Below are 115,343 nucleotides of genomic sequence, written 5' to 3'. Positions count from 1 at the left end.
CTCGCCGGTCCGATGACCCGCCGCCTGATCTGGGAGTTCGAGGTCGCGCCGGGCGAGTGGCGCGCGGCGCTTCCGGACGAGGCCGCGGAGCTCGGCGAGGCGGGGCGCGTCCGCCTCTGGCATCCGATCCGGTCCGCGCCCGAGGAGGTGCGCGCCTGGCGCGACGTGATCACCGAGCGGCGGCTCCGGCAGCCGTTCAAGCAGGCGTTCCGCGAGATCTACGTGCTCACCCCGGCCGAGGAGGAGACCCGCGTCTACTCCAACCGGTTCGCCGCCCACATCGTCCACTACCGGCGGCTGTTCGCGCTGTTCCGGGCGCGCGGCTGGCAGAGCCGGCTGCTGGGGCCCTGGGACGGCGGCGACCACGACGCCGCCCACCGCACGCTGGCGTCGGGGGAGTGGCGGGTGATCTTCCACCACGAGTACGCCGAGTACGACGGCGAGCGCGAGCTGGCCGCGACCGACCAGGTCAGGATGACCCGGCGGGAGGGCGGGGCCTGGCGCGAGGCGCCGCTGGCCGAGGTGCCCGCCGTGGTGTTCAGCGAGGCGATGCGGGACGTGGACCTGTTCGTCGGCGTCACCTCGATCGCGGCCGACCCGGACTGGGAGGACCGCGGCGAGGAGCGGCACTGGGCGTACTGGCGGGAGGCCGGCTTCGGCGCCCTGACGGCGAGCGCGGAGGTGCGGCGGGACGCGCTGGCCCGGATCCTCCCGCGCACCAAGATCGCGGGACGGTGCGAGCTGGACGGCCGCTTCCTGGTGGTGCGGGGCGACCTGCGCACGTACAGGATCCATCTGGGCAGCGGCAACATCCTGATGGAGCCCGACGCCTCCTACCTGTGCATCGTCCCCGCGAGCGGCAAGGGCACGGGCCCGCAGGTGTTCCTGCCGTTCGAGGACGAGCGCCTGGCGCTGATCCTCAGCAAGGCGTTCCTGCTGGCCGCCGACACCACGATCACCGACCCGACCATCCTCGCCCAGCTCGGGCGGGGCGCCTGAACGATCCGAGCGATCCAGGAGTGTGAGCCATGCCCGCGGTGACCTTCCGCGACGAGACCGCGACCGGGAAGGCGCTGGCCTCCTTCCAGGTCGGCGACCTGCCCGGCAGCATGACGGCGCGCGAGCTGATCCGGCTGCGGGTCCGCGAGGAGGTCGCGCGGCACAACGCCCGGCCCGGCCGCCGCTTCACCGGCCTGGTCCAGCCCACGGACGCCGAGGCCGACCTCAACGGCCACCGGCCGCGCGAGCCGCGCCGGCTGGACTGGGAGCGGCAGGCCGCCGTCGCCGAGCGGGCGTTCCTGTCCAACGGCTTCTTCATGCTCGCCGGCGACCGGCAGGTGGAGGAGCTGGACGAGGTGGTCGACCTGGCCGGAGACCCGGAGCTGGTCTTCATCCGGCTCGTCCAGCTGGTCGGCGGCTGACCGCGCGGGCGGTCGGCCCGGTCAGTTCAGCAGGCCCAGCTCGTGGGCGCGGCGCCCGGCCTGGAAGCGGGAGTCGGCGTCCAGCAGGACGAGGATCTCCGCGACCCGGCGCCGGTAGGTGCGCAGCGACAGGCCCAGGCGGCGCGCGGCCGTCTCGTCCTTGAAGCCCTCGCCCAGCAGCCGCAGGATCTCCCGGCTCTGCTCGCTCAGCGCCGGCGGCCGGCCGCGCCGGAACTCGGCCAGCGCGATCGACGACTCCCAGGTCGCCCAGTACAGCGATCGCACGCTCTTGACCACCTCCGGCGAGCGGACCACCGTGTAGGTGCGCTGCCCCTGGACGGGCGGCCCGGCCAGCACCGCGACCCGCCGGTCGATGATGATCGTCTCCTGGGGCAGCCGGGTCGGGCAGATCCGGACCTCCACCCCGCGCCCCGCCATGGCCAGCAGCCGCCGCTCGGACTCCTCGTCGGCCAGCGCCCGCGGGTTGTAGAGCTTGCAGACCCGCAGCTCGCGCGGCGGCTCCCAGCGGGAGGCGAGGATCTGGTCGCGCACGGCGGGCATCACCCAGGTGTCGGGATCGACGGCCGCGCAGACGAACTCCTCCCGCGCGTAGCCGAACAGGTGGCCGGCGCGCTCGGCCAGCTCCACCTCGCCGCGCAGCGTCACGTTCCGGTCCTGGTCGGGGCTCATCGCCGTCCAGTCTGCTCGGCGCCCGGCGAAACGGTCAAACCCGGAGGCGGACTGGCAGCAAGCTGCCAGCGGCGCGGGACCGGGCCCGGCGCGCGGCAGGGTGGGGCCATGAGCGAAACGATCAACCGTCACTTTGAGCTCGGCGGGGACCTGCGCGTCTCCCGCCTGGGATTCGGCGCCATGCGGCTGCCGGCGAGCGCCCCCGGCGGACCCGCCGCCGACCGCGGGCGGAGCCTGGACGTGCTGCGCCGGGCCGTGGACCTGGGCGTCGACCACATCGACACCGCCGCCTTCTACTTCCTCGGCGACCTGGCCGCCAACGACATGATCCGGGAGGCGCTGGCGCCGTACCCCGACGGCCTGGTGATCGCCACCAAGGTGGGGCCGCAGAAGGGGCCGGACGATCCGGTCCCGACCGGGCAGATGGAGGCCGGCGAGCTGCGCGCCGAGGTGGAGCGGAACCTGACCGAGCTGGGCCTGGACCGGCTCGACCTGGTCTACCTGCGCCCCGGCGGACTCGAACCGCCGTCCGCCGAGGAGTCGATCGCCGAACGGTTCGAGGTGCTGGCCGGGCTGCGCGAGGAGGGCCTCATCCGCCATCTGGGGGTCAGCCACGTCACCGCCGGGCACGTCGCCGAGGCCCGCGCGATCGCGCCGGTCGCGGCCGTGCAGAACTGGTTCGACCTGACCCGGCCGCGGGACTCCGCGCTGCTGGAGCTGTGCGCGCGGGACGGCATCGCCTACGCGCCGTTCTTCCCCCTCGGCGGGTTCGGGATCCCCGACCACCCGCGCCTGAAGGAGGTCGCCGACCGGCACGGCGCGACCGTGCCCCAGGTGCTGCTGGCCGGGCTGCTGGCGCTGTCCCCGGCCATGCTGGCGATCCCGGGCACCTCGTCCCCGGCGCACCTTGAGGAGAACGTGGCCGCCGCCGACCTCCACCTGACCGGCGAGGACCTGGCCGTCCTCGCCGAGATCGCGGAGACCCCCGCCGCCTGACGGCGACGGCATACCCTGTCCTGATCCGGACGCCACGGGACGGGCAGGGGGGACGATGTCGGCGACGCGGTTGCTGGTGCTCGGCGGGGTGCGCTCGTTCGGGCGCGCGCACGGGTACGAGGTGCGCCGGGAGCTGCTGTCGTGGGGGTCCGACGAGTGGGCCAACGTCAACCCCGGGTCGATCTACCACGCGCTCAAGCAGCTGGCCAAGGAGGGGCTGCTGCGCGCGCACGAGGTGGCCGAGAGCGACGCCGGGCCGCCCCGTACCGACTACGAGATCACCGAGAGCGGCGAAGCGGAGTTCTTCCGGCTGCTGCGCGCCGCCGTCGTCGAGGTGGACGTCCGGCGCCCCGAGCTGCTGTCGGCCGCGCTTGGGTTCCTCACCGAACTGCCCCGCGCGGAGGCGATCGCGCTGTTCGAACGGCGGCTGGAGGGCCTGGCCGGATGGCGCGCCTCGGTGGCGCCGCACCTCCAGGAGGCCCGGGCGCCGGGCGGCGAGGCGCCGCCGCTCGGCCACCTCGGCGAGCTTCTCGACTGGTGGGTGTACTCGGCCGACACCGCCGCCGAGTGGACGCGCGGGCTGATCGGACGGCTGCGCGGCGGCGCGTACGTCATGGCCGGCGAACCCGTGCCCGAGGCCGAGGCCGCGTTTCGGCCGGGACGGTGATCGGGCGGCCGGGTCAGGCCAGGCAGACCAGGGCGTCGCGCAGCTCCGGGTCGAGCCCGTGGTCGGAGGAGAGCCGCCCGGTCGTGGCGTCCACGAAGTCGGCCGCCGACAGCTCGGCCGTCTCGTCGTCCAGCTCCACCCGGAAACCGCCCGCGATCCCCTCCACCAGCACGGGGGAGTCCTGCTCGTCCAGCGCGAACAGGCCGACCCGGGCGCGCCAGGCCGTCCGGTCCGGCTCCTCGCCCTGCTCCACCGGCACCTTCACGTCGTCGGCGTGCGTGGCGTACTCCGAGGCGTAGTGGAAGGTCTGCAGGCCCACCGGGTACGGGCCCGCCAGGGTGGGGAGGTCGGCCCCCGCGCCCAGGGCGCGCATCCGGCGGCGGGTCTCGCCGTTCTTCCGGCGCCACTCCTCCATGACCTCGCCGACCGGCAGGTCGCGCCGCTGCCGCACGCACCACTCGTTGAACGAGCCGACGTCGTCGACGCCCTCCTTCTGCATCACCGCGAACAGGCCGTCGAGGTCGTCGTCGAGGCAGGCGTGGTTGTAGAGCTCCTCGCCGGCCAGGTGAGCCAGCACGTCGCGCACCGACCAGCCCTCGCAGCGCGAGGCGTGGTCCCAGTCCGGCGCCGTGAGCGAGGCGAAGTAGGCGTCGAGGCGGTGCGCCTCGGCGTCGAAGATGTCGAAGGGGTCAAGCCCCTGGAGGATCTCGGCGTTCATGCGGCTATGCTGCCCGGTCCCGGCGGAAGTGAACGCCCGCCACGCGGGTGCGGGCGGGTGCGGGTCAGGTGTCCACGAACGACTGCGGGACGACCACCCGCAGCGCGTTGCCGAGCAGCCGGACCGTCACCGGGGTGCGGCCCCTGATCTCGCCGTCGACGTCCACGTTCAGCGGCGGATCGGTCTCGATGCGCACGTGGTCGGTGGTGAGGAAGGCGTCCTCGTCCAGCGACCGCCACTTCCCGGTGAGCACGTGCCGGGCGGTCGCCGAGGCCAGCCGCAGCCGCCGCCGGTCGCCGAGCCGGTAGACCGCCAGCAGCCGGTCGTCGGGGCTGGCGTCGCGGGCGATGCGCCGGCCGCTGTGGTGCGCGCCGTTGGCCACGTTCAGCTGGTGGGTGTCCATCTCGTAGGTCTCGCCGCCGATCCGGATCGTGGCCTTGAACGCCTCGTGCCGGGGCAGCAGCCGGGCCGCGGTCAGCGCGTACGCGGCCTGGCCCAGGACCCGCTTGAGCTCGTGCGGCACCCGCTCGGCGACGTGCACCGACAGGCCGAGGCTGACCATGTTGGCGAAGATGTGCCTGGCCGGATCGTCCGGCGGCGCGGCGTCCCCGGCGTTCCCGGTGGCCTCGGCGTTCCCGGTCTTGTCGGCGTCCCCGGTCTTGTCGGCGTTCTCGGGGGTGGTGCCCTCGAACCAGCCGACGTCCACGTCGGCGACCTTGCCGTCGCGCAGCACCGCGACCGCGCCGGGCAGGTCGAGCGGCAGCTCCAGGCTGCGCGCGAAGTTGTTGGTGGTGCCCAGCGGGAGCACGCCGAGCGCGATGTCGCGGTGGGTCAGATGGCCGACCGCCTCGGCGACCGTGCCGTCGCCGCCGCCGACCACGACCAGGTCGGGCTCCAGCGCCAGCACGTCGTCGAACAGCTCGTTCAGCCGGTCGGGCTCGACCACCGGGAAGACCTCGGCGAACTCCAGCCCGGCCTCGGCCAGCAGGCGGCGGGCGGTGCCGTACAGCCGGCGGCCCCGGCGGGAGCGTGCGTTGATCACCAGGACCGCGCGCCCGCCCGCACGGATCGCGGACTGCAGCTCCGGCTTGCTCCGCATCTCGACCGGTCGTCTCCCTCCAGCACCCGGGCACACCCTACCGGGCGCCCCGTACCCGGCCTCCGGCGCAGGTATTTTATATTCCGTTACCGTGCGTTGAACCGGCGCCGAACCTGGGGATATTCCCCGGTAAAGGCGGCAGGGAAAAGTCCGGGGCGTGGGCATGTGGCGGCACGGTCTGTTCAGCATGGGATTCATCGCCGGAATGGCGGCGCTCGTGGCGTCCATCGCCCCGGACGGTCCCGCGCCCCCCGCCGCGCCCGGCTCGGACGACGGCGCCACCGTCGTCGGCGAGCGCCGGGCGGGCCCGCGGCTGCTGGACCTCGCCGTCCGCTCGCCCGCCCTCGCGGGGGTCGCGCGGGTCCGGCTGCTGCTGCCGGGGGGCTGGTCACGGGCGGCGGTGGCGGCCGGGCGGACCTGGCCGGCGCTGTGGCTGCTGCACGGCCGCGGCGGCGACCACACCTCCTGGACGGCCAGCACCGCGCTGGAACGGGTCGCCGGCGGCCACGGCGCCCTCGTGGTGATGCCCGACGGCGGCCGCTTCGGCAATTACTCCGACTGGTGGAATCGCGGCGAAGGCGGGCCGCCGATGTGGGAAACGTTCCATCTGACCGAGCTCTGTCAGATCCTGGAACGCGGATACGGCGCGGGAACGGCGCGCGCCATTGCGGGCGCCGGAATGGGCGGCACGGGCGCGCTGGCGTACGCGGCGCGGCACCGCGGGCTGTTCCGGGCGGCCGCGTCCTTCAGCGGGGCGCTCAACACCCTGCACCGCGACGAGCGCGGCCTGGACGTGCCCGACCTCGTCGAACTGGGCGTCGCGATCGGCGGCGGCCGGGCCGCCGACTGGACCGACCTGTGGGGCGATCCGCGCGAGCAGCGCGTGGTGTGGCGGCAGCACAACCCGCATGACCTTGCCGACCGGCTCGCCGGGGTGCGCCTCTACATCAGCTCGGGCGACGGCACCCCGGGACCCTGCGATCCGTGGCCCTGGCCCGGCTCCGGGCCGGACGTGCTGGAGACGGTGGCCCACCGGGTGGGCCTGGAGTTCGCGGGCAGGCTGAGGCGGCTGGGCATCCCGGCCGCGACGCACTTCTACCAGGGCACCCATCGCTGGCCGTACTGGGGCCGCGAGCTGCGCGCCGCGCTCCCGCTGCTGCTGGCCGACGTCACTTGAACGATCGCTTGCTCGGTTTTTTTGGCCGAGCCGCCCCGGCCGTGAACTGCGACGGATAGGCTCCGGCAGTGTGACTGAATCCCGTTCTGCCGCCGGTCCGCGCTCCGACGGCGAGGTCCCCGCGTTCTGGCGCGCGCTCGGCCTGCCCGGTCTCATCGACGTGCACGTGCACTTCATGCCGCCCCGGCTGATGTCGCGCGTCTGGGAGTACTTCGACTCGGCGGGGCCGCTGGTCGGGCACGAGTGGCCGATCCGCTACAAGATCGCCGAGGAGGAGCGGATCGGGCACCTGCGCGGCCTGGGCGTCCGCGCGTTCACCTCGCTGGCCTACCCGCACAAGCCCGGCATGGCCGAGGCCCTGAACGAGTGGACGGCCGGCTTCGCCGCCAGGGTCCCCGAGTGCGTGCCGACCGCGACCTTCTTCCCCGAGCCGGGGGCCGCCGGCTACGTGCGCCGCGCCATCGACGCCGGGACCAAGATCTTCAAGGTGCATCTGCAGGTCGGCGGGTTCGACCCGCGGGTGCGCGAACTGGACGCCGTGTGGGGGCTGCTCGCCGCCGCCGGCGTCCCGGTGGTCGTGCACGCCGGATCCGGGCCGGTCGCCAACGGGTTCACCGGGCCGGGGCCGTTCGGCGAGGTGCTGGCCCGGCACCCGCGGCTCACCGCGATCATCGCCCATCTGGGCGCCCCCGAGTTCGAGGGGTTCTTCGATCTGGCCGACCGCTACGAGCGGGTGCACCTGGACACCACGATGGCGTTCACCGACTTCTTCGGCGGCCTGGGCGTCTTCCCGCCCGAGATGCTGCCGCGGCTGCGCGACCTGGGATTGGACGGCCGGATCCTGCTCGGCACCGACTTCCCCAACATCCCCTACGAGTACGCTCACCAGCTCGAGGCGCTCGCCCGCCTGGACCTGGGCGACGACTGGCTGCGCGCCGTCTGCTGGGACGCCGCCCTCAAGCTCCTCGACATCTCGCCGCCGCTGAGCTGAGCGCCGCGTCCCGCGGCGTGTTCGGTGAGCGCCGCGTGCTCAGCGAGCGCCGCGTGCTCAGTGGCCGCAGCGGCTGTCGCCGGCGTGCTCGTGCGGCTCGGGGTTCACGGGCACGTGGCGGGGGCCGTGCGGGTCCTCGCAGTGGAAGTCGTCGTCGAGATGATCCACCTCAAGGGTGGTGTGGGTGATCCCGTACGAGGACCGCAGCAGCTCCTGGAGGTCGCGCCGCACCGCGTGGCAGTCGCCCTTGGGCTCCACCAGCACGTGCGCCGACAGCGCCGGGTAGCCCGAGCTGACCTCCCACACGTGCAGGTCGTGGACCTCCTCCACGCAGGGCCGCTCGGCCAGCCGCGCGCCCAGCTCGCTCGGGTCCAGCCCGGCCGGGGCCGCCTCCATGAGCACCCGCCCCGCGTCGCGCAGCAGCCCGTACCCCGCCTTCAGCATCAGCCCCGCCACCACCAGCGAGGCGATCGCGTCCGCACGGGCGAACCCGGTCGTCCAGACCACCAGCCCGGCGACGGCCGTGGAGATGAACGCGTACAGGTCGTTGAGGATGTGCTGGAAGGCGCCCTCGACGTTCAGGCTGCGCCGGTCGGCCCTGCTGATCAGCCAGGTGGCGGCCACGTTCACCGCGATCCCGGCCAGCGAGGTGAAGAAGACCAGCTGCCCGGCCACCTCCGGCGGGTGGATCAGCCGCTCCACGCCCTCGTAGACGAAGAAGGCGGCCAGCAGGATCAGCGTCAGCCCGTTCAGCTGCGCCGACAGGATCTCGGTGCGGCGCAGCCCGTAGGTGTAGCCGCCGCGCGGCGGGCGGGCGGCGATCCGCATCGCGATCAGGGCCAGCGCGATCGCGAACGCGTCGGTCATCATGTGCGCGGCGTCGGAGATCAGCGCCAGTGACCGCGCCACCAGCCCGATGACCACCTCGCCGGTCATGAACGCCAGGATCAGCGCGAGCGCGGCGGCCAGGTAGCGCCGGTCCGCGTTGGGGGAGACCGCGTGCCCGTGCCCATGCCCGTGCCCGTGGCCGTGCCCCCCGCTCATCCGGCCTCCTCGCGGTGGCCGACGTGGGCGAGGGCGAGATCGAGCAGCATCCGCACGTGCGAGTCGTCCAGCCGGTAGTAGGCGCGGCGCCCGGAGCGGCGCACCCGCACCACCCGGTTGGCGCGCAGCAGGCGCAGCGAGTGGGAGACGGCCGACTCGCTGTGCCCGCAGGCCGCCGCGATGTCGCACACGCACATCTCGCCGCCCTCGAGCAGCGCCGTGATGACGCGCAGCCGCCCCGGATCCGACAGCAGCCCGAACACCTGCGCCAGCTCGGCGATCACCTCGCCGTCCGGCATCGCGGCGGTCACCATGGTGACCTTCGCCGGGTCGACGACCCGGACCGCGCAGGCGTCGGCCGCGGCGGCCGCCGCGTCGGCGACCCTAACGTCTGAAGCACCGCTCATATGTGCAAATGTAGCGTACGGCGCGCGCTCAGGACGAGGCGGGGGCCTCCTCCCATGTCCCCGGAGTCACCAGCGACGCCGGCGGGGGCTGCTGGGGCTGCTGCTGGCCTGGCTGCTGACCGGGCTGCTGACCGGGCTGCTGGCCTGGCTGCTGGCCTGGCTGCTGGCCGGGTTGCTGGCCGGGTTGCCCGCCGCCCGGTGCGCCCGGCTGGCCGCCGCCGGGCTGCTCCGGGCCCGGCTGCGGCGTCCCGCCGCCCGGCGACTCGCTGCCCGGCCCGCCCGAGGGGACCTCCGACGGCCCCCCGGGACCCGGCGGCGTGCCCGGTTCCAGGGTGCCCGACCCGCCCGGGCTCGGCGCGGGCGACTCCTGCGACGGCACCGCCTGCGGCGGCCCGTCGGCGCCCCCCGCCGTCGCGGCCGGCCGGTCGAACGCCATCGTGCCGTCCGGGTTCACCAGGACGAAGGAGCCCACCGCCGAGGTACTGCGGATCTTGGTCACCGTCTCCGGGCTGAATCCCGGCCAGGACGCGCCTTTGTACTCGGCCTTGCCCGGGGAGATCTTCTTTTCCGGTGGGGTCAGCGGATTGCCGCAATTGCACTTCACGGCTGGGATGCCCTTTTGGTCCACCAACACCCCCATTCCGGCGCGCAGCACCGCCTGGATCCGGGTGGCTTTGCCGTCCTTGTAGCCGTGATTGGTCACCAATGTGTCCACCCGCAACAGCACCGGCGTGAGGCCCCGCACGTACCGCGGGATGTCCCCGGCGGCGAGCCCGTGCACCTTCGCCCACGCCGCCGCCTTCTGCGGATTGGCCTGCAGGAACGCCACCAGCTTGCCCGCCTCGCAGCTCGCCGACTGCCGGGTGCCCCCGTACAGGCCGGGCATGTCGCCGTTCTCGGTGCCGCCGGCCCGCCGGCTCGGCTTGACGTCCTGCCGGTCCGTCCCGGCCGCCAGCACGTACGGATCGGGCCCCGGCGTGCCCACCGTCAACCTGGTGATCGTCGCGCCGGCCTCCCCGCAGCCGCCCGCGACGAAGGTCGTCACAAGCAGCACCGGAAGTGCCGCCCGCGCAAGAATTCTGCAATTGATCTCCGGCATCCTCATCTCCCGCCCGTGGCCGGCCGAACCTATACTCTTTGATGCCACGGCGGCGCGTTTTGTGCCTGGTCAAATTCGCGTACTTTCGCAAGCGGGGGGTGGCCGGCGATGACGCTTCCATTGACCGGGGCCGACCCGGTCCGGCTCGGTGACTACGAGATACTCGCCCGGCTCGGGACCGGCGGCCAGGGGGTGGTCTATCTCGGCCGTCCCCTGTCCGGCTCCGGCCAGGTGGCGATCAAGCTCCTGCACGCCCGGGTGCTCGCGGACGCGGGCTCGCGCGCCCGCTTCGTGCGCGAACTCTCGCTCCTCCAGCGGGTCGCCGGCTTCTGCACGGCGCAGATGCTGGCGGCCGACATGGCGGGCGACCAGCCCTACATCGTCAGCGAGTACGTGCCCGGGCCCTCGCTGCGCGAGCTCGTCCACGACCGCGGCCCGCGCGCCGGCGCCGACCTCGACCGCCTCGCGATCAGCTCGGTCACCGCGCTCACCGCCATCCACCGGGCGGGGATCGTCCACCGCGACTTCAAGCCGCAGAACGTCCTCATGGGCCCCGACGGGCCCCGCGTGATCGACTTCGGCATCGCCCGCGCCCTGGAGCCCGGGGCCACCGTCACCAGCCAGATCGTCGGCACGCCCGCCTACATGGCCCCCGAGCAGTTCACCGGCACCGACATCACGCCCGCCGCCGACATGTTCGCCTGGGCCGCCACGCTGCTCTTCGCGGCGACCGGGCGCGACCCCTTCGCGGGCGGTCCCCTGCCCGCCGTGATGTACCGGATCATGCATCACACCCCCGACATCTCGATCCTTCCCGCCCAGATCGGCGAGGTCGCCGAAGCGTGCCTCCAGAAGGACCCCACGGCCCGTCCCTCCGCCGAGACGGCCCTCCTCTGGCTCCTGGGCGAGCGCTCGGGCGCTCATCCCGTTACACCGGTCGTCCCCCCGTCACCGTCCGTGAACCCACCCGAATCCACCGAAGTCGACCGCGGGACCGGCGGGGTGCCCCGGCAGGGCCGCAGGGACGCTCCCGAGCGCGGGCGCGACCGCGAGGGCTTCGCGCCGGGCGTGCCGATGCAGCGGCGCGACCATCCGGACGCGCGCGACACCGACCGCCTGACCTCGGGGGACACGGCCGCCAGCGACCGGGACGCCCCGCCGCGGGAGGGCGGCCGCCGGCCTCCCGGCGCCGAACGCCCCACCGCCGCCTACCCGACCGAATGGGACGAGGCCCCCGCCGGGCAGCCCTACGGGTGGGGTGAGGCCGGTGGCGTCGGCCTGCCTCCGCCGGCGCCCCCGCCGGAGGGCGGATACCCGGACGCCGCGGGCCAGGGCGTCGGCGAACGCGGGCAGCCCGGCACCGCGTCCGCCCCTCCGGAGAAGCGGCGCGACAAGAAGGCGGCCAAGGCCGAAGCCAAGGCCCGGCGCCGGGGGCAGGCCGGGGCCGGGGCGCAGGAGGCGCCCGCCCGGCGGCTCCGGCGGCTGCGGCGCAGCGTGCCGGTGGTGACGGGGCTGCTGCTGGCCGCGCTGCTGGCGGTGATCGACGTGGCCTCCCTCGCCCTCCTCGTCGCACAGCCCGAGCTGACCAAGGGGCCCAAGGGGCAGTGGCTCCTGGTGATCAGCGCCTCCTTCGTCCTGCTGGCGATCATCACCCTGGTCGGCGTGGTGCTGGCGTTCCGGGGGAGCCGCGCGGCGGCGTGGACGGTCCTGCTCGTCCGCGTCCTGAGGGTCCCGCTGTGGGGCGCCCTCAGCGCCCTGGTGGTGGTCAGACCGGCCGACCTCGCCCTCTACGCCGCGGTCACGGCGCTGGTCGTGGTGCTCCTGGCGATGGGCCTGAGATCACGATGACCCCGCGGTCACGATGACCGGGCGCGCTCGGACCACTCCTTGAGATCGCGGCGCTCCACCGCGGCGGCCATCAGATCGGGGAAGGCGTCGGGCGTGCAGGCGAACGCGGGCACGCCGAGCGCGGCCAGGGCCGCCGCGTTGTCGTGGTCGTGCGCGGGCGCGCCCTCGTCCGACAGCGCCAGCAGGACGATCACCTGGACGCCCGCCGCCGTCATCGCGGCGACCCGCCCCAGCATCTCCTCGCGCGCCCCGCCCTCGTACAGGTCGCTGATCAGCACGAAGATCGTGTCGTTGGGCCGGGCGATCAGGCCCTGCGCGTAGGCCACGGCGCGGTTGATGTCGGTGCCGCCGCCGAGCTGCGTGCCGAACAGCAGCTCCACCGGGTCGTGCAGCTGGTCGGTGAGGTCCACCACCGCGGTGTCGAACACCACCAGCGACGTGCGCAGCGACCGCATCGACGCCAGCACCGCGCCGAACACGCTCGCGTACACCACCGACGCCGCCATCGACCCGCTCTGGTCGACGCACAGCACCACGTCCCGCTCCACCGCCCGCCTGCGGCGGCCGTACCCGATCAGCCGCTCCGGCACCAGGGTGGCCTGGTCGGGCAGGTAGTGCCGCAGGTTGGCGCGGATCGTGCGGTCCCAGTCGACGTCGGCCAGGCGCCGGGGCCGCAGCACGCGGGCCGAGCGGTCCAGCGCGCCGCCGACCGCCGAGCGGGTCCGCTGCGCCAGCCGCCGCTCCAGCTCCCGCACCACCGCGCGGACCACGGCGCGGGCCGACTCGCGGGCCCGGTCGGGCATCACCCGGTTCAGGGACAGCAGCGTGCCCACCAGGTGGACGTCCGGCTCCACCGCCTCCAGCATCTCCGGCTCGAGCAGGAGCCGGGTCAGGTTGAGCCGCTCGATCGCGTCCTTCTGCATGACCTGGACGACCGTGGACGGGAAGTACGAGCGGATGTCGCCGAGCCAGCGCGCCACGGTCGGGGCCGAGTCGCCCAGCCCGCCGCTCCGCCGCCCCGGACGGGACCCGCCCTCGGCACCGGCGCCGTAGAGCTTCTCCAGCGCGCCGTCCATCCGCGCCTCCGCGCCCTCCAGCCGCACGCCGGTGCCGTCGGCGCCGCCCTCCCCGCCGAGGACCAGCCGCCACCGCCTGAGGCGCTCGTCGCCGTCCCCGGGGCCGCTCGCGGGCGCGCTCATGCCGAAGCCTTCCAGCCGAGGATGTGCAGGGCCGTCGCGGCGGCGCGTCCGGCGCGGGCCGGGTCGCGGTCGTCCCGCTCGCCGCCGGAACGGGACCGGGGCCCGCCCGGCGCCCCCAGACCGCGGACGCGCTCGCCGATCGTGCGGCGCTCGGCCGCCGCGTACCCGCCGAACGTGCGGCGCAGCAGCGGCAGCACGTCGGTGAACGACTCGCCCGGCAGGCCCGCGATCCACCCGTCCACCAGGCGGAGCAGGTCGTCGTCGTGGACGAGGATCAGCCCCCCGCCCGACAGGAACCCCTCGACCCACGCGGCGGCGCGCTCGGGCGCGGCGCCGACCGACACCGAGCGGGCCATCCGGTCGGCCACGTCCGGCAGCCGGCCCGCGTCCAGCAGCAGCCGGGTCAGCCGCCCCTCCAGCAGCCCGTGCAGGTCACGCCGGTCGACGACGCCCTCCAGGGCGCGCCGCCAGCGCTCGGTGTGCGCGGCGTCGTCGAGGAGGGACAGCGCCCCGTGCACGGCGTCGACGTGGCCGAGCAGCTCGCGGGCGGCGTCGTCGTCGACACCGGCGACCGCGGTCGGCAGGCCGACGCAGATCCGCACGACCAGGCCGTCGACGACGGTGCGCAGCGGGCCGGTGGCGGTGCCGCGGACGTCCCCGTACCGCAGCGCCCGCACCAGCGCGGGCAGCGCCGACATCAGGTGCGCCACGTCGGAGTCGAGGGCCGCCCGGTCGGCCAGCGCCCCCATCACGCCGGGCAGCGCCGCGCCCAGGTCGGCGAGCAGGCAGCGCTCGGCCAGCGAGGTCAGGTCGGACAGGGCCGCCGCGCCGGCCGCCATGGCCTCGGCGCGGGCGGTGGCGGCGCCCAGCACGGTGGTGCCCCACGCGCTCGCCTCGATCAGCTCGACCTCGAACTCCGGCCGCCACATCAGCGTCCAGGTCTCCCGGAAGGTGCCCTTGGCGCGGCCTCCGCCCTCCTGCGGCACGCCCCAGTCGACGTTCAGCAGCCGCAGCCGGTGCAGCAGCCTGCTGCGCGCGAGGTCGATCGGCCTGCGCAGGTCGAGGTCCTGCTCCTTCTCCAGCGCGGACTCGGTGAGGCGCAGCCGGCTCCGCTCGGCCTTCAGATCGCGCTGCAGCGGCACCATCGGGGTGCCGTCGGGGACGGCGCCGAGCCGCTCGCCCACCACCATACGGCGCTGGATCAGCTCCACCGGCAGCTCGGCGCCCTCGCACAACACGGCCCGGGTGGCCTCGGTGACCTCGTCCAGCCCCGCCAGCGGCCGCCCGCGCAGCGCGGCGAGGGCGTCGGCGAGCCGGACCGCCTCGATCACGTGGGCGGAGGAGACGTGCAGGTCCTCCGCGCGCAGCACCCGGGCGGCCTCGGTCAGCCAGCGCTCGATCGGGCGGTCCGCCGCCGTGAACAGGTGGTGGTACCAGCCGGGGGAGCGCACGCCCGCCCCGTACCCGGAACGGCCGGTCAGCCGCCCGTGCGTCCACGGCACCCAGGTCATCGCGACCTTCGCCTTGGGCAGGCCGCGCAGCGTCCGGTCGTCGTGCGCCGCGGGGACCTTCCGGCGGAGGGCCGGCACGTGCCAGGCGCCGCAGACCACCGCGACGCGCTCCCGGCCCTCCTTGAGGGTGCGGCGCAGCGTCCTGCGCATGTGCGCCTCGCGCTGCTCCTCGCGCCGCAGGTAGCCGTCCGGAAGCCCGGCGAGGCTCTCCGCGGGCAGTTCGGCCACCCGGTCGCGCAGCTCGGTCATCGCCTCCGCGATCGCGGGGAAGGGGGACGGGCCGTCGTGCCGGTGCTCGACGGCGTCGTCCCACCACCGCTCGGCGTCGTCGTACCCGGCGACCCTGGCCAGCCAGCCCAGCGGATCCAGCCGGATCTCCCGCTCGTCCTCCCCGTCCCCTTCCTGATCAACGGTCTCGTCCTGGCCCTCGGGGGACTCCTCGTCCGGGGCGGCCGGGAGATCCTCCGCCTCCGGGGGGACGGCGAGCTGGTGGGCGGCGGGCAGGTCGCAGAACCGGACGGGGACGCCGGCGGCCAGGGCGTAGCGGATCGCCTGCCATTCGGGGCTGAACTCGGCGAACGGCCAGAACGCGGCCTGCCGTTCGCGGGCGGGCGCCTCCGTGCCGGAGCCGCCGGAGCCGCCCGGCGCGTAGGCCAGCAGCGCGACCGGCGGCACCATGCCGTCGTCGTCGGCGAGCCCGACGATGGCGTCGGCCTCGGGCGGGCCCTCGATCAGCACGGCGTCCGGCTTGAACTCCTCCAGGGCCCGCCGTACGGCGCGGGCCGAGCCGGGGCCGTGGTGGCGGATTCCGTAGATCTCCACCCGGGGCCCTGTGGAGTCGGTCGCGGAGACCCGCGTCACGACACCTCCCTGCACGCGCGGTAGAAGTCGCGCCAGTCGGGGCGCTCCCGGACCACCGTCTCCAGGTACTCCTGCCAGACCACCCGGTCGGACACCGGGTCCTGGACGACCGCGCCGACGATGCCGCCCGCCACGTCCGCGGCCCGCAGCACCCCGTCGCCGAAGTGCGCGGCCAGCGCCAGCCCGTTGGTGATCACGGAGATGGCCTCGGCGGTGCTGAGCGTGCCGCTGGGCGACTTGAGCTTGGTGCGGCCGTCGCCGGTGACGCCGCCGCGCAGCTCCCGGAACACCGTGACCACGCGGCGGATCTCCTCCAGCCCGGCCGGGGTCTCGGGCAGCTCCAGCGCGGTGCCGATCTGGTCGACCCGGCGGGAGACGATCTCCACCTCGTCGTCGGCCGACTCCGGCAGCGGCAGCACGACCGTGTTGAAGCGGCGGCGCAGCGCGCTGGACAGCTCGTTGACGCCCCGGTCGCGGTCGTTGGCCGTGGCGATCACCGTGAACCCCTTGGTGGCCTGCACCTCGGTGTTCAGCTCCGGCACCGGCAGCGTCTTCTCGGACAGGATGGTGATCAGCGTGTCCTGGACGTCGCCGGGCATGCGGGTCAGCTCCTCGATCCGGGCCACCGAGCCCAGCCGCATCGCCCGCATCATGGGGCTCTCCACCAGCGCCCGCTCCGAGGGGCCCTCGGCGAGGAGGCGGGCGTAGTTCCACCCGTACCGGACGGCCTCCTCGGCCGTGCCCGCGGTGCCCTGCACCAGCAGCGTGGAGTCGCCCGACACCGCCGCGGCAAGATGCTCCGACACCCAGGTCTTGGCGGTGCCGGGCACGCCGAGCAGCAGCAGCGCCCGGTCGGTCGCCAGGGTCGCCACCGCGACCTCCATCAGCCGGCGCGGCCCCACGTACTTCGGCGTGACCTCCGAGCCGTCCGGAAGCCCGCCGCCCATCAGGTACGTGGTGACCGCCCAGGGCGACAGCCGCCACCCGGGCGGGCGGGGCCGGTCGTCGTGCTCGGCGAGCCGGGCCAGCTCATCGGCGTGCAGCTGCTCGGCGTGCGGGCGCAGCACCGCCGCGGGCGAGGACGTCCCGGGCGAGGACGGAGTCGTCACTGGTGGAGCTCCTTCAGCATGTCGTGGCGGAAGCGCAGCGTGCCGATCAGTTCGGTGAGGGCGCGGGGCGCGGCGGCCTGCGACCCGTCCTGCCCGGCGCCGCCGGCCAGGGCCTCCAGGCGGGGGGCCGTGCCGGGGGAGAGCCGCTGGTCGGCCAGGCGGCACAGCTGGGTCAGGGTGTGCTCGTGCCGGTGGGACGGGCGTTCGGCGGCGACCGCGATCGTGGCCACGACGGCGTCGGCGAGCGCGCCCGTCCACGGCCCGGGGACCCGCTCCAGGACGCGCTGCAGGTCGGGCTGGCCCTCGACCCAGCGGATCAGGTCGGCGGCGGCCGCGTCGCGCTCCGCCGCGGGCAGCACGGCCAGCAGGTCGGCCAGGGCCTCCGGCTCGTCGACGACGACGCCGCCCTTCAGTAGCGCCCGGGCCCAGCCGACGTCGCGCTGGCGCAGCGCGGCCCGCGCCCAGCCGATGTGCAGGTCGCGCGCGCCGCGGCCGTCGGGCCCGGCGGCCGCGGCGCCCACCGGCAGGCAGACGATCTCCATCGGGGGCAGCCCGAACAGCTCCGTCCAGGTGGACAGCGGGGTGCGGGCGAGGATCTCGCGCAGCCAGGCGGCCTGGGTGCCGATCGGGCCGCCGGCCCGGCGCCCCGGCGCGAACGACCCGGTCGGGTGGAACGGCACGCCGTCCCTGGCCAGCTCCTCATCGTGGGCGCGGGGCGGCTCGACGATGATCCACGTCTGGTCGCGGGCGCGGCCGCCGCCGCCCGCCGCGGGCCGGGTCTCGGGCCGCAGGCACGCCAGGGCGCGCACGGCCATCCGCCGCCCGTAGCCGGAGCGCGGCAGCCGGGCGAGCAGGTCGGAGGCCAGCTGCCGGACGTCCTTGCCGCGGTCCTCCAGGGCGTCCTCCAGGAACTCCTCGTCGGCCGCCGACAGCCCGTGGTCGAAGGTGGCCAGGTACGCCGCCCGGTCGGGGGCGGGCTCGCTCGACCACGTCTCCCGCAGGGCCGCCCGCGCCGCCGCGGGGTCGGTGCCGCGCAGCCGGGTCAGGTACGCCACCCGCTGCTGCCGCGTGCCGGTCAGCCAGACCTCGGCGTCGCCGCCCGGGTCGTCGCCGGAGCCGACCAGGTAGGCCCAGTCGGTGTTCTGCAGGGCCAGCCAGACGCCGCGCCGGCCGGCCGCCCGCGCGATCGCCGGGCGCAGGACCCGGTCGCTGCGGCCCCGCTCCAGCAGCTCGGGCAGCAGCCGGGACGGGACGCGGCGGCCGTGGCCGGCGGCCGCCTCCAGCCATTCGGGCAGCACCCGGATCTGCTCGCCGCCGAGGATCCGCGCCAGCCGCGCCGCCGCCGCGGGCGGCACGACCGGGGCGTCCTCCTGGGGCGCGGGCGCGATCGGGTCGGTGCCGGCCAGCGGCAGGCGCCCGGCCCGGCGGGCGACGGTCAGGACCGCCGCCTGGTCGAGCAGCCGGCCCGCCGGATCGCCCCCGGCGCCGGGCTCGGGCCCGGTCTCGGCGGCGGCGGGGGCCTCGGGGAGCGGCGGGGGAGGGCGGCGCCCGGTGCCCAGCAGCGCGGCGCTGACGTGCTCGCTCCAGGCACTCACAGGATCACGACCCCCTCGTCCTCGTCCCAGGCGGCCAGCGGCCACAGCCCCCGCGGCGTCCACTCCCCGGCCAGCGTCACCGGCCGCCCGCCCGACACCGCCAGCAGCCGCCACGGGTCGGACGGCAGCAGCGGCAGCGCGTCGCCCGCGCCGTCGACCACCCGCAGCCCGTCGCCGGCCCGGGCCAGCCGCACCCCGGCCAGCACGGCGGGCCAGCGGTCGAGCCAGGGATCGCGCTCCAGCGCCGCCGCGTACTCCTCCAGGAAACCACCGACCGCCAAGCCGGCGGGCGCCGCCGGGGCCGCCGCGCCGTGCCGTTCGGCGACCAGGGCGCGCAGCGGCTGCGCGCCCGGGTAGAAGGCCAGCTCGGCGTCGACCCGCGTGCCCACCGGAAGGGAGGAGTCCAGCTGGCGGCCGGGCGCGGCGAACGACAGCACCAGCGCCGGCCGCCCCGTCGCGGCGCCGCGCAGCCACACCCGCCTGGTGGTGAGCTGGTCGACCGCGATGTCGCGCGAACCGGTCACGCACCACCGGTCGCGGACCCGCTCGCCGTCGCGGACGACGTCCTCCTGCTGCACGGTGAACCCGATCCGCGACCGGACCGTCTCCCGCAGCGCCGCGGGCAGCTCGGCGCGCCGCTGGTGGGCCCGCACCAGCAGGCGGAGCAGGGCGTACTCCTCCAGCAGCCGCTCCGGCCAGCCCGGCTGCCGGGGGATCGCCGCCAGCGCCCTGATCTGCCCGGCCAGCCCGCCCGCCTGCGCGTCGACCAGCCGCCGCGCCGCGTCGTCCCACAGCTTGTAGGGCGCCTTCTCGGCCTGCGCCAGGCCGTGCGCCACCTGGTCGCGCAGCCACTGGTCGAGCTCGGCGACACCGCCGTCGACCCGCTGTTCGCGCCGCTCGGCCGTCCGGGGGTCCTTCGCCTTGGGGGCGGCGGCCTCCTTGCGGACCTGCGCCTTCTCCGCGCGCTCCCGCCGCTGCTCCAGCCACTCGGCGACCCAGGCCGGGCGCGGCCCGGCGCCGACGGCGCCCTCGCTCCACAGCAGCAGCAGGGCCAGGGCGTGCTTGCAGGGGAACTTGCGGCTCGGGCACGAGCACCGGAACGCGGGCTCGGTCAGGTCGGCCGACGCCCGGTAGGCGCTCGTGCCGCTGCCCTTGCACTCGCCCCACACGGCGTCGTCGTCGCAGCCCGTGCCGGTCCATCCGGCGGGCTTGGCGACGCCCCCCGCCGCCTTGGCCGCCGCCGCGTCCGGCGCGAGCCCGAGCACCTGCTCGCGGCCCCATCGATCGCTCACAGTGTCGAAACTATCGGCGGGGTCGGACATCCGCGCGCCCGCGGGGGGCTGGCGTCCGTCTCGAAGAGCCCCAGGTATCGCGCGAGCGCGTTACCTGGCCGGTGGGGCGACGCCGGAGGCGAGCGTCACCGGGCAGATCGCGAAGCGATGCCGCGCTCGCCCAGGCCCGGTAGGCGAGAGCCGATAAGACCAGCGCCGCCAGGCGAGCGCCGTAGGCCGGGACTTTGAGACACAGCGCACGCCCGGGTCAGCCCGAGATGCCGGGCGGCCTGGGGACGTCGGGGAGCGAGTCCGAGTCGGGCGTCATCATCAGGCCGCCGATGAGCAGCGCCCCCAGCGCGACCACGCCGAACAGGCCCACCCAGGCCAGCCCCGGGACGCGCGTGAGGTGCGCCAGCTGGTCGGCGTCGGAGCTGGGCGCCATGTGCCGCGCCCGCATCCGCTGCAGCTCCACCACCGGCCGCGCCGCCGCGAACAGGAGGAAGAACGCCGCCAGGTAGGCGAAGCCCGCCTGCGTCTTGTCCCCGCCCAGCCACGAGACCCCGAAGATGATCGCCCCGGTGACGGCGATCGAGAGCACCCCGTAGGCGTTCCGGATCATGATCAGCATCGCGGCCAGCAGCGCCAGCGAGAACCACAGCATCAGCGTGACCCGGCCGCCCTCCAGCAGCCCCGCGAACAGCAGGCCCAGCAGCGGCGGCGTCAGGTAGCCCGCCATCGCGGTGAACACCATCCCCGGGCCGTGCGGCTTGCCCCGCGACACGGTGACGCCCGAGGTGTCGGAGTGCAGCTTGATCCCGTCCAGCTTGCGCCCGGTGACCAGCGCGATCAGCGCGTGCCCGCCCTCGTGCGCGATCGTGACCACGTTGCGGGCCACCCGCCAGGTCGGGCCGTGCAGCACGGCGGCGAGCGCGATCAGGGCGGCCAGGATGACCAGCCACCACGGCGGGTCGGGCTGCGTCCCCGTCACCCGGTCCCACAAGTCGGCGATGCTTACCGTGTCCACGTCCACCTCGTGTCGTCCTTAGCCGCGCCGGCCCCAGCGCCGCCGCAGGCAGCGCGCTGCCCCAGGTTAGGACGTCCGGTGTAACGTCCGCGTTCGGTTCTTCGCGCTACGTATGCGAATGTGTGATGTGCGTCACTTGTCAGGGCTGCGCGGGTCCTGTCCCGTCGCGGGAGTCTCGCCGTTCACCGGGCGGATCAGGGTGGCCACGGTTATCTTGTGGTGTTCGAACGCATTAGTGTGCCCTTCGCGCCGAAGTCGCAGCGCGGGGAAGGGTGGCGGGGATTGAGCGGGGACCGATCCTCACAGCGGCCGCCGAGCCCCCTCCGGGGGCTCCTGCGGCGGGACCGGGTCACCGGTCAGATCGCGATCGGCCTGGTCGGCGTACTCTGCGTGAGCGCCCTTGTGTACGGAGTGGGCATGGCGAGCTCCACGTACCGCCTGGCCGACGTCGGGGCGTGGCTCACCGCGACCGCCAAGGGCATGGTCGTGCACGCCAACGGGCCCGCGGGCAAGGTCGACGGCCGGACCGCCGTGATCCCCCAGATGCGCGGCCACCGGATCAAGGTCGTCCAGGACGGCGGCACCGTCCTGCTCGTGGACGAGACCACCGGCGTCGTCAGCCGGATCGACCCCTCGCAGCTCAAGGTCGAGCAGAGCCGGGCCCTGGGCGGCGTCGGGCTCCAGGTGCTCGTCGGATCCGGCGCCGCCTACTCCGTCGACCCCGCCAAGGGCACCGTCCAGCAGATCGACCCCGTGCGGCTCTCGGCCGTCGGGCAGCCCGCCGCGCTGACCCCGCCGCTGGGACAGGCCGGGATGGACGCCGCCGGCAACCTGTGGGTCCCCGAACCGCAGAGCGGGCGGCTCGTCCCCTTCCACGGCGGGCGGCAGGGGCGGCCCGTGCCCGTCGGCGGCGCCGGGGACCGGATCGCCCTCGCCATCGCCGCCGGCACCCCGGTCGCGATCAACAGCAGCGGCGCCACGGCCTCGATCGTGCGGAGCGAGGGCGTCCAGAAGATCGCGCTGCCGCCGACCGTCACCCAGGCCGCCCGGGCGGGCGGGGTGAAGGTCCCGGCCGCCACCGACGGCCACATCGTCCCGATGCTGGGCACCGGCGGCTCGCTGTTCCTGCTGAACACCCAGGTGGGCCAGGTCAGCCCGATCGCGCTGCGGCTGCCGAGCCACCGCTTCGAGCCCCCGAACGTGCTCGGCCCCCGCGTCTACCTGCCCGACCGCTCCACCGGGCGGCTGCTGGTGTTCAACACCGACACCGGCGACTGGGAACGTCCCATGCAGGTCACCCGGCCCGGCGGCGGCATCGAGGTCGTCGTCCGCGACGGGTTCCTGTGGGCGAACGACCCGGCCGGCGCGCTCGCCCTCGCCGTCGAGTTGGGACGCCCGGGTGCCAAGCGCATCCAGAAGTACGACGACCGGGTCCCGGGCGGGCAGCGCCGCCCCATCCCGACCCAGGCCCGTCCCGGCGACGGCGGCCAGGGCGCCGACCAGGGCGGAGCCGGACGCGGCGGCGACTCCGGCACGCCCCCGGCCCCGCCGCCCCGCGACGGCACCCCGTCCGAACCGCAGAACGTCCGCGTCGACCCCCTCAACGGCGGGATGCGCGTGACCTTCCGGCCGTCGGTGGGAGGCAGGCCCGCCGGGTACGCGCTCAAGGGCGACACGGCGGGCCTCCAGGTGCGGCCGGCCCGCGTCGGAGCCGGCGGCCCGTACCAGTTCACCGTGACCGGCGGCAGCTGCAACAAGACCTACAGCTTCACGGTCGCCGTCCAGTACAAGGACGCCAACGGCAGGAACGCCGAGAAGTCGTCCCTGGCGAGCGCACCGGTACGCCCCTGCACGCTGCCCGGCACGCCCGCCGGCTTCTCCGGCGCGCCGCGCAACAAGAGCGCGGTGCTCACCTGGGACGGCCAGGGCACGGGCGTCACATACCTGCTCAGCGTCGACGGCGGAGCGCCCACCCCGGTGACCAGCCCGCACACGGTCGTCGGCCTGCGCAACGACCAGAAGCACCAGTTCCGCCTCACCGCCCAGAACGGCGCCGGAACCGCCCCCGCCCAGGCCAGCACCGAGGTCGACCTCGCCTACCCGAGGCGGATGTACAAGAACGCCAACAACAACGAGACCAACACCCTGATCCGGCCCGCACCACGGCAGGAGGGCACCACCAGCATCGGCAGCATCCCGCGGGGCGAGTACCGCGACCTCATGGTCATCTGCCAGGTGCGCGGCGGTACCTACACGGAGACCGAGACGAACTACTCCAGCGACGTCTGGAACCGGATCGAGTGGAACGGCGGCATCGGCTACCTCCACGAAGGGCTGATGACGACGCCGCGGACCGGCTCCTTCCCGAACCTGCCCCTCTACGAGTGCGAGAACTGAGCGATGACGGAGAATCAGCCCGGGGCGGTGGACGCCGACGCGGTGGCGGGGCGGTTCGCGCAGCTGTTCGGGGCGCTGGCCGGGACGATCGAGCAGGTCGTCCGGGGCAAGCGCGAGAAGGTCGAGCTGGCGCTGATCTGCCTGCTGGGCGAGGGGCACCTGCTGGTGGAGGACGTGCCGGGCGTGGGCAAGACGACCCTGGCCCGGGCGATCTCGGCGTCGGTGGACGCCCGGTGGACCCGCGTCCAGTTCACCCCCGACCTGCTGCCCAGCGACATCACCGGGGTGTCGATCTTCAATCAGGGGAGCGGCGCGTTCGAGTTCCACCCGGGCCCGATCTTCGCGAACCTGGTGGTGGCCGACGAGATCAACCGGGGGTCGCCGAAGACGCAGTCGGCGCTGCTGGAGGTCATGGAGGAGCGGCGGGTCACGGTGGAGGGGACGCCGCATCCGGTGCCGCGCCCGTTCATGGTGATCGCGACGCAGAACCCGGTGGACATGGACGGCACGTACCCGCTGCCGGAGGCCCAGCTCGACCGGTTCCTGATGCGGATCTCGATGGGCTATCCCGACCACCGCTCGGAGGTGGCGTTGCTGGCGGGGGCGCCGACCGGGGCGGCGCTGGACCAGATGGCGCCGGTGGCGGGCCGCGAGGACGTGGCGCGGATGGTGGAGTTCGCCGAGCGGCTGCACGTGGCGCCGCCGCTGTACGACTACGTGGTGCGCCTGGTCGCGGCCACCCGCGACCATCCGGAGCTCCGCCTGGGCGCGAGCCCGCGGGCGAGCCTGGCGCTGCTGCGCGCCGCGCGGGTGCGGGCCGCGGCGGCGGGCCGGTCGTTCCTGGTGCCGGAGGACGTGAAGGCCCTCGCCGTGCCGGTGATCGCGCACCGGCTGATCGTCACGCCGGAGGCGGAGCTGCGCGGCCGCACGGGCGGGGACGTGGTGGGCGAGGTGCTGGCGAGCGTGCCGACGCCGCAGGCCGCGCAGCCCGCCCCCGTCCACTGAGCCCGGTGACGACGTGCTGACGCCGCTGGGCCGGGGGACGGCGGCCGTGTCGGCGGTGCTGTACGCGGCGGGCTGGTGGCTGGGCTATCCGGAGCCGGCGATGCTGGCGGTGGCCGGGCTGGTGGCGGTGGCGGGCGCGGTGCTGTGGACGCTGCCGCGGCCGCGGCTGGAGGTGGACCGGGAGATCGCGCCGCTGAAGGTGGGCCGGGGTGAGCCCGCCGTCGGCGTGCTGCACGTGACGAACGCGGGCCGTGCCGGGGTGCGCGGCCTGACCGCCCACGACGCGGCCGGGGCGGCGGAGGTGGCGGTGGACATCCCCAGGCTCCGGCCGCGCGGCAGGCGCACGGTCACCTACCGGCTGCCGACCGGTCGGCGGGGCGAGATCCCGGTGGGGCCGCTGCGGCTCGTCCGGGCCGACCCGCTGCGCCTGGCGCGCCGCGTCCGGGAGTACGGGTCGCCCCAGACGCTTCTGGTCCGTCCCAGGACGGTGCCGCTGGCGCTGCTGCCGTCGGGGCGCGCCCATCACCTGGAGGGGCCGACCAGCGACCGGTCCCCGGCGGGCACGGCGACCTTCCACGCGCTCCGCGAATACGTGGTCGGCGACGAGATGCGGCACATCCACTGGAAGTCGTCGGCGCGCACCGGGACGCTCATGGTGCGCCGCCTGGTGGACGCGAGCCTGCCCACGACCACGGTGGTGCTGGAGGCGCGTCCCGAGGCGTGGGCGGACCCCGACGACTTCGAGTTGGCGGTGGACGCGGCGGCGTCGGTCGCGGCGGGCGCGGCCGCGGCGAACTTCCCCGTGCGGATCCTTACCGGGGGCGGGCCGGTCGCCGAGACGCGGGGCGGGCCCGACGACCTGGAGGTGCTGCTGGACCGGCTCACCGCCGTGGCCATGGCCGAGGGGCCGAGCTCCACGGTCGACGTTGTTCGGCGGGTGCGGGCCGGCGGGTCGCTGGTCGTGGTGGCGTCGGGCGGCGCGGACCTGGGGCGGATCGCGGCCGTGCGGGGCCGGTTCGATCGGGTGGTGGTGCTGCGGGTGCGGCCTGGGGAGGCGGCGTCCGCGCCGCCCGGCGTCCACCTGGTCGACTTCGGCGACCTGGACGGCCTGGCGTCGGCGTGGAACACCCTGGGACGGGCGGCGGGGCGCGGGCGATGATCCGGCGCTACCTGTCCCTGGTGGTGACCGCCCTGCTGGCGGCGGTGGCGGGGCTGGCGTTCCACCGGGTGTTCGGTCTCGGGCCGGTGCTGCCGGTGGCGGGGGTCGCGGCGGCCGTCCCGACGCTGCTGTCCGGGCTGCTGTCGGGGCCGCGCAAGTCGGGGAGGCCGTGGCCGCTGTGGATCGCGCTGGTGCTGACGGTGGCGGCCTGGGCCGGGACGGCCGCCGTCACCGTGCTGCGGCCCGCGCTGTCGGACGGGACGCTGCCGCAGGCCATGCGCGAGGGCGTGCTGCGGTCGTGGAAGTCGATCCTGACCACGCTGCTGCCCGCGCCCGCCGAGCCCGAGTTCCTGCTGCTGGTGCACGTGCTGGTCTGGCTGGCCGCGTTCGGGTCGGCGGAGCTGGCGCTGCGGACCTCGCTGCGCGCCGCGCCCTGCCTGCCCGCGCTCGCCGTGTTCGGCGCCGCGCTGCTGCTGGGCGTGGACGGTCCGGGCTCCAACCTGGGACCGGCCGCGGCGGCCGTCGTGCTGATCGCCGTCCTGGCGCTGATCCGGTCGGACGAGGGCGGAGGGGCCGGGTGGCGCCCGCTGTTGGTCGGTGTCCCGGCGGCCGCGGCCCTGGGCGCCGTGGCGTTCCTGGCCGCGCCGTACGTGCCGGTCAGCGCCGACCCGTACGACCCGCGCGAGCAGGTCCAGGCGCCTCCGCCGCAGCAGCGGGACGGGATCAGCCCCCTCGACCGGGTCGGCGGCTGGCTGCTGACCCCCGACCAGGTGCTGTTCAGCGTGGAGGCGTCCCGGCGGGAGAACGTGCGGCTGGCGGTGCTGGACCGCTTCGACGGGGTGACCTGGTCGTCCACCGCCCGGTTCGCCCCGACGGGGAGCCGGGTCCCGGCCGCGCCGGACGCGGGCGGCGACGCGGGGGACGGGACGGTCCGCACGGCGCCGCAGCGGATCACCATCCGGGACCTGCCCGGCGTGTGGGTGCCCGCCGCCGACCGGCCCCGCCGCGTGGAGGGGCTCGGCGTCGTCGTCGATCCGGCCAGCGGCGCGCTGGCCGCCGCGCGGCCGCTGCGGAACGGGCAGTCCTACCGTGTCACCTCCGAGATCCGCGAATGGGACGCCGGTGACCTGGCGGCGGCCGGGATCGCGCAGGACGCGGAGGCGCGCGCGGCGCTCCAGCTCCCCTGGGGGCCCGGCGCGACGAAACCGCCCGTGCAACTGGAGGAGTTCCGCCGTTTCGCACAGGGCGCCACGGCGGGCGCGGTCTCGCCCATCCAGCGGGCCGCGATGCTGGCCGTCCACCTGAAGTCCTACGCCAAGTACGACGTGACCGCCCCGCCCGGGCACAGCTACCGCCAGCTCGACTACTTCCTCTCCGAGGGCCGCCGCGGCACCCCGGAGCACTTCGCGGCCTCCTACGCCGTGCTGGCCCGCACGCTCGGCCTGCCCACGCGCATCATGGTGGGATTCAGCGGCGGACGCCCCTCCGGCAACGCGCGGGACATGCGGGCCGGGGACGTGATGGTGTGGCCCGAGGTCAAGTTCGACGGGCTCGGCTGGGTGCCGTTCAACCCCACGCCGCAGCGCTCCGGCCAGTCCAAGGACTCCGACGCGGTCGCGGCGGGGGAGACCCAGCAGAAGCTGGAGCGGCTCCAGCAGAACGCCGCCGCGCAGCAACGCGGAGGGGGTCCGGGCAAGACACCGCAGACCCCGGCCCCGGCGGCTCCTGCCGCGAGTGAGCCGCCCCTGCCCTGGTGGGTGTACGCGGCGTCCCTCGCGGGGCTGCTCGCCGCCGCCTACGTCCTCGCGGTGCTGCTGGTCCCGGTGTTGCGCCGGCGCCGCCGCCGCAACGGCCCCCCGGCCGCGCGCATCGCGGGCGCCTGGCGCCAGGCCCTGGAGCATCTCGGTGATGTGGGCCTGGCCGCCACCCGCACCCTCACGGCGCACGAGGTCGCCCGGTTCGGCGCGGGCCGCCTGGGCGACGCCGCGCTCGACCACCTGCGCCCCCTCGCGGACCTGGTGAACCGCACCCGTTTCGCCCCGTCCCCACCCGAGCCGTACGCCGCGGACCAGGCATGGGAGCACACCGACCGGCTCGGACGCCTCGTCACCGCCAAGGCGGGCAGGCTCCGCCGCCTGCGGCGCCGCCTGCACCCGCGCTCGCTCCGCCGCGACCGCCCCGAACCGCTCTGACGCCTCTTTCGCTTCGTCCGGGTCAGCCCGCGTGGGCGTGCTGGACGCGGCCCCGCTCGGGACACCAGCTCGACTGGAGCAGCTCGTGGGGCCAGCCCGCGGTGACCGCGCCGGCCTCGTACGCGCTCTGCAGGAACTCCAGCAGCGTGCCGCGCGGGTCGGCGGACCCGCGCACGACGTCCCAGTCCAGCCGCGCCTGGTGCGTCTCGCCCATGGCGTCCCAGCGCGCCGCCGCGGGCCGCAGCGGGCGGCCGGTGAGCCCCGCGGGCTCGGGGTGGGTGTAGGAGTAGAACGCCGGAGCGGGCGTGGACGGGTCGCCCGGCCACCACCCGAAGCTGATGACCTCGTCGCGGTAGGCCTCGCGGGCCACCGCGTCCGCGTCCTCCAGTTCGGGCGCCCGGCGGCCGGAGAAGCGGGCGGTCGCCAGGTCGAAGCTGTGCCAGAACAGCTGGACCGGGCTGGCCTTGCCGCCGAACCAGCCGCGGAACTCCAGGAACATCTCGTCCGCCCATTCCAGCGCCCGCCGGAAGTCCTCGACGCGGGCCGGGTCGTAGGAGGCGTGCTCGGTGTCCTCGGGGAACGGCGTCGTCATCGGCACCCCGTACGGCCTGGCCCTGATCCTGACGTGCACGCCCAGCTCCCGCAGCAGCGCGAACAGGTCGTCGTGGAAGCGGGCCACCGACAGCCCGTCGTACAGCGGCAGGGAGTGCTCGCCGTCCGCCGTCCGTACCAGCAGGCGATGTCTGACCAGGTCGAACGAGATGGTGAGGGCGACGCCGTCATGGACCATCCGGCCGGTGCGGTACCCGTGCTCGTCGACGCGGAAGGTGGCGTGCCACCAGTGGTTGGTGGGCGGCGCCGAGGCGAGCTGGATCTTCCCGACGATCTGCGTCCACAGGTGCAGGGTGTTCTTGGTCGGCTCCCATGCCTCCAAGGGCAGGGCCGGCAGCGCGTCGCTCATGCCGTGCCCCTACCCACGCCGCCGCCGGTTGCAGGGGAGTTGGTCCGGCCTCGATGCCCCCTTTGAGGGTTCTTGCCCTGCGCGGTCGCCCGGGGTCAGCGGGAGGGCGGGACGACGACGCCGATCTCGCCGCCCAGCCGCGCGCCCATCTCCAGGTCGAGGTCGTCGCCGCTCCAGAACCGGCCCGGATCGAACCAGTTGGGGCGGCGCCCGCCGGGCAGCAGCCCCATCGCCTGGTACGTCACCGCCACGATCTCCGCGCAGAACGCGGTCTCCAGGTTCGGATCGCGCTCGGCCGGGCGGCGGAACGGGACCCGGCCGCGCAGCCAGCGCGTGGCCAGCCGCGAGGTGGACGGGAACGGGGTGCCGTCCAGCCGCGCCACCGCCTTCAGCGCCGCGTTCTCCATCTCCCGGGTCGGCGGCGGGTCGAGCTGCCGCAGCCAGGCCCGCTGGCCGTACCGGTTCCCCCAGACGACCACCGCCTCGCGCAGGTCGTGCAGCTGCGCCCCGCGGTGGTGGCCGCCGGTCCACAGGTCGCGCAGCGACCGGCCCAGCTCGGCGTGCCACATCAGCGGGGGCAGGTCGTCGATGACGATCGCCATCCCGACGTGGTTGACGGGGCTGTTGGTGGTCATCTGGATCGCCCGATCCGCCGGGGCGCGCCCGCGGAAGAGCCAGACGTCGCCGGTGCGGGTCAGGTCGGCGGCCTGCTCGAGGCCGATGCTCGTACCGGACATGATCGCTACCCTAGGCGGATGCGGTGGTGGAAGGTGCTGGGAGTGGCCGGATTCGTGGGTGTCGCCGCGACCGGGGCGGTGATCGCCCGGGCGGAGCGGCGCCGCCGTGCCTATACCCCGGAGGAGATCAGGGAACGCCTGCATCAGCGGGTCGCCGAGGGAGACGGCACGACCGGGGCCGGGAAGGACCGACCGGTCAGTTCGTGACGCGGGCGTCGCGGAGGCAGACCGGCGGTTTGGACCACGACATGGTCGCGGGCTTGCCCTGGTTCAGCCTCAGCAGCGCACCGACCCGGAAGCAGTAGCCGGTCCTCGGGTCGAGACCGGTGACGGTGGCCGTCCGCGCGCCCTTCCCGGCGGACACGGTGGTCGTGCTCCCGGCCGGGATCGTCTGGACGATGATCGGGAGCTGCCGGGCGGCGGGAGGCACGGTCCAGGTCAGGACGGCCCGGCTGCCGAGCCCCTTGACCCTGACGCCGCGCGGCCGGGTCGCCTGGAGCTGCGCCGCCGAGATCGGCTCCTGGCCGTCCCCTGGCTGCGCGCCGCCGGTGGGCGCGCCGGGGCCGGTGGACGGCTGCGGGGCCTGGGCCCCGGTCTGCGGGTCCTGCGGGGGGCCGCCGCGCAGGGCCAGGGCGCCGACGCCCAGCGCCACACCGCCGACGAGCGCGACGGCGGCGGCGATGACGAGCCCGCGGCGCGGCCCGTCGCCGCTCCCGCCGGTGTCTTTGTCGCCGGTCTCGCGCTGGGGAGGCGGCGGCCAGTTGTGCGGGTCGGGCGGCGGGGCGTCCGCCGGTGCGGGCTGCGGCAGGGCGGGCTGGGCCGACGCGGCGGGGTGCCAGGGGGAGAGCGGCGCGGCGGGCTCGACGGTGGACGGCGCGCGGCCCGGCATCGTCGGCGCCCAGTCGGGCACGGCCGGAGGGCGGGGATGGGTGAACGCCTGCGGCGCCTCCCCGGACCCGGACCCGAACCCGGACACCGATCCCGACAGCGATCCGGACAGGGACCCGGACGTGGACCCGGACGTGGACCCGGACCCGGATCCGGGAGGCCGCGGCGGCCCGGCGGCGCCCGTCCCGGACCCGCTGTGCGTCACGTCGGTGACGGGCAGCCCCAGCTCGTTCTGCAGCCACTGCAGGGCCCGCGCGAACTCCACCGCGTCGGTGAAGCGGTGCTCGGCCGCCTTGGCCATCGCGCGGCCGATGACCTCCTCCACCGGCGGCGGCACGTCGGGACGCCCGATCGGCGGCGGAGGCTCGTTCAGGATCCGCAGCATCAGCTGCGCGATGCCCTCGCCCGCCGGGCCCTTGAACGCGGGGCGCCCGGCCAGCAGCTGGTACAGCGTGGAGCCGAGGGAGTAGATGTCGGCGCCGACGGCGGGCGGCCGGCCCTCCAGCACCTCGGGGGCGGCGTGGTGCGGGGTGAACGCCTGGGTGTGGGAGGCGTCGAAGGAGTCGACCAGCCGGGCGATGCCGAAGTCGGCCAGCGCGGGCTCCCCGTACCGGGACACCAGGATGTTCTGCGGTTTGACGTCGCGGTGCAGCACGTCGGTCTCGTGCGTCGCGGCCAGCGCCCCGGCCATCTTCACGCCGATCCGCAGCACCTCGGCGAGCGGCAGCGGCCCCTCGCGGGCGAGCCGGTCGCTGAGCGCGCCCTGCTCGAAGTACTCCATCGCGATGTAGGAGCGGCCCGAGCGGGTGGTGCCGGTGTCGAGCACGGTCACCACGTTGGGATGCCCGGACAGCCGACCGGTGATCTTGCACTCGCGCTGGAAGCGGCGCATGGCGCCGTCGTCGACCGAGCTGATCGACAGGACCTTGAGCGCCACCATCCGGTCCAGCCGCTCCTGCCGGGCGCGGTAGACCACGCTGAAGCCGCCCTCGCCGACCTGTTCGAGCACCCGGTAGCCGGGGACGTCCTCGGTCATGGCGGCGCGGATCCTTCGCGGGCGGGAGGGGCGTTCGGGGGGATTCGGGGTGGTCCGCCGGTTTCGACGCGGGCCCGCCGGCGGCGGTTCCCCAGGGGCACCAGGGTAGTACGGGGCGCCCGGGAACTTATTGGACCTGATATTGAATACGGGCGCCGCGCGTGTCACGCTGCCGCTACCGAGCAAGCAGCCGTTCAAACGACGGCACCCGTCTCCGCAGGAACCAGGAGGGACCGTGACGGCACCCGCCGGGCAGTCCGGCGCCACCGGCCACGGCGGGCACCACCCGTGGCACCGGGTGTACGAGGCGCTGGAGGACGAGCACGACTACGAGATCGACGACATCGGAGGCGCCCTCCCCGACGGCCTGAGGGGCACCCTCTACCGCAACGGCCCGGGGCGGTGGCAGGTCGGCGAGAGCCTCCTGGACCACATCTTCGACGGCGACGGGATGCTGTCGATGTTCGCCTTCCCCGGCGACGGCCGCGTCCGCTACCGCAACCGCTACGTGCGGACCCGCCACTACCGGTACGGGCAGGAGAAGGGCAGGGTCGGCCTGAGGGGGATCGGGACGCAGCGCCCCGGCGGGATGCTCGCCAACATGTTCCGGCCTCCCTCCAACGTCGCCAACACCGGGGTCGTCCTGCACGGCGGGAAGCTGCTCGCGCTCTGGGAAGGTGGCCGTCCGTTCAGGCTCGACCCCGACAGCCTGGAGACGCTGGGGGAGTACTCCTTCGGCGGCCGGCTGAAGGTGCCCGCCGCCTTCTCCGCCCACCCCTCCCGCTGCCCGGACACCGGGGAGCTGTTCAACTTCGGCATGGACTTCACCCGTGCGCGCAGCCTGCGCTGCTACCGGGTCGACCCGGACGGGGCCCTGCACCACCTGCCGCGCGTCCCGCTGCCGTACACGCCGTGGAACCACGACTTCGCCCTCACCCGCCGCCACCTGGTCTTCGTCATCAACCCGGTGGTCCCCAAGGCGGCCGGGATCCTGCTGGGGACGAAATCGATCAGCGAAGCGCTGCGGTACGAGCCGCACCGCCCCACCTGTTTCACGATCGTCCCGCGCGACGGCGGGAGGGCGCGCGTGATCGAGCACGAGGCGCTGCTGGGATTCCATTTCGTCAACGCGTTCGAGGACGGCGACGACATCGTGGTGGAATTCGTGCGTTTCGCCGACTGGGACGGGGTGGCCACCGCGTTCCGCGATTTCCGCACCCGCGATTTCCCGTGGGGGTGCGCGCTGATGCGGTACCGCGTGTCGCCGGAGAGCGGGCGCGTGGAGGGCGAGGAGCTGTGCGCCCTGCCGCTGGAGCTGCCGCACGCCGACGTCCGCCAGGCCGGGAGTCCCCACCGCTACACCTACTTCGCGGGCCGCACCCGCCCGGGCTCGCCGGACGACCGGATCGGGATCCACGCCTTCGACCACGTCACCGGCGAGCGCAAGGTCCATGAACTGCCGGCCGGGCACATGCCCGGCGAGCCCGTGTTCGCGCCGCGCGCACCGGACGCGCCGGAGGGCGACGGCTGGCTGCTCGCCCTCGCCTACGACCCGGGCGGGCACCGCTCGCGGCTGCTCGTCCTCGACGCCCGGGACGTGGAGGCCGATCCGGTGGCGGTGCTCGGCCTGCGTCATCACATTCCCATGGGATTCCATGGCGCGTTCACCGAACGCGTCGCCCATAGTGGGAAATAACGCCCGGCCTGGTTAATCGTTCCGTCAATTCCGGTGCTGGGCGGCCGTTGCGCTGCTTAATGTCTGGTTCGCATCTGCCGGTTATTCGGGGAGCGGACGCGATGCGCAACGATGCGAAGGAGAAGCCCGGCACCGAGCCGGGCCCGGAGCCGGGTCCGGAGCCGGGCCCGAAGCCCGGCGCCGGCGGCCGAGCCGGCCGCGGCACCGGCCGGAGGCGCGCCCGGCGGGCCGCACCGGGCGCCGGCCGGGGCCAGGGCTCCGGGACCGGCGCCAGGGCGCACGCGGAGGCGGAGTACCGCGAGCTGGTCCGGCTGGTGTACTTCGTCCTCCCGGGCAAGGGCAAGCGGATCTACCGGCTGGCGCTGGCCCGCCGGATCGTCGAGCGCACCGCCGGATGGGGGCCGGGCCGCGGGCTCGGCCGCGAGCGGGGCCGGGCGCGGCGCCGCACCCGGGTGCTGCGGCAGGCGATGCGCCCGTCCCGCCGCCGGCAGATCGGCCTCGGCCCCTGGCTGCGCTCGATGCCGGCCCGGCTGCCCGACCCGTCCCTCACCGCCATGCTCTCGACGCTGGAGCCGCGGGTCCGGCTCGCCTACGTGCTGCTGTACGTGGCGGAGCGGCCCCGGTACGAGGTGCGCGACCAGCTCGCCGAGCTCCGCGTCCCCGACCCCTGGACGGTGATCCGGGCGGCCGAGGAGCGGTCCCGGGAGGCGGCCCTGACGGCGGTGCCCGGACGCGGGACCGGGCGGCCGGCCCCGGAACGCGGCCTGCCGCCCTCGGCCGCCCCGCGGCGGCGGGGGACCGATCCGTTCGCCCCGCCCCGGGCGGGTTCCGCCCGCGGCCGGACGCCGATCCCGATCGGCGTCGCGGTGGCGCTGACGGCGGTGCTGGTCGGCGCGCTGGTGCTGAGCGAGACCGGCGCCGCGGGACGGCTCCTGGGCGGCACCTCCTCGGCGGACGCCCACGACCTGAGCCTGCGGTTCGCGGCGGCGGACGCCTGGCGGCGGGCCCCGCACAGCCTGGACGTCTGGCCCGCGCGGGGCGGCCTGGTCCGCGACAGGAAGTTCACCGACCGGGCCCTGCGCGCCTGGGCCGCCGCCGCCAAGGCCGGGCGCACCGGACCGGGCGGCGGCGATCCGCAACTGCTCTTCGCGGGCCACGTCGACGGCCGTCCGGTGGCGCTGCTGCGGCACGGCGACCGGGTCGGCCGCTACACCGGGGCGGACGACCGGCTCGCCGTCTCGGTCGCCGGCAGGGAGCCGTCGAGCCCGATGGCGGTCGGCGGGGGCCGGTACCTGCTCGCCCCCTGGGACAGGGCCGAGACGCTCGCGGGGGTCAGGGTGGTCACGTACGAGGGCCTCACCCCGCCGCTCCCGTCCCGGCCGCGCTGCGGCCGCGGCCCGGTGCTGAACCTGGAGAGCGACGGCGCGTCCCGGACCATCGGTGAGTTCGGCGGTCCCCGCCCGGTCGTGCTCGCGCACCGCTCGCCCAAGTACGCCGTTCCCGCGCCCCCGAAGAAGGGCACCGCCGCCGCGATGCCCGCCAAGCCGGTGAAGCCCGCGCGGCTGTCGGAGGAGGGGCTGAGCGTCTGGGAGCGCGTGGCGTGCCTGACGGCGCCCGATCCCCGGCGGCCCGTGCCGGAGGCGACGGCCTGGGAGTTCTGGTCGGGCCCGCTGCCCCCTGAAGGCGGGCGGGCTCAGTGGGTCTGCACGAGCATGGTCTCCTCCGGGAGCGGGGGCCCCGGAGGGGGCGGGGCGACGGGGCAGGCTGCCCTCCTGGTCCAGAAGACCGTCCAGCCCACCGGAGCCTGCGACCCGCGGCGGCCGGTCGCCGGAACCTGGCGGCGGTCCGCCCTGGGCGAGTGGCACTACGTCGCCGCCGCGGCCCGCGGGCTCACGCCTCAGGCGAAGGGGCCGTTCCAGATGAGCCGGGTGGAGTCGCGGCTCCTGTACGCCGTCCCGCCCGACCCCGAGCGCCGTCCGGCCAGGCCCGTCACCCTCACCGCCCGGCCCGCGCCGTGAGCCGGCGCTGAACCGGGCGCCCGGTCAGGGGCCGCTTACGCCCATCGTGCACACTGAGGAGGCACCGAATAGGATTCAGCCGGGCCGTGGGGCCCGGTGAAAGGGGTCTGGGATGGGCAAGGGGCCGCTGTCCGGAGTACGGGTGATCGAGCTGGCCGGGATCGGGCCGGGTCCGTTCGCCGCGATGTTGCTGGCCGACCTGGGCGCCGACGTGATCCAGGTCGACCGCCCCTCCGCGGTCAGGGAGGGCCAGACCACCGGCGGCACCGAGTTCAGCAACCGCGGCAAGCGCTCGATCGCCGTCGACCTCAAGAGCGAGCGGGGCAGGGAGGTCGTGCTCGGCCTGATCGAGAAGTCCGACGTCCTGATCGAGGGCTTCCGGCCCGGCGTCACCGAGCGGCTCGGCATCGGCCCCGACGACTGCCTGGCCCGCAACCCCCGGCTCGTGTACGGCCGCATGACCGGCTGGGGCCAGCAGGGCGCGCTCTCCAGGAGCGCCGGGCACGACATCGGCTACATCGCCATCACCGGGTCGCTGCACGCCATCGGCCGCGCGGGCGGCCCGCCCCAGGTGCCGCTGAACCTCCTGGGCGACTTCGCCGGCGGCAGCATGTACCTGGTCGTCGGCGTGCTGTCGGCGCTGCTGGAGTCGCGCACCAGCGGTCAGGGCCAGGTGGTCGACGCCGCCATCGTCGACGGCACCGCCCACCTGTCCACCTTCATCCACGGGATGCTGGCCGGCGGCCTCTGGCAGGACCGGCGCGGCGTCAACATGCTCGACACCGGCACGCCCTGGTACGACGTGTACGAGACCGCCGACGGCAAGCACGTGGCGGTCGGCGCGATCGAGCCGCAGTTCTACGCCGAGTTCGTCCGGCTGCTCGGCCTGGAGGACCGGGAGGGCGCCGCGGACCTGCCCGGCCAGTTCGACCAGGAGCGCTGGCCCGAGATGCGGGAGCGGTTCGCCGCCGTCTTCAAGACCAGGACCCGGGACGAGTGGGCGAAGATCTTCCTGCCCAGCGACGCCTGCGTGGCCCCCGTGCTGTCCCTCAAGGAGGCGGCCGAGCACCCGTACAACACCGAGCGGGGCGTGTTCCTGGAGAGCGGCGGGACGCACCAGCCCGCCCCGGCGCCGCGGTTCTCCCGCACGGCGGCCGAGACCGACGGGGTCCCGGCACTGCCGGGCGGGCAGACCCGGGACGTGCTCACCGACCTCGGCTTCGACGACGTGGACGGCCTGCTGGCGAGCGGCGCGGTCGTGCAGAGCTGACCGGCCCGGCGGCCGGTCCGCGCCCCGGCCGCCGCCCGCCCGCCGGGGCATTGCCGCCACTCGGTAAATTCCGCTCCCCGCCGGTGTCGTCCCGCCCGCCCGGGGTACGGGCCGTCAGCATCGCCCCGTGATCGTGGGGCGGCGCTGCGAGCAGGCGACGCTGCGAACGGGCGGCGCGGTGAGAGGGTGACGCGGTGGGAGTGCTCCGGTCGGCGGCGCGTCTCGTGCCCCGTGCGACGGCCCATGCCGCCGGCCTGGCCTCCGGTACCGCGCGCCTGACCGCCGAGACGGCCTCAGAAGCGACCGCGCTGGCCACCGGACTGGCCGCCGGCCTGGCGACAGGGCTGGCGACGGGGCTGGCGACGGGGCCGGCGTCCGGGCCCGTCTCCGGAACGGCCGGGCTGGTCGGCGGCGCCGCCTCCCGGACCGCCGGGCTGGCCTCCGCCGGGCTCTCCCGCGTGCCACGCCCCCATGTGCCCCGCCCCCGCGTACCGCATCCGCCCCTTCCGTCCGCGCTCAGTGAGCTGGTGGAGCGCGCCGAGCTGGCGAACCTGATCGGCCCCCGGACCCGGCGGCGGGTCTGGGCCCGCAAGGGCAGGGCCTACATCGAGCTGCGCGGCCACCCGGCGACCCGTACCCCCGCCGGCGCCGAGCTGCGCGCCGCTACCACCAAGGCGGTGCGCCGGCTCAAGGGCGTCCACTGGGCGGAGGTCAACGCGGTCACCGGCGAGGTCCTCACCGCGTTCGACGAGGACCAGATCACCCTGGAGGAAGTGCTCGACGCCATCGACGCCGTGGAGCAGGAGCACCAGGTCTCCGACACGACCCTCCCCATGGAGAGCCATCCCGGCGACCTCGCGCCGGCCACCGTCGAGACGATCGCGCTGGCCTCCGACTGCGCCGCGTTCGCGCTGGCCATCGCCGGACGGTTCGTCTGGCTGCCCCGGTGGCCGCGCGCCACCCGGGTCGCCGTGGTCTGGCTGGACGGCCAGCCGCGGCTGCGCAGGCGGCTGGAGCACCGGCTCGGGCCGCACGGCACCGACCTGGTCCTCGCCGTGACGAACGCCGCGCTGCACGCCCTCACCCAGGAGCCGTCCTCGCTGGCCGTGGCCGCGCTGCAGCACGGCGTCCAGCTGGCCGAGGCGAACGCCCAGCGGGCCGCCTGGAGCCGCTGGGAGGAGAGCCTGTCCGGGGGCGGCCTGCCCACCGAGGCCCCGCACCGGCCCGCCCGGCCCGAGCCGCTGCCGCCCGGACCGGTGGAGACCTGCGCCGACCGCTCCGCGATCGCCGCGCTGGTCGGAGCGGCGGGCGTGGCGGGCTTCGGCCGCGACCCCGGCGCCGCCGCCGACGTGCTGCTGGCGATGGTGCCGCGCGCCGCCCACAGCGGCCGGCGCGCGTTCGCCTCCGGTCTCGGCCGCGCGCTGGCCCGCCAGGGCATCGTCCCGATGGACGGCCGCTGCTACCGGCGGCTCGACCGGATGACCGCCGTGGTCCTGGACTCGGCCGCGCTGTGCGGCCCCGAACCGGAGATCATCTCCGCCGACGGGGCCGCGGTGTGGCGGGCCGCGTCCCGGCTGCTGGAGGTCGACCCCGGGCTGGAGGGCGTCCCCGACACGGACGGCTGGCGGCTGGAGCGCACCCGCGGCACCGTCGGGACCCCGGCCGATCCCGGCGGCCTCCGGCTGCGCGTGCTCGGACCCGAGGGCGGCGTGCTGGGGGAGGCGCTGGTGGGGCGCAGGCTCGCCCCGCTGGCCGAGTCCCTGCTGGTCGCGGCGCGGGACGGCGGCGCCCGCGTCCTGCTGACCGAGCACGTCTCCACCGCCGATCTGCTGCCCCTGGCCGACGACGCGCTGGACGCCGCCACCCCGCTGCTGGACCACGTCCGCGCGCTGCAGCGCGACGGCGAGGGCGTGCTGGTCGTCACCGCCTCCGACCAGGGCGCCGCGCTGGCCGCCGACGTGTCCGTCGGGGTCTCCGCCGCCGGTCCGGTGGACGGCGGCACCCCGGCCTGCTGGGGCGCCGACCTGATCTGCACGGGCGGGCTCGACCAGGCCTGGCGGGTGCTGATCGCGGTCGGCGCGGCCAGGGAGGGCAGCCGGCGCGCGGTGCGGCTGGCCCTCGGCGGCTCGTCCCTCGGCGTCCTGCTGGTGCTGACCGGGCGCCGCGCGACCTCGGCGTTCGACCTGGCCCCCGTCTACAGCGCGGCACTGGTCGCGATGCTCGGCGGGCTGCTGTCGGCCCGCAGGCTGGCGACCCGGCCCGCGCCGAGGCCGCTGCCCCGCATCCAGTGGCACGCGCTCGACCCGGTCACCGCCGCGGAGCAGGCGCTGCGCCTGCGCGGCGCCATGGCCGCCGAGGAGGCCCCTCCCCGCACCCGGCTGCTGCCGGGACCGCTGCCGGCGCCGCTGCGCGCCGCGCCGCCGGTCAGGGCGCTCGGCGAGGTCGCCGCCTCCGTCCGGCACGAGCTGAGCGACCCGCTGACGCCCGTCCTGGTCCTGGGCGCCGCCGCGTCCGCCGTCGTCGGGTCCGGTGTCGACGCCGCGCTGGTCGGCGGCGTCATGGCCGGGAACGCGCTGATCAGCGGCGTGCAGCGGGCCCGCGCCGAGCGCGCCCTGCGCGGCCTGCTGCTCGGCCAGCGCGCCCCCGCCCGCCGGGTGCGCACCGGTGACCACGCGGACGACCCCCGCGCCTGGGACTTCACCCTCGACGGCCGGACCGGATGGGCCCCGTACGACGTCATCCCGGCCGCCGAGCTGCGCCCCGGCGACGTCATCGCGGTCGGCCCCTCCGACGTGGTGCCCGCCGACGCCCGCCTGCTGGCCGAGGAGGACCTGGAGGTCGACGAGGCGAGCCTGACCGGCGAGTCGCTGCCGGTGTCCAAGTCGCTCGCCGCCGTGCCCGGCGCCGACCTCGACGAGCGCGGCTGCATGCTGTACGAGCAGACCACCGTGCTCGCCGGCCGCGGCTACGCGGTCGTGGTCGCCACCGGCGAGGCCACCCAGGCGGGCCGGGCCGCCGCGCTGGCCGGCCGCGGCGCCGCCCCCACCGGCGTGCAGGCACAGCTGAACGAGCTGACCCGGATCTCGCTGCCGGTGACCGGGCTCAGCGGCGGCCTGGTCAGCGTGCTGGGCCTGCTGCGCGGCGTCTCCGCCCGGCAGGCGATCTCCTCGGGGGTCGCGGTCGCGGTCGCCGCCGTGCCCGAGGGGCTCACGCTGGTGGCGACGGTCGCGCAGCTGGCCGCCGCCCGCCGGCTGTCCCGCCGCGACGTGCTGGTGCGCTCGTCCCGGACGCTCGGCACGCTGGGCCGCGCCGACACCCTGTGCTTCGACAAGACCGGGACGCTCACCGAGGGGCGGCTGCGCGTCACCCGCGCCAGCGGCCCGCTGCGCGGCACCGGACTGGACGGCCCGCTCGGCCGCCGCGTCCTGACCGTCGCGGCCCGCGCCTGCCCCGACCCCGCGGCCGGGAGCGTCAAGCACGCCACCGACCGGGCCGTCCTGGACGCCGCCGAGACCCGGCTCGGCGGGGACCCGGAGTGGGAGCCGCTGCACCGGACTCCGTTCGAGCCCAGCCGCGGCTACTCGGCCGCCACCGGCCGCGACGGCGGCGAGGCGTACCTGGCGGTGAAGGGCGCCCCCGAGGTCGTCCTGCCGCGCTGCCACCGCCTGGTCGCCCGCGCCCGCGCCGGGGCCGGGCGCGACACCGAGCCCATGACGGCGCGGCGGCGCGCGTCCGTCGAACGGACCGTGCACCGCCTGGCGGGCCGCGGGCTGCGCGTGCTGGCGGTCGCCGAGGCCCGTCCCGGCGGGCTGGAGGACGCCGAGAAGCTGCCGGAGACCGCCGACCTGGTGCTGGTCGGGTTCGTCGGCATCGCCGACCCGACCCGCCCGGACGCGGCCGAGGCGATCGGCACGCTCACCGCGGCCGGGATCCGGGTCACGATGATCACCGGCGACCATCCCGACACCGCCCGCGCGGTGGCCGCCGAACTGGGCGTCCCGCATCCCGAGCGCACCCTGACCGGCGCCGAGCTGGACCGGCTCAGCGACCGCGAGCGGACCGCGCGGATCGCCGCGACCTCGGTGTTCGCCCGCGTCACCCCCGAGCACAAGGTCCGCATCGTGCAGGCGCTGCAGCGCGCCGGGCGGGTGGTGGCGATGACCGGCGACGGCGCCAACGACGCCGCCGCGATCCGGCTCGCCGACGTGGGCATCGGGCTGTCCAGCGGCGACTCGCGGGCCGCGCCGTTCGCGGCCGACCTGATCCTGCGCGGCGGCGACCTGCCCGGAATCGTGGCGGCGCTGCTGGAGGGCCGCGCGCTGTGGCAGAGCGTCCGCAACGCCGTCTCGATCCTGGTCGGCGGGAACGCCGGCGAGGTCGCCTTCACGATCTACGGGACCGCGCTGGGCGGGCGGGCGCCGCTCACCACCCGGCAGCTGCTGCTGGTCAACATGCTCACCGACATGATGCCCGCGCTGGCCGTGGCGCTGGCCCCGCCCGACGGCGACGGCGACCCGGCGGCCGGCGATCCGGCGGCCCCGCCCAAGGCCGGCGCGCTCGGCGACCCGATGTACGACGCGATCGCGGCCCGCGGCGTGGTGACCGCGCTGGGCGCCGTGCTGGCCTGGCAGCTCGGCCGGTTCACCGGACGGCGCCGGCGGGCCGGGACGATGGGCCTGGCCGCGCTGGTCATCACCCAGCTCGCGCAGACCCTGCAGTCCGGATGGCGCAGCCCGGCGGTGCTGGCCACCTGCGCCGCCTCGCTGCTGGTGCTGGCCGCGGTGATCGAGACGCCGGGGGTCAGCCACTTCTTCGGCAGCACCCCGCTGGGGCCGGTGGCCTGGTCGATCGTCCTGGGCTCCGCGGCGGCCGCCGCCACCGCCCCGCTGCTGGGCGCCCCGCTGAAGGCGCTCGCCGACCGGGCCGGCGTCTCCTGGAGGCCCGGCTCCTAGAGGCCCAGGCGCCTGCCGACGATCTCGTTCATGATCTCGCTGGTGCCGCCGCCGATGCCCAGGATGCGCGCGTCCCGGTAGTGCCGCTCCACCTCCGACTCGCGCATGTAGCCCATCCCGCCGTGCAGCTGGACGGCCTCGTGCACCACGTGCTCCACCGCGTACACGGCGGTGTTCTTGGCGTAGGCGGTCTCGGTCAGCACGTCCTCGCCGGCGGCGTGCCGCTCGGCCACGCCGCGGGTGTAGGCGCGCGCCACGTCCACCTGCCGGGCCATCTCGGCGAGCTTGTGCCGGACCACCTGCCGGGACGACAGCGGCCGCCCGAACGTCTCCCGGGCCCGCACCCACTCCAGCGTCAGGTCCAGGCACCGCTGCGCCGTCGCGTACGCCTGGACGGCCAGCGACAGCCGCTCGGTCACGAAGTTCCGCATGATCTGCACGAAGCCGGAGCCCTCCTCGCCGACCAGGTTGGCGGCGGGCACCCGCACGTCGGTGAACGCGAGCTCGGCGGTGTCGGAGCACAGCCAGCCCATCTTGCTCAGCGACCTGGACACCGCGAACCCGGGGGCGCCCTTCTCGATCACCAGCAGCGAGATCCCGCCGTACCCGGGCTCGCCGGTCCGCACCGCCGTGGTCACGAAGTCGGCCCGCACGCCCGAGGTGATGAACAGCTTGGCGCCGTTGACGACGTAGGAGTCGCCGTCCCGCACGGCGGTGGTGCGCAGGCCCGCCACGTCCGACCCGGCCTCGGGCTCGGTGACGCCCAGCGCCCCGATCCTCTCCCCGGCCAGCGTGGGCCGCGCGAACCGCTCGACCAGGTCCTCGTCACCCGAGGCGATGATGTGGGGCAGCGCGATCCCGTGGGTGAACAGCGAGGCCACCACCCCGCCCGACCCGCCCGCCTGGATCAGCTCCTCGGCGACGGTCATCGCGTCGAACAGGTCGCCGCCCCCGCCGCCGGCCTCCTCCGGGAACCCCGCGCCCAGCAGCCCGGCCGCCGCCGCCTTCCGGTGCAGCTCCCGCGGCAGTTCCCCGGCGTCCTCCCAGGCGGCCAGGTGCGGCACGATCTCCCGGACGGTGAAGTCGCGCACCAGCCGGCGCAGCGCGACGCGTTCGGGCGTGTTCCACGGGCTCATGGTGGGGCTCCTCCGGACCTGGAAACCAGAACGGGGTTCGGAATCTAACAGAGGAGCCCCGCGCCCGCTCGCCCGCTCAGGCGGTGGCCTCGGCCACCGCCTCGCTCCACAGCGCCAGCGCGTCGTCGACCTGGTCGCCGTTGACCACCAGCGGCGGGATCATGCGGACCACGTTGCCGTGCGCGCCGCAGGTGAGCAGCAGCAGGCCGCGGTCGACGGCGGCCTTGTGCGCCCGCTGCGCGGCGCCCGCGTCCGGCTCCCCGCCGGGCGCGGTGAACTCGCTGGCCTGCATCAGCCCGAGCCCGCGCACGTCGCCGATCGCCGGGTGCTCGGCCGCGATCTTGCGGAGGCCGTCCTGGAGGCGGGCGCCCATCTCGGCCGCGTTCTCCACCAGGCCCTCCTCCTGGATGACGTCCAGCGTCGCCAGGGCGGCCGCGCACGCCACCGCGTTGCCGCCGTAGGTGCCGCCCTGCGAGCCGGGCCAGGCCTTCTCCATCAGCGCCGCCGGCGCCGCGATCGCCGACAGCGGGAACCCGCTGGCCAGCCCCTTGGCCGTGACGACCACGTCGGGCCGGACGCCCGCGTGCTCGTGGCCCCAGAACTTCCCGGTGCGCCCGAAGCCGGTCTGGACCTCGTCGAGGATGAGCAGGATCCCGTGCCGGTCGGCGCGCTCGCGCAGCCCCTGCAGGAACGCGGGCGGCGCCGGGATGTACCCGCCCTCGCCCAGGACCGCCTCGACCAGGAACGCCGCCGTGTCCTGCGGCGCACCCGAGGTGGCCAGGACGTAGTCCAGTTCGCGCAGCGCGAACCTGGTCGCCTCCTCCTCGCTCCAGCCGTACCGGTAGGCCTGCGGGAACGGCGCCACCACGGCGCCCGGCATCAGCGGCCCGATCCCCGCGCGGAACTTGGTGCCCGCCGTGGTGAGCGCGGCGGCGCCCATCGTCCGGCCGTGGAAGCCGCCCTGGAAGACCAGGATGTTCTGCCGCCCGGTGACGTGCCGGGCCAGCCGCACCGACGCCTCCACCGCCTCGCTGCCGCTGTTCATGTAGAACAGCGAGTCGACGCCCTCGGGGAGCACCTCGCCCAGCCGCTCGGTCAGGCGCAGCAGGGGCTTGTGCATCACCGTCGTGTACTGGCCGTGGATCAGCGTGGCGACCTGCTCCTGGGCGGCCGCGACGACCCGCGGATGGCAGTGGCCGGTGCTCGTGACGCCGATCCCCGCCGTGAAGTCGAGGTGGCGGCGCCCCGCCTCGTCGTACAGGTACACGCCCTCGCCGCGCTCCGCCAGGACGGGCGTGGCCTGCTTGAGCACGGGAGACAGCTGAGCCATCCGGTCCTCCCAGTAGGATTGTCGACAATCTGCAGCCTATGGCAACACGCGGGGCCCCGCCTTGTCCACCCTCACCATGAGCTGTGTTCTCGTCACGCCAGGCGTTTGATCGAGTCGGTCATGTGGTCTTCGATGAGGCGCAGCAGGCGCTCCTCCTCGCCGTCGGAGATGGCGTCGACCAGGCGCCGGTGCTCATCGACCAGTTCTCCGGGCTCGGGGTAGGTGTCCTGCAGGGCGTTCAGGCACATCCGGGTCTCGACCAGCAGGGTCTGGGACATGCGCTCCAGCCGGGCGCTGCCGGAGGAGCTGACCAGGACCTCGTGGAACGCCTGGTCGGCGTCGCTCATCTTCACCCGGTCGCGCTCGCGGGCGGCCTCGACGAGGTGCTCCAGCGCTTCGGTGAGCCGGGCCACCGCCTCGCCGCGGTTGCGGTCCATGACGAGGGTGCAGGCGGCCCGCTCGATGGCCAGCCGGGCCAGATAGACGTCCTCGACGTCCCCCTCGTCCAACGTGATCACGAAGAGCCCGCGGTGCGGCTCGCTGTGCAGCAGGCCCTCCTGGACGAGCCGCTGCATGGCCTCGCGCAGCGGGCCGCGGCTGATGCCCAGCCGGCCCGCCAGCTCGGCCTCGCCGAGCTGCTCGCCGGGCGCCAGGTGGCCGTACAGGATCGCCGAGCGCAGCTCGTCGTAGACGATCTCGACGGTGGACTTGCGGGGGACGGGTTCCAGCTCGCCCAATCGGCCCATGCGCAAGGCCCCTCTCTCATAGCGTGGGACGGTGCGCACCCGGCACCGGAGGCCCGGCCTCCCAGGGGACGGCGGTGGCGGCCGCGGAGCCCGCGTCGAGCCCGGCCGCGAACAGCCGGCCCAGGCCCGTGCGGGGGCGCAGCGCGGACGCGGCGCCGTCGCCGCTTCCGGCCGCGAGCCGCAGGCCCTCCCAGACGCTCACCTGGTTGGCGGTGAGGACGGGCTTGCCCAGGCGCTCCTCGAGGTCGTCCAGCCAGGCGACCGTGTGCAGCGCGGTGTCGGGCACCAGCACGGCCTCGGCGTCGGGATGGTCGTTGGCCGCGACGAAGTCGAGCACCTCGTCCCGGCCGAGCGTGCCGACCTCGGCGGCGGTGATGATGCCGCGGCACGACAGCGCGACGACGTCGATGCCCGCGCGTCCCAGGAAGTCCACGAACCGTTCGGCCACGTCGGCCGGGTAGGTGGCCGCGACCGCCACCCGGCGCAGGCCGAGATGGCGGGCCGCGTTGACGAAGGCGAAGGAGGTGCTGGACGCGGGTGCGCCGGCGGCCTCCCGCACGCCCTCGACCTGGCCCGCGGCGCCGTCCCAGCCGAACACGAAGCTGCCGCTGGTGCAGGCCCAGACGGCCGCTCGCACGTCCAGCCCCGCCAGCGCGCGCGCCCCTTCCGAGAGCACGTCGGCGCCGCCCACGTCCAGCAGGGCGTCGACGCGGTGCGCGTCCTCGCGCATCAGGGTGTGCACGACCGGCAGGCGCACGTCGCCGAGCATCTTCTCGATGACCGGATAGTCGTCCTCGGCCGAGTAGCCGGGGTAGAGGAATCCGATCGCGGGCGCCGTGGGTGCCATCCGTCCTCCGCTCCGAATCCGGGTGCAGATTCAGATTGTTGACAATCCTAACATTTCCGATCTTTTGCCCGCGGTTGGGCTCGCGTTGACGGCCCGGCCGGTGCGGGCACCGGCCGGGCCGTCCCCCTGCCCATCCGCGCGGGGCCCCGCCCGGGCCCTGTTCAGGCCCTGGTCAGGGGGTCAGGCCGCCGTGGCCCGGCCCAGCTGCACCAGCCACTGGCCCTCGCCGGCCGCCTGGCAGCCCATGGCCCGCAGCGCGGAGCACATGGTCACCTGGTTGGCGGTGAGGACCGGCTTGCCGATCATCCGCTCCAGCGGGGCGATGATGTCGTAGGTCGGCACGTTGGTGCAGCTGATGAAGACCGCCTCCGCCTCGGGGCGGTCGACCGCCGAGACCGCCTCGACGACCTCGCCGTAGCCGACCTTCCAGATGTGGTTGAGCAGGCCCATGCCGACCGACGACACCACCCCGACTCCGTGCGAGCCGAGGAAGGACACCAGCCGGTCGGTGACGCTGTCGATGTAGGGCGTCACCACCGCGATCCGGTCGACGTCCAGCAGCCGCAGCGACTCCACCAGGGCGCCCGAGCTGGTCGTGGCGGCGGGCGCGCCCGCCGTCAGCATCGCCTGGGTCAGCTCCCGCTCGCCCCGCGCGCCCCGGATGAAGCTGCCGGACGCGCACGCGTAGGCCACCGCCAGCGGCTCGGGCGCCAGCACGTCGCGGACGGCCTGCCGCACGATCGAGTGGTCGGACAGGGCGGAGGCCATCTCCACCGTGACCGGCACCGGGACGTACGGGAGCCGGGTCATGAACAGCGAAACGTCGTCGGGCGTCCAGCGCCACAGCTCCCGGTCGAGCGCGAAGTCGAACGGGGCCACCACGCCGATGCCGTGCTGGGCGGTCAGCTCGGGCCCGACGATCAGCTGGGGGTCGAATGCCATCCCCGGCCGCCGCTCAGCCGCCGTGCCGTGCGTACACCAGGCGCTCGCCGACACCGCCGGAGCGCCACACGTCGTTGCACGCCTCGGCCATGCGGTCGAGGCCCTCGACGATGGTGGCGTAGACGTTGCCGGGCACCCAGCCCACGTCCCCGTTGAGCAGCAGGTTGTTGCGCCCGTAGAAGATGGCGAGGTCGATCACGCCGGGCAGCTCGTGGATGTTCTTCTCCTCCTTGAAGCCGCGGTCGAGCATGCCGCCGTGGAAGTCGAAGAACACCACGTCGCCGGGGATCGGGGTCACGGTCGGGTTCTCCTGGCCCACCGCCTCGTCGGTGAACCGCTCGACCATCGTGTAGACCTCGTTGCGGGCGTACTTGGCGTGGTAGGCCTCGCCCCCGAGGGGGAGGGACTCCCAGACCGCCTCGCACGTCCTGGGGGCGTCTTTCTCGAGCAGTTCCGCGACGCAGGAGACGCCACGGCGCTCGAGCGTGATGGTCATGAGCTTGGGCATGCCGGCCTCCCCGGGCACAGGGGTGGGCGACGCGTCGCTCACCCGAGAGGACTCTTTCGATTAGAGCGCCTTGGGATCCGCCCTGGCCTTGGAACGGTTGCGACGGTCTTGCAGCACGATCAACGCGGGCCGCCTGGCGAGTGACCCGGTGGTTTGATGCCCCGCGCTGATTGTTGACAATCCTACGAAGGCTTCCTAGCGTGTCAATGCCTCCCCACGTTGCGTTCTAGTTAATTGAGCGACCCCAGAGAGTGAGCCGATGGAGCCTGCCCAGCCACTTACCTCCCGGCCGCCCCAGGTGGTGGTGCTCCGGGGGGACGCGCGGCCGCCGGGGATGGAGCCGGTCGAGCGGGCCGCCGACGTGCGCTACGTCCGCGAGGACGGCCTGGCGGAGGCGCTCCCGGGGGCCGACGTGCTGTTCGTGTACGACTTCTGGACCGAGGCGGTCGCCGCCGCCTGGCCCGCCGAGGACGCCCCGCCCTGGGTGCACATCGCCAGTGCCGGGGTGGACCGGTTGCTGTTCCCTGCCCTGGTCGACAGTGAGACCATCGTCACCAACTCGCGAGGGGTCTTCGACCGGCCCATCGCAGAATATGTCCTCGGACTGGTGCTCTGCTTCGCCAAGGACCTGCACACCACCCTGCGGCTGCAGGCCGAGGGCGTGTGGCGGCACCGCGAGACCGAGCCGATCGCCGGCGCCCGCGCGGTCGTCGTCGGCACCGGCCCGATCGGGCGGGCCATCGCCCGCACGCTGACGGCGGCGGGACTGCGGGTGAGCGGGATCGGGCGCACGGCCCGGTCCGGCGATCCCGACCTGGGGGAGGTGCTGCCCGACGACCGGCTGCACGAGGCGCTGGCCGAGGCCGACTACGCCGTGCTCGCCGCACCCCTCACCGACCGCACCCGCGGCATGATCGACCGGGCCGCGCTGCGGGCGATGCGCCCCACCGCACGGCTGATCAACATCGGCCGGGGGCCGCTGGTGGTGGAGGACGACCTGGTCGGCGCGCTGCGCACGGGCGAGATCGCGGGCGCCGCGCTGGACGTCTTCGTGGACGAGCCGCTGCCGTCCCCGTCCCCCCTCTGGGAGCTGCCCAACGTGATCGTGTCCCCGCACATGTCGGGCGACATCGTCGGCTGGCGGGACGAACTGGTCCGGCTGTTCGCCGACAACCTCGACCGCCGCGTCCACGGCCGGCCGCTGCGCAACGTCGTCGACAAGCGCCTCGGCTACGTCGGCTCGGGCGCCCCGGCCTCCTCCTGACCACCGCGCTGACCACCGCCGCTACCCCTGGGGGGAATCGATGACCGGCACCGAGGGCACCGGGACCGCGGACCCGGCGAACCTGACCGCGACCGAGCTGCTGGCCGCCTACCGCACCGGCGCGCTGTCCCCGGTCGAGGCCGCCGAGGCCGTGCTGGCCCGGATCGAGCGGGCCGATCCCGAGCTGAACGCCTTCTGCCTGGTCGAGCCCGAGTGGACGCTGGAGGCGGCGCGCGCGTCCGCCGAGCGGTGGCGGCGCGGGGAGCCGTCGGGGCTGCTCGACGGGGTACCGGTGTCGATCAAGGACGTGCTGCTCACCCGGGGGCGGCCGACGCTGCGCGGCTCCCGTTCGATCAGCCCCGGCCAGCGGTGGCCCGACGACGCGCCCTCGGTGGCCCGCCTGTACGAGCACGGCGCGGTCCCGGTCGGCAAGACGACCACGCCGGAGTTCGCGTGGAAGGGCGTCACCGACTCCCCGCTCACCGGGATCACCCGCAACCCGTGGGACCTCTCCCGCACCCCGGGCGGCTCCAGCGGCGGCGCGGGGGCGGCCGTGGCGGCGGGGATGGCCCCGCTGGCGCTGGGCACCGACGGCGGTGGCTCGGTGCGCATCCCGGCCTCGTTCACCGGGACGTTCGCGCTCAAGCCGACCTACGGCCGGGTGCCGCACTTCCCGGCCAGCCCGTTCGGGACGCTCGCCCACGTCGGCCCGATGACCTGGACGGTCGAGGACGCGGCGCTGCTCATGGACGTGATCTCCGGGTTCGACAGCCGGGACTGGTCGGCGCTGGCGCCGCCGCACGCGCCGTTCTCGCCGCTGCGCGGGGACGTGTCCGGGCTGCGCGTCGCCTACAGCCCGACCCTGGGGTTCGCGCGGGTGGACCCCGAGGTCGCCGAGCTGGTGGAGGCGGCGGTGGAGGTCTTCGCCGAGCTGGGCGCCAAGGTGGAGCAGGTCGATCCGGGCTTCGACGACCCGGTGGCCGAGTTCGAGGTGCTGTGGTTCGCGGGCGCGGCGAAGGTGGTCGAGCACCTCGGGCCGCAGGAGCGCGCCGCCCTCGACCCGGGCCTGCGCGAGGTCTGCGACCTCGGCGCGGGGTACTCGGCGTCCGACTACCTGGACGCGACGGCCCGGCGGATGGAGCTGGGGCGGATCATGGGCCGCTTCCACGAGCAGTACGACCTGCTGCTCACCCCGACGATGCCGATCGCGGCGTTCGAGGCCGGCCGCGTGGCGCCGCCGGAGGGGCCCTGGGCCGGGAAGGAGCGCTGGACGGGGTGGACGCCGTTCACCTACCCGTTCAACATGACCCAGCAGCCCGCGGCCAGCGTCCCGTGCGGGTTCACCGCCGACGGGCTGCCGGTCGGGCTGCAGGTCGTGGGCCCGCGGCACGCCGACGGGCCGGTGCTGGACGCCTGCCTGGCCTTCGAGCGGGCCCGCCCCTGGCAGGGCCGCCGGCCGCCGCTGCCCGTGTAGCCGGCCCGTGTGACTCGGTCTTGTAGCGGCGCGCCGGGGCGGCTAGTGTCCCGACCAAGCAACCGCTTGGGTCGGGTCTGGGAGGCTTCATGCGCCGCGGCATCTACCTGCTCGAAGAGGTCGAGTTCCACCCGATGAACTCGCGCAGGCCGCTGGAGTACCTGCGCTGGCTCACCGAGTACAAGCGCGAGGACGACCGGCTGGAGGCGGGCGCGCACGAGCTCACCGCGGGCATGTCGATCCGCTCCCGCGAGATCGACCTGGTCGGCGCCTTCTACGCGGTCGGCATCACCGGCCACCCGCAGTTCAAGGTGGTGACCCTGTGGGACTGCCACGGCGGCTGGGACGGCGGCTGGCGGCAGATGCTGGAGATCTACGACGACGTCCAGAAGAACCTGTTCCTGTCCGACATCGACGACCTGCGGCACGGCGCGTTCTCCCGTCCGCTGGGCGCGGCCCCCGGCTCGCCCGCCGTCGCCGACCTGCTCGCGGAGGGTTACGCCGCCCCGCTCTACCTCTTCGAGAGCGCCCAGGTGCGCCCCGGCGCCGCGCTGGACTACCTGGACGCCGTCCGCCGCGAACGCGCCCCGATCCTGGCCGATCACGGCCACCGCCTGGTCGGCTCGTACGAGGTGCAGTTCTGCGACACCGAGGCCGTGACCCTCTGGGGCACCGACATCGACGCCCACCTGGAACTCCAGCGCGCCCGGGACGCCGCGCTCGGCATGGACGACGAGACCGACCCCGACCACCGCCTGATCAGCTGGCGCAAGACGGCCCGCCAGTACCTGGAGGGCCCCTGGCGCGAGACCCTCCTCAGCCCCTACCCCGGCAGCAAGCTCGCGCCCCCGCGATGAGACGGACTACTCGATCTCGCCCTGCTGCCGCTGCTCCTTGCGGAGTTTCTTCTGCTCGCGGCGGGCCTTGCGCTTGACGTCGACGCCGCCCCAGAAGGACAGGCCGGACACGATGACCTTGGGGGAGCCGGGGGTGCCGGGGCCGCTGGCGCGCTGGTCGAAGCCGCCCATGATGGCCAGGCCCTTGACGTGGACGGTCAGGTCGTCGGGCACGATCACCTCGATCCCGCCCATGATCGCGAAGGCCCGGATCCGGACCTCGCCCTCGGCGAACCGGGCCTCGCGCAGGTCGATCTTGCCGCCGCCCCAGAACGCGAACGCGGTGAAGTTCTTCGGGACCGTCCACACGCCCTGGCGCTGGAACGCGGCCAGGATTCCGAAGCCGGTCTTCCAGCTGGGGGCGTCGGCCGCGGGTCCGGCGGCCCGGTGGGCGGCGACCGGGGCGGCGGGGGCGCCGTCCGGGACGGGCAGGTCGCGGGTGATCGGCTCCAGCTCGGCGTAGGTCCTGGCCGAGTAGACCGCGTTCAGCCGCTCGTCGAGTTCCTCCAGGGTGAGGCGCCCCTCGCCCGCCGCGTCGCGCAGCACGTTGGCCACGCGGTCCCGGTCGGCGTCGGAGGCGCGCAGCTCTGGCAAGTGGGACGGGGAGCCGGCGCCTTCGGGCTCGGCCGGGGACTGGGACGCTGTCATGGCCCGAGCCTAGAACAGCGTCCGGCCCCGCGACGACCGGTCAGGCCGTGCCCGCCGCCTCCGCCGGTTCGAGCCGCACGACGATCGACTTGGAGGTGGGGGTGTTGCTGATGTCGGCGGTGCTGTCGAGCGGGACGAGCACGTTGGTCTCGGGGAAGTAGGCCGCCGCGCAGCCCTTCGCCGTCGGGTAGGAGATGATCCGGAAGGCGGTCGCCCGCCGCTCCACGCCGTCGGACCACTCCGACACCAGGTCGACGGTCGCGCCGTCGGCCAGGCCCAGCGCCGCCAGGTCATCGGGGTTGACGAACACGACGCGGCGGCCGGCCTTGACGCCCCGGTAGCGGTCGTCCATGCCGTAGACGGTGGTGTTGTACTGGTCGTGGCTGCGGACGGTCTGGAGCAGCAGCCGCCCCTCCGGGACGCGCAGCACCTCCAGCCCGTTCACCGTGAGGTTGGCCTTGCCGGTGGCGGTGGGGAAGCGGCGGTCGTCGCGCGGCGCGTGCGGCAGCGTGAACCCGCCGGGCTCGCGGATCCGCTCGTTGAAGCGCTCGAAGCCGGGCACGACCCGCGACACGTGGTCGCGGATCACGTCGTAGTCGTGCTCCATCGCGGCCCAGTCGATGCCCGAGGCCGGGAGCGCGGCGCGGGCGAGGCGGCAGACGATCGCGACCTCCGACAGCAGCTTCGGCCCGGCCGGGGCGAGGCGGCCGCGGGAGGCGTGCACCATGCCCATGGAGTCCTCGACCGACACGAACTGCGCGCCGGCCGCCTGCTCGTCGCGTTCGGTGCGGCCCAGCGTCGGCAGGATCAGCGCCCGCTCCCCGGTCACGGTGTGGGAGCGGTTCAGCTTGGTCGACACGTGCGCGGTGAGCCGGAGCCGGCGCATCGCCGCCTCGGTGACGGCGGAGTCGGGGGTGGCGCGGACGAAGTTGCCGCCCATGCCGAGGAACACCCCGGCCCGGCCGTCCCGCATGGCCCGGATCGCCTCGACGGTGTCGAGGCCGTGCTCGCGCGGCGGCTCGAAGGAGAACTCCGCGGCCAGGGCGTCCAGGAACGCGGCGGCCGGGCGCTCGAAGATGCCCATGGTCCGGTCGCCCTGCACGTTGGAGTGCCCGCGCACCGGGCACACGCCCGCGCCGGGACGGCCGATGTTGCCGCGCAGCAGCAGGAAGTTGACGACCTCGCGGATGGTGGGGACGGCGTTGCGGTGCTGGGTGAGGCCCATCGCCCAGCACACCACGATCCGCTCGGCCCCCAGGACGTCGCCGAGGACGGCGTCGATGTCGGCCCTGGTCAGGCCGGTGGCCTCCAGGACCTCCTCCCAGTCCAGGCCGGTCAGGTGCTCCTTGAGGGCCTCGAAGCCGGCGGTGTGTTCGGCGATGAACGCGTGGTCGATCGCGTCCTTCTCCACCAGCAGCCGGTTGAGCGACTGGAACAGGGCGAGGTCGCCGTTCAGCCGGATCTGGAGGTAGCGGTCGGCCAGCGCGGTGCCCCGCCCGGTGACCCCGGAGGGGCGCTGCGGGTTCTTGAAGCGCATCAGCCCGGCCTCGGGCAGCGGGTTGACGGCGACGATCCGCGCGCCCGCCTTCTTGGCCTCCTCCAGCGCCGACAGCATCCGGGGGTGGTTGGTGCCGGGGTTCTGCCCGACGACGAAGATCAGGTCGGACTTGTGGAGGTCCTCCAGCAGCACCGAGCCCTTGCCGATCCCGATCGTCTCGTTCAGTGCCGAGCCGGACGACTCGTGGCACATGTTGCTGCAGTCGGGGAGGTTGTTGGTTCCGAACGCGCGCACGAACAGCTGGTAGGCGAAGGCGGCCTCGTTGCTGGTGCGGCCCGAGGTGTAGAAGACGGCCTCGTCGGGGGAGGCGAGGGCGTTCAGCTCGGAGGCGAGCAGGTCGAACGCCTCGTCCCAGGCCACCGGCTCGTAGTGGTCGGACCCGGCGCGCTTGAGCATCGGCTCGGTCAGCCGCCCCTGCTGCCCGAGCCACAGGTCGCTGCGCCCGGCCAGCTCGGTGATGCTGTGGCGGGCGAAGAACTCGCGGGTGATCCGCCGGGTGGTGGCCTCCTCGGCGACGGCCTTGGCACCGTTCTCGCAGAACTCGGCGAGGTGCCGCTTGTCGCCCTCGGGCCAGGCGCAGCCGGGGCAGTCGAAGCCCTGCTTCTGGTTGACGCGCAGCAGGGCCAGCGCGGTGCGGGCGGCGCCCATCTGGTCGTAGGACTGCCGCAGCGCGGCCGTGACGCCGGGGACCCCGGCCGCCCAGTCCTTGGGCCCGGTCACCTGCAGGCCGCTGTCGTCGAAGTCCTCCTGAGGGGCCTTCCGGCTCATGTCACCCACCCTCCGTGGTCGTGCGCGTCCTCCACTGTCGCATCCGTTGTGCCGTGCTCGGCACGCCGACACTGATACCAAGCGCTTGCTCGCCATGGTGGTGTGGCGTTACCGTCCCGACAGGACAGGGACTCGGTGTGAGGGACGGCGCCCATGGGTGTACCGGTTCTGCAGGCCCCCGTACGCGAGGTGACCGGCGCGGAGGTCGCCGCTTTCCGAGAACGCGGCTGGGCCCGGCTGCCCGGCCTGGTCGACCCCGGCTTCGTCGCCGGCCTGCGTGAGCGCGCCCTGGAACGGCTCGCCGCCCGCCGCGGCGCCTTCCGCAACGGCTTCGTCGACCGGGCGTTCGGCCAGGACCGCGACATCGCCCGGCACGACGAGGCGTTCGGCGCCCTGGCCACGGCGCCGGCGCTGGCCCGCAACGTCACCCGGCTGCTGGTCGGCGTGGACGCGGTGCGCCTCCAGGTCACCAACCTCCTGATCAAGGAGCCGGCGGGCGCCGACGGGCACGGCGCGACGGTCTTCCACCAGGACTTCCCCTGGATGCCCATGGACCGCTCGGCGATGCTCACCGTCTGGCTCGCCCTCGACGAGGTGCCCGCCGACATGGGCGCCCTGCGCTTCTACGAGCGCTCCCACCTCTACGGGCCGCTGGGCCGCAGCTTCGTCCGCGAGGGGGACGACGCCCTCGGCCAGCACCCCTGGCTGGCCGACCTGGAGCTGTCCGCGCCCTTCGACATGGCGGCGGGCGACGCCACCGTGCACAGCAGCCTGGTGATCCACGGCGCCCCCGCCAACGGCCGCGACCGGCCTCGGCTGTCGTTCACCGCGACCTACTTCGACGCCGCCGCCCTCTACACCGGCGCCCCGTACGGGCAGACCGACGGCCTCGGGCTCACGGTCAACGAGCCGTTCGACCATCCGCTCTTCCCCGTCGTGGAGGCGTCATGAGCGTCGAGACCGTCCGCGGGCCGATCGCCGACCCCGGCGCCACCCTGATGCACGAGCACATCTTCGGGCTCAGCCCGGAGATCCTGTGGAACTGGCCCGACATCCCCGAGGGCTGGGACCTGGAGGCCCGCGCCCGCGAGGCCGCCGCCAGGCTCGACGAGCTCAAGGCCGCCGGGATCGACACGATCGTCGACCTCACCGTGATCGGGCTCGGCCGGTACCTCCCCGCCGTGCAGCGCGTCGCCGAGCAGACCGGCCTGAACATCGTCGCCGCCACCGGCCTCTACACCTACGACGCGCTGCCGCCCTACTTCGGCAACCGCGGCCCCGGCACCCTCTTCGGCGGCCCCGACCGGCTCGCCGAGTTCTTCGTCCGCGACATCACCGAGGGCATCGGCCGCACCGGCGTCAAGGCGGGCATGCTCAAGTGCGCCACCGGCCGCCAGGGCATCACGCCCGGCGTCGAACGGGTCATCCGCGCCGTCGCCCGCGCCCACCGCGAGACCGGGGTGCCGATCACCACGCACAGCGAGTCCGCCACCCGCAACGGCCTGGACCAGCAGAAACTCCTCGCCGAAGAGGGCGTCGACCTGTCCCGCGTCGTGATCGGGCACGCCGGCGACTCCACCGACCTGGGCTACCTCGAAGAACTGGCCGCGGGCGGCTCCTACCTCGGCATGGACCGCTTCGGTATCGAGTTCACCTCGTTCGAGGACCGGGTCGCCACCGTCGCCGCCATGTGCGAGCGCGGCCACGCCGGGCGCATGGTCCTCTCCCACGACTCCTACTGCTTCAACGACCGCTTCGACGTCGAGGTCGTGAAACGGCGCCACCCGAACTACCACCTGCTGCACATCTCCCGGGACGTCCTGCCCGCCCTGCGCGCCGCGGGCGTCACCGAGGACCAGATCCACCAGATGCTCGTCGCCAACCCCCGAGCGATCCTCACCGGAGGCCGTCCGTGACCGTCCCCGAGACCGCCGCCGACTTCGACGTCACCGCCGAGTGGCACGTCGCGAACCCCTACCCGTTCCTGCGGCGCCTCCGCCACGACCATCCCGTCTTCTGGAGCGACCACCTGCGGATGTGGGTGCTGACCCGCCACCCGGACGTGCGCGCCGCCTACCGCGACCACGAGACCTACTCCAGCATCGGCTCCCTCACCATCTCCCGCACTCTCACCGACGAGGTCAAGGAGTCCCTGGGGGAGCACCGCTCGTTCCTGGACGACTTCGCCGCCAACGTCGACCCGCCCAAGCACACCCGCATGCGGCGGGCCATCTCCCGCGCGTTCACGCCCCGCGCCGTCGCCCGCCTCGGGGACCGGTTCCGCGCCGAGTTCGACGCCGTCCTCGACGCCGTCGTCCCCGAGGGCGGCGCCGACTTCACCGCCGCGATCGCCCACCTGCCCTCGGCCCGCCTCGCCGCCGTCTTCATCGGCGTCCCGCCCGAGGACGAGGAGCGCGTCAAGCACTGGGTGACGTCCTGGTTCCAGCTGTTCCTGTCGCCGCAGCCGCCCGAGCGCCAGCGCGAGCTCGCCCAGGACTTCCTCAAGTACCTCGACTACGTCGACCGCCTGGTCAGCGAGCGCCGCGCCGAGCCCCGCGACGACTTCGTCTCCCTCATGGCCGGGCTCATCGGCACCGACCTCTCGCACCGCGAGGTGGTCGAGACGATCAGCGCGCTGCTGCTGGGCGGCAACGACACCGTGCCCAACGGGCTGTCCAACGCCGTCCACCGGCTGCTCCGCGAGCGCCACGTGTGGGAGGAGCTCCTCGCGGACCCGGCGCTGATCCCCGGCATGATCGAGGAGAGCCTGCGCGCCGACGGCGCCAGCCTGGGCAGCTTCCGCACCACCACCCGCGAGGTGACCCTGCACGGCACGGTGATCCCCGCCGGCGTCCAGGTGCTCCTGCACGCCGACTCGGCCGGGCACGACGAGACCGTCTTCCCCGACCCCGAGCGCTTCGACGTCCGCCGTCCCAACGCCCGCGAGCACATGGTGTTCGGTTACGGCGTCCACCACTGCGTGGGCGCCGCGCTGAGCCGCCTCAAGATGGAGATCGCCTTCGAACGCCTCACCACCCGCCTCCCCACCCTCCGCCTCGCCCCGGGCGCCGCCCCCGCCTACCGCAGGAGCATGGTCGGCCGGGGCCTGGAGTCCCTCCCCGTCGAGTGGGACGAGCGATGAGGTTCGCCGGCCGCGCCGCGCTGGTCACCGGGGCAGGCTCCGGCATCGGACGCGCCTGCGCCCTGCGCCTGGCCGCCGAGGGCGCCGCCGTCACCGCCGCCGACGTCGACCCCGACACCGCCGCCGAGACCGCCGCGCTGATCGTGAAGGACGGCGGCACGGCCCGCGCCGCCACCGCCGACGTCGGCGACGAGGACGACGTCCGCGCCATGGTCGCCACGGCCCTGGCGGCGCACGGCCGGCTGGACGTCCTGCACAACAACGCCGCCGTCCTGTCACCGGACGTCTACGGCCGCGACCTCGACCTCACCGAGATGGACGTGGAGGTCTGGGACCGCACCTTCGCCGTCGACCTGCGCGGCGCGATGCTGTGCGTCAAGCACGCCGTCCCGCACATGGAGGCGGGCGCGGCCGTGGTCAACACCACCTCGGTGTCCGCCCTGGTCGGCGACACCGACCACGCCGCCTACGGCGCCGCCAAGGCGGGCCTCGTCTCCTTCACCCGCTACGTCGCCACGATGTACGGGGCGCGCGGCATCCGCTGCAACGCCGTCGCCCCCGCCCTGGTCCTCACCGAGGCGGCGCGCCGCGCCATGACCCCCGCCCGGCTCGCGGAGAAGGCCGCCGAACGGCTGCTGCCCGACGCCTGCGAGCCCGAGGACGTGGCCGCCCTGGTCGCCTTCCTGGCCTCCGCCGAGGCCCGCTGCATCACCGGCCAGACCATCGTCATCGACGGCGGCACCACCGCCCACCGCCCCGAACACGCCATCCGCCAGGCCGCCGCCCTCCCTCGCCTCACCCGCTGATCCCTACTGGGGAGGGCCTTCGGCGAGGAGGACGGGGGTCGTGTAGCTGCGGCCGTCGGTGTCGGTCCAGGCCACCTGGACGGTGTCGCCGGGCCGGTGCAGCAGGAGCAGGTCGGTCAGGGCGCTGGGCGAGACGACCGGGCGCCCGTTGAGGGCGACGATGACGGCGCCCCGGCGGAGGCCGGCGGCCTCGGCGGGGCCGCCGGGGATGAGGCCGGAGATCAGGGCGCCGGAGGCGGCGGGGGCCGGGGTGGGGTTGCCGGTCGAGCGCGGGCCCACGGAACGGACCTCGACCCCGAGCATGGGGGTCTTGCCGATGTGGACGGTCGGGGAGGATTCGCCGCGCTGGATCTGGCGGGCCACGGTCAGCGCGCGGTTGGACGGGATCGCGAAGCCGCGCTGCGCGCCGTTCTGCTCCATCTGGAACCCGGCGGAGGCGGCGGTGTTCACGCCGATGACCTCCCCGGTGGAGTTGAGCAGCGGGCCGCCGGAGTCGCCGGGGCGGATGGGCGCGTCGGTCTCGATCATCTCGGTGAGCCGTTCGGCGCTGCCGTCGCTCTGGTCGGTGGCGGTGATCTGCCGGCCCAGCGCGATGATCGTCCCGGTGACGGCGCGGGGGGAGCCGCCCTTGCCGCCCGCGTTCCCGACCGCGGTGACGGGGTCGCCCGGGACGGCGCGGGTGGAGTCGCCGAAGGCGGCGGGGCGCAGCCCGGCGGCGCCGCGCAGCCGGATCACCGCGATGTCGCCGGACTTGTCGTAGCCGAGGACGTCGGCGGTGAAGCGGCGGCCGTTGTCGGTGACGGTGCCGCGGATCCGGGTCGCGCCCTGGATGACGTGGTTGTTGGTGAGGACGAGTCCGGAGCCGTCCAGCAGGATGCCGGTCCCGGCGGCGCGGGTCATGCGCAGGCCCTGCTCGGTGTCGATGTTGACGACGCCGGGCCGCCGGCCTGAGGGCCTGGCGTCGCCCGTCCGGGCCGGGGACGGCGAGGCCGGCGCGGTCAGCATCGGCGGCGCGGCCTCCTCCGGGCCGCCCTCCAGCAGCGGGCGGCCGGCGAGCACGGCCACGATCGCGGCGAGGACGGCCAGGATCAGCAGGCATCCGGCGCAGCCGCCCGGTCCCCGGCGCTCGGGGGTCTGGTCCACTCCGTGCCTCCTCCGGCCGTGCCGGTGACACCTCAGGTGGTCGTCACATTGAACGATCTACCCGCGCCGGGCGCTCCCGATCTTCTACGGGGAGAAGTAGCGCCGGGGGTTCTCCACCAGCATCTGGTCGAGCTGGGCCTCGGTGACGCCCAGCGACCGCAGCGCGGGCAGGACGTCGTCGCTGATGTGCCGGTAGTTCCAGTTGGGGGCCATGCCGCGCAGGCCGTCGGGGTCGGGGCCGAACCAGTCGATGTAGCAGCTGGCGTCGTGGCTGAGCACCATCCGGTCGGCGTAGCCCTGCGCGCACAGGGCGGCGACGGTTCCGGCGCGCTCGGCGGTGGAGTTGTAGGCGTCCAGGCCGAAGCGGTCCATGCCCAGGAGGGCGCCGGTGTCGGCGAGCGCCTTGAGGTAGTCGAGGTCGTTGGAGTCGCCGGCGTGGCCGATGACGACCTTGCCCAGGTCGACGCCCTCCTTGCCGAGCAGGTCGACGACGGGCCGGCCCGTCCCGGCGGAGCTCGCGGTGTGGACGGTGACGGGCGCGCCGGTCTCGCGGTGCGCGGCGGCGACGGCCCGCAGCACCCGTTCCACGCCCGGGACCATGCCGGGGGTGTCGACGGCGCACTTGAGGAAGGCGGCCCGCACGCCGGTGTCGCCGATGCCCTCGGTCAGGTCGCGGACGAAGTCGGCGACCAGCGGGTCGGGGCCGCCGAGCAGGGTGCCGGGGCCGCGGTAGAGCAGCTGGAACGGCACGTCGTTGTAGGTGTAGAGGCCGGTCGCGACGATGATGTTGAGGCCGGGGACCTGCTCGGCGATCCGCTTGATGCGCGGGATGTAGCGGCCCAGTCCCCACACGGTGGGGTCGGCGATGGTGGTGATGCCCCGGCCGGTCAGCTCGCGGAGCTTGGCGATCGCGTCGGCGACCCGTTCCTCCTCGTCCCACCAGGAGCCCGCCCCGTAGTTGGCGACGTGCTCGGCGGACAGGACGAAGACGTGCTCGTGCATCAGGGTGCGGCCGAGGGAGCCGGTGTCGACGGGTCCGCGGGCGGTCTCGACTGAGGGCATGGGGCGGGGCCTCCTCGGGGACGGCGGGGCCGTACCGACCGGTCGGTTTTCCTGGCAAGCTAAGACCGGGCCGCGGCGGTCGTCAATGGAGGGACACGAGAGCATGGCGGGACCGGAGCGCGCCGCCGCCGTCCGGCGGAGCGCGGTCGAGCGGCGGATCCTGGACGCCGCCGTCCGGCTGTTCGCCGAGCGCGGCTTCGACGGCACCTCCGTGCAGGAGGTCGTGGCGGCGGCCGAGGTCACCAAGGGCGCGCTCTACCACTACTTCGACTCCAAGGACGACCTGCTCTACGAGATCTACCACTCGCTGATCTCCCGGCAGCTGGCCGATCTGGACCGGGCGCTGGCGGCGGGCCGGCCGCCCGCGGAGACGGTGCGGGCGATCATCATCGAGCTGATCGAGAGCACCGCCGAGCACGTCGACGAGGCGAAGGTGTTCGCCCGCGAGATGCACCGGCTCGACCACGACCGGATGCACGCGGTGCGGGCCGACCGGCGCCGCTACCACGTGCGGTTCCGGGAGCTGGTGGAACGTGCCCAGCGGGACGGGGTGTTCGCGGCGGGGGCGTCGGCCGACACGGTCACGATCGTCGCCCTGGGCATGGTGAACCAGCTGCCGCACTGGTACCGCGCGGACGGCCCCAAGAGCGCGGCCGAGCTGGCCGAGGAGGTCTCGGCGTTCGTGCTCGCCGCGCTCCGCCCGGCCGGCGATTAGGGCTTGCGGGTCTGGAGGTGCAGGACGGCGTCGCGCACGTCCGCCAGTTCGGCGTCCCAGTCCCGCACCGGGGCCAGCGGGAACAGCACGAACTTCGACAGCCCGGCCTCCACCATCCGCTTGAGGTGGGGCTCCAGGTCCTCCAGGGCGGGGGCGACGTCGTCGGGCGAGGCGGGGCCGTGGACGCGGCGCGCGGCGCCCGACAGCCGCCGCTCCAGTTCGGGGGTGACGGGCCCGCGGCGGTAGGGGATCACCGCGCCGAAGTGCTCCTCCTCGACCTCCCGTCCGGCCTCGGCGGCGGTCCGCCGGATCAGCAGCCGCCCGCGTTCCCCCTCGGCGGGGGTGGTGAACGAGGCGAGCCAGCCGTCCGACAGCCGCCCGGTGCGGCGCAGCTCGGCGTCGGACGCGCCGCCCAGCCACACGTCGAAGCCCCGCGCGGCCGGTTTGGGGGTGAGGCGGAGCCCGTCGTAGTCGTAGAAGGCGCCGTGGTGGGTGACCTCGTCCTCGGCCCAGAAGCGGCGCAGCAGCGGCAGCGCCTCCTCCAGCATCGCGGCGCGGTCCTCGCGCCGGACGCCGAACGCCTGCTGCTCGGCGGTGCCGCGGACGCCGAGCCCGAAGGCGGGCAGCAGCCGTCCCCCGGAGAGCAGGTCGAGGGAGGCCAGTTCCTGCGCCACCAGCGCGGGCGGGCGGCCGGGCAGCGCCATCACCGCGGTGCCGAGCTTGATCCGGGTGGTGAGCGCCGCCGCGTAGGTGAGGGCGACGACCGGGTCGCCGGCGGGGCCGGTGGGCCGCTCGGAGACCCACAGCGAGTCGAACCCCTCGCGCTCCAGTCCCAGGACCAAGGCGGTGAGGTCGTCCCGGTCGGGCGGGGCGGGCGCGGGCATGAAGCCGATTCTGACGATCACCCTACCGACCGTACGACCGGTCAGTCCTGTGACGCAACCGTTGCGGGACGGGCGACGATCCCGGCCGCCAGGGCGGCGCCGGCGACCAGCGCGGCGATCGCGGCGGCCATGGGGACCGCGGTGCCCGTGCCGCCGAGCCCGGCCAGCGGCGCCGCCGCGCCGCCGATGGCGAACTGGGCGACGCCGAGGAGCGCGGAGGCGCTGCCGGCCACCCGCGGCGGCCGTCCGGTCAGGCCGAGGGCCGTGGCGTTCGGCAGGACCATCCCCTGTGCGGCGACCACCAGGAACAGCGCGGGCAGCACGATCGCGAGCCCGGCCCCGGCGAGCACGGCCGCGAGCAGCGCGGCGCCGCCGGCCGCGGCCACCGCCAGCCCGCAGCCCAGCAGCCGCCGCAGCGGGACGCGCCCGGCCAGCCGCCCGCCGACCTGGCCCGCGGCGACGATGCCGACCGCGTTGATCCCGAACGCCAGGCTGAACGCCTGCGGGGAGAGCCCGTACAGGTCCTGCAGCACGAACGGCGAGCCGGAGATGTAGACGAACATCGAGGCGAAGGACAGCCCGAGCGCCAGCGCGTACCCGGCGAAGACCCGGTCGGCCAGCAGCCCGCGGAAGGTGGCCAGGGTCGCGCGCACGCCCCCGCCTGCGCGCGACCCGGCCGGCAGGGTCTCCGGGAGCCCCGCCAGGGCGGCCAGGAACAGCGCCACCCCGATCCCGGAGAGCACGGCGAACACGCCGGGCCACGGCGTGACGCGCAGCAGCTGGCCGCCCAGCACCGGCGCCAGGATCGGCGCCAGCCCGTTGACCAGCATCAGCGTGGAGAAGAACCGGGCCGCGGCGGCGCCGTCGTAGCGGTCCCGGACGATCGCGCGGGCGATCACGATCCCGGCGGCGCCGGTGGCGCCCTGCACCAGCCGCAGCGCGATCAGCGTCTCCACGGTGGGCGCCAGCGCGCACAGCAGGGACGCCACCGCGTACGCGGCGACGCCGATCAGCAGCGGGCGGCGGCGGCCGAAGGCGTCGCTGAGCGGCCCGGCGATCGCCTGCCCCACGGCCAGGCCCACCACGCAGGCGGTCAGGGTGAGCTGGGTCCGCACGGCGTCGGTGGACAGGTCCTCGGTCAGCTGCGGCAGCGCGGGCAGGTACATGTCGATCGACAGCGGCGCGACCGCGGTCAGCGCGCCCAGGATGAAGATCATCCGCAGCGGCCGGCCCGGCGTGGCGTCCGCGGTCTGGTCCGGGCGCGTCGCCGGGGGACCGGGGCGCGAGACCGCCTGCGACATGGGCAACTCCGTCGAGCGTCGGGGAGGGGGCAGCGTCGGGGGAGGGACCGGGAGGACCGGTCAGATGGTGGTGACGACCTGCTCGTAGTCCAGGCGCGGGTTGCGCTGGAACCAGGCGTCGGGCCCGGGACGGCCGATGTTCACCACGGCGACGGGCTCCTGGTTGGTGTCGCCCAGGAACTCCTTCTTCACGCCGACCGCGTCGAACCCGGCCATCGGCCCGGCGGCCAGGCCGAGCGCGCGGATGCCGAGGATCAGGTACCCGAGCTGGATGCTGGCGTTGAAGTGCGCGATCCGCTCCCGTCCCGGGTGCGCGGCCAGCGACTCCCGCGCGTCCGCCCGGTGCGGGAAGGTGGCCGGCAGGTGCTCGTGGAAGTCGCCGTCCGCCGCGACGATCAGCGTCAGCGGGGCGGAGGCGGTCTTGGCGCGGTTGCCCTCGGACATCAGCGGGAGGAGCCGCTCGCGGGCCCCGGCGGAACGGACCAGCACCAGCCGCAGCGGCTGGCTGTTCATCGCGGTCGGACCCCACTTGACCAGCTCGTAGATGGCGCGCACCTGCTCGTCGGTCACCGGCTCGGCGGTGAAGCTGTTGGCGGTGCGGGCCTCGCGGAACAGCAGGTCCTGCGCCGCCTCGTCGAGGATCGGGTGGGGGGAGGCCGGCCGGGTCTCGTCGGGCGCGGTCGCCATGTCGTCACCTCTCTGTCGCGTTCCCGGGACCGGGCCGGGGCAGGACGCGCCGTTCCGCGTCGGTCCAGGTCCCACTGGGGTGAAACCGGATGACGGTCCGTTATCTGCCTCGTCAGGGAGTGGGGTGCGTCACATCCGGGGCATCTCGGACATCGAGCAAGGCGTCCTCAAGTGGCCAAAACCACGCGAGCGCCGTTCGGTTCGGCCGGGACGGGGGGCATGGTGATCGTCATAGGATCCTGGCTGACCGACGGTGAAAGGAACGCGATGCCCCCGCAGTCAGAGGGCGTGCCGGAGCAGGCGCACCACCCGCACGCGACGATCCCCGCCGCGGGCCGGCTGGGCTGGGCCTGGCCGGAGCTGCCGCCGGGCGAGCTGGGACCGCCGTCCCCGCGCTTCGCCGAGCGGCACGCGACCGCCCCGCTGGCGCCGCTCACCCTGCCCAGCGGCGACCGGATCCGCGCGATCGCCCGGCACGACGACATCCGCACCGTGCTGGCGCACTCGGCGGCCAGCCGCAACCTGCGCTACGAGGGCGCCCCGCGGCTGACCAAGGGCATGAGCCTGGAGGACAACCCGACCTCCATCCTCAACCAGGACCCGCCCGAGCACACCCGGCTGCGGCGGATCCTGTCGGGGACGTTCACGCCCCGCCAGATCGAGGGCTGGCGGCCCCGGGTCCGCGAGATCACCGCGGAGCTGGTCGACCGGATCGCCGCCGGGCCCGCCCCCGTCGACCTGGTGGAGGCCTTCGCCTTCCCGCTGCCCAGCCTGGTCATCTGCGAGCTGATGGGCGTGGCGGCCGAGGACCAGCCGCGGTTCCGGCGCTGGACGGAGCTGTTCCTGTCCACCGCCGACGCCTCGGCCGAGGACCGCATGGTCGCCGCGATGGAGTTCGCCGGGTACGCGGCGGAGCTGGTCGCGGACCACCGCGGGCGCTCCGGCGACGGCCCCGAGGACCTGATCGACGTCCTGGTGCAGGCCCGCGACGAGGGCGACCGGCTCAGCGAGGACGAACTGGTCGGCCTGGTGTTCGGGCTGATCCTGGCCGGGCACGAGACCACAGCCGCGCAGATCTCCCGGGGCGCGCTGCGGCTGCTGAGCCACCCCGAGCGGTGGGCGGCGCTGGCCGCCGACCCCGGCCTGGTCCCGGCGGCGGTCGAGGAGATCCTGCGCTACGACGGCCCCGGCGGCTACGGGGTGCTGCGCCGGATGACCGAGCGCGTCGAGCTCGGCGCCGGGGTGGTCGAGGCCGGCGAGGCGGTGTTCCTGCTGCTGCCCGCGGGCAACCTGGACCCCGAGATCTTCCCCGAGCCCGAGCGCTTCGACGTGACGCGGTTCGCCGGCGAGCGCGACGCCGACGGCGGCCTGGACGGTGCGCGCCGGCACCACCTCAGCTTCGGCCACGGCCCGCACTACTGCCTGGGCGCCAACCTCGCCCGGATGGAGCTGCAGGAGGCGTTCGGGGCGCTGGCGACCCGGCTGCCGGGGCTGCGCCTGGCGGGCCCGGCCACGGCCGTCCCGTGGATCGGCGAGGCGGTCATCCACCGGCCCGTGGAGGTCCCGGTCGACGCCGGCGGGGCGGCGGTCCGGTGACGGCGATGGAGGAGCGGGGCGGCGGGACGATCGCGGGCGTCGACGCGAGCGTCCCCAACGTCGCCCGCATCTACGACTACCTGCTCGGCGGCAAGGACCACTACGCCGCCGACCGGGAGGCCGCCGAGCGGCTGCTGGCCGCCGCGCCGGAGACCCTCATCACCGTCCGGGAGAACCGGGCGTTCCTGCGGCGCGCGGTGCGGCGGCTGGCCCAGGCGGGCATCCGCCAGTTCGTCGACTTCGGGTCGGGGCTGCCGACCCGGCCCAACGTGCACGAGGTCGCGCAGGAGGTCGACCCCGGCGCGCGGGTCGTCTACTCCGACAACGATCCCGTGGTGGTGACGCACGGGCGGGCGCTGCTGGCCTCGGCGCCGGGCGTGACCGTCGTGCAGGGCGACGTGCGCGATCCCGAGGCGATCCTGGACGACCCGGCGACGCGCGAGCTGATCGACCTCTCCCAGCCGGTGGCGGTGCTGCTGCTGGCGGTGCTGCACTTCGTGACCGACGAGCAGGACCCGGCGGGCGTGGTGCGGCTGCTGCGGGCGCGCATGGCGCCCGGCAGCGCGCTGGTGTTCAGCCACGTCACCAGCGAGGGCAACCGGCCCGAGGCCGCCGGGACGGCCCGGACCGTGTACGACGCGTCCACGGCGTCGATCGCGCTGCGCTCCCGCCCGGAGATCGCCGTGCTGATGGACGGCTTCGAGCTGGAGGAGCCGGGCCTGGTGTACGCGCCGGAGTGGTGGCCGGACGGCGGCCCGGACGATCCGGCGCACGCGGTCGACCCGGCCGGGACGTTCCTGTTCGCCGCCGTCGGCCGCCGCTGAACCCGTCCCGCCGGGAGGGCCTCAGAAGGGCGCCCAGTACGGGAACGGGAAGCGTTCGGCGGCGGCGACGACCGCGCCGGTCAGCGTGGCGACGGTGAGGACCGACAGCCCCACCAGGACGGCCCAGCGGCCCGCCTGGTATCCGGCGGGCACGCGGGTGGCGTCGCGGCCGCGCACCGGCCAGGGCGCTCGCAGCGGCGCGGTGCCGGGGAGCTCGCCGCCGGGATCCGCGCCCCGATCCGCGGCGGAGTCCGCGCCGGCGGGCTGCCTCCGGTCGGCGGGCAGGCCGGAGGCCCAGGCCAGCAGGTCGGCCACGCCGTCGGGGTCGGTGGCCAGCCCGGAGCCGAAGTAGCGGACCTCGCCCGCGACCTGGTCGAGGGCGCGGACGGTGTTGCCGAGGCCGACGTGGTCGAGCCAGGCGCGCAGCGCCCCGTCCCCGTCGAGTCTCTCGCCCTCCGGGGCGTCGTCGCGGCCGGGGACGCGGCCGATCTCGGTGGCGGCCAGCAGGTCGGTCTTGGTGACGATGACCGCCACCCGCTTCTGGCGGCCCCGGTCGGGGCGGGAGCGCAGGCCGTTCAGGACGCGCTGCAGCGTGTCGGCGGGGTCCTCGTCGGAGGAGGCCGCCGAACGGTCGACGCGGTCACGCTCCTCGGCGGTGAGGGCGGCGCGGACCTGGGGCAGCGCGAACGGGTCGACGACGAACAGCAGGGCCTCGCCGTGGTCGAGGTAGCGCAGCGACTCGACCTCGGTGGCGCCGGTGTAGTGCTCCCCGGCCGGGTCGAACAGGTAGAGGATCCTGCGGGCGCGGCCCGGCAGGTCGATGTCGACCATGGTGGCCAGGGGCAGCTCGGGCCCGGTCTTGGCGGGACGGCCGCCGCGCTGGAACTCCTCGATCGCGATCGCGTACGCCTGGGCGTGGCGCTGCTCGACGAACGCCAGCCGCCCGTCCAGGGCCTGGGCACGGACGTGCAGGGCGCGGATGCCGAGGATCATGAACGTCGTCTTGCCCGCGGCGGGGCCGCCCACGAAGGGGAGCGGCTCCACCCGTACGCGCCCGATCCGTTCCGGGAGGCGGCCGTTGCAGTGCGGGCAGTACGCGGCCAGGCGGAAGCGCCCCAGGAACACGGTCGTGGGCAGGCGGGCGCCGCAGCGGCACACGTGCCGGAACGCGCCCGCCGGGCCGGGGGTGAGGCGGGGATGCCGCGCCCCGCACCCCGGGCACTCGTACACGGGCAGGGCGATCTTCTCGTAGCAGAACGGGTGCGGGCAGGTCTGCAGGATGCGCGCGTAGGCCATCGAGAGGCGTTCCACCGCGGCGAGCACGAACACGCACACCAGCCATGTGGCCAGGCCCACGGCGGCGACCGCCCCGTACAGGACGGTGAGGGCCGCGCCTATGGCGGCGGCCGGTATCGCGGCCGCGGCTATGCCCGCGCAGAGGGCCAGCCATATGGGGAGGGCGAAGAACCCCCAGGGCCCGCCCATCAGCGTCTTGGTCAGGGTCACCACGATGCCGGAGGCGGTCTTCCAGACGCGGGGGACCACCGTACGGGCGATGGCCCACCAGTCCCACCACACCTGGGAGAGGAGGTAGTGCCGGTAGGAGATCTCGGGCTCGGCCACGGGCGAGGGGCCCTTCGCGGTGGACGGCCCCAGGGTGCGGCACGCGTGCAGGTAGTACAGGCCGAGCGCGGCGGCGCCCGCGATGACGAGCGTGGCGGGGAACAGCACGGGGAACACGACCGCGAACCCCAGCCACATGGCGCCCACCCAGGCGGCGGCCAGGAGCAGCAGGACGACGGGATGCATCCCTCACTCACCCCGTCCCCGCGCCTCGGCGACCAGGTCCTTGAGGGCGGCGCGCAGCTCCCGGTCGCCCGCGAAGTGCGCGTCCAGCTGCCGCGCCGACAGCCAGCGCGCGGCCGCCGCCCGCGCCCAGGTCTCCAGCGCGGGTTCGGCGACGCCGCGACGCCGCAGCAGCAGCACCACCTCGATCAGCTCGTTGCGCCGCGCGATCTCCGCGCCGCGCACCGGGGAGCGGCCGGACCGGGCGCGGCCGGGCAGCGCCGCCGTCCACAGGCCGGCCAGCCGGGACCGCTCCGGGCCGGCCAGCCCGGCCAGGAGCGCCGCCCGGAACCGCGGGCCGCGGCGGGTGAGCCGGTGCGCGGCGGCGGCCAGCAGCTCCTCGGCGAGCCGCGGCGGCGCGCCCGAGGAGGCGAGGGCGTCCAGCGCGGCGGCGGCGTGCTCGGGGCGCTCGGCGGTGACGGCGTCGGTGTACGCCTGGATCGCGGTGGCGGCGCGGGCCGCCTCGCCGTCACCGGGCAGCGTCGCGCGCACGCGGGCGGCCAGCCGCAGCGTCGCGGGCGCCGACAGCTCCCCCTCGCCCTCCGGCGCCGTGCCGTTACCGGTGTCCGCGCCGGCGCCGTAAGCGAGGCGGGCGAACGTGCGGGCCGGGAGCGCGGCGAGAGCGCCGTAGGCCGCGAACGCCTCCTCATGGGCCTCCAGCAGCGCAAGGCAGCCGTCCGCGGTCGGCGGCGCCTTCCAGACCCGGTCGAGCGCGCGGTCGACGTTCCCGGCCGTCTCAGGCCGCGCCGCCGCCAGCCGCAGCAGCTCACCGGTCACCGCGGCGCGGAGCGCGGGACGCCGCCCGCCGACCGACACCAGCACCGGCAGCGCCACCTCCGGGACGGCCGGCAACCGGCCGAGGTCCTCGTACAGCAGATCGCAGGCGGCCCCGGTCAGCACCGCGCGCCGCGCCTCCCGATCGGCCGCGGCCAGCCCGGCCAGGACGCCGTCCAGCAGCGCCTCGCGCAGCCCGGCCGGGGCGCGGCCCAGCGCGGCGGGCAGGTCGGCGGCACCGGCGCGGGCGCACCGCTCCGCCGCCGCCCGCGCCTCGCCCGGATCGACCGCCACGCCCGCATCGGACGCCGCCGCCGCGATCCGCGCGACCTCGCCCAGGTCGGGCGCCTCCACCAGCGCCGCCGTGACCGCGGGCCCCGGCCCGGCGTCCGCGGGCGGACCGGCCCCGCCGGTCGTGGACGTCCCCTCCGGCCGCGCGGGACCGGCGCCGCGGGCCCGCCCGTGGACGGCGAGCGCGAGATCGAGCCCCATCGCCGGCGCGCCCTGCGCCAGCTCCCGCCACACCCAGCCCGGGACGTTCCCGCCGCTGCGGGTGAGCAGGTCCGCGACCGCAGCCTCCTCCTCCGGCGTCACCGTCCGGTCGCCCCGGCACAGCGACAGCAGCGCCGCCGCCCGGTCGAGCACCTCGGGCGCGGCGCGCGCCCCCGGCGGCGCCAGCTCGCCCAGCTCGCCGAGCGCGTCCAGGCCCGCGAAGTCGAAGTCGCGCCAGCACGCCGCGACCGTACGGGCGAAGCGGCTCACCGGCGGCCCGCCCTGGAGCCCGCGGCCGCCGACGTGGAAGGCGTGCTCGGTGTGCCGCTGCGCCGACGCCCACACGTCCGGCGTGGTGCCGACGAGCCGCTGCGCCGCGCCGTCGGGATCGGCGCTGTAGGTCACGAACGACATCCGCGCCGCCGCCGCCACCGGCAGCGAGTACGACACCACCGCGATCCACCGGGCGATCGGCTCCACGTCCTCGGCGACCAGCACGACCCGGCCGTGGCCCCGCGCCAGCACCCCGGCCACCGCGTCCATCAGCCGGGCCAGCAGCGCGTACGCGTCACCGGGCCCGCCCTGCTCGGCCAGCCAGCGGGCGAGCGACTCGGGATCGGAGTCCGGGCCGGGGGACAGCTCGTCGAGCTCGGGCAGCACGGCGCCCGCCGCGCCGCCGCCGTCCAGCGGCCGGTCCGTCCACAGCGGCGCGTGCCACAGCTCGGCGGGACGCAGCCCCTCCAGCTCCTCCTCCTCGGCCACGACCGCGTGCGCGAAGAAGTTGCCGTACCGCCCGCTGTAGTCGCGGCCCAGGTACCGGCAGCGCAGCAGCAGCGGCCGCCCCGCCACCCGGTCGTACAGCAGCGCCACCGGGAACCGGTCGACCTCGGCGTCGTCGGGCGACAGCGGCGCACCCGGCGGCGGCCGGTACGACAGGTACGGCGTCACCCCGGCCCGGGTCCCCTCCGGCAGCCCCGGCGTCTCGGCGACGAACTGGAAACCGGCGCGGCCCGTCGGACCCCGCCGCGCCGAGGTGTAGTGGAGCTGCCAGGCCATGCCGCCCTCACCGTCCCCGCGCGCCGGACGGCCCGCCGCCCGCGCCGGGACGGACCCCGTCCAGCATCCCGAACCGGTGCAGCAGCCACAGCAGCGGATCCTCCGCCCGGTACGGCCGCACGCCGCCCGCGCCCACCCGGCCGTCCTCGGGCACGCCGCCCAGCGCCGAGATGCCGAACAGCGCGTGCTCGTCGTACTGCTGGCCGAGGTAGGTGTCCAGCTGCCCGGCCTGCCACTCGTGCAGCAGCGACCGCACCTGCGCGTCCACCGCCTCCCGGTCGTCGAGGTCCAGGACGCCCGCGCCGTCCCGCGAGCGGTGCAGCGCCGACTGCCGGGTCAGCCCCGGCCGCAACACGTCGATCTTGGTCAGCGCCACCGCGACCGGCACCGGCAGCCGCTCGCCCGGACGGGCCCCGTGCCGCTGCCGCAGCGCCTCGGTGACCCGGGCGATGATGTTGATCGGCTCGCTGTCGGGGTCGTCGCCCGGCGCCGGCGGGTGCGGCGCCGCGTCCACCAGCGCCGACCGGGCACCGGGCAGCTCCAGCGGATCGACCAGGAAGATGATCGCGTCCGCCGCCTCCAGGTAGCGCAGGTGCAGATCGCGCACCTCGCGGCTGCGCAGATCCTCGCCCGCGGTGTCGAACAGCACCAGCGCCAGCGAGTCGGTGCGCGGCCGCCCGGCCGCGAGCCGGCCCGGCGCCAGCCGGGGCCCCGAGCGCGCGCGGCGGGTCCGGGTCAGCAGGTAGACCAGCGGCTCGCGCGGACCGGTCGCCGCGCTGGCCGTGGTCGGCAGCAGCCGCCGCTCCTCCAGCAGCGGCCGGGCGAAGTCGCGCTTGTACCGCTCGATCGTCCGGTCGTCGCAGGCCACCAGCGAGGCGTCCAGCTCCGTCCCGATCCGGTTCATCAGCTCGTGCAGCAGCACCGCGATGTAGGTGCTCTTGCCCGCGTTCTTGGCGCCGACCAGCGCCACGATCCGCCCCGGCGAGTCCACGTACGCGGGCGGCAGCGGGTTGTGGCACTCCGGGCAGACCCGGTTCCCGGTGGCCTGCCCGCAGTCGGGGCAGTCCGCCCGTCCCGCGGCGGCGCCCCGCCGGCCCGGCGCCGCGAACACCGGCGGCAGCGACGCCCCCGCCGTCGACCCCAGATACTCGGCCAGCGGCTCGTCCAGCACCGGCTCGCACCCCTGGCGGCGGCCCGCCCGCCCCCGGCACCGGTACGGGATCCGCTGCGGCGCCACCACCGCGAAGCAATACGGGCAGGTCAGCCCCTGCCGGGCACGCGCGCCGGGGAGCGGCACCCGAGACGCCAACGACACGGCAGCCTCACCTCGAGACCTGGAGACGGCGAACCGGCGGGTCGCGCAGTTCGATGACATCATCCTCGGCGAAGCACCGCAGCCAACAGTCCCCGGCCGCACCGTCCCTCGGCAGCGCCACCGACAGCTCGCCCGGCACCGGCACCCCCTCCCACTCGGCGACCACCTCGCCGTCCGACGCCCGGTTCGGCATCACCGGCCCGTCCCGCCGCACCAGCAGCAGCCGCCGGATCCGCAGCGGACGCGCGCACGCCAGCCTGATCGTCAGAGAGCGCCGCCGCCGCGACCCGCCGCGCTCCAGGTCGTAGTGGACCAGGACGCGCGGATCCACCCGCGCCGTGACCGGCGGCCCCGTCACCAGCGCGCCGCCGACCGTCCCGGCCGCCGCCACCGACACCTCCACCGGCAGCTCCTCGGGCACCTCCACCCGGATCCCGCTCCGGGTCCCGTACGCGGCGCGGCTGACGACCTCCCGCCCCGCCGCCCCGGCGGCACCGCCCGGCCCGCCCCGCCACACCAGCTCCACCTCGGCCACCTCGGCCGGCCAGTCGAACCCCACGTGCACGTACCGGCCGCGGCGCTCGGTGACCAGGCGGCGCGGCGGCGGCAGATGCACGTGCCGGTGGTACGCGCCGACCGCCGCCCTGCCCTCGGCCACCGTCACCGCCAGCAGCCAGCCCGACCCGCCCGGCCGCACCGTCAGACCCCCGGTCGCCGGGACGCCCGCCAGCCGCCGGCTCGCCGCCCGCACGTCCTCCACCGGCACCAGCGCGCTGCGCGGCCACGGCGGCGACCGGTCCAGCATCACCAGCTCCGGCTCCCCGTGCCGGGGCCGCTCGAACCGCACCCGCAGCAGCCCCGGATCGGACGGCTCCGGCTCGGCGGACAGCTCGTACACCGGCTCCGGCGGCGCGCTCGGCGTCACCGTCACCCGCACCCCGGGCGTGACCACCTCCCGGTCGTCGCCGTCGAGATAGACGGCCGAGACGCGGTAGCGGTGCGCGGCCCCGTTGGGGACCCGCTCCTCGAAACCCTCACGGCCCGCGGGCACTGGCCGCCCCTCCCGGGCCACCACCACCCGCACCGCCTCCGCCGGGCACCGCCACCGGCCCGTCACCACCCCGTCGCCCGGGACGATCTCCACCTCGCCCGGCTCCGGCCGCACCACCACCGGCCCTGCGACCGCCGGCGCCGCCGCCGCCTCGCCCCGCACCGCGACCACCCCGTAGTACAGCGGGACGTTCACCGGCGGCCGGTCATCGCGCCCGCCCTCCACCGGCTCGCCGTCCCCGGCGCCCCGCGGCGGACGATCCCGGCACCGCACCACCCGGTAGGCCACCTCGCCCGCCGTGGACGGCGACGGCTCCCACGACAACCGCACCACCGCGCCCGCGGCGCCCGTCCCGTCGATGTCGGCGCGCAGCCCCGGCACCGGCTTCGGCGGCAGCCGCCGCTGGTGCTCCCGCGCCCCCGGCAGATCGCGCACCAGCCGCAACGCGTCCGCCAGCAGCAGCCACGCCCGGTCCGGATCGTCCGCCGCCACCGCGTGCTCGCGCAACCGCACCGCGGTGTCCACCCGGTGCCGCGCCTCCGCCGCCAGCACCTGCGCCTCCTCCGGCTCACCGCCCGCCCGCGGCGCCCCGGCCGGCGGCACCGGCACCCGCGCCGCCTCCGCCAGCTCCGCCGCCGCGTACACCTCGCCCGCGTCCAGCAGCGCCCGCAACCGCCCCGACAGCCCCCCGTCGCCCCCCGGACCCGTCTCCCGCAGCACCGCGAACACCAGCCGGTGCGCGTCGTCGCGGTCGACGCCCAGATCCTCCAGCGCGTGCCGCAGCAGCGCCCGCTCCGACGCCCGCTGCCGCAACCGCTCCCGCAACCGGTCGACCACGTCGTACCGCACCAGCTCGGCCAGATCCGCGCCCGACCGCAGCGCCGCCAGCACCGTGTCCGCGTGCGTGGTGCTGGTGTCGCGGCTGCGCCGCGCCCACTCCGCCGCCGTCGCCGCCACCGCCTCCGCGTCCAGCCGCAGCGGCCGCCCGCCCGGACCCGGCGCCGCGAACCCCTGCAGCACCCGCATCGGACCCCGCAGCCGCCCCCCGAACACGAAGTCCGCCAGATGCCGCCGGCCCAGCACGTCCAGCGACTCCCGCACCTTCCGGTACGCCGCGTACGGGGCCGCCGCCGGCAGCCGGTCCGGCTCCCGCACCTCGATCCGGTCGGCCGCCGCCAGCGACTCCAGCTCCGCCCGCGCCACCCCGGAGGTCCGCGCGATCCCCTCCACCTCCGCCGGGGCCACCGTCCGCAGCATCCCCGCCGCGTCCGCCAGCCGCGCCCGCGCCTGCGCCCGCCGCTCCCGGGTCCGCTCCCGGCCGCCCGCCAGCCGCTCGGCCAGCGGCCGCAGATCACCCCGCTCCGCCGCCGCGAACAGCGGCGCCAGCTCCCGGTGCTCGGCCTCTAGCCGGTCGATCAGCTTCCGGTACTTCAGCTGCCCCCGCGCCCGCCGCCAGCACTGCCGCACCTCCTTGACGCGCGCCGCCACCGCCGGCGCCGTCAGCGGATCGGGCAGCGCGTACCGCACCCGCAGATCCTCCGGCGGCTGATCCCCCGCCGCCCGCGCGGGCTCCAGCACCTCCCGCTGGTAAACGGCATCGTCCATGCTCATGGCCTCGCCTCCGCTCGGCGGCTCGCGGCCGTTCTTTCGCGGCGGCTTCCCTCGTCGCTCCGGTCGCTCGTCCCTCGCTCCCTGCGCTCCTCGGTCCAGCCGCCGCGCGGCCGCTCGCGGCTCATGGCCTCGCCTCCGCTCGGCGGCTCATGGGGCGGGGGAGATCAGGTGACCTGGACCTTGGAGAGGGCGCGGCGGGACTTCTCGACCTCCTCCTCCGACATGCCGCCCACGTCGACCTTCAACTCCAGCCGCTCCCCGGTCTCCTTCTCCACGGCGGTGACGTTGAGCAGGCCCGAGGAGTCGAGCTCGAAGGTCACCCCGATCGGCCAGCCCGCCTGCTTGCCCGGCGGGACCCGGATGTCGCCGGTCGCGATCTCGGTGTTGTCGATCAGCTCCGCCGACTCCACGCTGCCCGCCTGCTCCATCACCCGGATGTCGGCCGAGGTCTGGTCGTCGTAGACGGTGAAGAAGTCCTCGGTACGGGCCGCGGGCAGCTCGTCGTTGGCGTGCACCAGATGCGCGACGTGCTCGGCGCCCGACTCGCGGTCGACCACCACGATCCCGAACGCGTGCGAGGCCACCGTCCGGATCTGCCGGGCCGCGATCTGCCGCTGCTGGTCGGCCGACAGCCCCGCGCGCCCCGCCATCTCCTCGGCCCGGTCCTGGTCGCCGGCCGCCAGCAGCCGCCGGTAGGTCTCCTCGAACGCGTACAGCGCCGCGCCCTTGGCCACCGCCAGGTCCGGATCCTGCAGCCGCGGCTTCAGCCCCAGCTCGGTCTCCAGCCGCGCCATCACCACCGGCATCTTCGTCGACCCGCCCACCAGCACCAGGTCGTCGTAGTCCTCCACGCCCTTGTCGGCGGCCGTGGCCAGCGTCCGGCCGGTGATCTCGATGGTGCGGTCGAGGAGGTCGCGGGTCAGCTCCTCCAGCCGCTCCCGGGTCACCTCGACCGCCGACACCCGGCCGTCGTGCATCACCCGGACCGTGTGCGCCGTACGGGTGGTGAGGGCCTTCTTGGCGTCCTCGGCGTCGCGGCGCAGCTGCTGCTCGGTCTGCTTGTCGTCCAGCGGGTCGCTCGCGTCCTGGTGCTCGGAGCGGAACCGCTCCGCCAGGTACTCCACCAGCCGGGCGTCCCAGTCGGCGCCGCCCAGCTCGTGGTCGCCGTCGGTGCACACCACCTCGATGTGCCCGCCGCGCAGCGAGATCACGGTGGTGTCGAACGTGCCGCCGCCCAGGTCGTACACCAGGATGGTGCGGTCGCCCTCGGGGTTCAGCACCCCGTAGGTGATCGCGGCGGCGATCGGCTCGGACACGATGTCGATCACGTTCAGCCCGGCGATCCGGCCCGCCTTGCGGGTGGCGTCGCGCTCGGCCGCGCCGAAGTAGGCCGGCACCGTCACCACCACGTCCCGGGCCTCCTCCCCGTCGGTGGTGCGCGCGTCGGTCGCCAGCTTCAGCAGGATGAACGCCGACAGCTCCTCGGGCGTGTAGTCGAACCCGCCGATCCGCCGCGTCACGTCCCGGCCCATGTCCCGCTTGATCAGGCTCACCACCTGGTCGGGCGCCAGCACGGCGGTGTCCTTGGCGGTGGCGCCGACGACCACGTTGTCGCCGCTCTCGAAATAGACCACCGACGGAGTGGTGTCGGTGCCCTCCAGGTTGCGCAGGACCGTGGGCCGCCCCACTTCGTCGATGGAGGCGATGCACGAGTACGTGGTTCCCAGGTCGATCCCGTAGACGGCCATCAGAGTCGCGCGTCGCCCCGGCGCTCGGCCGCGGCGGTGCTCGCGCTCGCTCCCTTCCAGATGTCGGTGGCGGCGGGGAGTCACCTCCCGATCGCCTGATCTTGGGCTCAGCGGGGTCTCAGGCGCACGGCCCGGGTCTCATGGTCTCGCCTCGGCCGTTCTCGCGCAGGCCACTTGACCCGGACGAGAGGAACGGCCCGCCGGCGCCGTCCGCCTCGGCGGCCGTGCCCACGGTCACCTCGGCCTTGCGCACGACGCGCCCGTCGCGTTCGAAGCCGTCCGACCGGACCGCGAGCACGGTGCCCGCGGCGGCCGGGTCGGCGACCTGCTCGGCCGCCACGGGACGGTGCCGCACCGGGTCGTAGGGCGCGCCGGGCTCCACGGTGAACCGGTCGGCCCCGGTGCGGGCCAGGGCGTCGGCCACCTCGTCGGCCACCGCCGTGAACAGCGCGGCGGCGTGCGCGGGGCCGGGGGGCTCGGGCGCGGCCCAGCGGGCGGCCTCGCGCCGGGCCATGTCGTGCAGCCGGTAGAGGGCCGCCCGGACCGGCTCGAAGGCCGACTGCAGCTCGCCGCGGCGCAGGACCTGGTTCTCCTCGTGCAGCCGGTCGATGATCGCCTCGCGGTGCGCGGCGCGCTCGTGCTCGCGCTCCAGCCGCTCCGACAGCGCGGCGATCGCCTCGATGATCTCGTCGCGGACGGGGTCGGGCCCGTCGGGATCGGGGTCCGGCTCGGGGGGCGCGGGAGGCGGCGCCGGCTTGGCGGCGGCCTCGGCGACGGTAGAGGGCGCGGCGGCGCCCTCGTCCTCGGCCGGTGCAGGGGGCGGTGCCGCTGCGGAGGGGACGGACCCCTCACTGACTAGGCGATCCCGGGCGCTCGACACGTGCAGTTACCCTAATGGGCCGCACCTGACGAGGGTAGACCCTCGACCTTTCCGTTCCGGTCACACTTCCGGCCCCCTCCGGCCCGTTTCCGGTCCGTCCGATCCGGATCCGTCCGGGTTTCTTAACGCCGACATGCCGGGGTAACACGAAGGAAACGACGGTGCCGCATCGTGGAACGCACCGTTGGACGACAGGAGGTGCCCATGTTGCTGCGGATTCGTGTGAGGCTGCCGGACCGGCCCGGCTCCCTCGGCAAGGTCGCGCGCATTCTGGGCGCGGCCGGAGCGGACGTGGCCCAGATGGCGGTGCTGGAGCGCGACAACGGCCGCGCCCTGGACGACTTCACGGTCGCCTGGCCGGCCGGCGCGGGGATCGACCGGCTCTGCGACGGGCTGGCCTCCATCCCCGGCGTCGACATCGTGGGAATCTGGCCGACCGCCGAGCCGCAGGGCGCGTTCCCCGACGCCGCCCTGATCGGGCAGCTCGCGGCCGTGCCGGAACGCGGCGCGGTCACGCTGGCCGACGCCGTCCCCGCCCTGCTCAGCGCCGACTGGGCGGGACTGGCCGAGATCGCCCCGGAGGGCGCCGCGCTCGTGCACGCCAGCCTGGGCGGGCTGGCCGGAATGGAGCTTCCGCCGCTGGAGCCGGTACGGGCGCGCGCGTTCACCGCGCAGGACGGCACGCAGTTCGCCCTCTGCCCGATCGCCACCGCCTCCGGTGCGACACAGGTCCTGGTGGTCGCCCGCACGGGCGCCCCGCCGTTCCACCGCACCGAGGTCTTCCGGCTGGCCCAGCTCGTGAGCGCCGCCGAGGCGGTCCTGGGCGTCCGGCGCCCGGAAGATCTGGTACGTAGCTCGTAACGAGGATGAAACCGGCTAGACGCCGCGAGCGTCTACTTTGTTGGACATGCCCCTCGATGCGGCGGCGCGGTCGCGTCGAGGGGCATGTCGTATTTTCGGTCCATGTTGATGCGGGATGCGCGGATCGCGTTGTGTTCGGTCGGGCGGCGGATGGCCGAGAGCGGGCTGGTGAGCGGGGCCAGCGGGAACATCAGCGTCCGGGCCGGTGATCTGGTGGCGGTGACGCCGGGCGGGATGATGCTGGACCGGATGGAGCCGGAGGACTGCCCGGTCCTTGATCTGGACGGCAAGCTGATCGAGGGGGAGCGGGACCCGTCGTCGGAGACGCCGATGCATCTGGCGATCTACGAGGTGTCCGGTGCCGCCGCGATCGTGCACACGCATTCCACGTACGGGGCCGTGGTGGCGACCACCATGGAGGAACTGCCGCCGATCCACTACAACTCGCTGGCGCTGGGCGGGGTGGTGAAGGTGGCCGAGTACGCCACGTACGGGACGGCGGAGCTGGCCGCCAACGTGCGGGCCGCGCTGGAGGGCGGCAGGTGGGGGCGGATGCACGCGGCCCTCATGGCCAACCATGGCGGGGTCACGCTGGGGCGGGATCTGGAGGAGGCGTACGAGAACGCCCGGCTCCTGGAGTGGTTGTGCGGTGTCTACGTGCGGGCGCGGATGATCGGTGAGCCTCGGGTGCTGACGGAGGAGGAGCTGCAGCGGGTCGTGGAGCGCGGGCTGGTTCCGCCCGACCACTCGCCCGAGTAGCGCTGGCGTGGCAGGCTGCTGGGGTGGCCCGGCTCACTCCCGATGACGCGTTGCGCCGGTTGGCGGACGTTCCCGTGGTACGGCTCGCGACCGCCGGCGAGGACGGCCGTCCTCACCTGGTCGTGGTCACGTTCGCCGTGGCCAGGGGCATGATCTACACGGCCGTCGACCACAAGCCCAAGAGCACCCGCGACCTCAGGCGCCTCGCCAACATCCGCGCCAACCCCCGGGTGTCACTGCTGGCCGACCACTACGAGGACGACTGGGAGCGGCTGTGGTGGGTGCGGGTGGACGGTCACGCCCGCGTCCTGGACGATCCCGCCCAGATGGCGGAACCGGTCGCGCTGCTGGCGGAGCGCTACGAGCAGTACCGGGGGCGCCCCCCGGAGGGCCCGGTCATCGCGATCGTGATCGATCACTGGACCGGCTGGTCGGCCTCCTAGTCCCAGGCGCGGCCGATTCTGGCGAGGGTGTCGGCGTACTCGATGCGGGTCGCCCATGCGGCGGGCCAGGCGTCCATGCCGAGGCGGGCTCCGGCGAAGGCGCCGGCCAGGCAGGCGATCGAGTCGGAGTCGCCGGAGCTGGCGGCGCCGCGGGAGATGGCCGAGACGGGGTCGTCGGGGAAGAGCAGGAAGCACAGGAGGCCGGTGCCGAAGGCCTCTTCGGCGATCCAGCCGCCGCCGGTGGCCTCGCACGGGTCGGCGTCGCGGTCGGGGCGGGCCAGTGCGGCGTCCAGGCGGTCGAGGACGCCGAGGCATTCGTCCCAGCCGTAGGAGATGAAGTCCTCGGGGGTCTTGACGCCCCAGCGGGACCACAGGTCGGACAGCCAGCGCTCGTGGTAGGTGAGCCGCTGGGCGTTGGCGCGGTCGCGGAGCGCGGCGGGCAGGTCGGCGGGGGCCATGCCTTCGCGCAGCCACCACACGGTGAAGGCGGTCAGTTCGCTGGCGGCGAGTCCGGTGGGGTGGCCGTGCGTCAGGGCGGCCTGGAGTTGCGCGGCGCCGGCGCGGGTCTCGTCGGTGAGGCCGCGCGGCAGGCCGAGGGGGGTGGCGCGCATGTTGGCGCCGCATCCCTTGGAGTTGTGCTGGGTGGCGTCCAGCCAGTGGCGGCCGTCCTGGAGGCCGCGGCAGGCGCGGATGGAGGTGCCGCCGGGGGCGCGGGTGTTGTCGGGGCTGATCAGCCAGTCGATGAACCGGCGCCGCCACATCGGCGTGATCAGGTCGGGGGTGAACGGGGGGTTCTCCAGGGCGTCCAGCAGTCCGAGCGCGACCGCGATGCCCATCTGGGTGTCGTCGGTGACGAGGGCGGGGGTGCCGGTCAGCTCGCGGGGGCCCGCGGCGCCGTACCGGTCCCGGATGCGGCGCATGTCGAGGAATTCGGTGGGGGCGCCCAGGGCGTCGCCGTACGCCAGCCCGAACATGCTGCCGCTCGCCAGTCTCGCAAGTGAGGTCCGCATCGGACCATTGTCGATCAGATGCCGACCAGTCCGGCCAGCCGTCCGCGGTGCAGCGCCGGGGGCCCGAGGAGCTCCTGGGACGACTTGGCGCGCTTGAAGTAGAGGTGGGCGTCGTGCTCCCAGGTGAAGCCGATGCCGCCGTGAAGCTGGATGGTCTCGGCCGCGACGTGGAAGTAGGCGTCGGAGCAGTACGCCTTGGCCAGCGCGGCGGCGGCGGGCAGCTCGGTGGGGCGCTCGTCGGCGGCCTCGGCGGCGTTCAGCACCGTCGACCGCGCCGACTCGACCTGGACGAACATGTCGGCGCACCGGTGCTTGACCGCCTGGAAGCCGCCGATGGGACGGCCGAACTGATGCCGCACCTTGGCGTATTCCACGGTCATCTCGAGGGTGCGTTCGGCGCCGCCGAGCTGCTCGGCCGCCAGGGCGACCGCCGCGATGTCCAGGGCCCGGCTCAGGACGGGCCCGGCGTCGGTGGTGAGGAGGCGGGCGGGCGTTGCGGTGAAGGAGAGGCGGGCCAGGCGGCGGGTCTGGTCGAGTGTGGTCAGCGGGGTCCGGGCCAGCGTGGTGCCGTCCACGGCGAAGAGCGCGAGCCGGTCTCCGGCGCGGGCGGCGACCAGGACGAGGCCGGCGATGTGGCCGTCGAGGACGTAGGACTTGGCGCCGTCCAGAATCCAGCCCTGGGGCGTGTGCCGGGCCTCCATGGTCACGGCGGCGGGGTCCCAGTCTTCGCTCTCCATCCAGGCGAGGGCGGCCAGCGTGGTGCCGTCGGCGATTCCGGGGAGCAGGTCGCGCTTGGCGTCCTCGTCGTCGCAGGCCAGCAGGGTCGCGGCGGCGAGCACGGCGCTGGAGAGGTACGGCGCGCACACCAGCGCGCGGCCCATCTCCTCCATCACCACCGCGATCTCGCGGACGCCGAAGCCCGCGCCGCCGTACTCCTCGGGGATCGCCAGCGACTGGAGGCCGAGCTGCCCCGCCATCAGCTCCCAGACGGCGGGGTCGTACCCCGCGGGGGTCTCCATCAGCCGCCGCACCTCGGCCGACGGCGACCGGTCGGCGAAGAACCGCCGCAGGGCCGCCCGCAGCTCCTCCTGCTCCGGCGTGACCTGCAGCTCCATGCGCCCACCTTAAATCAAACAGATGTTAGTTAGATTATTGTGCCCCAGCAGGGTGCCGGGCGGCCAGCCCGGCACCCCGCGCGGTCAGGGGGCCCAGTCGTGGGAGCCCAGGACGAACCCATCGGAGGTGGACCGGACGTGGTTGGCGGAGACCAGGTGGCTCAGGGCCGCCCAGATCTCCTCCTCCGGGCGCTCGATCAGCTCGGTGAGCGTGCCGATGTCGGCGGCCCCGCCCTCCTTGTCGATCTCCGCGACCGTCTCGTACACCACCAGCTCGAAGTCGCTCATCTCCTGGACGTCGCCGCGTTTCTCATCCATAAGGGCGGCATGCCCGCTCTGGCGGAGATCAGCCGTAGCGTTTGAGCTCGTGGAAGAACCCCGGCACCGTCCGCAGGCCGCCCGAGGACTCCACCCGGTCGTAGACGTAGCGGGCCACCGCCAGGTCGAGGACGCCCAGGCCGAACGGCGAGAACACCACGGTCCGGTCCGCGGGCGGCGCGGCCGCGCCGGTCAGGACGTCGTGGAGGGTGCCGTCGACGAAGTCGCGGTTCCCCGTCCGCTGCTCGGCCAGGTGGGGGGGAGGTGCCGGCCTTCAGGCAGTGGTCGACGTCGTCGACGATGTTGTACGAGGAGAGGATGATCTCCGGCGCCAGGTCGCGCAGCGAGATGTGCAGCACCAGCGGGTGGTGGGAGAACCAGTCCGGGTCGGCGACGTGCGGCTCGCCCGCCACCGTGGCGAAGACGACCAGGTCGCTGGAGCGGATCAGGTCCTCGGGCTTGTCGTGGATCGTGACCGGGGCGGTCTCGGTCCGCTCCAGGTAGCCCTTGAAGCCCGCCGCGTGGCCGGGGTCCAGGTCGTGCACGCCGAGCGCGGAGAAGGAGAAGCCGTTCGCGGCCAGGTAGGTGTGCAGGTAGCGGGCGATCAGCCCGACGCCGAAGAACCCGGCGCGCAGCTCGCGGCGTCCGGTGAGCACGGTCGCGGCGAGCGCGGCGGACGCGGCCGTCCGCGCCGCGCTGATGATGGACGACTCCAGGCACGCGAACGGGTAGCCGGTCTCGGCGTCGTTCAGGATCAGCACCGCGGACGCGCGCGGCAGCCCGTCGGCCACGTTCTCCGGGAAGCTGGAGATCCACTTGATGCCGTGCACGCCCACCGGGCCGCCGACCGAGGCCGGCAGCGCGATGATCCGCGAGGACGGCCGGTCGGGGAAGCGCAGGAAGTAGGAGTCGGGGTTGACGGTGGCGCCCTCGCCGTGCAGCCGGTAGGCGGCCTCCACCATGCGGGTGACCTGCACCTCGCGGCCCCCGATCGCCTCGTGCACCTGCTCACCGGAGATGACGGCGAAGGAGGGCGGCCGCGTCGTCGGCTCGGTCATCGGATCTCTATCTCCTGGACGTCGGTGCCCGGCAGGTTCAGCTCGGGCACGATCGGGGCGAAGTTGGCGCGCAGCCAGCTCTCCTCGTAGATCGAGTCGAGGTAGCGCTCGCCGAGATCGGGGGCGACGGCCACGGTCACCGGGTGCTCGCCGGGGTACTTCTCCTCCAGCCAGCGGACCGCGCCCGACACCACGGTGCCGGTGGACCCGCCGAACAGGAAGCCCCGCGCCGACAGCCGGTGCACGGTGCGGATCGTGTCGGTCTCCGGCACGTGCACCACGTCGTCGATGTAGGACTCGTCCACCAGCTCCGGGCGGGTGCTGGTGCCCAGGCCCGGCACCATGCGGCGCTCGGGGATGCCGCCGAAGGTGACCGAGCCGACCGCGTCCACGGCCACGATGGTCACCGGGCGGTCGCGCTCGCGGAAGTAGCGGGCGCAGCCCATCAGCGTGCCGGTGGTGCCGGCGCCGACGAACAGCACCTCCAGGCCGGGGAAGCGGCGGTCGATCGCCGGGGCCGTGCCGTGGTAGTGCGCCTTCCAGTTGGCGTCGTTGGCGTACTGGTTGAGCCACACGTACCGGTCGTCGGAGGCGCACAGGTCGCGGACGTAGCGGATCCGGCTCTCCAGGAACCCGCCCGCGGCGTCCGGGGTCGACACCACCCTGACCTCGGCGCCCAGCGCCCGCATCAGCCGCATCGACGCCGGGTTGCAGCGCGGGTCGGTGACGCACAGGAAGCGGTGACCCTGTGCGGCGGCGATGACGCTCAGCGCGATGCCGAGATTGCCCGAGGACGACTCGACGATGGTGGAGCCGGGGGGCAGCAGCCCGTCCCGGCGGGCCGCGGCGACCATCTCCGCGGCCGCCTTGAGCTTGACCGAGCCGGCGAAATTGAAGCCCTCGCACTTGAGGTAGATCGGATGTCCGAGGACCTGCCGCAGGTCCACGTAGAGGTCATCGACGTTGAATTCGTGCGGCGCGGTGATGATGGGCACGCTGCCACCCTCGGGATGAATGACAATTTTTTGGGGCCGTGGAGTTTTCTCGCCATTCCCCGCTTCCCCCGATGATTCTCCGCAGGGTTCTGACCGAACCGTGGCGGAGCCTCACCGTACCTTCGGGGATCTGTACCCGCAACCCCGCATAACTGCCCGGGAGCGTTGAATACGGGGAATCCGGTGCCCTTCCCGAGGGGCCGGACATAAGCTATGCCGACCCGCTCGGGCGGCCCCGTTTTCTCGATGACGGTGGAGAAGTTCGATCTTACGGAGAGTAATGATGGACGCTCGCGAACCCGTGTCCACCCGGCTCCTTGACCACGCGGACCTGCCCGAGGTGGAGATCGGCGCGGCGCAGGCGCGGCGGGCGGCGGAGCTGGCCGCCCGGCTCGGCATGACCCGCGACCAGGCCGCTGGCCTGGACGATCCCGTGATCGCGGTGGTCGAGCGGATCGCCGCCGGGCGCGACCGTCCCGCCGTCGCCGACGCCGCCCGCACCCTCACCTACGGCGGGCTGGCCGCCGAGGCGCGCCGCCTGGCCGCGCTGCTGGAGCGGGCCGGGGCCGGGCCCGGGGTGGTCGTCGGCGTGGGCGGCGGCCGGTGCGCGACCGTGGTGGCGGCGTTCCTGGCGATCGAGCTGGTCGGCGCGCTGTACGTGCCCGCCGACGCGACCTGGCCGGCGGCCCGGGTCCGGGACGTGCTCGCGCAGGCGGGCGCGCCGTTCCTGCTGGTCGTGGACGAGGGCGAGCCCGCGCCCGCGCTGCTGGAGGGCGCCGCCGCGGCGGGCTGCGCGGTCGTCCGGGCGGGGGAGGCGGCGGCGTGCGAGCCGTGGCGGGGCCCGGCCCGGCTGGAGTCGCCGGACCAGCCCCGGTACGTACTGTTCACCTCGGGTTCCACCGGCCGTCCCAAGGGCGCCGTCGTCGAGCACCGGGGGATGCTCAACCACCTCCGCGCAAAGATCATCGACCTGGGGCTGACCGGCGCGGACGTGGTGGCGCAGACCGCCCCGCTGGGCTTCGACATCTCGGTCTGGCAGATGCTGTGCCCGCTGCTGGTGGGCGGCCGGGTGGACGTGGTCGGCGACGAGGTCGGGCACGACCCGGTGGCCCTCGCGCGCGCCGTGGCGGAGCAGGGCATCACGGTCGTCGAGCTCGTCCCGACCATGGTCAGGCACCTGCTGGACGACCTGGCCGGCGGCTCCGCGCTGGACGGGCTGCGCTGGATGATCGCCACCGGGGAGGAACTGCCCGCCGAGCTGGCCCGCCGCTGGCTGGAGGCGATGCCGGGCGCCGGGCTGCTGAACGCCTACGGCCCCACCGAGTGCTCCGACGACGTCACCCACCACACCGTCACCGCCCCCGACCTGGACCTGCTCCGCCTTCCCATCGGGACGCCCATCGCCGGCGCGCGGCTGTACGTGCTGCGCCGCCTCGAAGACGGCGGGGACGACGGCGGCTGGGCCGCCTGCGACGTCGGCGAGACGGGCGAGCTGTTCGTCGGCGGCGCCTGCGTCGGGCGCGGCTACCTGGGCGATCCCGAGCGCACCCGCGACGCCTTCTACAAGGACCCCTTCGACGGCGCCGCGGCCGGGCGCCTCTACCGGACCGGCGACGCGGTGCGGCTGCTGCCGCCCGGCGCGGGCGGCGCGGACCGGCCCGTCCTGCAGTACCTGGGACGCGTCGACCGGCAGGTGAAGATCTTCGGGGTGCGGATGGAGCTCGGCGAGATCGAGGCCGTGCTGCAGCGCCACCCGTCGGTGGGGGCCGCGGCGGTCGTCGTCCACGAGTACCCGGCCCTCTGACGCGGGGGAATGACACCGCGCGAGGACCCGATCGCTCACTACGCGTAATCAGGATGGCCGAAAAGGGCCGCCGATCCTTGTCACTTCCCGCGCGACGGGTGGGTCCGGCGGTGCCGGGGCGCGCCGATCCTTTGTCACAGACGTGAGCGATTCCCGGGGCCAAGTTCTACATGTGGGGGGATTGCGGGCCGCGCGAGGCCGCTGGTTGACTGTCCCTCCGCTACTCCTGAGTAGAGACATGGTCGAGAACGGCTCTCGCCGGCGGTGGAAAGTGGTGGCCCCGGGCACCGGCGGGGTCCGTACGGGCATGCGCGGCAACACTCGCGCATGCCCTTCGCCGACCCGGGGGGAAGGCTCGGGAAAGGGGATGGGGACGGCTCGACGTATTGTGCTCGCTCTGCATTTTCCGCTTCGGTTCCGCCGTGCGTTCCGCGCCGCTTCCGGCAGCGCGCGGGCGGCGCGAAACAAAGCCTCCGACCGGGAAAGTAACGCGTGATGCCCGCTATCGAGTACGTGCCCCTTTCCGCCGCCCAGCGCAGTGTCTGGTACGCGCAGCAACTGGCGCCGCGCACGCCGATTCACATCGCGCAGTACATCGACATCGAGGGCCCGGTCGACCCGGCGGTGTTCGACCGGGTGGCCCGGATCGCCGCGCACGAGGCCGAGGCGCTGCACCTGCGGTTCACCGAGCGCGGCGGGGTCCCGTGCCAGATCATCGATCCCGCCGCGGCGGCGACCGTCCCGCTGGTCGATCTGAGCGGCGCGGCCGACCCGGAGGCCGCGGCGCGGGACTGGACGCGGGAGCGGATGGCCGAGCCGCTGCCGCTGGACGCCGAGCGGCTGTACGTGACCGCGCTGCTGAGGCTGGGCCCGGACCGGTACCGGTGGTTCATCCGCGCGCACCACATCCTGGGGGACGCCCACAGCGGGTCGGTGATCAGCCGCCGGTTCGCCGAGATCTACACCGTGCTGGCCCGCGGCGGCGAGTACGAGCCGGCCGAGCGCGGCTCGTACCGGGCGCTGCTGGCCGAGGACGCCGCCTACCGGGAGTCGGAGCGGTACGAGCGGGACCGCGCGTACTGGACGGAGCGGTTCGCCGACCGGCCGGTCGCGGTGAGCCTGGCCGAGGGGATGGCCGAGCCCGCCGCCGACTACCTGACCCGGACCGCCCTGATCCCGCCGGGGGAGACGGCGGCGCTGGCGGCGGGGGCGCGCCGGCTGCGCACCGCCGCGCAGGGCCTGGCGATCGCGGCGACCGCCGCGTACGTGGCGCGGATGACCGGTACCGGTGACGTGATCCTGGGCCTGGCGGTCGCGGGCCGCACCTCGCAGGTCGCGGTGGAGACGCCCGCGCAGCTGTCGACCGTCCTGCCGCTGCGGGTGGCGGTGCGGCCGGGGATGACGGTCGAGGAGCTGGTGCGCACGGCGACCCGGGCCGCCGCGCGGGCGCTGCGGCACCAGCGGTACCGGCGTGAGGACCTGCTGCGGGACCTGCGGCTGCTGGGGGAGCGCCGCCGCCTGCACGGGCCGGTCATCAACATCATGGCCTACGACTACCGGCTGGACTTCGCCGGGACGCCCGCCCGGATGCACGCCCTCACCACCGGCCCGGTGGACGACCTGTCGATCAACCTCTACGACAACCTGGACGGGGCCGGGATGCGCGTCGACTTCGACGCGCACCCGGACCTCTACACCTCGGCGCAGGTCGCCTTCCACCAGGACCGCTATATCCGGTACCTGCGCGCCCTGGGGGAGGCCGACCCGTCCACGCCGCTGCGCGAGGTCGAGCTGCTGGACGAGGCCGAGCGGCGGCGCGTCCTGCGCGACTGGAACGACACGGCGCTGCCCGTGCCGGGCGGCGTGGTGCCGGAGCTGGTGGAGGCACAGGCGGCGCGCACCCCGGACGCCGTGGCGGTGGTGCACGACGGCGCGGAGCTGACGTTCGCGGAGCTGAACGGCCGTGCCAACCGGCTGGCCCGCGATCTGATCGGCCGCGGTGTCGGCCCGGAGGACTTCGTCGCGCTGGCGCTGCCGCGCGACGCCGGCCTGGTGGTGGCGGCGCTGGCGGTGCTGAAGGCGGGCGGGGCGTACCTGCCGGTCGACCCGGCCTACCCGGCCGACCGCGTCGCGTTCATGCTGGACGACGCGTCCCCCGCGTGCGTGATCACGACGGCGGAGGCCGCCGGGCGGCTGCCGGACGGCGCCCCGCGCCTGCTGCTGGACGAGACCGCTCTCGACCGGTACCCGGCCGGGGACGTGACGGACGCCGAGCGCCTGCGCCCGCTGCGCCCGGGGAACGCCGCCTACGCCATCTACACCTCCGGTTCGACGGGGCGCCCCAAGGGCGTCGTGGTGTCGCACGCGAGCGCGGTCGGGTTCTGCGCGTGGGCGAAGGCGGACTTCGGGCCGGAACGGCTGGCCCGGGTGCTGTTCTCCACGTCCATGAACTTCGACGTGTCGGTGTTCGAGTGGCTCGCGCCGCTGGCGGCGGGCGGCCGGATCGAGGTCGTGCGGGACCTCCTGGAGGTCGCCGAGCGCGGCGGCTGGGAGGGGACGCTGGTCAGCGGGGTGCCGTCGGCGATGGCGGCGCTGCTGGAGACCGGCCCGGCGCTGTCGGCCGGGGACGTGGTGCTGGCGGGCGAGGCGCTGCCGGCCCGGCTCGTCCAGGACCTGCGGGCCGCCGTCCCGGGCGCCCGCGTCTCCAACATCTACGGGCCGACCGAGGCCACCGTCTACGCCACCGCCTGGCACGACGACGGCAACACCGCCGGGCACGCGCCGATCGGCCGCCCGCTGGCCAACACCCGCGCCTACGTCCTGGACGCGGCGCTGCGCCCGGTCGCCGCCGGAGTGCCGGGCGAGCTGTATCTGGCGGGCGGCGGGCTGGCCCGCGGCTACCTGCGCCGCCCCGGTCCGAGCGCCGAACGCTTCGTCGCCTGCCCGTTCGGGGCGCCGGGCGAGCGCATGTACCGGACCGGCGACCTGGTCCGCTGGGACGACGCCGGCCGGATCGAGTACCTGGGCCGGGCCGACGACCAGGTCAAGGTGCGGGGCTTCCGGATCGAGCCGGGCGAGATCGAGGCCGTGCTGGACGCGCACCCGGGCGTCGTGCGGAGCGCCGTGGTCGCGCGCCGCGACGCCGCCGGGGACACCGTCCTGGTCGGCTACGCGGTCGGCGCCGCGACGGGCGCGGAACTGCGGGCGCACGTGGCGGCGCGGCTGCCGGAGTACATGGTCCCGGCGGCGGTGGTCGTCCTGGAGGCGATGCCGCTCAACCCCAACGGCAAGCTCGACCGGGCCGCGCTGCCCGCCCCCGACTTCGCGGCGTCCGCCGCCCCGGCCGGGAGCCGCGGGCCGCGCGACGCCCGCGAGGAGGCCCTCTGCGGCATCTTCGCCGAGGTGCTGGGCGTGGAACGGGTCGGCGTCGACGACGGCTTCTTCGCCCTGGGCGGCGACTCCCTCAAGGCCACCCGCGTGGTGTCCCGCGCCCGCGCCGCGCTCGGCGCAGACCTGACCGTCCGGGCGCTGTTCGAGCACCCGACCGTGGCAGCCCTGGCCGCCCTCCTCGCCGAACGCGCGGACGACCGGCCCGCGCGCCCCGCGCTGGTGCCCGCCGAGCAGAGCGACCTGGTTCCGGTTTCGTACGCGCAGCGGCGGCTGTGGTTCCTGAACGATCTCGAAGGCCCGTCCGCCACGTACAACATCCCGATCCCGCTGCGCCTCACCGGGCCGCTGGACCTGGACGCCGTCCGCGCCGCGATGCGCGACGTCCTCGCGCGCCACGAACCGCTCCGGACGGTGTTCACCGAGACCGGCGGCGAGCCGTACCAGCGGATCCTCGCCCCGGACGAGGCGGACGCCGAGCCGGAGACCGTCGCCGTCACCGCCGCCGGCCTGCCCGGCGCGGTGCTCGCCGAGGCCACCCGCGGGTTCGACCTCGCCGCCGAGATCCCGATCCGCGCCACCGTCTTCCGCCTCGGAAACGAGGAGCACGTGCTGCTGCTCGTGCTGCACCACATCGCCGGGGACGGCTGGTCGATGGGGCCGCTGGCCACCGACGTGATCACGGCGTACGCGGCGCGGGCCGCCGGGCGGGCCCCGGAGTGGGCGCCGCTGCCCGTCCGGTACGCCGACTACGCCGTCTGGCAGCGCGACCTCCTCGGCGCCGAGGACGACGCCGGCAGCCTCGCCGCCCGGCAGATCGCCTACTGGCGCGAGGCCCTGGCCGGGCTGCCCGAGGAACTGGAACTGCCCGCCGACCGGCCCCGCCCGGCGCGCGCGTCCTACCGGGGCGCGCAGGAGGCGTTCACGATCCCCGCCGACCTGCACGCGGCGCTCGCCGACCTGGCCCGCGAGCACCGGGCGAGCCTGTTCATGGTCGTGCAGGCCGCGCTGGCCGCGCTGTTCACCCGGCTCGGCGCGGGCACCGACGTCCCGATCGGGTCGCCGGTCGCGGGACGGACCGAGGACGCGCTCGACGACCTGGTGGGGGTGTTCGTCAACACGCTGGTGCTGCGGACCGACACCTCCGGCGACCCGGCGTTCGCCGAGCTGCTCGGCCGCGTCCGGGAGACCGACCTGGCCGCCCTCGCCCACCAGGACGTCCCGTTCGAGCGGCTGGTCGAGGTGCTCAATCCGCGGCGGTCCATGGCGCGGCACCCGCTGTTCCAGGCGATGATCTCCATCCAGAACAACCCGGCCCGGCGCGTGGAGGTGCCCGGCCTGACCGTCGAGGCCGAGCCCGTCGACCCCGGAGTCTCCCGCGTCGACCTGGCGCTGCTGGTCGAGGAGCTGACCGGCCCCGGCGGCGAGCCCGGCGGACTGGACTGCCGCCTGGAGTACGCCCTCGACCTGTTCGACCCCGGGACCGCCGCGGCGCTGGCCGCCCGCCTGGTGCGGCTGCTCGCCCACGCCGCCGCCCACCCGGACCGGCCGATCAGCGAGGCGGACCTGCTCGACGACGCCGAACGGCACCGGCTGCTGCGCGAGTGGAACGACACCGCGCTGCCGGTCCCGGCCGCCGTCGTCCCCGACCTGGTGGAGGCCCAGGCCGCCCGCACCCCCGGCGCCACCGCCGTCATCGCCGCGAGCGGCGCCGTCTCGCTGACCTACGCCGAGCTGAACGCCCGCGCCAACCGGCTGGCCCGCCACCTCATCGACCGGGGCGTCGGCCCTGAGGACTTCGTCGCCCTGGCGCTGCCGCGCGAGGCCGATCTCGTGGTCGCGGCGCTGGCCGTGCTGAAGGCGGGCGCCGCGTACGTGCCGATCGACCTGGACTACCCGGCAGGCCGCATCGCCGCCATGCTCGCCGACGCCGCCCCCGCCTGCGCCGTCACCACACGCGGCGCGGACCTGCCCGGCGGCACGCCCCGCGTCGACCTCGACGCCCTCGACCTGGCGGCCCACAGCGGCGCCGACGTCACCGACGCCGACCGGGTCCGCCCGCTGCGGCCGGGCAACCCCGCCTACGTCATCTACACCTCCGGCTCCACCGGCAGGCCCAAGGGCGTCGTCGCCTCGCACGCCGGCGTCGTCGACTTCGCCGCCGGGGCGGCGGAAGGCTACGGCGCTGCGCGGACGGGCCGGGTCCTGTTCTCCGCCTCGATGAGCTTCGACCTGTCGGTGTTCGAATGGCTGGTGCCGCTCACCGCCGGCGGCACGGTCGAGATCGTCCAGGACCTGCTGGAGGTCGCCGGGCGCGGCGGCTGGGAGGGCGCCCTCGCCAGCGGCGTGCCGTCCGCGGTGTCCGCGCTGCTGGCCCGGGGCGGGCTGCGCCTACGCGTGGACGACGTCGTCCTCGGCGGCGAGACGCTGCCGCCCCGGCTCGTCCACGAGCTCCGCGCCCTGCTGCCGGACGCGCGGATCTCCAACATCTACGGGCCCACCGAGGCGACCGTCTACGTCACCCACTGGTACGACGACGGCAACGCGGCCGGGCACGCGCCGATCGGCCGGCCCACGGCCAACACCCGCCTGCACGTCCTGGACACCGCGCTGCGTCCCGTGCCCGTGGGCGTGCCGGGGGAGCTGTACGTCGCGGGCGGCGGCCTGGCCCGCGGCTACCTGCGGCGCCCGGCACTGACCGCGGAGCGCTTCGTGGCCTGCCCGTTCGGCGAGCCCGGCGAGCGCATGTACCGCACCGGCGACCTCGTCCGGTGGACCCCCGCCGGGCAGCTCGACTACCTCGGACGGCTCGACGACCAGGTGAAGGTCCGCGGCTTCCGGATCGAGCCCGCCGAGATCGAGGCCGCGCTGGCCGCGCACCCGGCCGTGACGCGGAGCGCGGTCGTGGCCCGGCCCGACGCCGCGGGCGACACCGCGCTGGTCGGCTACGTCACCGCCGCGGCCCCCTGCGACCCCGCCGAGCTGCGCGCCTTCGTCGCCGGAACGCTGCCCGCCCACATGGTCCCGGCGGCGGTCGTCGTCCTGGACGCGATGCCGCTTAACCCCAACGGGAAGCTCGACCGGGCCGCGCTGCCCGCCCCCGACCTCGCCACGCCCGCCGGGCCCGCCCCGGGCCGCGGCCCGCGCGACGCCCGCGAGGAGATCCTCCGCGGCATCGTCGCCGACGTCCTCGGCCTCCCGGACATCGGCGTCGACGACGGCTTCTTCGACCACGGCGGCGACTCGCTCAAGGCCACCCGCGTCGCCGCCCGCGCCCGCGCCGCCCTCGGCACCGACCTGTCCGTCCGCGCCCTGTTCGAGACCCCGACCGTCGCGGGCCTGGCCGCGCACATCGCCCGCCTCGACGCCGCCGGGACCGGGCACGGGCGGCCCGCCCTGGAACCCGTGCCCGCCGGCCGCCGCCCCGACCCGCTCCCGGTGTCGTACGCGCAGGAGCGGCTCTGGTTCCTGGACCGGCTGGAGGGGCCGGGCGCGACGTACAGCATGCCGATCCCGCTGCGGATCACCGGCGAGCTCGACCACGCGGCGATGCGCGCCGCCCTCGCCGACGTCGTCACCCGGCACGAGTCGCTCCGCACCCTCTTCGGGGACATCGACGGCGAGCCCCACCAGCGGATCCTGTCCCCGGACGACGCCGCCGCGCGCCTCACCCTCACGACCGGCGAGGTCGTGGCGGGCGGGCTCCACGACGCGGTCTTCGCCGACGCGACCCGCGGCTTCGACCTGGCCGCCGACCTCCCCGTCCGCGCCCACCTCTACCGGACCGCGCCCGGCGAGCACCTGCTGCTGCTCGTCCTGCACCACATCGCCGGGGACGGCTGGTCGATGGCCCCGCTCGCCCGCGACGTCATCACCGCCTACCTCGCCCGCCGCGACGGCGCCGCCCCGGAATGGCCCGCGCCGCTCCCGGTGCAGTACGCCGACTACGCCCTCTGGCAGCGCGCCCTCCTCGGCGACGAGCACGACCCCGGCAGCCTGGTCAACCGGCAGCTCGCGTACTGGAAGCAGGCCCTCGCCGGGCTGCCCGACCAGCTCGACCTGCCCGCCGACCGGCCGCGCCCGCCGCGCGCCTCCTACCGCGGCGGGCAGGTGCCCTTCCAAGTCGACGCCGCCCTGCACGCCAAGGTCACCGCGCTGGCCCGCGAACACCAGGTCAGCGCGTTCATGGTGCTCCAGGCCGCGCTCGCCGCGCTGCTCACCCGGCTCGGCGCGGGCACCGACGTCCCGATCGGGACGCCGGTCGCGGGACGCACGGACACCGGACTCGACGACCTGGTCGGCGTCTTCGTCAACACGCTGGTGCTGCGCACCGACACCTCCGGCGACCCGGCCTTCGCCGAGCTGCTCGGCCGCGTCCGGGAGACCGACCTGGCCGCCCACGCCCACCAGGACGTCCCGTTCGAGCGGCTCGTCGAAGCCCTCAACCCGGCGCGGTCACTGGCACGGCACCCGCTCTTCCAGGTCATGCTCACCCTCCAGAACAACCCCCGGGCCGCCGTCGACCTGCCCGGCCTGACCGTGGAGCCCGAGCCGATGGACGCCGGGGTCGCCAAGTTCGACCTCGAATTCCTCCTCGAGGAACGCGACGGCGCGCTCGCCGGGACCCTGGAGCACGCCCTCGACCTCTTCGACCGCGACACCGCCGAACGGTTCGCCGCCTGGTACGTCCAGGTCCTGGAGGCCGTCACCGCCGACGCCGCCGTCACCGTCGCCGGCCTGGACCTGCCCGGCGCCGACGAACGCCGCGCCCGCGCCGCGGAGACCACGGCTGCTCCAGGGCCCACAGTGAAGCGCCTGGTCGCCTACGTCGTCGCCGCGCCCGGCCAGACCGTCGACCCCGAGGAACTGCGCGCCCACGTCCGCGCCGGGCTCCCCGAGTCGATGGTCCCGGCCGCCGTCGTCGTCCTCGACGCGATGCCCCTCACCCCCAACGGGAAGATCGACACCAAGGCGCTGCCCAGGCCCGACCTGGACGCCGCGCCCGCCGCGACCCCGTACCGGGCGCCGCGCGACGCCCGCGAGGAGACCGTCGCCGCCGTCTTCGCCGACCTGCTCGGCGTCCCGCGCGTCGGGATCGACGACGACTTCTTCGCCCTCGGCGGCAACTCGCTGATCGCCATGCGGGTCGCCGGCCGGATCCGCCGCGCCCTGGCCGCCGAACTCCCCGTCCGGGCGCTGTTCGAGGCCCCCACCGTCGCCGGGATCGCCGCGCTGCTCGACGGCCTCCGGGACGGGGACGGGAACGGAGGCCCGGCCCGCCCGCCCCTGGAACCGCGCAAACGCCCCGACCCGCTCCCGCCGTCGTACGCGCAGCGGCGGCTGTGGTTCCTCAACCGGTTCGAGGGGCCCTCCGCCACCTACAACATGCCGACCGCGCTGCGCATCCGCGGCGCCCTCGACCACGCCGCGCTGCAGGAGGCCCTCGGCGACCTCGTCACCCGGCACGAGTCGCTCCGCACGATCCTGCCCGACAGCGGCGGCGTCCCCCGGCAGGTGATCCTCGACCCCGCCGCCGCCCGTCCCGAACTGGAGATCACCGACACGAGCGAGGCCGAACTGCCCGCCCGCCTCGGCATGGCCGCCGGACACGCCTTCGACATCTCCGCCGAACCGCCGCTGCGCGCCCACCTCTTCCGGCTCGCCCCCGACGAGCACGTCGCCCTGCTGCTCATGCACCACATCGCGGGCGACGGCTGGTCGATGGCGCCGCTCGCCCGGGACCTGATCGCGGCGTACGCGGCGCGGGTGGAGGGTGGTGTGCCGGGGTGGGCGCCGTTGCCGGTGCAGTACGCCGATTACACGTTGTGGCAGGAGGAGTTGTTCGGGTCGGAGGACGATCCGGAGAGCCTGGTGTCAGGGCAGATCGCGTACTGGCGCGAGGCTCTGGCCGGTTTGCCGGAGGAACTGGCGCTGCCGTCCGACCGGCCCCGGCCCGCCGAAGCGTCCTACCGGGGCGGCACCGCCCGCTTCCGCCTCGGCCCCGACGTGCGCGAGGCGCTCCTCACCCTCGCCCGCGAGACCGGCGCCAGCCCGTTCATGGTCGCCCAGGCCGCCTTCGCCGCCCTGCTGACCAGGCTCGGCGCCGGAACCGACGTCCCCATCGGCTCACCGATCGCCGGACGCACCGACGACGCCCTGGACGACCTGGTCGGCATGTTCGTCAACATGCTAGTCTTCCGCACCGACACCGCGGGCGACCCCTCGTTCCGGGAGCTCATCGCACGGGTCAGGGAGACCGGCCTGGCCGCCTACGCCCACCAGGACGTCCCGTTCGAGCGCCTCGTCGAAGTCCTCAACCCGCCCCGCCACCTCGGCCGCCACCCGCTCTTCCAGGTCGGCCTCACCTTCCAGAACAACCCCGAGGCCAGGCTGGAGATGCCCGGCTTCAGCGCCGAACCCGAACCGCTGAACGCCGGAGTGTCCCGCTTCGACCTCCTGATGATCCTCACCGAGCGCGCCGACGGCCTCGACGGCGAACTGGAGTACGCCCTCGACCTGTACGACCCCGCCACCGCCGAACGCCTGACCGCCCGCTTCGAGCGCTACCTGACCGGACTCCTCGCCGCCCCCGACGCCCCGATCGGGACGGTCGACGTCCTCGACCCCGCCGAACGCGAGACCATCCTGAGCGACTGGGCGGGAGGCCGGACGGGCACGGCGCCCGATGCCGGTGACGCGACGATCCCGGCGCTGTTCGAGGCGCGTGCGGCCGAGCGTCCTGATGCTCCGGCGGTGACGTTCGAGGGGCGGACGCTGTCGTACGGGGAGCTGAACGCGCGGGCCAACCGCCTAGCCCGGCACCTGATCGAGCGCGGTGCGGGGCCCGAACGCTTCGTCGCCCTGCGGCTTCCGCGCTCGGCCGATCTGGTCGTGGCGATCCTCGCGGTGCTGAAGACCGGGGCCGCCTACGTGCCCATCGACCCGGACTACCCGGCGGAGCGCATCGCCCACATGCTGGACGACGCCCGGCCCGTCCTGACCCTCGACACCGTCGAGGTCCCCGACGACCTTCCCGGCACCGACCTGAACGTTGCCGTCCATCCGGAGAGTGCGGCGTATGTGATTTATACGTCGGGGTCGACGGGGTTGCCGAAGGGTGTGGTGGTTCCGCACAGGAATGTGGTGCGGTTGCTGGGGTCGACGGAGGAGTGGTTCGGATTCGGTGCGGGTGATGTGTGGTCGTTTTTCCATTCGTTCGCGTTTGATTTCTCGGTGTGGGAGTTGTGGGGTGCGTTGTGTTATGGCGGCCGTGTGGTCGTCGTCCCGTACCTGACCTCGCGTTCGCCCGGCGAGTTCCTGGAACTGCTGGCCGCTGAGAAGGTCACCGTCCTGAACCAGACTCCGTCGGCGTTCTATCAGCTGGTGGCGGCCGATCGGGAGCGTCCGGAGACGGACTTGTCGGCGTTGCGGTTCGTGGTCTTCGGTGGTGAGGCTCTGGAGTTGGGCCGCTTGGAGGAGTGGTATTCGCGGCACGGGGATGAGGCCCCGGTGCTGGTGAACATGTACGGGATCACCGAGACGACCGTGCACGTGTCCTACCAGCGTCTCGACCGCGCGTTCGCCGCGACAGCGGCGGGCAGCGTGGTCGGGACGGGCATTCCCGACCTGCGTGTTTATGTCCTGGACGGTCGTCTGCAGCCTGTTCCGGCCGGTGTGGTGGGCGAGTTGTATGTGGCCGGTCCGGGGTTGGCGCGCGGTTATCTGAACCGTCCGTCGCTCTCGGCCGAGCGTTTCGTCGCTGATCCTTACGGGGTTCCCGGTGCGCGAATGTATCGGACGGGCGATCTGGCGCGGTGGCGTGCGGATGGGCGCCTTGAGTATCTGGGGCGTTCGGATCAGCAGGTGCAGTTGCGCGGGTTCCGGATCGAGTTGGGTGAGATCGAGGCGGTGCTGGCGCGCAACGATGCCGTGTCCGATGTCGCGGTGGTGGTTCGGGACGAACGACTGATCGCCTACGTCGTCGGAACGGATGACGGGCTGCGCAGATATGCGGCCGAGCGGTTGCCGGATTACATGGTCCCGGCCGCCGTCGTCGAACTCGACGCCCTGCCTCTGACCGCCAACGGGAAACTCGACCGCAAAGCCCTGCCCGAGCCGGATTTCGCGGCGAAGGTGTCGTCGCGGGAGCCGGGTTCGCCTTTCGAGGAAATCCTCGCGAAGCTGTTCGCGGAGGTTCTGGGCCTGGAACGGGTCGGGGTGGACGACGGGTTCTTCGACCTGGGCGGCGACTCCATCATCGCGATCCAGCTGGTCTCCCGCGCCCGCCAGTCGGGTCTGGTGATCTCTCCGCGCGAGGTGTTCCAGCACCAGACCGTGGAGCGGCTCGCCGCGATCGCCCGCACCGCCGCCGACGACGCCGAGACCGTCGAGAAGGAACCGCCCGGGACGGCCGTCGGCCCGGTGCCGGTCACGCCGATCGTGGCGTGGCTGCGCGAGCGGGTGGGCGGGGACGCCTCGCTGATCAGCGGTTTCCACCAGTCGATGCTGCTGCGCACACCGGCGGGCCTGGGCGGCGACGACCTGGAGCGGCTCACGGGCGCGCTCCAGGTCCTGCTGGACCACCATGACGCGCTCCGGCTCCGCCTCGACGTGGACGGCGACCGGTGGCAGCCGGTCGTGCGCCCGCGCGGCACGGTCGCGGCGGCCGATCTCGTCACCCGGATCGACGTCGGCGGCCTGGACGAGCACAAGCTGGGCGCGGTCGTCGCCGAGCAGGCCGCCGCCGCGCGGGAGCGCCTCGACCCGGTCGGCGGGACGGTCGCGCAGCTCGTCTGGTTCGACGCCGGGGACGCGCAGGGCCGGCTGCTGGTGATGCTCCATCACCTGGTCGTGGACGGCGTCTCGTGGCGGATCCTCCTGCCCGACCTGGTCGTCGCGTGGGCGGGCGGCGAGCTGGAGCCGGGCGGGAGCTCGTTCCGCCGCTGGGCGCAGCGCCTCCAGGCCGAGGCGTCCGATCCCGCCCGTGCCGGGGACGAGCTGGAGACCTGGCTGGACATCGTGGACGGCCCGCCGCGGCCCATCGCCGCCCGCGCGCTCGATCCGCGCGTCGACATCGCGGCCCGCGCGGAGTCGCTGACGCTCGTCCTGCCCGCCGAGGTCACCGGGCGGCTGCTGACCGGCGTGCCCGCCGCGTACCGAGCCCGGGTCGACGACGTGCTGCTGACCGGGCTGGCGCTGGCCGTCGCCCACTGGCGCGGGCGGCACCGCGGCGGCGGGCGCGGAGGCGGCGGGGTGCTGGTGGACGTGGAGGGCCACGGCCGTACGGACATCGTCCCGGGGCTGGACCTGTCCCGGACGGTGGGCTGGTTCACCTCGATCCATCCCGTGCGGCTGGACCCGGGCGCGGCCGACTGGGCCGAGGTCAAGAAGGGCGGTCCCGCGGCCGGTGCGGCCCTCAAGAAGGTGAAGGAGCAGCTCCGCGCCGTTCCGGAGGGCGTCGGGTACGGGCTGCTGCGCCATCTGGCCGGGGCTGAGGCCGCCGAGGAGCTGGCCGATCTCCCGCCGGCCGAGATCGCGTTCAACTACCTGGGCCGGGTCGCGCCGGGCGAGGACGGCGGCGACTGGACGCTCGCTCCCGAGGAGCCGCCCGCCGGGGAGGACCCGCGGATGCCGATGGCGCACGCCCTGGAGATCAACGCCGTGGCCCGGGACGGCCGGGACGGGCGCGCCGAGCTGTCGGCCACCTGGACCTGGCCGGACGGGGTGCTGTCCCGCGACGAGGTGCGGGACCTGGCCGAGGGCTGGTTCACCGCGCTGCGCGGGCTCGCCGAGCACGCCCGCTCCGGCGGAGACGACGGAGGCGGCGGGTTCACCCCGTCCGACCTCCTCGTCGACCTCGACCAAGCGGAGATCGACAAGCTGCAGGACGCCTGGAGGAGCAAGAATTGAACCGTGGGGACCTGGAGGACATCCTGCCGCTGTCCCCGTTGCAGCAGGGGTTCTTCTTCCACGCGCTCCTCGACGAGGACGGCACCGACGTCTACACGGCGCAGTTCGTCCTCGACCTGGACGGGCCGCTGGACGCCGCGGCGCTGAGGGCGGCCGCCGCGACCCTGCTGCGCCGCCACTCCAACCTGCGGGCCGCGTTCTGGCACGAGGACCTGTCGCGTCCCGTGCAGGTGATCCCACGCGCGGTGGATCTGCCGTGGGAGGAGGTCGACGCGGCCTCGGACGCGGGGGCCGACGCGGTGGTGGCGCGGGAGCGGGCGCGCGGGTTCGCGATGACGGAGCCGCCGCTGCTGCGGTTCGTTCTGGTGCGGCGCGGGCCGGGACGGCACCGGCTGGTGTTCACCAACCACCACATCCTCCTGGACGGCTGGTCCACACCGGTTCTGGCGACCGAGTTGTTCCTGCTGTACGTGCAGGGCGGGCACGACGCCGGGTTTCCCCGCGTCACCCCGTACAAGAGCTATCTGGCCTGGCTGGCGAAGCAGGACCGGCAGGCGGCCGAGGACGCCTGGCGCCGCGCGCTGGACGGCGTCGAGGGCCCCTCCCTGGTCGCCCCGGACGCCGCGGACCGCCCTCCGGTACCCCCTGAGGCGGTCGTCGCCCACCTGGACGAGCGCCTCACGCGCAGGCTCGGCCGGGCCGCGCGCCGCCACGGCGTCACGCTGTCGACCGTGCTGCAGGGGGCGTGGGGCCTGGTGCTCGGCCGCCTGCTGGGCAGCGACGACGTCGTGTTCGGCGCGACCGTCTCGGGGCGCCCTCCAGAACTCCCCGGGGTCGAGCAGATGATCGGCCTGTTCATCAACACGCTGCCGATCCGGGTGCGGTACCGTCCCGGCGAGTCCCTGGCCGCGCTCATGGAACGGCTCCAGGACGAGCAGACCGACCTGCTCCCGCACCACCACCTCGGCCTCACCGACGTGCAGCGGGCGGCGGGCCACCAGGGCGCCCTGTTCGACACGATGACGGTGCTGGAGAACTACCCGTTCGACCCGGCGTCCATGGACGGCTCCCTCAACGGCGTCCGGATCACCGGAGCGGCCTCCCACGACGCGACCCATTTCCCGCTGTCGCTGGTCGCGGCGCCCGGCCCCGAGCTGTCGCTGCGCCTGCACTACCGGCCCGACGTGTTCGGCCGGGACACCGCCGAGGCGCTGCTGGCCCGGGTCCGCCGGTTCCTGGAGGCGTTCGCCGAGGACTCCACCCGCCCCGCCGGGTCGGTCGAGCTGGGCGGCGAAGCGGAGCGGGCGCGGCTGGTGGCGTGGAACGACACCGCCGCGGACGTGCGGCCCGGGACGCTGCCGGAGCTGTTCGAGGAACGGGTAGCGCTCATGCCGGACGAGGTCGCGCTCGTCTGCGAAGGCCACGACCCGCTGACCTACGCCGAGCTGAACACCCGCGCCGACCGGTTCGCGAACGCCCTCACCGCGCGCGGGATCGGCCCCGAGGACCGGGTGGCGCTCGTCCTGCCCCGCACCCCGGAGATCGTCGTCGCGCTGCTGGGCGTGCTGAAGGCCGGGGCCGCGTACGTGCCGATCGACCCCGAGTACCCGGCCGACCGGATCGCCTGGCTGCTGGATGACTGCCGCCCCGCGCTGACCGTCCGCCCCGGAGACCTGCCTCTGGCTCCCGGCCAGGCCACCGGGCGCAGGCCGCAGCTGCTTCCGGGCAACGCCGCCTACGTCATCCACACCTCCGGTTCCACCGGCCGCCCCAAGGGCGTGACCATCACGCACGAGGCCGTCCTCAACTACTTCGAGGCCCACCGGACCGCCTTCTTCGACCCCGCGATCGCCGCGCACACCGCGCGGGGCGGCGGGCCGCGGATGCGGTTCGCGCACCTGGCGTCGTTCTCGTTCGACACCTCGTGGATGGGCCTGCTGTGGATGATGTACGGCCACGAGCTGCACCTCATCGACGACCGGACCCGCCGCGACGTCGAGGCCTACGCCGCCTACGTCGACCGCGCCCGGATCGACCTGGTCAACACCACCCCCTCGCACCTGCGCGCCCTCCGCGACGCCGGGCTCCTGGACGGCGACCGGCACCGGCCGTCCCAGCTGCTGCTCGGCGGCGAGGCGATCGGCGACGACCTCTGGCACGAGCTGCGCGACCTCGACGGCACCACCGCCCGCAACTTCTACGGGCCCACCGAAGCGACGATCGACACCATGAACGCGCCGGTGGCGGGCGGCGGGCCGGCCGTGATCGGCGCGCCCCAGCGCAACACCCGCGCCTACATCCTGGACTCCGCCCTGCAACCGGTGCCGCCCGGGACGCCCGGCGAGCTGTACCTGGCGGGCGCCCAGCTCGCCCGCGGCTACCACGACCGGCCGGGCCTCACCGCCGAACGGTTCGTCGCCGACCCGTTCGCTGCCCCCGGCGACCGGATGTACCGCACCGGGGACCGGGCCCGGCTCCGCCCCGACGGCACCGTCGAACACCTCGGCCGGGTCGACGACCAGGTCAAGATCCGCGGCCACCGGGTGGAGCCCGGCGAGGTCGAGAGCGTCCTGGCCCGGTACCCGGGGGTGGCGCGGGCCGCCGTGATCGTCCGCGACGGGCGGCTCGCCGGCTACGTCGTCCCGGCGACCGCCGACCTGGCCGGGCTGCGCCGGCACGCCGCCGCGCACCTGCCCGGCTACATGATCCCCACGCTCACCGCGCTGGACGGGCTGCCGCTCACCGTCAACGGCAAGCTCGACCGCGCCGCCCTGCCCGTCCCCGGCGACGCTGGGGGGGACGGATGCGTCGCGGGCCCCCCGGTCGCCGCAGGAGGAGATCCTGTGCGGCCTGTTCGCCGAGGTCCTGGGCATCGCGCGGGTCGGCCCCGCCGACGGGTTCTTCGACCTCGGCGGCGACTCCCTCACCGCCACCCGCCTCATCGGCAGGGTGCGGTCGGCGTTCGGCGTCGAACTGCCCGTCCGGGCGCTGTTCGAGGCGCCCACCGCCGCCGGACTGGCCGGACGCGTGGCGCGGGCGTCGGGAAGCGCGCGGCCCGCGCTCGTGCGCGCCGCCGACCGCCCCGCGACGATCCCGCTGTCGTACGCGCAGCGGCGGCTGTGGTTCCTCAACCGGTTCGAGGGCCGGTCGGCGGCGTTCAACATGCCGATCGCGCTGCGCCTGCACGGCGCCCTCGACCGTGACGCCCTGCGCGCGGCGCTCGGCGACGTCGTCACCCGGCACGAACCGCTCCGCACGATCTTCCCGGACGCCTCCGGAACCGCCCGCCAGCTCGTCCTCGACCCCGCGACTGCCCGTCCCGCGCTCACCGTCACCGAGACCGACGAGGCCCGCCTCCCCGCCGGGCTGGCAGCCGCCGCCGGGCAGGGCTTCGACCTGTCGGTGGAACCCCCGCTGCGAGCCCGGCTGTTCGCCCTCGGCGGCGACACGCACGTCCTGCTGCTCGTGCTCCACCACATCGCGGGCGACGGCTGGTCGATGGCGCCGCTCGCCCGCGACGTGATCGCGGCGTATGCGGCGCGGGTGGAGGGTGGCGTGCCGGGGTGGGCGGCGCTGCCGGTGCAGTACGCCGATTACACGTTGTGGCAGGAGGAGTTGTTCGGGTCGGAGGACGATCCGGAGAGCCTGGTGTCGCGGCAGATCGCCTACTGGCGCGAGGCGCTGGCCGATCTACCGGAGGAACTGGCGCTGCCCGCTGACCGCCCCCGGCCCGCCGAAACCGCGTACCGGGGCGGGACCGTCCCCTTCGAACTCGACGCCGACCTTCACGCCGCCCTCCTGAAACTCGCCCGCGACAGCGGCGCCAGCCTTTTCATGGTCATGCAGGCCGCCTACGCGGCGCTGCTGACCAGGCTCGGCGCCGGAACCGACGTCCCGATCGGAGCACCGATCGCCGGACGCACGGACGAGGCCCTGGACGACCTGGTCGGCATGTTCGTCAACATGCTCGTGCTCCGCACCGACACCGCGGGCGACCCCTCGTTCCGGGAGCTCATCGCACGGGTGAAGGAGACCGACCTCGCCGCCTACGCCCACCAGGACCTCCCCTTTGAACGCCTGGTGGAGGTCCTCAACCCGGCCCGCTCCATGGCCCGCCACCCGCTCTTCCAGGTCGTGCTCTCGTTCCAGAACAACCCCGGGGCCACCCTTGAGATGGACGGCCTCAGCGGCGGCGCCGAGCCGCTGCCGTCCGGCACCGCCAAGTACGACCTGTCCCTCTACCTGGAGGAACGGCACGGCGACGGCGGCGCCCCGGCCGGAATCGACGGCGGCCTCGAATACTCCCTCGACCTGTTCGACCCCGGCACCGCCGATTCGATCGCGGCCCGCTTCCAGCGGCTGCTGACCGCACTGGCCGCCGAACCGGACGCGCCCATCGGCACCGCCGAGATCCTCGCCCCCTCCGAACGCGAGGCCATCCTGCGCGACTGGGCGGGAGGCCGGGCGGAAGCGCTCGATGCCGGTGACGCGACGATCCCGGCGTTGTTCGAGGCGCGTGCGGCCGAGCGTCCGGATGCTCCGGCGGTGACGTTCGAGGGGCGGACGCTGTCGTACGGCGGGGTGAACGCAGCCGCTAACCGCCTAGCCCGGCACCTGGCCGCGCAGGGCGTCCGCCCGGGGGATCTCGTGGCGCTGCGGCTTCCGCGTTCGGCCGATCTGGTCGTGGCGATCCTGGGCGTGCTGAAGGCGGGCGCGGCCTACGTGCCCATCGACCCGGACTACCCGGCGGAACGGATCGCGTACGTGCTGCAGGACGCGCGACCCGCCTACACCCTCGACACCCTGGAGACGTACGAGGAGTACCCCGACACCGACCCGGGTGTTGTCGTCCATCCGGAGAGTGCGGCGTATGTGATCTATACGTCGGGGTCGACGGGGTTGCCGAAGGGTGTGGTGGTTCCGCACAGGAATGTGGTGCGGTTGCTGGGGTCGACGGAGGGGTGGTTCGGGTTCGGTGCGGATGATGTGTGGACGTTGTTCCATTCGTTCGCGTTTGATTTCTCGGTGTGGGAGTTGTGGGGTGCGTTGTGTTATGGCGGCCGTGTGGTCGTCGTCCCGTACCTGACCTCGCGTTCGCCCGGTGAGTTCCTGGAACTGCTGGCCGCTGAGAAGGTCACCGTCCTGAACCAGACTCCGTCGGCGTTCTACCAGTTGATGGCGGCGGATCGGGAGCGTCCGGAGACGGACTTGTCGGCGTTGCGGTTCGTGGTCTTCGGTGGTGAGGCTCTGGAATTGGGCCGCTTGGAGGAGTGGTATTCGCGGCACGGGGATGAGGCCCCGGTGCTGGTGAACATGTACGGGATCACCGAGACGACCGTGCACGTGTCCTACCAGCGTCTCGACCGCGCGTTCGCCGCGACAGCGGCGGGAAGCGTGGTCGGGACGGGCATCCCCGACCTGCGTGTTTATGTCCTGGACGGTCGTCTGCAGCCTGTTCCGGCCGGTGTGGTGGGCGAGTTGTATGTGGCCGGCCCGGGTCTGGCGCGCGGTTATCTGAACCGTCCGTCGCTGTCGGCTGAACGCTTTGTCGCCGATCCGCATGGTGGCCCTGGTGCGCGGATGTATCGGACGGGGGATCTGGCGCGGTGGCGTGCGGATGGGCGTCTGGAATACCTGGGGCGTTCGGATCAGCAGGTGCAGTTGCGCGGGTTCCGGATCGAGTTGGGCGAGATCGAGGCGGTGCTGGCGCGCAACGATGCCGTGTCCGATGTCGCGGTGGTGGTGCGCGATGAGCGTCTGATCGCCTATGTCGTTGGAGCCGCCGGGGATCTGCGCCGGTTCGCCTCTGAGCGGTTGCCGGATTACATGGTCCCGGCCGCCGTCGTCGAACTCGACGCCCTGCCTCTGACCGCCAACGGGAAACTCGACCGCAAAGCCCTGCCCGCACCCGACTTCTCCGTCAAAGTGTCCTCTCGCACGCCTCGGACCGCGCACGAGGAAATTCTCGCGAAGCTGTTCGCGGAGGTTCTGGGGCTGGAACGGGTCGGGGTGGACGACGGGTTCTTCGACCTCGGCGGCGACTCCATCATCGCGATCCAGCTGGTCTCCCGCGCCCGCCAGTCGGGCCTGGTGATCTCTCCGCGCGAGGTGTTCCAGCACCAGACCGTCGAACAACTCGCCGCCATCGCCCGCACCGTCGCCGACGACGCCGACACCGTCGAGAAGGAACCGCCCGGGGCCGGGGTCGGGCCCGTTCCGGCCACTCCGATCATGCGGTGGTTCCGGGAGCTGGACGGGCCGGTCGACGACTACAGCCAGCGGATGCTCCTCCAGGTCCCGCCCGGCCTTCGCGTCCAGGACCTCGCGCGCGCGTTGCGGCGGCTCGTCGACCATCACGACATGCTGCGCCTGCGCGTGGATCGCACCACCCCGGACTGGGAGTTCGAGGTCGGCGAGCCCGGCACGGTCGACGCGGACCCGCTCGTCCGGCGCGTGGACGTCGCCGGGCTCGACGGCGAGGAACTCCGCGCCGTCCTCGCCCGCGAGGCTCTGGCGGCACGGAGCGGCCTCGATCCCGGACGCGGCGTCATGGCTCAGCTCGTCTGGTTCGACGCGGGCCCGGACCGGTCCGGGCGGCTGCTCCTCACCCTCCATCACCTGGTCGTGGACGGCGTCTCCTGGCGGATCCTGCTGCCCGACCTGGTCACGGCCTGGGCGGGCGGCGAGCTCCAGCCGGTCCCGACCTCGTTCCGCCGCTGGGCGCAGCGCCTCCAGGCCGAGGCGTCCGATCCGGAGCGGCTGGCGGAGCTGCCGCTGTGGAGGGAGATCCTCGCCACCCCCGACCCGCCGCTCGCGCACCGGCCGCTCGGCGCCGAGCACGGGGACACGTTCGGGACGGCCCGGCACCTGACCGTCGCGCTGCCCGCCGAGATCACCGGTCCGCTGCTCACCGACGTGCCCGCCGCCTTCCACGGCCGCGTCAACGACGTGCTGCTGACCGGCCTGGCGATCGCGGTCGCGGGCTGGCGCGGCGGCGGCGATGGGACGGCCGTGCTCGTCGACCTGGAGGGGCACGGCCGCGAGGAGGTCGTGCCGGGCGTGGACCTGTTCCGGACGGCGGGCTGGTTCACCTCCCTGTTCCCGGTGCGGCTGGACGCGGGTCCGATCGACCGCGCGGAGGTCCGGGACGGCGGGCAGGCCGTCGGCACGGCGCTGAAGAGGGTCAAGGAGCAGCTCCGCGAGATCCCCGACAACGGCATCGGCTTCGGCCTGCTCCGCCCGCGCCTCGCCGAGTCCGACGGAGGCACGCGCACTCCGCAGATCGCGTTCAACTACCTGGGCCGGTCCGCCGTGCCGGAGGGCACCGACTGGGGACCGGCGGACGCGGCCGAGAGCGCGGCGCTCGGCGGCGGCCAGGACGACGCGCTGGCGCTGGTCCACGCGATCGAGGTCAACGCCCACACCCGCGACCTGCCCGGGACCGGCCCCGAGCTGACCGCCACCTGGACCTGGGCGGGCGGCCTGTTCGACGAGGCGCGCGTCCAGGACCTGGCCGACCGGTGGTGCGAGGCGCTGCGCGGCCTGGTCGCGCACGTCGTGGACGGCCGGGAGGACGGCGGCCCGGTCGGCGGGTTCACCCCCTCCGACCTGGAGCTGGTGTCGATCGACCAGGACGAGATCGACGAGCTGGCCGCCGAACTCGACGACTTCGAGGAGCTGGATTGACCGCTCAGCAGCACAGGAAGTCGCAGCTCGAAGACATCCTCCCGCTCTCGCCCCTCCAGCAGGGCCTGTTCTTCCACGCGCTGCACGACGCGGAGGCGGGCGGGGACGTCTACACCGCCCAGATCGTCTTCGACCTGCGCGGGCCGCTGGATGTCGCGGCCCTGCGCTCGGCCGCCGCGGCGCTGCTGCGGCGGCACGCCAATCTGCGGGCCGGGTTCCGCCAGCGCAAGGAGGGGACGGCCGTGCAGGTCGTCCACCGGACCGTGCGGCTGCCGTGGGAGGAGGCCGACCTGACCGGCCTGCCCGGCGCGGCCGAGCGGGAGGCGGAGGCGCGGGCGCTGGCCGAGCGGGAGCGGGCGCGGCCGTTCGACATGGCCCGCCCGCCGCTGCTGCGCTTCCTGCTGCTCAAGCTCGCGGACGACCTGCACCGGATGGTGTTCACCAACCACCACATCCTGCTGGACGGCTGGTCCACGCCGGTCCTGCAGACCGAGCTGTTCGCGCTCTACCTGGCCGGGGGAGACGACGGCGGGCTGCCGCGCGTCGTTCCGTACAAGAACCACCTGGCGTGGCTGGCGGAGCAGGACCGGGGGGCGGCCGAGGACGCCTGGCGCCGCGCCCTGGACGGTGTCGACGGCCCGACGCTCCTCGCCCCCCGCGTGCGGAACGCACAGCCGCCGCCGTCCGGGGAGGCCGCTCCCGGGCGCGTCCGCGTCCGGCTCACCGAGGAGCTCACCGCCGCGCTGTCCGCGCGCGCCCGAGCGGAGGGCGTCACCCTCAACACCGTCCTGCAGTTGGCGTGGGGCGTGCTGCTCGGCCGCATGACCGGCCGCGGCGACGTGGTGTTCGGCGCGGCCGTGTCCGGGCGCCCGCCCGAACTGCCCGGCGTGGAGCGGATGATCGGGCTGTTCATCAACACGCTGCCGGTGCGGGTGCGGATCCGGCCCGCCGACACGGTCGCCGCCGCGCTGGCCCGGTTGCAGCGCGAGCAGGCCGACCTGCTGCCGCACCACCACCTCGGCCTCGCCGACGTCCAGCGGCTCGCCGGAGCGGGGGGCGGCGCGCTGTTCGACACGATGACGGTGCTGGAGAACTACCCGTTCGACCCGGACGCCGACGGCACCGACCTGGGCGGTCTCACGCTGCACGCCGTGGACGGCCACGACGCCAGCCACTACCCCTTCACCTTCGCGGCCGTGCCCGGCCCCCGCCTCTCGCTGCGCCTGGACCACCGCCCCGACGTGTGCCCGCCCGCCGACGCCGGACGGCTGATGCGCCGGTTCGAGCGGATCCTCGACTCGATCGCGCACCGCCCCGGCGTGCCGCTCGCGAGCATCGACGTCCTGGACGGCGGCGAACGCGCGCAGGTCCTGCGCGACTGGCAGGGCCGGACCACCGCCCGCCGCCCCGCCACCGTCACGGAACGCTTCGCCGCCACCGTCGAGGCGCACCCCGATGCCGTCGCCGTCCGCACCACCGCGGGGGAGTCGATCACCTACGCCGACCTGGACGCCCGCGCCAACCGGCTGGCGCACCGCCTCATCGGTCTCGGCGTCGGCCCCGAGACCCCGGTGGCCGTGCTGCTCGAACGGTCGGCCGACCTGGTCGCGGGCAGCCTGGCGGTCCTGAAGGCGGGCGGCGCGTACGCGCCCGTCCACCAGGGCTACCCGCCGGAGCGGACGGCCTGGGCGGTCGCGGAGATCGGGGCGCCGGTCGTCCTCACCGACACCGCCATGGCCGCGCGGGTGGAGGCCGCCGGGACGCGGGCCCGCGTCCTGGTCGTGGACGACGACGCCGAGCTCGCCGCCCAGGCCGCCCGGCCGGCCACCGACCCCGCCGTGCCGTGCCATCCCGAAGGGCTCGCCTGCGTCCTGTTCACCTCCGGCTCCACCGGCGTGCCCAAGGGCGTGATGCTGCGGCACCGCGACGTGGTCGACCTGGCGACCGACGCCCGGCTGTCCGGCGGCGCGCACGAACGGGTCCTGGTGCACTCGGCGCACGCGTTCGACGCGTCCCTCTACGAGCTGTGGACGCCGCTGCTGCGCGGCGGCACCGCCGTCGTCGCCCCGCCCGGCCGCCTGCACGGCGACGACCTCGCCCGGATCGTCGCCGCCGAGGGCGTGACCGGGCTCTTCCTCACCACCACCCTCTTCAACCTGGTCGCCGAGGAGCGCCCCGAGGCGTTCGCCGGGCTGCGGGAGGTCCTCACCGGCGGCGAGGCCGGGTCGCCCGCGGCGATTCGCAAGGTGCTCGCCGCCTGCCCCGGGATCGAGGTCGGCAACGTGTACGGGCCGACCGAGGCGACCACGTACACCACGATCGCCGGGCAGCGCGCCCCGCTCGCCGACCCCGCCGAGACCTCCGCCGTCCTCGGCCGCCCGATCGACGACATGCGCGTGTACGTGCTGGACGAGGGCCTGCGGCCGGTCCCGCCGGGCGTCCCGGGCGAGGCGTACATCGCCGGGGCCGGGCTCGGGCGCGGCTACCACGGCCGGCCCGTCCTGACCGCGGAGCGCTACGTCGCCGACCCGTTCGGCGCCCCGGGCGACCGCATGTACCGGACCGGCGACCTGGTGCGGTGGCGGCCCGGCGGCGTCCTGGAGTACCTCGACCGCGCCGACTTCCAGGTCAAGGTCCGCGGGTTCCGGATCGAGCCGGGCGAGGTCGAGGCGGCCGTCGCCGCCCATCCCGGCGTCGCGAACGTCGCGGTCGTCGCCCGCGCGGACGCGTCCGGGACGAAACGCCTGGTCGCCTACGCCGTCTCGGCGGCGCCGCCGGAGGAGCTGCGGGCGTTCGCGGCGGAGCGGCTCCCCGAGTACATGGTCCCGGCGGCGTTCGTGCCCCTGGAAACCCTCCCGGTCAACCCCAACGGCAAGCTCGATCGCGCCGCGCTGCCCGCCCCCGACTTCGGCGGCGCGGCGTCCGCCGGGCGCGACCCGCGAACACCCCGCGAGGAAATGCTGTGCGGCCTGTTCGCCGGCGTCCTCGGGCTCGACCGGGTCGGCGCCGACGTCAGCTTCTTCGACCTCGGCGGCGACAGCATCGCCGCGCTGCGCCTGGTCACCCGCGCCCACCGCGAGGGCCTGGAGTTCACGCCCCGGGACGTGTTCACCCACCAGACCGCGGAGGCCCTCACCCGCCTGGGCGAGCCCGAGGACCGGCTGGGCTTCGAGGTGCTGCTGCCGATCAGGGCGGCCGGGGAGCGTCCCCCGGTGTTCTTCGTCCACCCGGCGGGCGGGCTGTCGTGGGGCTACTTCGGCTTCCAGCGCCACCTCGGCGCCGACCGGCCCGTCTACGGCCTCCAGGCCCGCGCGTTCACCCAGGCCGACCTGCCCGGCTCGGTGGAGGAGATGGCCGAGGACTACCTGGAGCAGATCCGCCCGGTCCTGCCGCCCGGCGGGCCGTGCCACCTGGTCGGCTGGTCGCTGGGCGGACTGGTCGCCTACGAGATGGCCCGGCGCCTGCGCGAGCGCGGCGAACGGGTCGGGCTGCTCGCGCTCATCGACGCCTACCACGGCCAGGACCTGGAGACCGAGAAGCGGGAGGTGCTGCCCGAGCTGCTGGAGGCCATCGGCATCGACGCCCGCATGGTCGCCGCCGACGGCAACCCCGACATGGCGCAGATCATGGCCGTGCTCGCCGAACGCGGCGACGCCCTGGCCACCCTCGGCGAGGACGACCTGGTCAACGTCTACCGCAACTACGAGAACGGGCTCCGGCAGGCCGAGGAGTACCGGCCCGGCCGTTACCCCGGAGACCTCCTCTTCTTCACCGCCGCCCGGGGCCGCACCGCCGCCTCGCCCACCGCCCGCGCCACCTGGGGCCCGCTGGTCGGCGGCGACATCGAGGACCACCCGGTCGACGCCGACCACCACCTCCTCATGGAGCCCGGCCCGCTCGCCGAGATCGGCGCCGTCCTCGCCGCCCGCCTCGACAAGCTCGACTAGATCCCGTCCCACTCCCTCCGGAAGGAAACGATGACCAACCCCTTCGAAGACCCCGACGGCTCCTACCTCGTGCTCGTCAACGGCGAGGGACAGCACTCCCTGTGGCCCTCCTTCGCCGACGTCCCCGCCGGATGGACGGTCGCCAAGGACGAGGACACCCGCCAGGCCTGCCTCGAGTACGTCGAGGAGCACTGGACCGACATGCGCCCCGCGAGCCTGATCGAGGCGATGGGCGATCGGTGACGTGCCCGGCGAGGTCGAGGTACCGGCGGTCACCGAATGGACGATGGAGATGCGCGACGCGGCGGACCTGCGGCCCGCGCCGCTGCCGTCCGCCGAGATGACCTTCAGCCTCGTCCGCCGCCCGTCCGCCGACGTCAGCCGGGCCCTGTACGCGGCGGTCGGCGCCCCCGTCTGCTGGACCGACCGCTTCCCCTGGACGTACGAGGACTGGCGGGCCTGGGTGGAGCGCCCCGAACTGGGCACCTGGCTGGCCATGGCCGAGGGCACCGTCGCCGGGTTCTTCGAGGTGGAGGCGCAGCCCGGCGGCGACACCGAGGTGCACCTGGCCGGGCTCACCCCGGCGTTCACGGGCCTGGGATACGGCGGCTACCTGGTCGAGCAGTGCGCGCGGCGGGCCTGGCAGCGCGGGCGGCTGTGGGCGGAGCACGCGGGCCCGGCTACCCGGGTGTGGCTGCGGACCAGTACGCTCGATCATCCGAACGCCATGGCCAACTACCGGCGCCGCGGCTTCCGGGTGGCGGCCGAGTCCACCGGCCCCAAGCGGGTGCCCGACCCCCGCCTGGCGCCGTGGCCGCTGCCGTGCGATCCGAGGCCGCGCCGCACCGCGGCCGGGCGGCGGACCGGGCGGCAGGCCGCGAAGGAGGAGCTGATCCCGTGAGCTGGTTCCGCTGCGTCGAGACGCGTCCCTGGGCGTCGCTGCGGCTGTTCTGCCTGCCGCACGCGGGCGGGTCCGCGGTCTTCTACCGCACCTGGGCCAGGGAGACCGGCCCCGCCGTCGAGGTGCACACGGTGCAGTACCCGGGCCGCGCCGACCGGCTGGCCGACCCGATGGTGACCGACGCCCACCAGCTCGCCCGGCTGATCGCCGCCGCGATGTCGCCGCTGATGGACCGGCCCGCCGCGCTGTTCGGGCACAGCATGGGCGCGCTGCTGGCCTACGAGGTCGCGCGGCTGCTCGAGGAGCGCGGCACGCCGCCGGTGCACCTGTTCGCCTCCGCCGCCCGCCCGCCGCACGACCGCGACGACGACCGGATCTCCGAGCGCGACGACGACGGCGTGGTCGCGGCGCTGGAGGAGCTGGGCGGCACCGACGCCGAGGTGCTCCAGGACGAGGAGATGCGCGAGCTCGTGCTGCCCTACGTCCGCAACGACTTCGCGCTCCTGGAACGCTACGGGCACCGGCCGGAGCCGCGGCTGAAGGTTCCGGTGACCGTGCTGCTCGGCGAGTCCGACTCCCACGTCGACGCCGAGACCGCCGCCCGGTGGCGCGAGCTCACCGACGGGGAGCCGTTCACGGTGCGGACGTGGCCCGGAGGCCACTTCTACCTGGCCGAGCAGCAGTCACGGGTGATCGCCGAGGTGCTGCGGACGCTGGAGGTGCCCGCCGGCCCCTGACCCGCGCGTAGCCAGGGGCCGACGGAGATCATCCGGTGCGGCTCACCGGACGATCAGCGATCAGTAGATCTCGACACCGTAGGCGCTGAGCGCCTCGCCCACCGGCTGGAAGAACGTCGTCCCGCCGGAGGTGCAGTCGCCGCTGCCGCCCGAGGTCAGCCCGAGCGCGGTCGACCCGGCGAACAGCGAGCCGCCGCTGTCGCCGGGCTCGGCGCACACCGTGGTCTCGATGAGGCCGCTGACGGTTCCCTCGGCGTAGTTCACCGTCTGGTTCAGGGCCGTCACCTCCCCCTCGTGGACCTGGGTGGTGCTGCCGCTGCGGGTGACGCTCTGGCCGACCGTCGCCTCGCCCGCGGTCGTGATGTCCTGCGTGCCGCTGTAGAGGTGGACGGTCCCCTGCGTGTCGGCGGGGGATCCCGTGTACTTGACGATCCCGTAGTCGTCACCCGGGAAGCTGCTGCCGTCGGTGTCGCCCAGCTTCTGGGTGCTGGCCTGGTCGGAGAACCACGCGCCGCCGATCTCGGTGCAGTGGCCCGCGGTCAGGAAGAAGAACTCGCTGCCTTTCTTGACGTTGAATCCGAGCGAGCAGCGCCCGCCTCCGGCGTAGATGGCCTCGCCGCCGGCGGTGAAGGTGCGGAACCGGCCCGCGACCTGCCGGGTGCGGATCGCGGCGCCGTGCTTCTGCGCCGCGGCCCGCACCTTCTCCGCCTTCGCGCCGGTGACCGTGGAGTCCAGGGACAGCACCACCTGGTTGGCGGCGGGGTCCACGGCCCAGGCCGTGCCGGGCACGGTCGCGTCCCGCTTGAGGGCGGCCATGACCTTCTTGAGGTCCGCGTCGCTGCGCTGGACCGTCCGCGCCTCGGCGCCGGCGGCGCGCACGGTCTGCGCGGCCCCGGCGTCGGTCACGGTGACCACCAGCTTGCCGGTGGCCCTGTCGATGTACGCGCCCGGACTGCGTGCTCCGAGCGTCCCCGCGAGGGAGCCGGCGAGCTTGGCGGCGCTCGCCTGCGGGGAGGGGGTTGGCGGTACGTCCGACCCGGCCGGGGAGCCGGCGGCGGCCTGGGCGGCGGGGGCGGCGACCAGCGCGGTCGCCATGAGTCCCGTGATCGCCCCGATGGCCGTGGTGCCGCGGATGCGGGCATGACGGTGTTTCACTGAGCCTCCAGTGGGGGTTGGGCGCGCCCCTGTTGACGCGCCGGAGGTCACCGCACATAGTCCGAGATCCGCATTCGTCTGGCAAAGTCATAAATGTGCCTAAGATCTTGCGGCGGGTTTGTGGAACGAGGGGCGGATGCTCACCTGACTTCCTGGGAAAGGGGCGTGACCTGACCAAGTCAAAGGATGTCCGATGATCATGGTCGTGTCCGATACGGCGGCTGGGCCTCCCCGGGACGGGCGCCGCGTCGTACAGTCGAAGGCGGCGGGGGACCGGCAGCAGGACGCGGACCTCCCGCCCCCCGGCGCCCCGCCTGGGAGTGGTCATGGGCGTCGAGATCCGGGTGGAAGGGCTCCGCAAGTCGTTCGGACGGCAGGTCATCTGGGAGGACGTGACTCTCACCGTCCCGGCCGGTGAGATCTCCGCGCTGCTGGGGCCGTCCGGCACCGGAAAGTCGGTCTTCCTCAAGAACCTCGTGGGCCTGCTGCGGCCCGACCGCGGCCACGTCTACGTCGGCGGCGGCGACGTGCCCCGGCTGCGCGAGGACCAGCTGTACGAACTGCGCCGCAGGTTCGGCGTGCTGTTCCAGGACGGCGCGCTGTTCGGCTCCATGAACGTCTTCGACAACATCGCCTTCCCGCTGCGCGAGCACACCCGCAAGAAGGAGACGGAGATCCGGCGGATCGTGCTGGAGAAGATGGAGATGGTGGGCCTCACCGGCGCCGAGCGCAAACTGCCGGGCGAGATCTCCGGCGGGATGAAGAAGCGCGCCGGGCTGGCCCGCGCCCTCGTCCTGGACCCGGAGATCATCCTGGCCGACGAGCCCGACTCCGGGCTCGACCCCGTCCGCACCGCCTACCTGAACCAGCTGTTCGTCGACCTCAACGCCGAGCTGGGCGCCACGTTCCTCATCGTCACCCACGACATCGGCACCGCCCGGGTGCTGCCCGACAACCTCGGGCTGCTGTTCCGGCGCGGGCTGGTGATGTTCGGGCCGCGCGAGATGATCCTGTCCAGCACCCACCCGGCGGTGAACCAGTTCTTCAACGCCCGCAGGCAGGGCCCCATCGGCATGGCCGAGGAGAAGGACCTGGCGCGGATGGAGGGCGAGGGGCAGGCGCCGCCGGCGATGCCGGCGCCGATCCCGCCGCAGCTGATGCCCAGCGACGGGCGGCCGCGGCCCTCGATGCGGCGGCCCGGCGAATGGCTGGCCCGGCACCGCGTCACCCCGCCGCCGGGCTCGTTCGTGGACGACCAGGGCCGCGACTGGCTCACCGAATGGGACCGCCTCGTGCGGTCCGGGCAGCGCCCCGCCTGACCCCTGCTTGATCACCTATCATCGCCGGATGGCGACGATGACGGCCCTGCGCGCCGACGACCCCCGGGAACTGGGCCCGTACCGGCTGCTGCACCTGCTGGGCGAGGGCGGCCAGGGCGCGGTCTACCTGGGCGAGGACGCCGGCGGGGGGTTCGTCGCGATCAAGGTCCTGCACGCCCGGCTCACCGGCGACGCGCGGGCCCGCCGGCTGTTCCTGCGGGAGGGCTCCCTCGCCCGCGAGGTCGAGCCGTACTGCACGGCCCGCGTCCTGGACGCCGGCGTCGAGGGCGACCGGCCGTACATCGTCAGCGAGTACATCGAGGGCGAGTCGCTCGACGACCTGGTCCGCCGCACCGGGCCGCGGGATCCGGGGAGCCTGGAGCGGCTGGCCATCGGCACCGCCGCCGCGCTCAACGGCATCCACCGCGCCGGGATCGTGCACCGCGACTTCAAGCCGACCAACGTGCTGCTGGCCCCCGACGGGCCCCGCGTCATCGACTTCGGCATCGCCCGGGCCGTGGCCTCCACCACCACGGTGACCAGCGGGATCCTCGGCACGCCCGCGTACATGTCGCCCGAGCAGGTGGCGGGGGACGAGGTCGGCCCGGCCTCGGACGTGTTCTCCTGGACGGTCACCCTCACCTTCGCCGCCACCGGGGAGCCGGCGTTCGGCGCCGACGGCATCCCGGCCGTGCTGAACCGCATCCTCAACGCCGACCCGGACCTGACGGCGTTCCCGGCGCACCGGCGCGAGCTGCTGGCCGCCTGCCTCGACAAGAAGCCCGCCCGCCGCCCCACGATGGCGGAGGTCCTGACCGAGCTGCATGGCGGCGCCGCCGCACCGCGCCCGCCCGCACCGGCGGCCGTCACCGTCCCCGAGACGCCCCTCCCGCGGATCACCGCGCCCGTCCCGCCGCCTACCGGCTCCCCGCCTCCGAGAGCCCCGCTCGCCGCGTCTCCACCCGGGCCGGCGTCCACCGCCCGGCCGCGCCCGGCCTCCACCGCCCCGATGGCGCCCGGACGCAAGGCCGGCGGGCCGCCGCAGGCGCGCCGCGACCACGCGCCCGAACCCGTCTCGCCCGGCCTGTTCCTCACCGCCACCGTCACGCAGGTCGTGGCCGCGGTCGCCACGGCCCTGGCCATGGGCGTGTGGCTGCGCGACGCCCCGGCGCTGCAGGCGGTGGGCGAGATCCTGTTCCTCGCGCCGGCGATCACCGCGGCCGTCCTGCTGCACCGCCGGAACCGGCGCCGCCGGGCGGGTGACGGCCGATGAACCTCCGTCCCCGCGCGGGCCGCGCCCTGGCCCGCTACCCCATCCTCGCCGGGGCGCTGATGCCGTCGGTGCTGTCGCTGCCGCTGATCGTCGGACTCGCGGCCGCAGGGGAGACCCGGGGCGCGGCGATGGTCGCCATGGTGTACGCCAACGCCGTCGTCGCCTTCGCACTCGTCGTAGAACTCAGACCACCGGAAAAGTGAGAATCTCACCTCGACGCGCGGTCGGGGTGACCCCGAGAATGGTCCGGTGACCCTGCTCCTGAGCCGTACCGACCTCGAGGGCCTGCTCGACCCCGCCGAGTGCGTGGCCGCGCTGCGCCGCGGGTTCACCGCCGCGCCCGCCGAGGTCCCGCCGCACCGCGCGGTCACCCGGCTGCCCGGCCCGGGCGGCGCCACCGCGCTGCTGCCCGGACTGGTCGACGGCATCCCCGCCTACACCGTCAAGGTCAACGCCAAGTATCCCGGCAGCCGCCCGGCGCTGCGCGGCGTGGTGTGCCTGCACGACCTGGCGACCGGCGAGCTGCTGGCGCTGCTGGACTCGGCCACCGTCACCGCCTGGCGCACCGGCCTGGCC

Annotated in this window: 79 protein-coding genes and 1 pseudogene (2 of these 80 only partly in view); 40 read left to right on the top strand and 40 right to left on the bottom strand. The window is 74.8% G+C overall.

What is annotated here, in order from left to right; translation table 11 throughout:
• Both ACZ466_RS04505 and ACZ466_RS04500 read left to right on the top strand, forming a co-directional pair.
• Nucleotides 1–999: the 3' end of a DUF4132 domain-containing protein gene (locus ACZ466_RS04505; RefSeq protein ID WP_378282099.1), read on the top strand. The gene continues 1,212 nt to the left of window position 1, outside the view; the window shows 999 of its 2,211 coding nt (coding positions 1,213–2,211); its start codon lies beyond the left edge, outside the window; the stop codon is at nt 997–999.
• A gap of 29 nt (nt 1,000–1,028) precedes the next feature.
• The gene (locus tag ACZ466_RS04500; RefSeq protein WP_378282100.1) at nt 1,029–1,421 is read left to right on the top strand and encodes a hypothetical protein; all 393 of its coding nucleotides are present in this window, start codon (nt 1,029–1,031) and stop codon (nt 1,419–1,421) included.
• 21 nt (nt 1,422–1,442) lie between these two features.
• On the opposite strand, the gene ACZ466_RS04495 is transcribed toward ACZ466_RS04500, so the two are convergent.
• Nucleotides 1,443–2,111: a helix-turn-helix transcriptional regulator gene (locus tag ACZ466_RS04495; RefSeq protein WP_378282101.1), complete on the bottom strand. Its 669-nt coding sequence runs from the start codon at nt 2,109–2,111 to the stop codon at nt 1,443–1,445.
• Between the two features lie 108 nt (nt 2,112–2,219).
• On the opposite strand from ACZ466_RS04495, the gene ACZ466_RS04490 reads away from it, so the two are divergent.
• Both ACZ466_RS04490 and ACZ466_RS04485 read left to right on the top strand, forming a co-directional pair.
• Nucleotides 2,220–3,107: an oxidoreductase gene (locus ACZ466_RS04490; protein ID WP_378282102.1), complete on the top strand. Its 888-nt coding sequence runs from the start codon at nt 2,220–2,222 to the stop codon at nt 3,105–3,107.
• Between the two features lie 55 nt (nt 3,108–3,162).
• Nucleotides 3,163–3,774: a PadR family transcriptional regulator gene (locus tag ACZ466_RS04485; protein ID WP_378282103.1), complete on the top strand. Its 612-nt coding sequence runs from the start codon at nt 3,163–3,165 to the stop codon at nt 3,772–3,774.
• Between the two features lie 13 nt (nt 3,775–3,787).
• On the opposite strand, the gene ACZ466_RS04480 is transcribed toward ACZ466_RS04485, so the two are convergent.
• Nucleotides 3,788–4,492 (bottom strand): maleylpyruvate isomerase family mycothiol-dependent enzyme, encoded by a 705-nt coding sequence (locus ACZ466_RS04480; RefSeq protein ID WP_378282104.1) that lies wholly within the window; start codon nt 4,490–4,492, stop codon nt 3,788–3,790.
• Between the two features lie 64 nt (nt 4,493–4,556).
• Nucleotides 4,557–5,591 (bottom strand): diacylglycerol/lipid kinase family protein, encoded by a 1,035-nt coding sequence (locus ACZ466_RS04475; RefSeq protein ID WP_378282105.1) that lies wholly within the window; start codon nt 5,589–5,591, stop codon nt 4,557–4,559.
• Between the two features lie 163 nt (nt 5,592–5,754).
• Here ACZ466_RS04475 and ACZ466_RS04470 point away from each other — a divergent pair, with 163 nt between their 5' ends.
• Together ACZ466_RS04470 and ACZ466_RS04465 are read left to right on the top strand one after the other, a co-directional pair.
• Entirely contained in the window at nt 5,755–6,768 is a 1,014-nt protein-coding gene (locus ACZ466_RS04470) for an alpha/beta hydrolase (RefSeq protein WP_378282151.1), read from the top strand.
• A 70-nt stretch (nt 6,769–6,838) separates the two neighbouring features.
• Nucleotides 6,839–7,759 carry an amidohydrolase family protein gene (locus ACZ466_RS04465; RefSeq protein ID WP_378282106.1) on the top strand — a complete coding sequence of 307 codons (921 nt, stop codon included), beginning with the start codon at nt 6,839–6,841 and terminating at the stop codon, nt 7,757–7,759.
• Nucleotides 7,760–7,816: 57 nt separating this feature from the next.
• Here ACZ466_RS04465 and ACZ466_RS04460 read toward each other — a convergent pair whose 3' ends face one another.
• The 3 genes from ACZ466_RS04460 to ACZ466_RS04450 form a co-directional block, all read right to left on the bottom strand.
• Nucleotides 7,817–8,803, bottom strand: a complete 987-nt coding sequence (locus ACZ466_RS04460; protein ID WP_378282107.1) for a cation diffusion facilitator family transporter — start codon at nt 8,801–8,803, stop codon at nt 7,817–7,819.
• Complete coding sequence (locus tag ACZ466_RS04455; protein ID WP_464042874.1) at nt 8,800–9,117, bottom strand: ArsR/SmtB family transcription factor; 318 nt, start codon at nt 9,115–9,117, stop codon at nt 8,800–8,802. The genes ACZ466_RS04460 and ACZ466_RS04455 overlap by 4 nt, the downstream gene beginning before the upstream one ends.
• Before the next feature lie 121 nt (nt 9,118–9,238).
• On the bottom strand, nt 9,239–10,255 hold the full coding sequence (locus tag ACZ466_RS04450) for a DUF6777 domain-containing protein (RefSeq protein WP_378282109.1): 1,017 nt from the start codon (nt 10,253–10,255) through the stop codon (nt 9,239–9,241).
• Between the two features lie 162 nt (nt 10,256–10,417).
• Here ACZ466_RS04450 and ACZ466_RS04445 point away from each other — a divergent pair, with 162 nt between their 5' ends.
• Nucleotides 10,418–12,157 (top strand): serine/threonine-protein kinase, encoded by a 1,740-nt coding sequence (locus ACZ466_RS04445; RefSeq protein ID WP_378282110.1) that lies wholly within the window; start codon nt 10,418–10,420, stop codon nt 12,155–12,157.
• Nucleotides 12,158–12,165: 8 nt separating this feature from the next.
• Here the strand turns inward: ACZ466_RS04445 and ACZ466_RS04440 are convergent, their stop codons facing one another.
• The 6 genes from ACZ466_RS04440 to ACZ466_RS04415 form a co-directional block, all read right to left on the bottom strand.
• The gene (locus tag ACZ466_RS04440) at nt 12,166–13,356 is read right to left on the bottom strand and encodes a VWA domain-containing protein (RefSeq protein WP_378282111.1); all 1,191 of its coding nucleotides are present in this window, start codon (nt 13,354–13,356) and stop codon (nt 12,166–12,168) included.
• On the bottom strand, nt 13,353–15,728 hold the full coding sequence (locus tag ACZ466_RS04435; RefSeq protein WP_378282112.1) for a DUF5682 family protein: 2,376 nt from the start codon (nt 15,726–15,728) through the stop codon (nt 13,353–13,355). Before ACZ466_RS04435 ends, ACZ466_RS04440 begins: the two co-directional genes overlap by 4 nt.
• Nucleotides 15,725–16,837: an ATP-binding protein gene (locus ACZ466_RS04430; protein ID WP_378282113.1), complete on the bottom strand. Its 1,113-nt coding sequence runs from the start codon at nt 16,835–16,837 to the stop codon at nt 15,725–15,727. Before ACZ466_RS04430 ends, ACZ466_RS04435 begins: the two co-directional genes overlap by 4 nt.
• Complete coding sequence (locus tag ACZ466_RS04425; RefSeq protein WP_378282114.1) at nt 16,834–18,432, bottom strand: DUF5691 domain-containing protein; 1,599 nt, start codon at nt 18,430–18,432, stop codon at nt 16,834–16,836. The genes ACZ466_RS04430 and ACZ466_RS04425 overlap by 4 nt, the downstream gene beginning before the upstream one ends.
• The gene (locus ACZ466_RS04420) at nt 18,429–19,724 is read right to left on the bottom strand and encodes an SWIM zinc finger family protein (RefSeq protein WP_378282115.1); all 1,296 of its coding nucleotides are present in this window, start codon (nt 19,722–19,724) and stop codon (nt 18,429–18,431) included. The genes ACZ466_RS04425 and ACZ466_RS04420 overlap by 4 nt, the downstream gene beginning before the upstream one ends.
• Nucleotides 19,725–19,971: 247 nt before the next feature.
• Nucleotides 19,972–20,736, bottom strand: a complete 765-nt coding sequence (locus ACZ466_RS04415) for a M50 family metallopeptidase (protein ID WP_378282116.1) — start codon at nt 20,734–20,736, stop codon at nt 19,972–19,974.
• Nucleotides 20,737–21,147: 411 nt separating this feature from the next.
• Here ACZ466_RS04415 and ACZ466_RS04410 point away from each other — a divergent pair, with 411 nt between their 5' ends.
• Genes ACZ466_RS04410 through ACZ466_RS04395 form a run of 4 tightly spaced genes read left to right on the top strand, consistent with a single transcriptional unit; the run spans nt 21,148 to nt 27,483 of the window.
• Entirely contained in the window at nt 21,148–23,127 is a 1,980-nt protein-coding gene (locus ACZ466_RS04410; RefSeq protein ID WP_378282117.1) for a hypothetical protein, read from the top strand.
• Between the two features lie 3 nt (nt 23,128–23,130).
• Complete coding sequence (locus ACZ466_RS04405; RefSeq protein ID WP_378282118.1) at nt 23,131–24,132, top strand: AAA family ATPase; 1,002 nt, start codon at nt 23,131–23,133, stop codon at nt 24,130–24,132.
• A gap of 13 nt (nt 24,133–24,145) precedes the next feature.
• Entirely contained in the window at nt 24,146–25,291 is a 1,146-nt protein-coding gene (locus ACZ466_RS04400) for a DUF58 domain-containing protein (RefSeq protein WP_378282119.1), read from the top strand.
• On the top strand, nt 25,252–27,483 hold the full coding sequence (locus ACZ466_RS04395) for a transglutaminase TgpA family protein (protein WP_378282120.1): 2,232 nt from the start codon (nt 25,252–25,254) through the stop codon (nt 27,481–27,483). Before ACZ466_RS04400 ends, ACZ466_RS04395 begins: the two co-directional genes overlap by 40 nt.
• 22 nt (nt 27,484–27,505) lie before the next feature.
• Here ACZ466_RS04395 and ACZ466_RS04390 read toward each other — a convergent pair whose 3' ends face one another.
• Nucleotides 27,506–28,444, bottom strand: coding sequence for a DUF5996 family protein (locus tag ACZ466_RS04390; RefSeq protein WP_378282121.1), 939 nt, complete (start codon nt 28,442–28,444; stop codon nt 27,506–27,508).
• A 95-nt stretch (nt 28,445–28,539) separates the two neighbouring features.
• Nucleotides 28,540–29,181: a C40 family peptidase gene (locus ACZ466_RS04385; RefSeq protein WP_378282122.1), complete on the bottom strand. Its 642-nt coding sequence runs from the start codon at nt 29,179–29,181 to the stop codon at nt 28,540–28,542.
• 18 nt (nt 29,182–29,199) lie between these two features.
• Between ACZ466_RS04385 and ACZ466_RS04380 the strand changes: the two genes are divergently transcribed.
• Nucleotides 29,200–29,388: a hypothetical protein gene (locus ACZ466_RS04380; protein ID WP_378282155.1), complete on the top strand. Its 189-nt coding sequence runs from the start codon at nt 29,200–29,202 to the stop codon at nt 29,386–29,388.
• Here the strand turns inward: ACZ466_RS04380 and ACZ466_RS04375 are convergent.
• Nucleotides 29,378–31,105, bottom strand: coding sequence for a serine/threonine-protein kinase (locus ACZ466_RS04375; RefSeq protein WP_378282123.1), 1,728 nt, complete (start codon nt 31,103–31,105; stop codon nt 29,378–29,380). The genes ACZ466_RS04380 and ACZ466_RS04375 overlap by 11 nt on opposite strands.
• A gap of 235 nt (nt 31,106–31,340) precedes the next feature.
• On the opposite strand from ACZ466_RS04375, the gene ACZ466_RS04370 reads away from it, so the two are divergent.
• The 4 genes from ACZ466_RS04370 to ACZ466_RS04355 all read left to right on the top strand — a co-directional run bounded on the left by ACZ466_RS04370 (nt 31,341) and on the right by ACZ466_RS04355 (nt 41,041).
• Nucleotides 31,341–32,801, top strand: coding sequence for a carotenoid oxygenase family protein (locus tag ACZ466_RS04370; protein WP_378282124.1), 1,461 nt, complete (start codon nt 31,341–31,343; stop codon nt 32,799–32,801).
• A gap of 101 nt (nt 32,802–32,902) precedes the next feature.
• The gene (locus ACZ466_RS04365; RefSeq protein WP_378282125.1) at nt 32,903–34,819 is read left to right on the top strand and encodes a hypothetical protein; all 1,917 of its coding nucleotides are present in this window, start codon (nt 32,903–32,905) and stop codon (nt 34,817–34,819) included.
• A 112-nt stretch (nt 34,820–34,931) separates the two neighbouring features.
• Entirely contained in the window at nt 34,932–36,089 is a 1,158-nt protein-coding gene (locus tag ACZ466_RS04360) for a CaiB/BaiF CoA transferase family protein (RefSeq protein ID WP_378282126.1), read from the top strand.
• 194 nt (nt 36,090–36,283) lie between these two features.
• Entirely contained in the window at nt 36,284–41,041 is a 4,758-nt protein-coding gene (locus ACZ466_RS04355) for an HAD-IC family P-type ATPase (RefSeq protein ID WP_378282127.1), read from the top strand.
• On the opposite strand, the gene ACZ466_RS04350 is transcribed toward ACZ466_RS04355, so the two are convergent.
• The 6 genes from ACZ466_RS04350 to ACZ466_RS04325 all read right to left on the bottom strand — a co-directional run bounded on the left by ACZ466_RS04350 (nt 41,038) and on the right by ACZ466_RS04325 (nt 46,538).
• A complete protein-coding gene (locus tag ACZ466_RS04350) occupies nt 41,038–42,177 on the bottom strand; it encodes an acyl-CoA dehydrogenase family protein (RefSeq protein WP_378282128.1) in 1,140 nt (379 codons plus the stop codon). The two genes, ACZ466_RS04355 and ACZ466_RS04350, sit on opposite strands and share 4 nt — an antisense overlap.
• Nucleotides 42,178–42,253: 76 nt before the next feature.
• On the bottom strand, nt 42,254–43,507 hold the full coding sequence (locus ACZ466_RS04345) for an aspartate aminotransferase family protein (RefSeq protein ID WP_378282129.1): 1,254 nt from the start codon (nt 43,505–43,507) through the stop codon (nt 42,254–42,256).
• 92 nt (nt 43,508–43,599) lie between these two features.
• Nucleotides 43,600–44,253, bottom strand: coding sequence for a GntR family transcriptional regulator (locus tag ACZ466_RS04340; protein WP_378282130.1), 654 nt, complete (start codon nt 44,251–44,253; stop codon nt 43,600–43,602).
• Between the two features lie 16 nt (nt 44,254–44,269).
• Complete coding sequence (locus ACZ466_RS04335; RefSeq protein WP_464042866.1) at nt 44,270–45,100, bottom strand: maleate cis-trans isomerase family protein; 831 nt, start codon at nt 45,098–45,100, stop codon at nt 44,270–44,272.
• 180 nt (nt 45,101–45,280) lie between these two features.
• Nucleotides 45,281–46,042, bottom strand: a complete 762-nt coding sequence (locus ACZ466_RS04330) for a maleate cis-trans isomerase family protein (protein ID WP_378282132.1) — start codon at nt 46,040–46,042, stop codon at nt 45,281–45,283.
• A gap of 13 nt (nt 46,043–46,055) precedes the next feature.
• Complete coding sequence (locus tag ACZ466_RS04325) at nt 46,056–46,538, bottom strand: DUF3830 family protein (protein WP_378282152.1); 483 nt, start codon at nt 46,536–46,538, stop codon at nt 46,056–46,058.
• Nucleotides 46,539–46,809: 271 nt separating this feature from the next.
• On the opposite strand from ACZ466_RS04325, the gene ACZ466_RS04320 reads away from it, so the two are divergent.
• The 3 genes from ACZ466_RS04320 to ACZ466_RS04310 all read left to right on the top strand — a co-directional run bounded on the left by ACZ466_RS04320 (nt 46,810) and on the right by ACZ466_RS04310 (nt 50,145).
• On the top strand, nt 46,810–47,814 hold the full coding sequence (locus tag ACZ466_RS04320; protein WP_378282133.1) for a D-2-hydroxyacid dehydrogenase: 1,005 nt from the start codon (nt 46,810–46,812) through the stop codon (nt 47,812–47,814).
• A gap of 40 nt (nt 47,815–47,854) precedes the next feature.
• On the top strand, nt 47,855–49,288 hold the full coding sequence (locus ACZ466_RS04315) for an amidase (RefSeq protein ID WP_378282134.1): 1,434 nt from the start codon (nt 47,855–47,857) through the stop codon (nt 49,286–49,288).
• An 89-nt stretch (nt 49,289–49,377) separates the two neighbouring features.
• Complete coding sequence (locus ACZ466_RS04310; protein WP_378282135.1) at nt 49,378–50,145, top strand: hypothetical protein; 768 nt, start codon at nt 49,378–49,380, stop codon at nt 50,143–50,145.
• Nucleotides 50,146–50,151: 6 nt separating this feature from the next.
• Here the strand turns inward: ACZ466_RS04310 and ACZ466_RS04305 are convergent, their stop codons facing one another.
• Together ACZ466_RS04305 and ACZ466_RS04300 are read right to left on the bottom strand one after the other, a co-directional pair.
• Nucleotides 50,152–50,832: a DUF1707 SHOCT-like domain-containing protein gene (locus ACZ466_RS04305; RefSeq protein ID WP_378282136.1), complete on the bottom strand. Its 681-nt coding sequence runs from the start codon at nt 50,830–50,832 to the stop codon at nt 50,152–50,154.
• 40 nt (nt 50,833–50,872) lie between these two features.
• Nucleotides 50,873–53,158 (bottom strand): FdhF/YdeP family oxidoreductase, encoded by a 2,286-nt coding sequence (locus ACZ466_RS04300; protein WP_378282137.1) that lies wholly within the window; start codon nt 53,156–53,158, stop codon nt 50,873–50,875.
• A gap of 153 nt (nt 53,159–53,311) precedes the next feature.
• Between ACZ466_RS04300 and ACZ466_RS04295 the strand changes: the two genes are divergently transcribed.
• From ACZ466_RS04295 to ACZ466_RS04280, 4 genes are read left to right on the top strand one after another with little or no spacing between them, the layout of a single operon-like run.
• Nucleotides 53,312–54,109: a phytanoyl-CoA dioxygenase family protein gene (locus ACZ466_RS04295; RefSeq protein ID WP_378282138.1), complete on the top strand. Its 798-nt coding sequence runs from the start codon at nt 53,312–53,314 to the stop codon at nt 54,107–54,109.
• Nucleotides 54,106–55,074: a phosphotriesterase family protein gene (locus ACZ466_RS04290; RefSeq protein WP_378282139.1), complete on the top strand. Its 969-nt coding sequence runs from the start codon at nt 54,106–54,108 to the stop codon at nt 55,072–55,074. Before ACZ466_RS04295 ends, ACZ466_RS04290 begins: the two co-directional genes overlap by 4 nt.
• Nucleotides 55,071–56,300, top strand: coding sequence for a cytochrome P450 (locus tag ACZ466_RS04285; RefSeq protein WP_378282140.1), 1,230 nt, complete (start codon nt 55,071–55,073; stop codon nt 56,298–56,300). The genes ACZ466_RS04290 and ACZ466_RS04285 overlap by 4 nt, the downstream gene beginning before the upstream one ends.
• Nucleotides 56,297–57,106, top strand: a complete 810-nt coding sequence (locus tag ACZ466_RS04280) for an SDR family NAD(P)-dependent oxidoreductase (protein WP_378282141.1) — start codon at nt 56,297–56,299, stop codon at nt 57,104–57,106. Before ACZ466_RS04285 ends, ACZ466_RS04280 begins: the two co-directional genes overlap by 4 nt.
• Before the next feature lie 3 nt (nt 57,107–57,109).
• Here ACZ466_RS04280 and ACZ466_RS04275 read toward each other — a convergent pair whose 3' ends face one another.
• Both ACZ466_RS04275 and ACZ466_RS04270 read right to left on the bottom strand, forming a co-directional pair.
• Nucleotides 57,110–58,249, bottom strand: a complete 1,140-nt coding sequence (locus ACZ466_RS04275) for a S1C family serine protease (protein WP_378282142.1) — start codon at nt 58,247–58,249, stop codon at nt 57,110–57,112.
• 84 nt (nt 58,250–58,333) lie between these two features.
• Nucleotides 58,334–59,311 (bottom strand): phosphotriesterase family protein, encoded by a 978-nt coding sequence (locus ACZ466_RS04270; RefSeq protein ID WP_378282143.1) that lies wholly within the window; start codon nt 59,309–59,311, stop codon nt 58,334–58,336.
• A gap of 103 nt (nt 59,312–59,414) precedes the next feature.
• On the opposite strand from ACZ466_RS04270, the gene ACZ466_RS04265 reads away from it, so the two are divergent.
• Nucleotides 59,415–60,026: a TetR/AcrR family transcriptional regulator gene (locus tag ACZ466_RS04265; RefSeq protein WP_378282144.1), complete on the top strand. Its 612-nt coding sequence runs from the start codon at nt 59,415–59,417 to the stop codon at nt 60,024–60,026.
• Here the strand turns inward: ACZ466_RS04265 and ACZ466_RS04260 are convergent.
• Genes ACZ466_RS04260 through ACZ466_RS04250 form a run of 3 tightly spaced genes read right to left on the bottom strand, consistent with a single transcriptional unit; the run spans nt 60,023 to nt 62,898 of the window.
• Nucleotides 60,023–60,931 carry an LLM class flavin-dependent oxidoreductase gene (locus ACZ466_RS04260; protein WP_378282145.1) on the bottom strand — a complete coding sequence of 303 codons (909 nt, stop codon included), beginning with the start codon at nt 60,929–60,931 and terminating at the stop codon, nt 60,023–60,025. The two genes, ACZ466_RS04265 and ACZ466_RS04260, sit on opposite strands and share 4 nt — an antisense overlap.
• Before the next feature lie 20 nt (nt 60,932–60,951).
• Nucleotides 60,952–62,211, bottom strand: a complete 1,260-nt coding sequence (locus tag ACZ466_RS04255; protein ID WP_464042861.1) for a multidrug effflux MFS transporter — start codon at nt 62,209–62,211, stop codon at nt 60,952–60,954.
• Between the two features lie 60 nt (nt 62,212–62,271).
• Nucleotides 62,272–62,898, bottom strand: a complete 627-nt coding sequence (locus ACZ466_RS04250; RefSeq protein ID WP_378282146.1) for a malonic semialdehyde reductase — start codon at nt 62,896–62,898, stop codon at nt 62,272–62,274.
• Nucleotides 62,899–63,165: 267 nt separating this feature from the next.
• Between ACZ466_RS04250 and ACZ466_RS04245 the strand changes: the two genes are divergently transcribed.
• Complete coding sequence (locus ACZ466_RS04245) at nt 63,166–64,494, top strand: cytochrome P450 (RefSeq protein ID WP_378282147.1); 1,329 nt, start codon at nt 63,166–63,168, stop codon at nt 64,492–64,494.
• Nucleotides 64,495–64,499: 5 nt separating this feature from the next.
• The gene (locus ACZ466_RS04240) at nt 64,500–65,318 is read left to right on the top strand and encodes an SAM-dependent methyltransferase (protein ID WP_378282154.1); all 819 of its coding nucleotides are present in this window, start codon (nt 64,500–64,502) and stop codon (nt 65,316–65,318) included.
• Between the two features lie 21 nt (nt 65,319–65,339).
• Here ACZ466_RS04240 and ACZ466_RS04235 read toward each other — a convergent pair whose 3' ends face one another.
• The 6 genes from ACZ466_RS04235 to grpE form a co-directional block, all read right to left on the bottom strand.
• Nucleotides 65,340–67,127 carry a TRAFAC clade GTPase domain-containing protein gene (locus ACZ466_RS04235; protein WP_378282148.1) on the bottom strand — a complete coding sequence of 596 codons (1,788 nt, stop codon included), beginning with the start codon at nt 67,125–67,127 and terminating at the stop codon, nt 65,340–65,342.
• A 3-nt stretch (nt 67,128–67,130) separates the two neighbouring features.
• Nucleotides 67,131–69,485, bottom strand: coding sequence for a GAP1-N2 domain-containing protein (locus tag ACZ466_RS04230; protein ID WP_464042858.1), 2,355 nt, complete (start codon nt 69,483–69,485; stop codon nt 67,131–67,133).
• 7 nt (nt 69,486–69,492) lie between these two features.
• Complete coding sequence (locus ACZ466_RS04225; RefSeq protein WP_378291510.1) at nt 69,493–70,800, bottom strand: hypothetical protein; 1,308 nt, start codon at nt 70,798–70,800, stop codon at nt 69,493–69,495.
• 7 nt (nt 70,801–70,807) lie between these two features.
• Nucleotides 70,808–73,462: a hypothetical protein gene (locus ACZ466_RS04220; RefSeq protein ID WP_378291512.1), complete on the bottom strand. Its 2,655-nt coding sequence runs from the start codon at nt 73,460–73,462 to the stop codon at nt 70,808–70,810.
• A 164-nt stretch (nt 73,463–73,626) separates the two neighbouring features.
• Complete coding sequence (locus ACZ466_RS04215) at nt 73,627–75,210, bottom strand: Hsp70 family protein (RefSeq protein ID WP_378291514.1); 1,584 nt, start codon at nt 75,208–75,210, stop codon at nt 73,627–73,629.
• 118 nt (nt 75,211–75,328) lie between these two features.
• Nucleotides 75,329–76,090, bottom strand: coding sequence for a nucleotide exchange factor GrpE (gene grpE, locus ACZ466_RS04210; RefSeq protein ID WP_378291516.1), 762 nt, complete (start codon nt 76,088–76,090; stop codon nt 75,329–75,331).
• Between the two features lie 204 nt (nt 76,091–76,294).
• On the opposite strand from grpE, the gene ACZ466_RS04205 reads away from it, so the two are divergent.
• From ACZ466_RS04205 to ACZ466_RS04195, 3 genes are all read left to right on the top strand, one after another.
• Entirely contained in the window at nt 76,295–76,951 is a 657-nt protein-coding gene (locus ACZ466_RS04205) for an ACT domain-containing protein (protein WP_378291518.1), read from the top strand.
• A 102-nt stretch (nt 76,952–77,053) separates the two neighbouring features.
• Nucleotides 77,054–77,710, top strand: a complete 657-nt coding sequence (locus ACZ466_RS04200) for a class II aldolase/adducin family protein (protein ID WP_378291520.1) — start codon at nt 77,054–77,056, stop codon at nt 77,708–77,710.
• Nucleotides 77,711–77,733: 23 nt separating this feature from the next.
• Nucleotides 77,734–78,153, top strand: a complete 420-nt coding sequence (locus ACZ466_RS04195; RefSeq protein WP_378291522.1) for a TIGR03668 family PPOX class F420-dependent oxidoreductase — start codon at nt 77,734–77,736, stop codon at nt 78,151–78,153.
• Here the strand turns inward: ACZ466_RS04195 and ACZ466_RS04190 are convergent.
• From ACZ466_RS04190 to sbnA, 5 genes are all read right to left on the bottom strand, one after another.
• The gene (locus ACZ466_RS04190) at nt 78,150–79,163 is read right to left on the bottom strand and encodes an ADP-ribosylglycohydrolase family protein (RefSeq protein ID WP_378291524.1); all 1,014 of its coding nucleotides are present in this window, start codon (nt 79,161–79,163) and stop codon (nt 78,150–78,152) included. The genes ACZ466_RS04195 and ACZ466_RS04190 overlap by 4 nt on opposite strands.
• Before the next feature lie 14 nt (nt 79,164–79,177).
• Nucleotides 79,178–80,278, bottom strand: a complete 1,101-nt coding sequence (locus ACZ466_RS04185; protein WP_378291526.1) for an acyl-CoA dehydrogenase family protein — start codon at nt 80,276–80,278, stop codon at nt 79,178–79,180.
• 84 nt (nt 80,279–80,362) lie between these two features.
• Nucleotides 80,363–80,596 carry a hypothetical protein gene (locus ACZ466_RS04180; protein ID WP_378291528.1) on the bottom strand — a complete coding sequence of 78 codons (234 nt, stop codon included), beginning with the start codon at nt 80,594–80,596 and terminating at the stop codon, nt 80,363–80,365.
• Nucleotides 80,563–81,654: a 2,3-diaminopropionate biosynthesis protein SbnB gene (locus tag ACZ466_RS04175; protein WP_464042854.1), complete on the bottom strand. Its 1,092-nt coding sequence runs from the start codon at nt 81,652–81,654 to the stop codon at nt 80,563–80,565. The genes ACZ466_RS04180 and ACZ466_RS04175 overlap by 34 nt, the downstream gene beginning before the upstream one ends.
• Nucleotides 81,651–82,649 (bottom strand): 2,3-diaminopropionate biosynthesis protein SbnA, encoded by a 999-nt coding sequence (gene sbnA / locus ACZ466_RS04170; RefSeq protein ID WP_378291532.1) that lies wholly within the window; start codon nt 82,647–82,649, stop codon nt 81,651–81,653. The genes ACZ466_RS04175 and sbnA overlap by 4 nt, the downstream gene beginning before the upstream one ends.
• A 280-nt stretch (nt 82,650–82,929) precedes the next feature.
• On the opposite strand from sbnA, the gene ACZ466_RS04165 reads away from it, so the two are divergent.
• The 7 genes and pseudogenes from ACZ466_RS04165 (at nt 82,930) to ACZ466_RS04135 (ending at nt 111,020) form a co-directional block, all read left to right on the top strand.
• Nucleotides 82,930–84,453, top strand: coding sequence for an amino acid adenylation domain-containing protein (locus ACZ466_RS04165; protein ID WP_464042852.1), 1,524 nt, complete (start codon nt 82,930–82,932; stop codon nt 84,451–84,453).
• 495 nt (nt 84,454–84,948) lie between these two features.
• On the top strand, nt 84,949–97,749 hold the full coding sequence (locus ACZ466_RS04160; protein WP_464042850.1) for an amino acid adenylation domain-containing protein: 12,801 nt from the start codon (nt 84,949–84,951) through the stop codon (nt 97,747–97,749).
• A pseudogene (locus tag ACZ466_RS04155) lies at nt 97,746–105,435 on the top strand (amino acid adenylation domain-containing protein). Before ACZ466_RS04160 ends, ACZ466_RS04155 begins: the two are co-directional and overlap by 4 nt.
• Entirely contained in the window at nt 105,432–109,382 is a 3,951-nt protein-coding gene (locus tag ACZ466_RS04150) for a non-ribosomal peptide synthetase (RefSeq protein ID WP_378283674.1), read from the top strand. Before ACZ466_RS04155 ends, ACZ466_RS04150 begins: the two are co-directional and overlap by 4 nt.
• 30 nt (nt 109,383–109,412) lie before the next feature.
• Nucleotides 109,413–109,625 (top strand): MbtH family protein, encoded by a 213-nt coding sequence (locus ACZ466_RS04145; protein ID WP_378283673.1) that lies wholly within the window; start codon nt 109,413–109,415, stop codon nt 109,623–109,625.
• A gap of 1 nt (nt 109,626) precedes the next feature.
• The gene (locus ACZ466_RS04140; RefSeq protein WP_378283672.1) at nt 109,627–110,283 is read left to right on the top strand and encodes a GNAT family N-acetyltransferase; all 657 of its coding nucleotides are present in this window, start codon (nt 109,627–109,629) and stop codon (nt 110,281–110,283) included.
• On the top strand, nt 110,280–111,020 hold the full coding sequence (locus tag ACZ466_RS04135) for a thioesterase II family protein (protein ID WP_378283671.1): 741 nt from the start codon (nt 110,280–110,282) through the stop codon (nt 111,018–111,020). Before ACZ466_RS04140 ends, ACZ466_RS04135 begins: the two co-directional genes overlap by 4 nt.
• A 60-nt stretch (nt 111,021–111,080) precedes the next feature.
• Here ACZ466_RS04135 and ACZ466_RS04130 read toward each other — a convergent pair whose 3' ends face one another.
• Nucleotides 111,081–112,175: a S1 family peptidase gene (locus ACZ466_RS04130; protein ID WP_378283669.1), complete on the bottom strand. Its 1,095-nt coding sequence runs from the start codon at nt 112,173–112,175 to the stop codon at nt 111,081–111,083.
• A 326-nt stretch (nt 112,176–112,501) separates the two neighbouring features.
• Between ACZ466_RS04130 and ACZ466_RS04125 the strand changes: the two genes are divergently transcribed.
• The 4 genes in view from ACZ466_RS04125 to ACZ466_RS04110 are tightly spaced (at most 46 nt apart) and all read left to right on the top strand, a layout consistent with a single transcriptional unit that may run on beyond the window.
• On the top strand, nt 112,502–113,494 hold the full coding sequence (locus ACZ466_RS04125) for an ABC transporter ATP-binding protein (protein ID WP_378283668.1): 993 nt from the start codon (nt 112,502–112,504) through the stop codon (nt 113,492–113,494).
• Nucleotides 113,495–113,522: 28 nt separating this feature from the next.
• Nucleotides 113,523–114,767 carry a serine/threonine-protein kinase gene (locus tag ACZ466_RS04120; RefSeq protein ID WP_378283667.1) on the top strand — a complete coding sequence of 415 codons (1,245 nt, stop codon included), beginning with the start codon at nt 113,523–113,525 and terminating at the stop codon, nt 114,765–114,767.
• A complete protein-coding gene (locus ACZ466_RS04115) occupies nt 114,764–114,970 on the top strand; it encodes a hypothetical protein (RefSeq protein WP_378283666.1) in 207 nt (68 codons plus the stop codon). Before ACZ466_RS04120 ends, ACZ466_RS04115 begins: the two co-directional genes overlap by 4 nt.
• Nucleotides 114,971–115,016: 46 nt before the next feature.
• A protein-coding gene (locus tag ACZ466_RS04110) for an ornithine cyclodeaminase family protein (protein WP_378283665.1) crosses the window boundary here: on the top strand, nt 115,017–115,343 show its beginning. 627 nt of this gene lie beyond the right edge of the window; only the first 327 of its 954 coding nucleotides appear in the window; the start codon lies at nt 115,017–115,019; its stop codon lies off the right edge, out of view.

The organism is Actinomadura rugatobispora, from assembly GCF_055379765.1.
Note: the sequence above shows the minus strand (reverse complement) of the source record. Positions and strands in the feature narration are given on the sequence as shown.

Coding starts and splice junctions, on each gene's coding strand:
- ACZ466_RS04445 (WP_378282110.1), top strand. CDS start 10,418: ATGACGCTTCCATTGACCGGGGCCGACCCGGTCCGGCTCGGTGACTAC.
- ACZ466_RS04405 (WP_378282118.1), top strand. CDS start 23,131: ATGACGGAGAATCAGCCCGGGGCGGTGGACGCCGACGCGGTGGCGGGG.
- ACZ466_RS04390 (WP_378282121.1), bottom strand. CDS start 28,444: ATGAGCGACGCGCTGCCGGCCCTGCCCTTGGAGGCATGGGAGCCGACC.
- ACZ466_RS04270 (WP_378282143.1), bottom strand. CDS start 59,311: ATGCCCTCAGTCGAGACCGCCCGCGGACCCGTCGACACCGGCTCCCTC.
- ACZ466_RS04490 (WP_378282102.1), top strand. CDS start 2,220: ATGAGCGAAACGATCAACCGTCACTTTGAGCTCGGCGGGGACCTGCGC.
- ACZ466_RS04125 (WP_378283668.1), top strand. CDS start 112,502: ATGGGCGTCGAGATCCGGGTGGAAGGGCTCCGCAAGTCGTTCGGACGG.
- ACZ466_RS04185 (WP_378291526.1), bottom strand. CDS start 80,278: ATGGAGCTGCAGGTCACGCCGGAGCAGGAGGAGCTGCGGGCGGCCCTG.
- ACZ466_RS04380 (WP_378282155.1), top strand. CDS start 29,200: ATGCGGTGGTGGAAGGTGCTGGGAGTGGCCGGATTCGTGGGTGTCGCC.
- ACZ466_RS04475 (WP_378282105.1), bottom strand. CDS start 5,591: ATGCGGAGCAAGCCGGAGCTGCAGTCCGCGATCCGTGCGGGCGGGCGC.
- ACZ466_RS04410 (WP_378282117.1), top strand. CDS start 21,148: ATGGCGAGCTCCACGTACCGCCTGGCCGACGTCGGGGCGTGGCTCACC.
- ACZ466_RS04115 (WP_378283666.1), top strand. CDS start 114,764: ATGAACCTCCGTCCCCGCGCGGGCCGCGCCCTGGCCCGCTACCCCATC.
- ACZ466_RS04480 (WP_378282104.1), bottom strand. CDS start 4,492: ATGAACGCCGAGATCCTCCAGGGGCTTGACCCCTTCGACATCTTCGAC.
- ACZ466_RS04295 (WP_378282138.1), top strand. CDS start 53,312: ATGGGTGTACCGGTTCTGCAGGCCCCCGTACGCGAGGTGACCGGCGCG.
- ACZ466_RS04200 (WP_378291520.1), top strand. CDS start 77,054: ATGTTGATGCGGGATGCGCGGATCGCGTTGTGTTCGGTCGGGCGGCGG.
- ACZ466_RS04440 (WP_378282111.1), bottom strand. CDS start 13,356: ATGAGCGCGCCCGCGAGCGGCCCCGGGGACGGCGACGAGCGCCTCAGG.
- ACZ466_RS04220 (WP_378291512.1), bottom strand. CDS start 73,462: ATGAGCATGGACGATGCCGTTTACCAGCGGGAGGTGCTGGAGCCCGCG.
- ACZ466_RS04250 (WP_378282146.1), bottom strand. CDS start 62,898: ATGGCGACCGCGCCCGACGAGACCCGGCCGGCCTCCCCCCACCCGATC.
- ACZ466_RS04235 (WP_378282148.1), bottom strand. CDS start 67,127: ATGCATCCCGTCGTCCTGCTGCTCCTGGCCGCCGCCTGGGTGGGCGCC.
- ACZ466_RS04205 (WP_378291518.1), top strand. CDS start 76,295: ATGTTGCTGCGGATTCGTGTGAGGCTGCCGGACCGGCCCGGCTCCCTC.
- ACZ466_RS04360 (WP_378282126.1), top strand. CDS start 34,932: ATGGGCAAGGGGCCGCTGTCCGGAGTACGGGTGATCGAGCTGGCCGGG.
- ACZ466_RS04175 (WP_464042854.1), bottom strand. CDS start 81,654: ATGACCGAGCCGACGACGCGGCCGCCCTCCTTCGCCGTCATCTCCGGT.
- ACZ466_RS04485 (WP_378282103.1), top strand. CDS start 3,163: ATGTCGGCGACGCGGTTGCTGGTGCTCGGCGGGGTGCGCTCGTTCGGG.
- ACZ466_RS04265 (WP_378282144.1), top strand. CDS start 59,415: ATGGCGGGACCGGAGCGCGCCGCCGCCGTCCGGCGGAGCGCGGTCGAG.
- ACZ466_RS04470 (WP_378282151.1), top strand. CDS start 5,755: ATGTGGCGGCACGGTCTGTTCAGCATGGGATTCATCGCCGGAATGGCG.
- ACZ466_RS04120 (WP_378283667.1), top strand. CDS start 113,523: ATGGCGACGATGACGGCCCTGCGCGCCGACGACCCCCGGGAACTGGGC.
- ACZ466_RS04385 (WP_378282122.1), bottom strand. CDS start 29,181: ATGTCCGGTACGAGCATCGGCCTCGAGCAGGCCGCCGACCTGACCCGC.
- ACZ466_RS04160 (WP_464042850.1), top strand. CDS start 84,949: ATGCCCGCTATCGAGTACGTGCCCCTTTCCGCCGCCCAGCGCAGTGTC.
- ACZ466_RS04230 (WP_464042858.1), bottom strand. CDS start 69,485: ATGGCCTGGCAGCTCCACTACACCTCGGCGCGGCGGGGTCCGACGGGC.
- ACZ466_RS04280 (WP_378282141.1), top strand. CDS start 56,297: ATGAGGTTCGCCGGCCGCGCCGCGCTGGTCACCGGGGCAGGCTCCGGC.
- ACZ466_RS04320 (WP_378282133.1), top strand. CDS start 46,810: ATGGAGCCTGCCCAGCCACTTACCTCCCGGCCGCCCCAGGTGGTGGTG.
- ACZ466_RS04325 (WP_378282152.1), bottom strand. CDS start 46,538: ATGACCATCACGCTCGAGCGCCGTGGCGTCTCCTGCGTCGCGGAACTG.
- ACZ466_RS04500 (WP_378282100.1), top strand. CDS start 1,029: ATGCCCGCGGTGACCTTCCGCGACGAGACCGCGACCGGGAAGGCGCTG.
- ACZ466_RS04365 (WP_378282125.1), top strand. CDS start 32,903: ATGCGCAACGATGCGAAGGAGAAGCCCGGCACCGAGCCGGGCCCGGAG.
- ACZ466_RS04350 (WP_378282128.1), bottom strand. CDS start 42,177: ATGAGCCCGTGGAACACGCCCGAACGCGTCGCGCTGCGCCGGCTGGTG.
- ACZ466_RS04240 (WP_378282154.1), top strand. CDS start 64,500: ATGGAGGAGCGGGGCGGCGGGACGATCGCGGGCGTCGACGCGAGCGTC.
- ACZ466_RS04340 (WP_378282130.1), bottom strand. CDS start 44,253: ATGGGCCGATTGGGCGAGCTGGAACCCGTCCCCCGCAAGTCCACCGTC.
- ACZ466_RS04330 (WP_378282132.1), bottom strand. CDS start 46,042: ATGGCATTCGACCCCCAGCTGATCGTCGGGCCCGAGCTGACCGCCCAG.
- ACZ466_RS04315 (WP_378282134.1), top strand. CDS start 47,855: ATGACCGGCACCGAGGGCACCGGGACCGCGGACCCGGCGAACCTGACC.
- ACZ466_RS04180 (WP_378291528.1), bottom strand. CDS start 80,596: ATGGATGAGAAACGCGGCGACGTCCAGGAGATGAGCGACTTCGAGCTG.
- ACZ466_RS04495 (WP_378282101.1), bottom strand. CDS start 2,111: ATGAGCCCCGACCAGGACCGGAACGTGACGCTGCGCGGCGAGGTGGAG.
- ACZ466_RS04375 (WP_378282123.1), bottom strand. CDS start 31,105: ATGACCGAGGACGTCCCCGGCTACCGGGTGCTCGAACAGGTCGGCGAG.
- ACZ466_RS04290 (WP_378282139.1), top strand. CDS start 54,106: ATGAGCGTCGAGACCGTCCGCGGGCCGATCGCCGACCCCGGCGCCACC.
- ACZ466_RS04310 (WP_378282135.1), top strand. CDS start 49,378: ATGCGCCGCGGCATCTACCTGCTCGAAGAGGTCGAGTTCCACCCGATG.
- ACZ466_RS04300 (WP_378282137.1), bottom strand. CDS start 53,158: ATGAGCCGGAAGGCCCCTCAGGAGGACTTCGACGACAGCGGCCTGCAG.
- ACZ466_RS04145 (WP_378283673.1), top strand. CDS start 109,413: ATGACCAACCCCTTCGAAGACCCCGACGGCTCCTACCTCGTGCTCGTC.
- ACZ466_RS04460 (WP_378282107.1), bottom strand. CDS start 8,803: ATGAGCGGGGGGCACGGCCACGGGCACGGGCATGGGCACGGGCACGCG.
- ACZ466_RS04455 (WP_464042874.1), bottom strand. CDS start 9,117: ATGGTGACCGCCGCGATGCCGGACGGCGAGGTGATCGCCGAGCTGGCG.
- ACZ466_RS04245 (WP_378282147.1), top strand. CDS start 63,166: ATGCCCCCGCAGTCAGAGGGCGTGCCGGAGCAGGCGCACCACCCGCAC.
- ACZ466_RS04345 (WP_378282129.1), bottom strand. CDS start 43,507: ATGGCTCAGCTGTCTCCCGTGCTCAAGCAGGCCACGCCCGTCCTGGCG.
- ACZ466_RS04190 (WP_378291524.1), bottom strand. CDS start 79,163: ATGCGGACCTCACTTGCGAGACTGGCGAGCGGCAGCATGTTCGGGCTG.
- ACZ466_RS04255 (WP_464042861.1), bottom strand. CDS start 62,211: ATGTCGCAGGCGGTCTCGCGCCCCGGTCCCCCGGCGACGCGCCCGGAC.
- ACZ466_RS04335 (WP_464042866.1), bottom strand. CDS start 45,100: ATGGCACCCACGGCGCCCGCGATCGGATTCCTCTACCCCGGCTACTCG.
- ACZ466_RS04305 (WP_378282136.1), bottom strand. CDS start 50,832: ATGACAGCGTCCCAGTCCCCGGCCGAGCCCGAAGGCGCCGGCTCCCCG.
- ACZ466_RS04165 (WP_464042852.1), top strand. CDS start 82,930: ATGATGGACGCTCGCGAACCCGTGTCCACCCGGCTCCTTGACCACGCG.
- ACZ466_RS04215 (WP_378291514.1), bottom strand. CDS start 75,210: ATGGCCGTCTACGGGATCGACCTGGGAACCACGTACTCGTGCATCGCC.